Here is a 111,954-nt window from a genome sequence, read left to right on the forward strand (position 1 = left end):
TCCAGCATCCGGCGCACCTCGTCGGCGAGCGCCGCGAGCGTCTGGCGCCGTACCTCCTCGGTCGTCAGCACCGTGGTGCCGACCTCGAGGAGGGCCTCCACCTCGGGGTCGAGCGTCCGGCCGTCCGGGCCGTAGAAGGCGCCCTTCCCGGCCTCGACCACGCGCTTGAGGTTGTCCGAGACATAGAACCGCTCGGGGAACGCGCGGTGCAGGGTCTCGTTGTTGTGCAGCGCGATGGCCGGTCCGACGAGCGCGATCAGCGTGTACGGCGGCATCGGCGTCACGCCCGCGAACGCCGCGTCGACCACGGGCAGCGGTGTGCCCTCGTCGGCGATCCGGGCGACCTCGCCCATGAACCGCCCGAGGAGGCGGTTGACGAGGAAGGACGGGCTGTCCTTGACCAGGATGGTCGTCTTCTTCAGCGCCTTGCCCGTGGCGAAGGCGGTGGCCAGGGCGGCGTCCGAGGTCTGCCCGCCCTTGATGATCTCCAGCAGCGGCATGACCGCGACCGGGTTGAAGAAGTGGAAGCCCACGACCCGCTCCGGGTTCGCCAGTTCGGAGGCCATCTCGGTGATCGAGAGCGACGACGTGTTGGTCGCGAAGACCGCTGTCGCGGGGGCGACCTTCTCCGCATGGGCGAAGACGGTCTTCTTGACCCCCATCTCCTCGAAGACCGCCTCGATGATGAAGTCGGCGTCGGAGAAGGCGGCGGCGTAGTCGATCTCGGCCTTCACCAGCGCCTTGAGGCGGTTGGTGGCGTCCTGCGAGGCCTTGCCGGCGGCCAGGCGCTTGTCGAGCTCGGCGTGCACGTAGGCGACGCCCTTGTCGGCGCGTTCCTGGTCGAGGTCGACCATCACGACCGGCACCTTGAGCCGCTGCGCGAAGAGCAACGCGAGCTGCGAGGCCATCAGGCCGGCCCCGATGATGCCCACCTTCGTGACCGGCTGGGCCAGCGACTTGTCCGGCGCGCCCGCGGGCCGCTTCGCCCGCTTCTGCACCAGGTCGAAGGAGTAGAGCGAGGCGAGCAGCTCGGGGGTGCGGGCCATCGCCTCGAGGGCCTCGTCCTCGGCCGCGAAGCCCTCGTCGCGGGTGGCGGTCTTCGCCAGGGCGAGCAGCTCGACCGCCTTCCTCGCGGCGGGGGAGGCCCCACCGGTCTTGGCGGCCACGAACGCCTCGGCCTTCGCCACGGCGGCATCCCACGCCTCGCCGCGGTCGATCCCGGGGCGGTCGACCGTCACCTTGCCGGCCAGGACGTCAGCGGCCCACAGCAGCGACTGCTCGAGGTAGTCGGCACCGCTGAACACGGCGTCGGCCAGGCCCAGCTCGAAGGCGGCGGTGCCCCCGAGGACCTTGCCCTGGTTGAGCGGGTTCTCGATGAAGACCTTCGCGGCCTTCTCGGGCCCCACCAGGTTTGGCAGCAGGTAGCTGCCGCCCCAGCCGGGGATCAGGCCGAGCATCACCTCGGGCAGGCCCAGGGCCGGCGCGCTGTCCATCACGGTGCGGTAGGTGCAGTGCAGCGCGACCTCGAGGCCGCCGCCCAGGGCGAGGCCGTTGACGAAGCCGACCGACGGCTTGCCGCCGTCCTGCAGCTTGCGGAACACCGCGTGCCCGAGCTCGCCGATGACACGGACGCCGTCGGCACCGGCGGACTGGACGGAGCCGAGGTCGGCGCCGGCCGCGAGGATGAAGGGCTTGCCGGTGACGCCGAGCGCGACGACCTCGTCGTCGGCGAGTGCGGCGTCGATCGCCGTGTTCAGCGAGACCAGGCCGCGGAAGCCGAACGTGTTGGGCCGGGTGTGGTCCAGCCCGTTGTCGAGCGTGATGAGCCCGAGCACGGCGCCGCCCGGAAGGGTGACCTTGCGCAGCCGAGCCGTGGTGACGACCTCGTCGGCCGCGGCCAGCGCCTCGGCGCGCTCAACCAAGGTTGCGATGTCGGTCATGTCAGCTGGCCTTTCCGTCCGTGGTCGCGCGTGTCGTGGACCCGTTCCAGTGCGGGTTCTCCCAGATGACTGTGCCGCCCATGCCCAGGCCGATGCACATCGAGGTCAGGCCGTAGCGGATCGACGGGTCCTCCTCGAACTGGCGGGCCAGCTGGATCATCAGGCGCACGCCGGAGGACGCGAGCGGGTGCCCGAAGGCGATCGCGCCGCCGTACGGGTTGACCCGCGGATCCTCCTGGTCGATGCCGAAGTGGTCGAGGAACGCCAGCACCTGGATCGCGAACGCCTCGTTGAGCTCGAAGGCGTCGATGTCCTCGATCGTGAGGCCGGCCTTGGCGAGCGCCTTCTCGGTCGACGGGATCGGGCCGACGGCCATCACCTCGGGGGCCACGCCGGCGAAGGCGTAGGCCACCAGCCGCATCCGGACCGGCAGGCCGAGCTCCCGCGCGACCTCCTCGGAGGCGAGCAGGGAGGCGGTGGCGCCGTCGTTGATGCCCGCCGCGTTGCCCGCGGTCACGCGGCCGTGGGGGCGGAACGGCGTCTTGAGCGCGGCGAGGTCCTCGACGGTCGTGCCGGGGCGCATCGGCTCGTCGGTGGTGGCCAGGCCCCAGCCTGCCTCGGCGGAGCGGGTGGCGACGGGCACGAGGTCGGGCTGGATCTTGCCGTCGGCGTAGGCCTTGGCGGCCAGCTCCTGGGAGCGGACGGCGAACCGGTCGGCCCGCTCCTTGGTGATCGCGGGGTAGCGGTCGTGCACGTTCTCGGCCGTGTTGCCCATGACGAGCGCAGACGGGTCGACCAGGCGCTCGGAGACGATCCGCGGGTTGGGGTCGACTCCCTCGCCCATCGGGTGGCGGCCCATGTGCTCGACGCCGCCGGCGATGGCCACGTCGTAGGCGCCGAAGGCGATGCCACCGGCGGTGGCGGTCACGGCGGTCATGGCGCCGGCGCACATGCGGTCGATCGAGTAGCCCGGCACGCTCTGCGGCAGGCCGGCCAGGATGCCGGCGGTGCGGCCCAGGGTCAGGCCCTGGTCGCCGATCTGCGTGGTCGCGGCGATCGCGACCTCGTCGATGCGCTCCTGGGGGAGGCTCGGGTTGCGGCGGACGAGCTCACGGATGAGCTTCACGACGAGGTCGTCCGCGCGGGTCTCGGCGTATTGGCCCTTGGCCTTGCCGAACGGGGTGCGTACGCCGTCGACGAAGACGACCTCTCGCAGCTGACGGGGCACTGGCCCTCCTGGGTCGGTGTGGGGGATGACAGGAGCAGGTTACCTCTGAGTAACAATCAGCCGTCAGCAGGCGGAGGTGTGTGTCCGCTCACGGCGCCCCGCTCACTAGGCTGGCCCCATGGTCGAACCCCTCCGCCTCGTGCACATCGTCGACGACGCCGCGCCACTGGCCGAGGCCCACGACCTCACCCTGGTGGTCGTCCTCTCGGGCTTCCTCGACGCCGGCCGCGCGGCGGAGCTCGCGGCCCACCACCTCGAGTCGCTCTCCGACGGCCCCGTCGTCGCGACGTTCGACGTCGACGCCCTCCACGACTATCGCGCCCGGCGGCCACCGGTCTCCTTCGTGCGCGACCACTACGCCGACTACGAGGCGCCCCGGCTCGTGGTGCGCGCGCTCCGTGACACCGGCGGCACGCCCTACCTCCTGCTCCGCGGCCCCGAGCCCGACGTGCGCTGGGAGGGCTTCGCCCGAGCCGTGCGGGAGGTGGTGGAGCGCTTCGAGGTACGCCGCGTGGTCTCGCTCGGCGCGGTGCCGATGGCCGTGCCGCACACGAGGCCGATCGCGGTCACCCCGCACGCCAACCGTCCCGAGCTGGTGACCGGCCGGAGCCCGTGGCAAGGCGAGCTGCGCGTCCCCTCCAGCGCCCAGGCGCTGCTCGAGCTGCGGCTGGGGGAGTGGGGGCACGACGCGCTCGGCTTCGTCGCGCACATCCCCCACTACCTCGCGCAGCTCGACTATCCCCAGGCGGCGCTGGACCTGCTCGAGCATGTGGAGATCGGCGGCCACCTCACGTTCGACCTCACCCGCCTGCGCGACGCCGCCGCCAGCACCGCGGCCGAGGTGGAGCGCTACCTCGCCAGCAACGAGGAGGTCAGCGAGGTCGTCGCCGGGCTGGAGAGGCAGTACGACGCGTTCCGCGAGGCCGAGGAGTCGGGGGAGTCCCTGCTCGCGCGGGACCAGCCGATGCCCACCGGTGAGGAGATCGGCCGCCAGTTCGAGCAGTTCCTGGCCGGCCTCGACGACCGTGGGGACCGCGACGACCGCGACGGGCAGGGCCACTGACGTGCCGTCCTCCGCGAAGGAGCTCGTCGACCTGCTGGTCCTCGAGGACCTTGACGTCGACCTCTACCGGGGCCGCCAGCCACAGACGGAGCGGCAGCGGGTCTTCGGCGGCCAGGTCGCCGCGCAGGCCGTGATGGCGGCGGTGCGCAGCGTGGACGCCGAGCTGATGATGCACTCGCTGCACTCCTACTTCCTGCGCCCCGGCGACCACTCCGTCCCGATCATCTACGACGTCGAGCGCATCCGCGACGGGCGCTCGTTCTCGACCCGCCGGGTCGTCGCGCGCCAGCACGGCCGCCCGATCTACTTCCTCACGGCGAGCTTCCAGCGACCCGAGGACGGCTACGACCACGCCGACCGGATGCCCGAGGTGCGTCCGCCGGAGGAGTCGATGCGGATGCCCGACGTCGTCCGCAGGCTCGGCGGCGAGGCCGAGGCAGCCCGCTGGGACCGCGAGTGGAGCGCGCTGGACGCGCGCTACGTGGGCGTTTCTGGCAAGGGCATGCCGGAGGACCCAGACCATCCCGCGCAGGCGCAGCTGTGGATCCGCGTCGACGGACGGCTCGACGACGAGCCCCGCACCCACCTCGCCGCGTTCACGTTCGCCAGCGACCTGACGCTGCTCGGTGCGACCCTGGTGCCGCACGGCGTGTCGATCACCTCGCCGACGCTGATGCCCGCGTCGCTCGACCACTCCATCTGGTTCCACCGGCCGTTCCGTGCCGACGAGTGGTGGCTCTACGACCAGGTCTCGCCGACGGCCGTGGGCGGTCGGGGTCTCGCCACCGCACGCGTGTTCACCCAGGACGGGACCCTGGTGGCGACGGTGGCGCAGGAGGGCCTGATCAGGCGCCTCGACGGCCCGCGACGTGACCGCGTATAGCACTACACCGCTGTAATTCGGCGCATTTCGATGACAGACACGCCGGGGCGTGGTTACGGTTGAGCGCTTCTGTGGCACCTGTGACTGGTGAACGCCCCTGTGCCGAGGGGGACGCCGGCGCGGTGCTCTGACCCCCGACCGAGAGGGACGCCGCCGTGGGCCTCGTCTTCCGCTCCTGCCTGCCCTCCGCCGGCGCCGCGCTCGCCCTGGTCCTGGTGGGCACGTCCACGCCGGCCTGGGCAGCCGTGGCGACCCCCCACCAGATGCCGTTCCCTTGCGGGCAGACCTGGACGGGGTCGACGCGAAGCGGGCACAGCCCCAGCGTCCGCTCGATCGACTGGAACCGGGAGAACGACGCCGGAGCCTCCGTCGTGGCGAGCGCACCCGGCGTCGCTTCCCTGGTGCAGCCCCACGACAAGGGCGGCTACGGGCGCTACGTCGTCGTCGACCACCTCAACGGGGAGTCGTCGCTCTACGCCCACCTCGGGAAGGTGACGGTGGCCGCCGGCCAGCGCGTCGACCAGGGCGCGATGCTCGGCGCGGTCGGCGACTCGGGCAACGCGCGGGGCGCCCACCTGCACTTCGAGGAGCGGATCGGGAGGGAGGTCGTGCGCGCCTGGTTCGGGGGCGTGCCCTACTCCTATGGCGAGGCGACCAGTGCGAACTGCGTCGACGTGCCGGTGGCCGGCAACTTCTCGGGCGACGCGTTGGCCGAGGTGGCGGTCTTCCGTCGGGGGCGCAGGTCGCAATTCATCGTCAACGAGGCCGGCACCCCGCGCGTGGTGCCCTTCGGCAGGGCCACGGACGAGCCCGTCGTGGGCGACTGGGACGGGGACGGGACGGCGAACGTCGGCATCCGCACCCCGCGCGGCGCCAGGTTCAAGCTGCAGACGGCCGGCGGCGTCGTGAAGATCGTCTACGGCATCCCGTCGGACCGGCCGATCGCGGGGGACTGGAACGCGGACGGCATCACGGACCTCGGGGTACGGCGGCCGGAGACGGCCTCCTTCTACATCCGGATGCCCGACGGGTCGACCCAGTCGCTGGTGCTGGGGGACGCCGACGACCTGCCGGTCACCGGCGACTGGAACGGCGACCGGGTCACCGACCTGGGGGTCTACGACCAGGCCACCGCGACGTTCACCCTGCGGCAGGTCGACGCCAACGGCGTGGCCTGGACCGCGCAGGTGCCGTTCGGCGCCGTCGGCGACCTCCCCGTCACCGGGGACTGGGACGGAAACGGGGTCACCGACCTCGGGGTCTGGAACCCGGCCACCGCGACCTTCGCCCAGAGCCGCGCGGCGACGCCGACCTCGGCCCGCACCGGGGTGACCACGGTCCGGTTCGGCAACCCGCGCTGAGCCGTGCGGGTGTCAGAGCGCGGTGGTGCGACCCACCAGGTGGGGCGAGCCGTCCTTCGGGTTGGTCAGCGCGAAGGTGTGGTTCCTGCCCTCAGACGCCACGGCGAAGGCCACCGTGCCCGGCAGGAAGACCGGCTTCTTGAAGGCCACGTCGACGACGACCGAGTCGGGGAGGCGATTCTCGATGGCCGAGATGCAGCGCGCCTTGGTCCACATGCCGTGGGCGATGTGGCGCGGGAAGCCGAGCGCCCTGGCGGTGAGTGGGTAGAGGTGGATCGGGTTGTGGTCGCCCGACACGGCGGCGTACTTGCGGCCGAGGTCCTCCGGCAGCCGCCACTGGATCCCGCCGGTGGGGGTGCCCGGGATCGACAGGCCGCTCGTGGCCGACCCGTCGCCCCTGCCGCGGCGCAGGTAGGCCGACGTCGACTCCCAGACCAGCTCGTCGCCCGAGCGGACCTCGGTGACGAAGTCGAGCACCGTGCCCTTCGCGTGGGGACGGGCCGGGCCCACCGAGGTGACGATGTCCAGGGTCTCGCCGACCCCGATCGGCCGGTGGCTGGTGATCGAGTTCTCCAGGTGGACGCTGCCGATCGCAGGGAACGGGAACGCCGGGTCGCTCATGATCGCCATGTGCAGCGGGAAGGCCAGCATGTGCGGGTAGGGCAGCGGCACGGTGTCCTTGCGGGGGAACCCGCACACCCCGGCGTAGCGATCCACCTCGGACCGCTCCGCCACCGCGCCCTCACGGGCGTAGGAGAGCCCAGTGAACTGGTCGCGGGGCGCCTTCTTCACGCCGGGGAGCTGGTTGACGCCGGGAACGGCCGGCAGGGCCGCCTTGACCAGGGTCGACAGCACTCCGGGCTTGCCGCGGAGCAGCTTGGGGTCGGTCATCTCAGGCACCCAGCATCATCTGGCCGCAGACGCGGACGACATTGCCGTTGACCGCGGTGGAGCCGGGGGAGGCGTACCAGGCGATGGTCTCGGCGACGTCGACCGGCAGGCCGCCCTGGGACATCGCGTTGAGGCGTTGGCCGATCTCGCGGGTCGCGAACGGCACGGCGGCCGTCATCTGGGTGATGATGAAGCCCGGGGCCACCGCGTTGACGGTGATGCCGTCCTTCAGCTCGTCGGCGAGGCTGTCGACCAGGCCGATCACCCCGGCCTTGGAGGCGGCGTAGTTGGTCTGGCCCACGTTGCCCGCGATGCCGGCGATCGACGCGACGCCGATGATGCGGCCGTTGTCGTTGATGACCAACTGGTCGAGCAGCTCCCGGGTGATCCGCTCCGGTGCGGTCAGGTTGACCCCGATGACCGAGGCCCAGCGGTCCCCGGCCATGTTGGCGAGCTTCTTGTCGCGGGTGATGCCGGCGTTGTGCACCACGACGTCGACACCGCCGTGCTTCTCCTTCAGGGCGTGGGCGATGCGCTGGGGGGCGTCCTTCGCGGTGATGTCGAGCAGCAGCTGGTCGCCGTCGAGCTCGGTCATCAGGGCCTGCAGGTCGTTGGCGGCCTGCGGCACGTCGACACCGACGACCGTCGCCCCGTCACGGTGCAGGACCCGGGCGATGTGCTCGCCGATGCCGCGACTGGCGCCGGTGACGAGGGCGACCTTGCCGGCCAGCGGCTTCGACCAGTCGGCGGCGGACTCCGCGTGAGTGGAGCCGTGCGCGCCGATGCGGACGACCTGGCCCGAGACGTAGGCCGACTTGGGCGAGAGGAAGAAGGCCAGCGTGGACGCGATCGCGTCCTCGGCGCCTTGGGAGACGTAGACCAGCTGGACTGTGCCGCCCCTGCCGATCTCCTTGCCCAGGGAGCGGGTGAAGCCCTCGAGGGCGCGCTGCGCAACGCGGGCGCTGCCCTGGAGCGCCTCGGGGGTGGTGCCGAGCACCACGACGCGGGGACAGGTCTCGAGGCGGCGCAGGAGCGGGGTGAAGAACTCCTGGAGGGCGATCAGCGCACCGCTCTCGGTGAGGCCGGTGGCGTCGAACACGAGGCCCTTGAACTTCGCGTCGCCCGAGGAGTCCGTGGTGGACGCGATGCCGAGGCCGTCGAGGACGGTGGGCAGGGAGGCGGCGAGCCGGCCGGAGCCGCCGAGGGCGACCGTGCCGGAGACCAGCGGGGCACCCTCGGTGTAGCGCTCGAGCCTCGTCGGGCTGGGCAGGCCGAGGTTCTTGACGAGCAACTTGCCGATCGGCGTGGAGACGAAGCCCTGGTAGCGGTCGCTCATGGGTGGGAGGTCCTCCGGAGGTCGGGTGCATGTAGCGGAGCCGGGACGCTCCGACGACGTCATGTAACTAGACGTGTAACTAGGCGTCCACATTTCGTGACGTGGCACTCATTGCATTCCGCACGCGGGTGTCACGCAGCAGGATAGGAGGCGCCGCTGAGACCGTCAGCCGCCCATGTCTGAGAACCCACGCAGGAGTGCACATGCAGGCCCAGACCCGCCGCGTCGCCGTCCTCGGCGGCAACCGGATCCCCTTCGCCCGGTCCAACACCGCCTACGCCGGCGTGTCCAACCAGGAGATGCTGACCGCCGCGATCGACGGGCTCGTCGCCCGCTACGGCCTGGAAGGCGAGCGCCTCGGCGAGGTGGCGGCCGGCGCGGTGCTCAAGCACGCGCGCGACTTCAACCTCACCCGCGAGTCGGTCCTCGGCAGCAGGCTCTCGCCGGAGACCCCCGGCATCGACATGCAGCAGGCCTGCGGCACCGGCCTCCAGGCGATCAACTACATCGCCACCAAGATCGCGGTCGGCCAGCTGGAGTCCGGCATCGGCGGCGGCACCGACACCACGTCCGACGCCCCCATCGCCCTCAGCGACGGCCTGCGCAAGAAGCTGCTGCTCCTCAACAGCGCCAAGGACCTCAAGGCCCGCCTGGCCATCCTCGCCACCATCCGCCCCGGCGACATCGGCCTCGACGCGCCGTCCAACGGCGAGCCGCGGACCCGGCTCTCGATGGGCGAGCACCAGGCGCTGACCGCACTGGAGTGGCAGATCACCCGCGAGGCCCAGGACGAGCTGGCCGCGACGTCGCACCAGAACCTCGGCAGGGCCTACGACGAGGGCTGGCAGGACGACCTGGTCACCCCGTTCCGCGGCGTCGAGCGCGACAACAACCTGCGCCCCGACTCCTCGGTGGAGAAGCTCGCCAGGCTCAAGCCGGTCTTCGGCAAGGGCGTGGCCGCCACCATGACGGCCGGCAACTCCACCCCGCTGACCGACGGCGCCTCCGCGGTGCTGCTGGGCAGCGAGGAGTGGGCGGAGGCACACCGCCTCCAGCCGCTGGCCTGGTTCGTCGACTCCGAGCTCGCCGCGGTCGACTTCGTGAACGGTGGCGAGGGCCTGCTGATGGCACCTGCCTACGCCGTGCCGCGCCTGCTGGCCCGCAACGGCCTCACCCTGCAGGACTTCGACTACTACGAGATCCACGAGGCCTTCGCCTCGCAGGTGCTCTCCACGCTCAAGGCGTGGGAGGACCCGGTGTTCTGCAAGGAGCGCCTGGGCCTCGACGCGTCGCTGGGCTCGATCGACCGCGGCAAGCTCAACGTCAAGGGCTCGTCGCTGGCCGCGGGTCACCCGTTCGCCGCGACCGGTGGCCGCATCGTCGCCAACCTGGCCAAGCTGCTCGACCACAAGGGCTCGGGCCGTGGCCTGATCTCCGTCTGCGCCGCCGGCGGCATGGGCGTCGTCGCGATCCTGGAGAAGTGACGCCTGTTAGAGTCACGCCCGAAGACATCCTTTAACGAGCCGTCCCGTGAGGCGGAGAAGGAGGTCCGGAGCGGCCCATGCCCGAAGAGCCAGCCCGCACCGTCCCCGAGGCACGCACCGTCCTCGACGCCCGTGACATCTCCCGGGCGCTGGCCCGCATCTCCCACGAGATCCTCGAGCGCAACAAGGGCGCCACCGACCTCGTCCTGCTCGGCCTGCACACCCGGGGCGTGCCGCTGGCCCGACGCGTCGCCGACCGGATCGCCGCGGTCGAGGGCGCACCCGTGGCCGTCGGCGAGCTCGACGTGACCATGTACCGCGACGACCTGCGCAAGCAGCCCACCCGTCGCGCGCACAAGACCCAGCTGCCCGCCGGCGGCATCGACGACAAGGTCGTCGTCCTCGTCGACGACGTCCTCTTCTCCGGCCGCACCATCCGGGCCGCCCTCGACGCGCTGGCCGACCTGGGCCGGCCGGCAGCCGTGCGACTGGCGGTGCTGGTCGACCGCGGACACCGCGAGCTGCCGATCCGTGCGGACCACGTCGGCAAGAACCTCCCGAGCGCCCGCGCCGAGCGGGTCAGCGTGCGCGTGGAGGAGATCGACGGACTGGACGAGGTGACCCTCTCGTGAAGCACCTGCTCTCCATCGACGACCTCTCGGTCGACCTGGTCCAGGAGATCTTCGAGACCGCGGCCGACATGCACGACGTGCAGACGCGCGAGGTCAAGAAGCTGCCCGCGCTGCGCGGCCGCACGGTCGTGAACATGTTCTTCGAGGACTCCACGCGCACCCGCTCGAGCTTCGAGATCGCCGGCAAGTGGCTCTCCGCCGACGTCATCAACATCTCTGCCAAGGGGTCGAGCGCGTCGAAGGGCGAGAGCCTGCGCGACACGGTGCTCACCGTCTGCGCGATGGGCGTCGACGGGCTGGTGATCCGCCACCCCGCCAGCGGCGCCGCCCGCCAGGTCAGCGAGTGGGTCGACGCGTCGGTGGTCAACGCCGGCGACGGCATGCACGAGCACCCCACGCAGGCTCTGCTCGACGCCTACACGCTCCAGCGCCGGCTCGGCTCCCTCGAGGGCCGCCACGTCGCGATCATCGGCGACCTCACCCACAGCCGGGTGTTCCGCAGCAACGTCAAGCTGCTGACCAAGCTGGGTGCCCAGGTCACCGTCGTCGCGCCGCCGACCCTGATGCCGAGCGGCATCGAGCCGTGGTCCAAGGAGGCCGGCTTCGAGACGTCGTACGACGTGGACGCCGTCCTCCCGGACGCCGACGCCGTGATGATGCTGCGCGTCCAGCGCGAGCGCATGTCGGGCGGCTACTTCCCGAGCGCCCGTGAGTACACAGTCGGCTACGGCCTCACCAAGGACCGGCTGGCGCTGCTCAAGCCCGACGCCCCGATCTGCCACCCGGGCCCGATGAACCGCGGCCTGGAGATCGCCGCCGACGCCGCGGACGCGGCCCAGTCGGTGGTGCTCGAGCAGGTCTCCAGCGGCCTGGCAGTGCGCATGGCCGTGCTCTACCACCTGCTTGCGGGAGAGGAGGGCTCGGCATGAGCCTCGTGATCACCGGTGCGTCGCTGATGGGCGGCCCACGGAAGGACCTGTACGTCGACGACGCGGGGCGGCTGGTCGGCGAACTGCCCGCGGGCGCCGGCCGGTCGCGCGGGGTCGAGACCCTCGACGCGGACGGCCTGGTGGCGCTGCCCGGGCTGGTCGACCTGCACACCCACCTCCGCGAGCCCGGCCGGGAGGACGCCGAGACGGTGCTCACCGGGTCGCGGGCCGCGGCCGTCGGCGGCTACACCGCCGTGCTGGCGATGGCCAACACGACCCCCGTCACCGACACCGCCGAGGCGGCGATCCGGGTCTGGGAGCTGGGCCGCGAGGCCGGCCTGGTCGACGTCGTCCCGGTCGGTGCGGTGACCAAGGGCCTGGCCGGGGAGGAGCTCGCAGAGCTCGGGCTGATGGCCCGCTCGCGCGCCCGCGTCCGGGTCTTCTCCGACGACGGCAGGTGCGTCCACGACGCCCGCGTGATGCGCCGGGCGCTGGAGTACGTCAAGGCGTTCGGCGGCGTCGTCTCCCAGCACGCCCAGGAGCCGACGCTCGCCGGCCCGGCCGCCTGCTGCCACGAGGGCGAGGTCTCCGGCCGTCTCGGGCTGCCCGGGTGGCCCGGCATCGCCGAGGAGGTCATCGTCGCCCGCGACGTGATGCTCGCCCGCCACACCGGCTCGCGCGTGCACGTCGCGCACGTGTCGACGGCCGGCTCGGTCGAGGTGGTCCGCTGGGCGAAGGCGCAGGGCATCGACGTGACCGCCGAAGTCACGCCGCACCACCTCCTGCTCACCACCGACCTGCTCACCACCTTCGACCCGACCTACAAGGTCAACCCGCCGCTGCGGCCGGAGGAGGACGTGAAGGTCCTGCGGGAGGCCCTGGCCGACGGCACCATCGACGCCGTCGCCACCGACCACGCGCCGCACGCCCGCCACGACAAGGAGCACGCGTTCGTCGACGCGGCCTTCGGCATGCTCGGCCTGGAGACGGCCCTCTCGGTAGTCCGCACGGTGATGGACGAGACGTTCACGTGGGCCGACGTCGCGCGCGTGATGTCGCAGTCGCCGGCCCGCATCGCGCGCCTCGACGGGCACGGCGGCACACTCTCGCCAGGAGAGCCGGGCCACGTGACGCTGGTCGACCCGACGGCGTCGGTCACCGTCGACCGCGACGACTCGGTCTCGCTGTCGCGCAACAACCCGTGGCACGGGCGGTCGCTCACCTCGAAGGTCGTGCACACGGTGTACGGCGGGCGGGTCACCGTCCGCGACGGCGCGCTGGCCTGACTCAGGCCCCTGCGGGGCTGTGCGGCTCGACCTCCCGGAGGAAGCCGCGCGCCCCGAGGAAGTCGGAGAGCGACCCCTTGTGGGCGTCGCACGCCAGCCACGTCTTGCGGCGGTCGGGCGTGTGGATCTTCGGGTTGTTCCACAGCAGCCGCCACGCGGCCGGCGCGGTGCAGCCCTTGGCCGAGCAGGTGTCAGGACTCACGCGGACCTCGCGGCGTACGGGGCGGAAATGAGCCAGGTGCCGGACAACCACGGGGGAAGCCGTCCGGCACCTGATGAGACTCCGGACGGGGGATGCCGGAGCCGCACGTCGATTCTTGCATGACGGCGCGGTGATGCCAACAACGAGTCACGGGCGATTCTCGGGGCCCGGAAGCTCCTTGTCCTGGCGGCCGTCGAGCAGGGCGAACCCGTCCTCCTTGTGCGTCTCCGGGTTGGCCAGCACCACGGCGACGTAGGGGAGCAGCAGGGCCGCAGCCACCAGCACCCACCGCAGCCACCCCGGGCCGACGGCGACCGCGCCGATGAAGCAGGCGGTGCGGATCGCCATCGAGATGATGTAGCGCTTCTGCCGGGCTGCGATGTCGTCGGCCCGGCTCGTCCCCGCAGTGGTGATGCGGACGGCTTCGGACCGGGCCATGGCTCCACTCTACGTCGCTACGCTCAGGGGATCACGGCAGAATCCGACGTCACCAGGAGGCCCCATGTCCAACCGCACCTACCGCGTCACCGAGATCGTCGGGACCTCGCCCGACGGCATCGACCAGGCCATCCGCAACGGCATCTCACGGGCCGGCCAGACCCTGCGCCACATCGACTGGTTCGAGGTCACGCAGATCCGCGGCCAGGCCAAGGACGGTGAGGTCGAGCACTTCCAGGTCGGCATCAAGGTGGGCTTCCGGCTCGAAGACGAGTGAGCCCCGTCGCGTCGGCTCGGCGTACCCCGCGGTAATCACTAGCGTCGTACGACGTGAGCCAGACACCTCGTTCAGTCCTCGTCACCGGCGGCAACCGAGGCATCGGTCGCGCCATTGCCGAGGCCTTCCTCGCCCAGGGCGACAAGGTCGCCGTCACCACCCGCAACGGCGGAGCCCCCGAGGGCGCCCTCGACGTACGCTGCGACATCACCGACCCGGCGGCCGTCGACGCGGCGTTCGCCCAGGTCGAGGAGGCCCACGGCCCCGTGGAAGTCCTGGTGGCCAACGCCGGCATCACCCAGGACACCCTCGTGCTGCGGATGAGCGACGACGACTGGTCGCGCGTCATCGAGACCAACCTCACCGGGTCGTTCCGGGTCGTGAAGCGCGCGGCCAAGGGCATGCTCCGGCTGCGCCGCGGCCGGATCATCCTGATCTCGTCGGTGGTGGGCCTGCTGGGCTCCGCCGGCCAGGTCAACTACGCGGCCTCCAAGTCGGGCCTGGTCGGGATGGCCCGCTCGCTCGCGCGCGAGCTCGGCAGCCGCTCCATCACCACCAACGTGGTCGCCCCGGGCTTCGTCGAGACCGACATGACCGAGGTGCTGACCGACGACCAGAAGCAGACCATCAAGACCCAGGTGCCGCTCGGCCGCTACGCCACGCCCGTCGAGGTCGCCTCGGCCGTCACGTGGCTGGCTTCCGACGGCGCGGCCTATGTCACCGGGGCGGTCATCCCGGTCGACGGCGGCCTCGGCATGGGCCACTGAGAAGGAGAGAGACATGGGAATCCTCGAAGGCAAGCGCATCCTCGTCGCGGGCGTCACGATGGACAGCTCGATCGGGTTCGCCACCGCGCGCGTGGCCCAGGAGCAGGGCGCGACCGTGCTCATCTCCAACTTCGGACGGGCGCTGGGCATCACCCGCCGGATCGCCAAGCGGCTCCCGGTGGAGCCGCCCGTGCTCGAGCTGGACGTCACCGACGACGACCACCTCGCAGGGCTGGCCGACCAGGTGCGCGAGCACGTCGACGGGCTCGACGGCGTCGTGCACTCGATCGCCTACGGCAACCCCGAGACGCTGCTCGGCGGCAAGTTCCTGGACGGGCCCTGGCCCGACGTCGCCCAGGCCGTGCAGGTCTCGGCCTACTCCCTGAAGTCGCTCGCGGTGGCCTGCCGGCCGCTGATGCCGACCGGTGGCTCGATCGTCGGGCTCACGTTCGACGCCTCGATCGCCTGGCCGGCGTACGACTGGATGGGCGTGGCCAAGGCCGGGCTCGAGTCCACCTCCCGCTACCTGGCCCGGGACCTGGGCCCGCACGGCATCCGCTGCAACCTGGTGTCCGCCGGACCGCTCAAGACGCTGGCCGCGAAGGCCATCCCGGGCTTCGAGGCGCTGGAGACGTCCTGGAAGGACCGGGCTCCGCTCGGCTGGGACGAGGGCGACCACGAGCCCACCGCGAAGGCGGTCGTGGCCCTGCTCAGCGACTTCTTCCCGGCGACGACGGGGGAGATCGTCCACGTGGACGGCGGCTTCCACGCGATGGGCCTCTGAGAGCGGTTGGCGCCCGCCACTAGGTTGGCGGGCGTGAGCCGCCTCGACGACCTGGACGCACTCATCGGCCGGACCGCGCCGCACCACAGTGCGCTCGCCGTCGCCACGACCGGTCCGGGCGGCGGCGGCATCCACCGGGCCGGCCGGCACGAGGTGCCGCCCGGCGCGCTCTGGCAGATCGGGTCGGTCACCAAGGTCTTCACCGCCCTGGTGCTCGCGCGGGCGGTCGTCCGCGGCGACGTCACCCTCGAGACCCCGGTGGCCGCCCTGCTGCCCGGCCTCGAAGCCCGGGCGCCGATCACCCTGGGACAGCTCGCGACGCACACGGCCGGACTCCCGCGCGTGCCGGGATCGGTCTGGAGGCACGCGCTGACCCGTGACGCCGACCCCTATGCCGGGATCGACGCAGGGCGGCTGCGCGCTGCTGTCGGGTCCGCGCGGCTGCGCGGCGCGGGACGACCTCGCTACTCCAACCTCGGCTTCGGGCTGCTGGGTCACGCGCTCGCCGCCGCCGCGGGCACGGCGTACGGCGACCTCGTGCACGCCGAGGTCTGCGAGCCCCTCGGCCTCGCCGACACGACCACCACGCCTCCGGCGAGCCGCACGCTGACCGGACACACCCGCCGGGGCCGCGCACGGGCGCGTGCCTGGGGCTTCGACGCGATGGCCGGGTGCGGCGCGCTCTGGTCGAGCATCGAGGACATGCAGCGGTTCGCGGCCCACGTCGTCGACCCGCCGGAGGGCGAGCTGGGCGAGGCGATGCGCCTCGCGGCGACGCCGGTGGTGGAGACCGCCGGGGTGGGGCATGGCCTGGGCTGGCTGGTCCTGCGGCGCGGCCCGGCGGCCGGCTGCCTCTTCCACAACGGCGGCACCTACGGCTTCCGCTCGGCCCTGGTCGCCGACCCGGCCACCGGCCGCGCAGCCGTGGCGCTGGCCGCCACCGACCGCTCGGTCGACGGCCTCGCGTTCCGCGCGCTGAAGGCGGCCGCGGCATGACACGTCGGGTGGTGGCTGGGAGAGTGTGCGCATGACTCTGCGGACCCTGGTGGTGGTGCGGCACAGCAAGGCCGAGCAGTCGGGGACCCCCGACTTCGAGCGCCACCTGGCTGAGCGTGGCCACGGCGACGCGGCGGACGCGGGCCGGTGGCTCGCCACCCAGGGGATCGGCCCCGACGCCGCGCTCGTCTCCAGCTCAGTCCGCACGGTCGAGACCTGGACCGACATCGCCGAGGCGGCCGGCTGGGACCTGGAGGCCGACTTCGACCGCGGCCTCTACTCTGCCGGGCCCGAGACCGCCCTCGACCTGGTCCGGCTGACCCCGCCCGAGACGACGACGCTCGTGGTCGTCGGCCACAACCCCACGATGGCCTCTCTCGCCCAGATGCTCGACGATGGCGAGGGCGACCCGGAGGTGGCCGGCCGGATGAACGAGGACGGCTTCCCGACCTCGGCGGTCGCCGTGTTCGCCTTCGACGGTGAGTGGGCCGACCTCGACATGGGCACCGCGACCCTCGTCGCCTTCCACGTGGGGCGAGGTTGATCACCACGCCAGACCCGCTCGTGGCCCGGCTGCGAGCTGCGGGGTGCGTGTACGCCGAGGAGGAGGCCCGCCTGCTGCGCGCGACCGGTCACGAGGGAGTCGAGCTGGAGGCGCTGGTCGCCGCGCGCGTGGCCGGGTCGCCGCTGGAGCCGCTGCTCGGCTGGGTCGAGCTGTGCGGCCGGCGGCTCGTCGTGCAGCCGGGCGTCTTCGTGCCGAGGCAGCGGACGGCGCTGCTCGTGCGCGTGGCGGCCCAGCGGGTGCGGGCACGCTCGGTGCTGGTCGAGCTGTGCTGCGGGGCAGCACCGGTGGCCGCCCTGGTGCCGGCCGACGAGGTGCACGCCGCCGACCTGTGCGAGGTGGCAGCCGAGTGCGCGCGCCTGAACGTGCCGCACGGGCAGGTGCACGTGGGCGACCTCTACGACGCGTTGCCTCCCCGGCTCCGCGGACGCGTCGACGTCCTCGTCGCGAACGCGCCGTACGTGCCGACCGCGGAGATCGCCACCATGCCGCCGGAGGCCCGTGACCACGAGCCCGTGCGCGCACTCGACGGCGGGGCCGACGGCGTGGTCCTGCACCGACGCATCGCGGCGGGCGCGCCGGAGTGGCTGGCGCCAGGGGGAGCGCTGTTGATCGAGACGAGCGCCGGGCAGGCCGAGCTCACCACCGAGGCAATGGCGGCCGCCGGGCTCCGGACCAGCATGGTCGTGGACGACACGATCGGCAGCTGCGTCCTGGTCGGCGTGTGGCCCGGGGGGCCGGCGGGCTGAGCCTCAGACAGGCGGCGCGGGGGTGACGAAGCCGGCCTCCGCGTCCGCGGCCTCGATCTCCTCCCGGGAGATGCCGAGGAGGTAGAGGATCGAGTCGAGGTAGGGCACGTTGACGGCCGTGTCGGCGGCGTCGCGCACCATCGGCTTGGCGTTGTAGGCGATGCCGAGCCCGGCCGCGTTGAGCATGTCGAGGTCGTTGGCGCCGTCGCCGATGGCGATCACGGCCGCCTCCGGCACGCCGACCTGGGCGGCGAACTCACGCAGCGCCTCCGCCTTGCCGGCCCGGTCGACGACCTTGCCGAGGATGCGGCCGGTGAGCCTTCCGTCGACGATCTCCAGCTCATTGGCCCGCGCGTAGTGGATGCCGAGCTCCTCGGCCAGCCGGTCGGTGATCTGGGTGAAGCCGCCGGAGACGATCGCGAACCGGTAGCCCAGCCGCCTCAGTGTCCGGACGAGGGTGCGGGCGCCCGGCGCGAGCGCGATGGCGTCGTACACCTCCTCCAGCGCGCTGGCCGGCACGCCCTCCAGCAGCTTCACCCGCGAGCGCAAGGACTCCTCGAAGTCGAGCTCGCCGCGCATCGCGGCCTCGGTCACCTTCGCGACCTCGGCCTCGCAGCCGGCGTGGGCGGCGAGCATCTCGATGACCTCGCCCTGGATCAGCGTGGAGTCGACGTCCATCACGATCAGCCGCATCGATCGCCGCAGCAGGTTGGCCGGCTGGACGGCGATGTCGAGGCCCCGCTGGGCGGCCTCGGCGGACAGCAGCGGCCGCAGCACCTCGGGGTCGACGCCGGACACGTGCAGCTCGATCGCGGTGACCGGGTAGCGGGCCATCCGCTCGATGCGGTCGATGTTGGCGCCGCAGTCGGCGATCCGGCCCGCGATGGCCGCCATCGCAGACGCCTTCAGGGGGGCGCCGAGCACGGTCACGTGGGACCGGCCTTCGCGCCGGGCCCTGTTGTCGCCGACGCCACGCTCGACCTCGACGTTCATGTCGAGGTCCTGGGCGACCTTCTCGACGGCGGCGCGCAGCCGCTTCCAGTCGCGGGGCTCGGTCACGAGGACGCCGAGCACCAGGCGGCGCCGCAGCACGATCTGCTCGATGTCGAGCACCTCGACCCCGGCGGCCGCGAAGGCCTGGAAGACCGCGGAGGTGACACCGGGGCGGTCCTTGCCGGTGAGGGTGACGAGGAGGTTCTGGGGCGCGTCCATGGCGCCGTCGAGGCTATCGGTTCGACGGTGGGGTTGTGGGGTCGTCTCGTCCCGGGCCCGGCCAGGTTCGTGCAGCGTCAGTGCGGCCAGACCTCCGGCGAGCAGGCGGCGACCACCGCCCGGCGCGCGGCCCGCTCCAGTGGCTGCATGCTGTCGCGGCGGCGCCCGATCTCGTACGCCGACACGGCACCGCCGTCGTCCTCCAGCGCCAGGTCGACGATCGCCCAGGCCTGCAGGCCGCGGGCCGCGAGCTCGACGCAGCGTGGCGGGGTGCCCAGGGGCGCGTCCAGCGCGGGACGGTGGTGCAGGTCCATCAACGCGTCGGCGGCTTCGGGGCGCCAGCGGGCGACGTCGAGGGCGGCCAGCTCGTCGGCCGCCTCGACCAGCGCGGACCGCAGGCCGCGGTCGGCCTCTCCGACGTCGGCCAGCTGGCGACGGTCGGCGGGCAGCACGGTCCAGTGCACGACCTCCCCGACGAGCTCGGGGACCGCGCCCACGCCGGCCGCCACCACGCCCTCGCCGGCCTCGAGCGCCGCGTCGTTGAAGGCTCGCGGCCCCCCGAGCCCGACCGGGTCCCCCTCGACGGGCAGGGCCAGGCCGACGCCGGTGGCACCGGCGCGCCGCCAGGAGGCGAGCAGGTCGACCAGCCCGCCGCCGCCTTCGAGGCCGACCACGCTGTGCGCCTCCTCGAGCTCGGCCATCGCGTCGAGCACGTGGTCGGCGGGCTCGTGGCCACGCAACCAGGCGGTCGCCCACCAGGCGAGGCGGGCGGAGCGGGGGAGTTCGGGGTACACGGCCGCGAGGATACGTCCGGCCGCCCACTAGGGTGGCCCGCATGACCGCCGTGATCGAGCTCGCCGGCCTCACGGTGCGTCGGGGACAGGCCACCCTCCTCGACGGGATCGACTGGATCGTCGAGGAGGACGAGCGCTGGGTCGTCCTCGGGCCCAACGGTGCCGGCAAGACCACCCTGCTGCAGGTCGCCTCTGCCCAGATGCACCCGACGTCCGGTGTCGCGGGCATCCTCGGCGAGGTCCTCGGCACCACCGACGTCTTCGACCTGCGTCCCCGCATCGGCCTGACCAGCGCGGCGCTGGCCGACCGCATCCCGCGCGAGGAGCTCGTGCGCGACGTCGTCGTGTCCGCGTCGTACGGCGTGCTGGGCAGGTGGCGCGAGCACTATGACTCCCTCGACCACGACCGGGCGGCCGACTTGCTGGTCGAGGTCGGCGCGAGGCACCTGGCCGAGCGCACCTTCGGCACCCTCAGCGAGGGCGAGCGCAAGCGCGTGCAGATCGCGCGGGCGCTGATGACCGACCCGGAGATGCTGCTCCTCGACGAGCCGGCCGCCGGCCTGGACCTCGGCGGCCGCGAGGACCTCGTCTCCACGCTGTCGGTGCTCGCCACAGACCCCGACTCGCCGGCGACGGTCCTGGTCTCGCACCACGTCGAGGAGATCCCCCCCGGGTTCACCCACGCGCTGATGCTGCGCAACGGCAGGGTCGTGGCGTCGGGCCCGCTGGAGCGCGTCGTCACCGAGGAGGCGCTCTCGGAGACCTTCGGGATGCCCCTCGTGCTCACCGTCTCCCACGGCCGCTACGCGGCGCGTCGGCGAAACGGCCACAGGACGGTTTGAGGACTGGCACAGGAGGATAGGGTCTCGCCATGGACTGGATCCGCGACCACCTCTGGGAGACCTGGCTGGGCCTGGGCATCGTCCTGGGTGTCGCTGAGATGTTCAGTCTCGACCTGATCCTCGGGATGCTCGCCGTCGGTGCGCTCGTCGGGATGGTGGCGGCTGTCGCCGGGCTCGCGATCCCCCTCCAGATCCTCTGCGCGGCGGGCGCCTCGGTCGCGATGCTGGCGCTGGTCCGGCCGACCGTCGTCAAGCGGCTGCACAGTGGCCCCGAGCTCTCGCTCGGTCACGGCAAGCTCGTCGGCCGCACCGCGCTCGTGACCGCCGACATCACCGGCCTGTCCACCGGCCGCATCAAGGTCGCAGGCGAGGAGTGGAGCGCGCTGCCCTACGACGAGCACCTGAGCATCGCCGCCGGCGAGACGGTCGAGATCCTCCAGATCAAGGGCGCGACGGCCTACGTCCACCCGGTCGCACGCCTCGAGTCCTGATCCACCACCACACCCACGGGGAGCACCATGTCGACAGCCTTGTTGATCCTGTTCGTCCTACTCGTCCTGTTCGTCGTCGTGCTGATGGCGAAGACGGTGCGGATCGTGCCCCAGGCACGCGCCGGGATCGTCGAGCGCTTCGGCAAGTACAAGGGCACCCTGCCCGCCGGCCTCAACATCGTCGTGCCGTTCATCGACAAGGTGCGCTACCTCATCGACCTGCGTGAGCAGGTCGTGAGCTTCCCGCCGCAACCGGTGATCACCGAGGACAACCTCGTCGTCTCCATCGACACCGTCATCTACTTCCAGGTCACCGACCCGGTCGCCGCGACCTACGAGATCGCCAACTACATCCAGGCGGTCGAGCAGCTCACCATGACCACGCTGCGCAACATCGTCGGCGGCATGGACCTCGAGCAGACACTGACCAGCCGCGAGGAGATCAACAACGGCCTGCGTGGCGTCCTCGACGAGGCCACCGGCAAGTGGGGCATCCGGGTCAACCGCGTCGAGATCAAGGGCATCGACCCGCCGCCGTCGATCAAGGACGCGATGGAGAAGCAGATGCGCGCCGACCGTGACAAGAGGGCGCTCATCCTCTCCGCCGAGGGCCAGCGTCAGTCGGCCATCCTCACCGCCGAGGGCAACAAGCAGTCGGCGATCCTCAACGCCGAGGGTGAGCGCGAGTCGCAGATCCTGCGCGCACAGGCCGAGCGGGAGGCCGCGATCCTCCGGGCCCAGGGTGAGGGACAGGCCATCCAGACCGTCTTCCAGGCCATCCACGACGGTCAGCCCGACCAGGCGCTCCTGGCCTACCAGTACCTCCAGATGATGCCCAAGATCGCCGAGGGCGACGCCAACAAGGTTTGGGTCATCCCGAGCGAGATCACCAAGGCGCTGGAGGGGCTCGGCTCGTCGATGAACGAGCTCGCCGGCATCCCGCGCGACGCCACGCCGCGCACCCGCGTCGACATGGGCCCGAGCGAGCCGCAGATCCCCGAGTCATCCGCGGCACTCGGTCAGCGCGAGACCAGCGAGGCCGTCCAGGCGGCCATCGCCGAGGCCGAGAGCGCCGCGCAGACGCGTCCGGGCGCGAGCGCCGTACGAAATGCTGGGCCTGGCCCCTCCGTCGGTGAGGGTGGGAGCACGCCCACGCAGTGACGCCGCTCGAAGCCTCGCTGGTCGCGCTCGCAGGCGTCGCGGCCGGTGCCATCAACACCATCGTGGGGTCGGGAACGCTGATCACGTTCCCGACCCTGCTGGCGTTCGGCGTGCCACCCGTGACCGCCAACGTCTCCAACGCCATCGGGCTCGTGCCGGGCGGTGTCTCGGGAGCGATCGGCTATCGCCGGGAGCTGGCCGGTCAGCGCGGCCGCGTGCTCCGGCTCGCCTCAGGCACGTTCATCGGGGCCGTGCTGGGCGCCGTGCTGCTGCTCGTGCTGCCCCCGGGCGCCTTCGAGGCGATCGTGCCCGTGCTCATCCTGCTCGGGCTCGTGCTGGTCGTGCTGCAGCCGCGGATCTCGGCGTGGGTCGCCCGGAGGCACGAGCATCTCGGCGGCGTTCCCGAGCACGGCGCATGGTGGGTGTGGCCCGCGGTGCTGCTGGTAGGCGTCTACTGCGGCTACTTCGGTGCCGCCCAGGGAGTGCTGATGATGGCGGTGCTCGGCATCGGCGTCGACGACACTCTGCAGCGGCTCAACGGGGCCAAGAACATCCTGGGCACGCTCGGCAACGGCGTCGCCGGCATGGTCTTCGTGCTCCTCGCCTTCGACACCGTCGACTGGCGGGTGGCGCTGCTGATCGCCGTGGGCTCGATCATCGGCGGGCAGCTGGGTGCGACCTGGGGTCGCCGGCTGCCGGCGGCGGTGCTGCGAGTGCTGATCGTGGTGGTCGGCGTGACTGCGCTGGTGGTGTTCCTGGCGCGCTGACGGCACGGTCATGCGTGCCGGCTCGCAGGCTAGTGGTCCTTCCCGTCTTCGTCCGTTCGGCCGGCGTCGCGCTGGTCGGCCATGGACCTCAGGTCGCGCTGGATCTCCCTGGCTCGCTTCCGCTCGAACAGCAGGATCAGCACGGCGACACCGAGAAGTACGACGACGGTGAGCACCACACCGAACGCGTCCACAGGTCTCATCCCTCCCTTCGTACAACCGGTACCCGGTCCGCCGGCCGTTCGTCGAGCGCGGACTCGGCGAGCCGTTCCGGCTCAGGCGGGTGAGATGAGCGGGAAGGGCGAGCCGATCCCCCCACGACCAAGGGCGCACGCTGCCGTGTTCCCGCCTGGGTGCCTGGGGAGCGCCTTCGCCAGCGTCACGGCTGGACCGCCCGTTCCTCGCTGTCGTGGCCGGGGACGAGGTGGGCGGCACTCGAGACGCGCAGGGGCACGAAGCTCCCGCTGGTGTGGGCCGAGCGCACCCGTGTGGTGAGGCAGACATGGTCGCTGCCGTCGTCGAGCACCGCGATGCGCCCGAGTGACATCCGGTTCGGGCATGCCCCCAGCAGCGGGACGCCGAACTGGTCGAGATCGACGTCGAGGCCTGCGAACTTGTCGGTGTCCTCACCCGAGAGGGTGCCGAACCGCTCCGCAAGCGTGAAGTCCTCCGGCGTCAGGAAGTGGACCGCGAAGTGTGCGGTGCGCAGGCTCACGCGATAGGTGTGGTTGGCCTTCGACAACCACACGCAGTAGTGCTGGGGCGTGATGCTCGACTGCACATGGAATCCGACCAGGCACCCGGCCCGTTCGTTCTCCGCGGCCGTGGTGAGCACGATCAGCGGCGGGTCGGCCGAGGCCATCAAGGTGCCGAACGCGTCATCGCTCACGTCGGTCACCCTAGTCCGCCGATGACACGGGGTTGGCCCGCCACTCCTCCCGGAGGTCCGTGCACACATCGCGCAGCAGGTCGATCAGCTCGTCGACCAGGGGCGCCAGTCGGGTGTCTGTGGCGTGCACAGCCCAGAGTCGCCGGCTCAGGCGCGGACGTTCGAGCTCGCGGTGCACGGCTCCTGGGGTGCGCCGAACCGCCAGCCGCGACAGCACCGCGACCCCGAGACCGGTGCCGACCATCGCCTGGGCGACGTCGTAGGACTCGGTCTCGAACTGGACCCGGGGCCGCAGGTCGTGCTCACGCGCTATCCGGTCGAACTGCTCGCGCGCCGTCTCGCCCGAGAGGATCGCGACCCACGGCTCGTGCCGGAGCTGGGAGAACCGGACCCGCCTCTCGGGAGGGGTGAGGGCCAGTCGGTGCTCGGCCGGAAGGCATACGACCAGTGGGTCATCGAGCAGCGGCACCCCGGTCAGCCACGCGGCCAGGTCGGGCGCGTCGTCGTACGTGGCCACTATCGCCAGGTCGAGCTCCCCCCGCGTGACCCGGGAGCGAAGATCGGTGCTGGTGCCTTCCACGATCGACAGATCGCTGCCCGGCCGACGGTGCCGTAGCGCGGTCATCGCCTCGGGCAGGACTCGAAGAGCCACGGAGAGGAAGGCCCCGATGCGCAACCGGGCCACGGCTCGCCCCAGGAGGTCGTCGAGCTCGGCAGCGGCCGCGTCGCAGGCTTCGTCGATCACGAGTCCGTACTTCGCCAGGACCGAGCCGGCCTCGGTGAGTCGTGCGCCACGAGGTCCGCGATGGACGACCGGCACGCCCCAGTCGCGCTCGGCCTTGGTCACCTGGGCGGTCAAGGCCCCGGGGGTGAGTCGCAGCTCGGCTGCGGCGCGAGCCAGCGATCCGTGCTCGGCCACCAAGGCGAGCATGCGGAGCTGGGACGGATCAACAGCCATTCAAACATTCTAATGCTCCTGCATAGAGAAGTGATTTCTCTGAATGCTCAGAGTCGCGCAGGGTGGCGTGCGTGGTCAGCCAACTCGTCGCGTTCCTTCCCGTGGTGACTCTTCTGGTCCTGGTCCCTGGCGGGAACAACCTCCTCGTCCTCCGGACGGCCGTGGAGATCGGCACCGACGCCGCGCGAGCCGCGACCGCCGGCACGAGCGCAGGGATCGCCGCCTGGTCGGTGGCAGTCGCCCTCGGCGTCGGTGGGCTCGTCGCCGGCCTGCCGGGCGGGCTCGACACCCTGCGCATCCTGGGCTCGGTGGCCATGATCGCCATGGGGCTGTGGGCGATGCTGCCGAGACATTCGACGCCCGCCGAGGCGCCTCCGTCGTCCGGCTTCCTCACCGGACTGGCCGTGTGCGTGACCAACCCCCGCACCCCCCTGACCGCCGTCTCGTTGCTCCCGCAGTTCTCGCTCCCCGAGGCAGGCGTGCTGAGCACCCTCGCCCTCGGTGTGGAGTGGGCGGCGGTAGCCGGCGCCTGGAACCTCCTCTGCCTCAGCCTCGCCCGCGGGCGCCTCGACGGCGCACGCGGACGGACACTCGCCCGGATCGGCGGACTGATCGTGTGCGGCGTAGGAGTCCTGGGACTACTCGTCTGACGGGCGCGCTCAGCCGACCGCGTGCGACGGATCGGACTCCGGCTGCGCGGCCGCAAGCCGGGCGAGGACAGCCCGGATGAGAGCGACGGTGTCGGCCTCGTCATGTCCGAAGCTATGGAGATAGGCCGTCATCCCGTGGCGGGTGATCTCCAGCTCTTCGTCTGTGAGATGGATGGTGTTCATGCCTCCAGCGTAGGTCGATCGGGCATGCGGACACGGCAAAAAGCCATCGAAGTGACAGCGCCACAGCGGCGCAACCGCCGTCAGGCCACCTTCGCGGCGAGGCAGTATGTCCCCATGGGAGCGGTCTCCAACGGACGCGCCATCAGCGCCGCCCTCCGAGGAAGGACGCCCTCCAGGCCGCCTGAGCGATGACGACGAGCGCACCAGCGACGGCACGTGCGTCAGCGTCCCTCGACCCAGGCCCGCAGCCACGTGTCGAGCTCCCGGTAGACCACCTTCCGCACGTCGGGCAGCGAGAGCACGACGTCGTGCCGGGCCCCGTCGACCGCGATGCTGGTGACGTGGGTGCCGATGCTGGAGGCCCAGCGGCGGATCTGCCTGACGTCCAGCACGACGTCGCTGCGGTGCACGGGATCGCCCATCTGGGAGGGGAAGGCGGAGCGTCGCGACGAGAGCACCAGCGTGGGCGCGGCGATCTTGAGGCCGCGGTGCAGCTCGGCGTGTCCGCGCCGGATCGCGCGCAGCCAGCCGGCGTAGACCGGCCAGGACTGCTCGGGCTTCCAGGCGAGGTCGAAGGCCCACTCGCCCTCATGGTCGCGGTGCAGGGAGCGGGCGTAGAACCCGTTGACCTTGCGGGGGATGACCCGCCGGGGCTGACGCGCGCCGAGCTGGCTGACAGCCAGCTTGCCGGCGGGCGTGCGCAGCCAGGCGGAGCCGTGCATGTCGAGCCAGGGGGAGTTGAGCACGAGGCCCGTGAGCTCGGCCGGCTGCCGCTCGTTGAGCCACAGCGACATCGTCAGTCCGCCCGTGGAGTGCGCGCTGCCGATGATCTCGGTGTGCCCGTCGCGCTTCGTGGCGCGCTGCCACGCCTCGTCGAGCTCGGGGAAGTATTCGCGCAGGTCGGCGACGTAGTTGGGGGTCTGGTGCTCGCGGATGGACCGGCCGTACTTCCGGAGGTCGAGGGCGTAGAACGTGTATCCCCGCGACGCCCACCACTCGGCGTACTCCGTCTGGAAGAAGTAGTCGGCGAAGCCGTGGACGTGCAGCACCGCCCGCGTCGTCGGCTCGGCGTGGCCGAGGTCGGCGGGGGAGAGGCGCACGAGCGTCGCGACGACGGGTCCCTCGTCGTCATCAGGCAGCTCGATGGTCTCGACGGTGTACGGCGCTCCCAGGACGTCCTCGCTCGGCATGCCCCCAGCCTAGGGATGCCCGGTCATCCGCGGGCGTAGAGCTCGCGGATGACCTCCTCGATGTCCGGCTCCTGGATGGAGAGGTCGGCGACGTCGTACGACGCGGCGACCGCCGAGACGATCGGTGCCGCGCTGGCGTCGGCCGGGAAGGCCAGCCACTGCCGCGGACCCTCGACGCGGCGGACCTCCGCGCCCGGTACGGAGATCGGCTCGGCCTCGTCCACGAGGTCGACGACGAGCGTGCGCGTCGAGCCACCCTGGCGGTGCAGCTCGGCCAGCGGCCCGTCGAAGACGGTCGTGCCGTGGTCGATGACGATCACCCGGTCGCACAGCGCCTCGATGTCCTGGAGGTCGTGGGTGGTGAGCATCAGGGTCGTGCCGTTCTCGGCGTTGAGCGCGCGCAGGAACTCGCGCAGCCGGCCCTTGCTGATCACGTCGAGCCCGATGGTGGGCTCGTCGAGGTAGAGGATCTCGGGGTCGTGCAGGAGGGCGGCGGTGATGTCGCCGCGCATCCGCTGGCCGAGGCTGAGCTGGCGCACAGGCGTGTACAGCAGGTCGCCGAGGTCGAGCAGCTCGACGAACCGGTCGAGGTTGGCGCGGAAGGTGGGCTCGGGGATCCGGTAGATCTTGCGGAGCAGCTCGAAGGAGTCGCGGAGGGGGAGGTCCCACCACAGCGTGGTGCGCTGCCCGAAGACCACGCCGATGCGCCGAGCGAGCTCGGTGCGCTGGACCGCTGGCTCGAGGCCGCCGACACGCAGGTGACCTCCGGTCGGCACCAGGATGCCAGTGAGCATCTTGACCGTCGTCGACTTCCCGGCGCCGTTGGGCCCGATGTAGCCGACCATCTCGCCGGCGGGGACGTCGAAGCTCAGGTCGTGCACCGCGTGCACCGTCGTCGCCCGGCGCCGTAGCCCGCCGGTGCGCCTGCGGACGGTGAAGGTGCGCTCGAGGTCGCGCACCTCGATGAGGGAGTCGGCCATCAGGATCCTGTCGAGGTGTAGTGGCGTACGCCGGTGCGCCAGGCCAGCAGGGCGAGCGCCATCGAGACGACGGCGGCGACGGGGGAGCAGAACTGCAGCCAGGCCGGCATGCCGAACGGGTCGTCGCGCCCCAGCAGGTAGAGGCAGGGATACCAGTTCACGAAGGCGATCGGCAGCACGAAGGTCAGCGACACCAGGACCTCGCGCGGGAAGACCGTCAGGGGATACTGCGTGACCGTGTTGCCGCCGTAGGTGAAGCCGTTGGCGAACTCGCTCGCATCGGTGGTCCAGAACTGGATGCACGAGAAGCCGACGAAGAGCGCGAAGAAGATCACGGTCGCGCTGGCCATCATCACCACCGCCACGAGCACCCGCAGGAGCGTCCAGTCGACGACCGGGGCCGCCCACGCGAACACCACCGCCGCCTGGGTGATCCGGCCGAGCCGGCGGAGCGTGAACTGGTCGGCGCACACCTGCACCAGGAGCGGCACGGGCTTGGTGAGCATCTGGTCGAGCCGGCCGGTGCGGACGTAGGTGCCGATCCTCTCCACGCTCCCGATCAGGGTGTCGGCGATCCCGATGCCGATGCCGCTCGCACCGTAGAGCAGCGCGACTTCGCGGAGGCCGAAACCGCCGAGGTGGTCGATGTTGGCGAACATGATCCACAGGCCCACGAAGTCCAGCCCGTTGATGAGCATGCTGCCGACCACGAGCATGACGAATGAGCCGGGGTAGACCCAGGCCGCGCGCACCCACAGCCACGTGATGTCGCCGTACGCCGTCACGGCCGGTCGAGCGCCTCCGGCCGGTCGAGCGGAGTCGAGACCCCTAGCCACCCTGCACCACCACCTTGCGCGTCGCGGCGCGCATCACGAGCGAGCAGCAGCCGAGCAGGACGACGATCCACAGCAGCTGGAAGCCGAGCGCGGCGAGGGCGTCACGGCCCGTGTGCGTGCCCAGCCACAGGTCGTTGGGCACCTGGATGATGGCGGACCACGGCAGTGCGTTCGCCAGGGTGCCGAGGGAGCCGGGGAAGAGGACCAGGGGCAGCGTCGTCCCGCTGAAGAACATCGCGAGCGCGGCGCTGAGCACCCTGGGTCCGGTGGCGTCGAGGAGCCAGAAGGCTGTGCACGCCACCAGGAAGCGGATGGCGAAGCTCACCGTCACGGCGAGTGGCAGGCTCACCGCGAAGACGAGCGCGGCGACGGGGGAGTCGGGGAGCCGGAGGTCGAAGAGCAGCATCCCGACGAGCGTGGGGGCGAGGCCCCGCGTGAGCAGGTGGTACGCCGAGCGGCCGAGGTCGGCGGCGAGGTACCACCGGATCAGGCCGACCGGGCGGTAGAGGTCGATCGCCACGTCACCGCTGCGGATCCGCTCGGCCAGGTCGTCGGTGGTGCCGCCGCCCCAGATCGCCACGGTCATGAGCAGTCCCTGGGTGAGCCACACGAACGTGACGGCGTCGACCGCGTCGTAGCCACCGGCGTCGGGGTCCTGTGCCCAGAGCGCGAGGTAGGCGAAGGAGTAGATGACCCCGAAGACGGAGTTGGTGAAGATCCCGGCCAGCGTGGCCGACCGGTAGGTCGCGTATCGGCGGAACGCCCGCGTCGCGATCGCGGCGTAGAGCATTCCGGCCTCCCCCCTCGACTGGACCACCGGCAGACCGGCGAATCTACCCACTTTGGGGTACGCGGGGCATCACGACCGTCCGCGTCGTCCAAACGGGGCGATCGTGACAGGCAGGAGGGCCTTCCGCCGCGAACAAGGGGGTTACACCAGATGACGAAGAAGAAGCGCACATGGGGAGCTGTGGCCGGCACGATCGGCTTGATCGTCGCACCGGTCGGTGTAGTGCTCGCCGCACCAGGCCTGGCAGGAGCCGTGCAGGACTACGGCACCGTCCGCATCGCCGACCCCGACAACACCGGGGTCTGCCAGCCGCAGTCCGCCCACGTCCAGGTCACCGGCAACCAGACCTCGGTCGTCTACACCGCGCCCGCAGGGATGCTGGTCTCCAGCTATTGCGTGAAGGCAGGCTCGGACGAGCAGGGTGACGGACCGGTGTACGTGACGGTCTCACCTCCGGCCCGCACGGTGACCATCAAGCACCCGAGCGGCAAGGCCCTCAGCCACTACACGGTGACGCTGGTCCGGGGGCCGTCGACCACGACGTCGACGTCGAGCCCGACGACGACCACGTCGAGCCCGACGACGACCACGTCGAGCCCGACGACGACCACGTCGAGCCCGACGACGACCACGTCGAGCCCGACGACGACCACGTCGAGCCCGACGACGACCACGACCCCGACCACGACCACGACGTCGGCCCCGGCCACCACGGCCACCACGACCACGACGACCACGGCCACCACGACCACGACGATCACGCCGTCCGTGACGACGACCCACACCACCACGGTCTCGCCCGGTACGCAGACGCCCACCCCAGTCGCAGGGGAGCAGGAGGAAGCGGCCGAGGACGACGTCGAGGTCAAGGATGAGCAGCCCGTGAAGCAGCCGCAGGCTCAGGAGCAGGTCCAGGAGGCTCAGCCCGAGGTCGCCGGCACGCAGGCGGAGATCCCGACAGTCGTCAACGCCGGGCTGTCCGGGGACAGCCAGGCACCTGCCGAGGTGCCCTTGTGGGCCCTGGGTCTGGGTGCGGCCGGCTTGGCCTTCCTCGCGATCGCGCTCATCCTCTCCCGGGTGGTCCGGGCACGTCGAGGAGGTGCGCACGCTGCGCGGTGACACAGCGCTCTCCCGGCTCACGGCCGTCCTGGCCGTGGCCGGGGTGCTGCTGGTGGTGGTCGCCGCACTCCTGCTGAGCAGGGGTACGCCGGCCCGGGTCGAGGGGCCCACGCAGGCCCTCGACCCGGCCGGGTCGCCCACGGTCGCGGCGAGCCCGAGCTCCAGGTCCTTCGGGCCGCCGCTGGTCTCGAGCGGTCCGCGGCACCACCTCCCCGCGGGGCCGCCGCTGCACGTCGCGGTCCCGTCCCTGGGACTGGCGGCACACGTGGTGCCCGTGTCCGCCGACGGCAGGACGCTGAACCCTCCGGGCGACCCGGGTGTCCTCGGCTGGTGGGTGGGCGGAGCCTGGGCCGGTGCCGGACGAGGCAGTGCGCTCGTCACGGGTCACACGGTGCACGCCGGTGGCGGGGCGCTTGACGACCTGGAGCGGATAAGGCCAGGCGCTCAGGTCCAGGTCCGCACGACGCGAGGGCAGATCGACTACGTGGTGACCGACGTCGCGGTGCTGGGCAAGGAGGAGATCGCCCGGCGCGCGCCCGAGCTGTTCAGCCAGGAGGTGGCGGGGCGCCTGGTGCTGGTGACCTGCGAGGACTGGGACGGCGAGGGCTACCGCTCCAACGTCGTGGTGACGGCCCGGCCGCGGAGATGACTCAGCTGTCGCCGAGGTTGAGCACCCCGACGTAGCGCCCCCGGCCGTCGCGGCGGACGGCGATGCCGATCCGGCTGGCGCGGTGCTTCAGCAGCACCGCCTTGTGCGCCGGTGACGCCAGCCAGGCCTGGACGGCCTGGGCGGGGGTCAGGCGGGAGCCGCGGATGAGGTTCTCGCCCGCCCAGCTCTGGTGACAGCGCCTCAGCACCACCGACTGGTCCCGGTGCAGCAGGTCTCCGAGGTCCACGAGGTGCCGGGACCAGTCCTCGGCGATGCCGTCGAGGCAGGCGTCGGCGACCCGGATCACCGGCACGCGTGCCCGCTCGCGGGCCTTGTTGATCTCGACGATGAGCTGCTGCTCGAAGGTCTCCATCGCCGACGCGTAACGCGCCTTGCGCATGGGACGGTGGACCTCCGCGGTGCCGGCGTGCGCCGGCATCAGGGCGGCCGACACGGCGCTCAGCACGAGCACGGCCAGGGGGCGGGCGAAGCGGCCTCTTAGCACTGCTTTTCTCCATCAGGTGGTGAGTCTTGACGTCTGCTCGACGTGGACCCCCCCATCCCAGGACGCAGCCTAGAATAGAAATTGACGATTCCATGAGGAAATCGGCAAACCTGACTCAGGTTCGGCGTCTCGGCACGGCGACCGCCAGCTCCTCGGGCATCGGCTCGTAGTGCGCGAACGTGCGGGTGAACGTGCCGGCCCCGTGGGTGGCGGAGCGCAGGTCGACCGCGTAGCGGAGCAGCTCGCGCTGCGGCACGATGGCCCGGACCACGGTGCGGTCGTCGGCCTGCTCGGTGCCGAGCAGTCGCCCACGCCGGGCCGACAGGTCGCTCATCACGCTGCCCACATGGTCGTCGGAGACCAGCACCGATACCTCGTCGTACGGCTCGAGCATCGCGACGGTGGCGCCCTCGGCGGCGTCCTTGAGTGCGAGCGCGCCGGCGGTCTGGAAGGCCATGTCGGAGGAGTCGACGCTGTGCGCCTTGCCGTCGACCAGGACGACCCTCAGGTCGACGACGGGATAGCCGAGCCGGACGCCGCGGTCCATCTGCTGCCGCACGCCCTTCTCCACGCTGGGGATGAACTGGCGCGGCACGGACCCGCCGACGACCCGGCTCTCGAACGCGAACCCGCTGCCCTCGGGCAGGGGCTCGACCTCGATGTCGCACACGGCGTACTGCCCGTGGCCGCCGGACTGCTTCACGTGCCGGCCATGGCCCTTGGCCGGGCCGAGGAGGCACTCGCGCAGCGGGACGACCACGTCCACCTCCGTGACGGTCACCCCGTAGCGCTGACGGAGTCGCTCGAGGGCGACCTCCGCGTGCGCCTCGCCCATCACCCAGAGCAGCAGCTGGCCGGTCTCGGCGCTGTGCTCGACCCGGAGGCTGGGGTCCTCGGCAGCGAGGCGGGACAGTGCAGCGGACAGCTTGTCCTCGTCGGAGCGGCTCGCTGCCTCGATCGCCACGGGGAGGAGCGGGTCGGGCATCTCCCAGGGCCGCAGCACCCGCGGGTCGTCCGTGCTGGACAGCGTGTCCCCGGTCTCGGCCCGCGACAGCCGCGCGACCAGCCCGATGTCGCCGGCGACCACCTGGTCGGTGGGCACCTGGCGGGCCCCGAACGGATGGGCGAGGGCACCGACCCGTTCGTCCTCGTCGTGGTCCTCGTGGCCGGCGGTGCCGAAGCTGGCGAAGTGCCCGGAGACATGGACGGGGACGTCGGGGCGCAGGGCGCCGGAGAACACCCGCACCAGGCTGACACGACCGAGATAGTGGTCGCTGGAGGTCTTCACGACCTCGGCGACCAGCGGACCGGCCGGGTCGCAGGTGACGGGCTCCACCGCCACACCGGCGGGGGTGAAGAGGTCCGGAGGCGCATGCTCGGGCGGGGACGGGAAGGCGCGCACGCAGAGGTCGAGCAGCTCGCCCAGCCCCACGCCGGTGGTGGCGCACACCGGGACGACGGGGAAGAGCGTGGCGTGGGCGATCGCGGTCTCGAGGTCGTCCACCAGCACCTTCTCGTCGATCTGCTCGCCGCCCACGTAGCGGTCCATCAGGGTCTCGTCCTCGGACTCCTCGATCACCGCCTCGACGAGCTCCCCGCGACGCGGGTCGTCGGTCGCGCCGGAGAGCAGCCCGGTGAGCCTGTCGCCCTCGAGGACGTAGACCGGCAGCACCTTCTCGCCGAATGCGGATCGTGCCGCGGCCAGGGCGGTGTCGACGTCCGCGCGGGCGTGGTCGAGCTTGGTGAGGACCAGGGCGCGCGGCATGCCGACCTGGGCGCACTCGCGCCAGAGGTCGCGCGTGCTGTCGTCGACACCCTCGTGCGACGCGATGACGAAGAGCGCACAGTCGGCTGCACGGAGGCCTGCGCGCACCTCGCCCACGAAGTCGGCGAACCCCGGAGTGTCGACGAGGTTGACCTTGACCCCCTCATGCACCAGCGGGGCGACGCTGAGCGAGACGGAGCGTCCATGAGCCTGCTCGACGTCCTCGTGGTCGCTCACCGTGGTGCCGTCGGCGACCGTCCCGGGGCGGCTGATCGCGCCCGTGTGATGGAGGAGGGCCTCGACGAGCGAGGTCTTGCCTGACTGAGTCGGCCCGACCAGGACCACGTTGCGGATCCGGTCGGGCCGAAGCGCCGACAGGTCGTGGTCGGTCGCCCTTCTGCCGTTCTTGTCTCCCATACGGCCACGAAACTCCGCCTCCGCCGCGAGCACAAGAGGCAGGGCAGAAGAGGTCAGTGCTGGTAGGTCCCGTGGATGATCGCGCGGCCGAGAGTCTTGAAGGCCAGGTTGACGCTCATCACGGCGTTGGAGGCATCGGCGTCGATGCCCAGGCTGTCCTCGCCGACCGCGTGGACCACGAAGAAGTAGCGGTGCACGTGGTCGCCCTGCGGGGGAGCAGCACCCATGAAGCCGGCCTCGCCGCCGTCGTGGCGCAGGTGGAAGGCATTGCCGGGGAGCTCGCCGGCGGCCGCCCCAGTTTCGAGCGACGTCACGTCTGCCGGGATGTCGACGAGCGCCCAGTGCCACCAGCCGCACGGGGTGGGGGCGTCGGGGTCGAAGCAGGTGACGACGTAGGACCGGGTGCCCTCCGGGGCTCCCTCCCAGCTCAGCTGGGGCGAGGTGTTGCCCAGGGCGGCGACCTGGGCGTCCTTCAGCGGCTGCCCGTCGGTGACGTCCGTGCTCGTCACCGTGAAGGACTCCCTCGCGGGAAGGTAGTCGTAGGGATTCGGGGCGATCGGGCGTTCGATGCTCATGGGGTGAACCTAACGACCCGGGCGCCCACAGGTACAGGGAAGAATGCCCGGCATGAACGAGTTCCCGCCGTACCCCTCAGGCCTCCGGCTCGCCGGCCGCAAGGTCGTCGTCGTGGGGGGCGGACACGTCGCGCAGCGGCGGGTGCCGGCCCTGATCGCCGCCGGTGCCCGCGTCACCCTGGTCGCGCCGACAGTGACCCCGGCGCTGGAGGGAATGGGGGGCGAGATCGAGATCCTCGCCCGCCGCTTCGAGCCGGGCGACCTCGACGGCGCCTGGTACGTCATCGCGGCGACGAACGACCCCGTGGCCAACGAGCTCGTCACGCAGGCGGCCGAGGAGCGGCGGATCTTCTGCGTGCGCAGCGACGACGCGGCCGAGGCCACGGCCTGGACGCCGGCCACCGGCCGGCACGGCTCGGTCACCGTCGCCGTGCTGGGCAACCGGGAGCCCCAGCAGTCGGCGGCGCTCCGCGACGAGATCCTCACCGCGCTGCGCGACGGCCACCTCAACGCCTCGGGCGCCCTCGACCGCACCCCCGGAGTCGTGCTGGTGGGTGGCGGCCCCGGCGACCCCGAGCTGGTCACCGTCGCCGCCCGCCACGCCCTGGCCTCGGCCGACGTGGTCGTCGCCGACCGCCTCGCCCCACGCGAGCTGCTCGACGAGCTGGGTCCCGACGTGGAGCTCGTCGACGTGGCCAAGCTCCCGCGTGGCCGCAGCGCCCAGCAGGAGTTCATCAACCAGCTCATCGTCGACCGGGCCCGCGAGGGCAAGCGGGTCGTCCGGTTCAAGGGCGGCGACAACTTCGTCTTCGGTCGCGGCTTCGAGGAGATCGAGGCGTGCCGTGCCGCCGACGTCCCGGTCACCGTCATCCCCGGCCTCTCCTCGTCGATCTCGGTGCCGGCCGTCGCCCAGATCCCGGTGACCCACAGGGGAGTGGCACACGAGTTCACCGTGGTCTCGGGGCATATCCCGCCCGGCCACCCCGACTCGCTCGTCACCTGGGACGCCCTGGCCCGCCTCCAGGGCACGATCGTGGTCCTGATGGGCGTGGAGAACGCCGCGGCCATCGCCTCCGCCCTGGTCCAGGGCGGCCGTGACACCGAGACTCCGGTCGCCGTGGTCGTCGAGGGCACGATGCCCGAGGAGCGCACGGTGCTCAGCACGCTCGGCTCGCTGGCAGACGACCTCAAGGCCCAGGACGTGAAGCCCCCCGCCGTCATCGTGATCGGCGAGGTCGTCCGGGTCGCCCGGCCCGAGCACTACGGACACAGCGCGCCCAGTCGTGGCTGAGCTCGTCGCCATCGACGACCCCGCCGATCCGCGCCTGGCCGACTACCGCGACCTCCGCGACGTCGAGCTGCGCAAGCACCTCGAGGCCGAGCACGGCCTCTTCCTCGCCGAGGGCGAGAAGGTCGTACGCCGCGCCCTGGAGGCCGGCTACGCCCCGCGCTCCTTCCTGATGGCGCCCCGGTGGCTGGACGGCCTGGCCGATGTGCTCGACCCCACCGACGCGCCCTGCTACGTCGTGTCGGAGCAGCTGGCGGAGGAGGTCACCGGCTTCCACGTGCACCGCGGCGCGCTGGCCTCGCTGCACCGCCGCCCGCTGCCGACCGTGGACGAGGTGCTGACCGGCGCCCGCTCCGTCCTGGTGCTCGAGGACATCGTCGACCACACCAACGTGGGAGCGATCTTCCGCTGCGGCGCGGCGCTCGGGTTCGACGCCGTCCTGCTGGCCCCGCGCTGCGCGGACCCGCTCTACCGCCGCTCGGTCAAGGTCGGGATGGGCGCGGTCTTCTCGACCCCGTGGACCAGGCTCCCCGGCTGGGCCGATGCCCTCCCGTCCCTGTCGGAGCGCGGCTTCACGACCGTGGCGCTCACGCTCGCCCCGGATGCGGTGCCGATCGAGGAGGCCGTCGCCGGGATCGACCAGGTGGCCCTGGTCCTGGGCTCCGAGGGACACGGCCTGTCCCGCCGGTGGGAGGAGTCCGCCGACCGCCGCGCAGTCATCCCGATGGCCGCCGGCATCGACTCGCTCAACGTCGCGGCTGCCACCGCGGTCGCCTGCTACGTCGCCTCCAGGCGCTGACCGGCTCGCCCGTTCGGGGTGAATAGAGGGTGAACGGCTGACGTCCAGCAGATGGCATGACACCCTGCCGGGGTGCAGGGAGAGAAGCGCTCGTGGGGGCTGGTGGCCTGGCGGCTGGGGGTGGCCACGTCGGCCCTCACCGGGGTCTGGCTGGCGTCCCGGCAGTACGACGTGTGGTGGACGGCGCTGAGCCAGCTGGCCAGCCTCGGGGCAGGCGTGGGCTACCTCGTGCTCGCCGCCGGCGCGGCCAGCGGGCGCACCGGCCCCCGCCGCGCACTGGCCTCGGCGTGGTTCCGCGGCGCCACGGCCACGACCATGGTGCTGGTCGCCTCGGCCTTCCTCGCCATGCAGCACGGCAACCTGCTCGACCCCTACTCGATCTTCGAGCACATGCTCACCCCCGCGCTGGTGGTCACCGACCACCTCCTGGTCGGCGTGGACCGGGCCGGGGCGCGCCGCTGGCATCCCTGGTCCTGGCTGCTGCCGCCGGCCGCCTACCTCGCCTACTACGTCGTGGGCGACCTGCGCGTCTACATGGACCTCGACCCCTCGCGCCCGGCGGCCTTCACCGCCCACACCGCGGTGCTGCTCGGGGTCCTCCTGGTGAGCGCCTTCGCGCTCGCGCCTCAGCCCACGGAGGCGGGCCACTCGGGCGGGTAGTCCTCGGCCGCCTTCTCGTGCGCCTTGCGCAGCTTCTTCCGCGCCCGGTCGGAGAGGCGGTCTCCGAAGACGGTGCCGAGCGTGTGGTCGGTCTCGTGCTGCAGGCAGCGTGCCAGCAGCCCGTCCCCCTCGAAGGTGACCGGCTGGCCGTCGAGCCCGAAGCCGTCGACCCGCGCCCAGTCGGGCCGTGCGCACTCGATGAAGGCCCCGGGATAGGACAGGCAGCCCTCGTCGCCGTCGTCCAGCCGCCGCTCGCGCCCCTCGGGGAGCGTGAGCACCGGGTTGCAGACCACGCCGACGGTGCGCTTGCCACTGGCGTCGGGGCAGTCGAAGACGAACATCGCGACGTCCTCGCCGATCTGGCAGGCCGCGAGCCCGACCCCGTCCGCGGCATACATGGTGGCCACCATGTCGGCAGCGAGCTGCGTCAGCCCGTCGTCGTACTCCGTCACCTTGGCCTGCGGCCGGTGCATGACCGGGGTGCCCCAGCGGGTCATCGGGCGGACGGTGCCGCCCTCGGGAAGGGGTCCGTACGGCGCGTGGACGGCGTCGTCCGCGGGGTCATCGGGCATGCCGGTGATCCTAGTGAGGCGTCCCGGAGCGCCCGCGTGACCGGGGACACGCTCACCGGGCGTGCGAAGGTGTGGCGCCGTGTGTAACTCGGAGTTACATTGACGGCATGTCCCTCATCAACATCCTCAAGCCAGGGGGGAGGAACGGGCTCTCCTCGCGGGAGCGCCGTGACCCGATCGGCTTCACCGTGGCGGCGCTGAACAGGCTCGCCCAGAGCGACCTCATCGACAGGGTCGGCCTGCGCAAGCAGACCGAGCAGGCGGTCTTCACCGTCACCCGCAACGGCTTCAAGACCGCCACCGCGGCCGGCCGGCAGTTCAAGAAGGTGAGTGGCAACACCTTGGCCGGCACCCGTGCCCCGGCCGCGAAGGCCAGCGGCCTCTTCGACCTGACGCCCACTGACGACGAGCAGATGCTCGTCGACGTGGTGACCGAGTTCGCCACCGAGGTCGTGCGCCCGGCCGCCGCCGAGGCCAACGAGACCTGCGCGGCGCCCGAGGGGCTGTTGAAGGCCAGCCTGGAGATCGGGCTGCCGATCCTCGGCGTGCCGGAGTCGCTCGGCGGCATCTCCGAGGAGCGCTCGGCCACGGCCGGCGTGCTCGTCGCGGAGGCCCTGGCCAGGGGAGACATGGGACTCGCCGTCGCTGCCCTGGCTCCCGGCTCGGTCGCGACGGCGCTGGGCCTGTGGGGCACCGTGGCGCAGCAGCAGACCTACCTGCCGGCCTTCACCGGAGACGACGTGCCGGCCGCCGCGCTGGCGCTCACGGAGCCGTCGGTGCTCTTCGACGTCCTCGCACCGGCCACCACGGCCGAGCGCGCGGGCGACGGCTTCGTGCTCAACGGCGTGAAGTCCGCGGTCGTCCGCGGCGCCGAGGCCGAGCTGTTCGTCGTCGGTGCCTCCCTCGACGGCAAGCCCGCACTGTTCCTCGTGGAGTCCTCCACCGAGGGCCTCGAGGTCGAGGGCGACCCGTCGATGGGCGTCCGCGCCGCGTCGCTGACCCGACTCGAGCTCAACGACGTCAAGGTCGACGCCGACGCCCTGCTCGGTGACGCCGACGGCGAGGCCTACACCGAGTGCGTGCGCCTCGCCCGTCTGGCCTGGTGCGCCCTCGCAGTCGGCACCGGCCAGGCCGTTCTCGACTACGTCACGCCGTACGTCAACGAGCGCGAGGCCTTCGGGGAGCCCATCAGCCACCGCCAGGCCGTGGCGTTCATGGTCGCCGACATCGCGATCGAGCTGCAGTCGATGCGCCTCCTGACCTACAAGGCGGCCGCCCGCGCTGCCCAGGGCAAGGACTTCAGTCGCGAGGTCGCCCTCGCCCGCAAGCTGTGTGCCGACAAGGGCATGCGGATCGGCCTCGACGGCGTCCAGCTGCTCGGTGGCCACGGCTTCGTCAAGGAGCACCCGGTCGAGCGGTGGTACCGCGACCTGCGTGCGATCGGAATCATGGAAGGTGCGGTGCTCGTCTGATGCTCAACCTGGAGACCCCCAAGAAGCACCGGATGCTCATCGACCAGGCCCACCAGGTCGCGATGAACATGCTCCGGCCCATCTCCCGCAAGTACGACCTCGCCGAGCACGAGTACCCCAAGGAGCTCGACATGCTCGCCGCGATGATCGACGGCCTCGAGGAGTCGGGCGCGTCCGAGGGCGCCGGCGCGACCGGCGTACGTCGCGACGAGACCGCCGCCGAGACCGGCAACAAGAACGGCTCCAACCTCTCCTCGGTGCTCTCCGTCGCGGAGATGTGCTGGGGCGACGTCGGCCTGATGCTGACCTTCCCGCGCCAGGGACTCGGCAACTCCGCGATCGCCTCCGTGGCGACCGACGCGCAGCTCGAGCGTTTCAAGGGCACCTGGGCCTCGATGGCGATCACCGAGCCGGCCTTCGGGTCCGACTCGGCGCAGGTCTCGACCACCGCGGTGCTCGACGGCGACGACTACGTCATCAACGGCGAGAAGATCTTCGTCACCTCGGGGGAGCGCTCCGACTCGATCGTGGTCTGGGCCACGCTGGACAAGTCGCTCGGCCGGGCAGCCATCAAGTCGTTCGTCGTCACCAAGGACATGCCCGGGGTGAAGGTGGAGCGGTGCGAGCACAAGCTCGGCATCCGCGCCTCCGACACCGCGGTCATCACCTTCACCGACGTGCGCGTCCCGAAGGAGAACCTGCTCGGCTCGCCGGAGATCGACGTCAAGCAGGGCTTCGCCGGCGCCATGGCGACCTTCGACAACACGCGGCCGCTGGTGGCCGCGATGGCCGTCGGCTGCGCGCGTGCGTCGCTCGACCTCACCCGCGACCTGCTCGAGCAGGCCGGCGTGACGATCGACTACGACAGGCCCGCCCAGCTGCAGTCCGCCGCCGCCGCCAAGTTCCTCCAGCTCGAGGCCGACTGGGAGGCAGCCCAGCTGCTGACCATGCAGGCCGCGTGGATGGCCGACAACCGCAAGCCCAACTCGCTCGAGGCCTCGATGGCCAAGGCGAAGGCCGGCCGCGTGGCCTCGGACGTCACGCTGAGCTGTGTCGAGCTGGCCGGCTCCGTCGGCTACAGCGAGGCCGAGCTGCTCGAGAAGTGGGCGCGCGACTCCAAGATCCTCGACATCTTCGAGGGCACCCAGCAGATCCAACAGCTCATCGTGGCGCGGCGGATCCTGGGCCTGACGAGCGCCGAGCTCAAGTAGGTTTCGAGGCTCGCTTCGCTCGCACCTCAGCCACCGAACAGCACGAAGCCCCCTCCCGGATCACCGGGAGGGGGCTTCGTGCGTGGTGGTCAGGCGATGGACTTGAAGGGGTCGTGCTCGGCGAGCAGCTTGTCGACGCGGGCCTGGTCGAGGCGGGACATGACGGCCTGCGTCTCCTGGGCGTCCCGGACGCACTTGGCGAGCGTGAAGCTCGACGTCACGAGGAACATGGTGCCGAGGCCGAGGAAGGCGCGGATCCACGGGTCCACCGGGAGGTAGAAGACCGCGAAGATCATCGTGAGCAGGGCGACACCGAAGCTGATGCCGGCCTGGAGGTAGAAGGCGTTGGTGGTCTTGGGCTGGGTCGGAGTGCTCATGGCTGAAGCCTTCCCTGTGCCACGCGTTGCGGGATCCGGCTGCGCACCCCACCTCGGCTGAGTACGTGCGCCCAGCCGTGCCGAGTAGGTTCTCCGCCATGACGGGGCACATGACACCCGAGGAGTTCCGCCGGCAGGGCCACGCGGTCATCGACTGGATCGCCGACTACTGGGAGTCGCTCGACGAGCTGCCCGTCCTCTCCAGGGTCGCTCCAGGAGAGGTACGCCGTGCACTCCCCGCCGCTGCGCCCGAGCACCCGGAGCCGTTCGACTCGCTGCTCGCCGACGTCGACGCGATCGTCGTACCGGGGCTGACGCACTGGCAGCACCCGCGGTTCTTCGCCTACTTCCCGGCCAACTCGTCCCCGGCCGCCATCCTCGGCGACCTGCTCTCCAGCGGCATCGGCGCGCAGGGGATGATCTGGGCGACCGGCCCGGCCGTCACCGAGGTCGAGCAGGTGGTCGTCGACTGGCTCGCGCGGGCGATGGGGCTGCCCGAGCAGTTCCTGCACGCCGCGCCCGGCCGTGGCGGGGGAGTCATCCACGACACCGCGTCCACGGCCACCTTCACGGCGCTCGTGGCGGCGATCAGCGCGGCCACGGGAGGGCGCTCACCCGAGCAGGGACTCGGCAGCCACAGGTGGACCGTCTATGGCTCGACGCAGGCGCACTCGTCGCTGGTCAAGGCCGCGATGATGGCCGGCCTCGGCTCCGACTGCGTGCGCGGCATCCAGGTCGACCCCCGCACCCAGGCGATGGACGTGCGGGCGCTCGAGCGCCAGCTCGCCGACGACGTCGACGACGGCTTCCAGCCCCTGTTCGTGCAGGCCGCCGTCGGGACGACGTCCACCGGCGCCGTCGATGACGTGGAGGAGATCGCGATGGCGGTCGACGGGCTGGCCTGGCTGCACGTGGACGCGGCGTGGGCGGGCGTGGCGGCAGTGTGCCCCGAGCACCGCGACAGGCTCATGCGCGGCGTCCACCTCGCCAGGTCGTTCGTCACCAACCCGCACAAGTGGCTGCTCACCACCTTCGACTGCAGCGTGCTCTGGGTGCGGGACAGCGCACTGCTGACCGGTGCGCTGTCGATCACGCCGGAGTATCTCCGCAACGCCGCCACCGAGTCGGGCGAGGTCGTCGACTACCGCGACTGGCACCCGCAGCTCGGCCGCCGGTTCCGGGCGCTCAAGCTCTGGGCCGTGCTGCGGACGTACGGGCTCGAGGGGCTGCGGGCGCACATCCGCGACGGCGTCGCGCTCGCGGCGTACGTCGAGGAGCTGGTCGCCTCCGACGACCGCTTCGAGCTGGTCACGGACCGCTCGCTGAGCCTGGTGGTGTTCCGGCTGCGAGCGGGTGACGACGCGACGCTGGCCGCGATGGAGGCGCTCAATGCCTCGGGGGTCGCCTACCTCAGCCACACCCGGGTCGAGGGCCGGGCCGCGATGCGGCTGGCCGTCGGCAGCTGGCGCACGACGCGGGCCGACGTCGACCGCACCTGGGCGGCGCTGCAGGAGGCCGCGGAGGGCGTGCTCGGGGGATAGTCGGGGCATGACGCTCTATGCCCACAACCCCGGCCGCATGCTCCTCCAGCTCACCGCCGACGTGCTCTTCGTCTGCTGGGTCGTGCTGTGGGCCTGGATGGGCATGACGGTCCACGACGGCACCCTGGCGCTCGCCGCCCCCGGTCGGCTGACCGACCAGTCCGCCTCGGCGATGGCGGACCGGCTCCGCGACGCGGGCGGCCGGCTCGACGACGTGCCGGTCGTGGGCGACGAGGTGGCCATCCCCTTCGACGAGGCGGCGGAGGCCTCCGACGGGCTCGCGGCCGCGGGGCGGTCGTCGGTCGAGGCCGTCGAGGACCTGGCGCTGTGGCTGGGGCTGTCGATCGCGCTGATCCCGATCCTGGCCGTCGGGGCCGTGCACCTGCCCCTGCGATGGCGCTTCGTCCGCGAGGCGACCGCGGGCGCGCGGTTCGTCGACACCAGCGAGGACCTCGACCTCTTCGCGCTGCGGGCGCTCGCGCACCAGCCGATGCACGTGCTGGCCCGCATCAGCGACGACCCGTCGGGCGCGTGGCGCCGTCAGGACCCGGCCGTGGTGCGGCGGCTGGCCGAGCTCGAGCTCCGGGACGTCGGTCTCCGACCGCCACGTCGTACGGCATGAGGCCCGACCGCGTAGATTGGACCGACGTGCGCTTCCTCCACGACGCGGCCCCGCCGCACGACCTGACCTACGACGACGTCTTCATGGTCCCCCGCCACTCGGCCGTGGCGAGTCGTTACGACGTCGACCTCTCCACGGACGACGGGACGGGAGCGACGCTGCCGCTCGTCGTCGCCAACATGACGGCCATCGCGGGGAAGCGGATGGCCGAGACGGTCGCCCGGCGCGGAGCGATCACCGTCATCCCGCAGGACATCCCCATTCCCGTCGTCGCCGACGTCGTGAGCTGGGTCAAGGCCCGCCACCACGTCTTCGACACCCCGATCGAGCTGGTGCCCACCCAGACGGTCGCCGAGGCGCTCTCCCTGATCCCGAAGCGGACGCACCGCGCGGCGGTGGTGGTTGAGGACGGCCGGCCGGTGGGCGTGGTGTCGGAGACGGACTGTTTCGAGGTCGACCGCTTCGCCCAGGTCGGGCAGGTGATGCAGCGCGACATGGTGCTGGTCGAGGACTCGGCCGAGCCTCGCGAGGTCTTCGACCGCCTCGAGGAGGCGAAGGCGCCGCTGGCGGTCGCGGTCCGGGCCGACGGACGGCTGACCGGGGTGCTGACGCGGCTCGGCGCGCTGCGGGCGACGCTCTACACGCCCGCGGTGGACGCCGACGGTGGCCTGCGGATCGCCGCGGCGGTCGGCGTGAACGGTGACGTCGGCACCAAGGCCAAGGCCCTGCTCGAGGCCGGCGTGGACTGCCTCGTCGTCGACACGGCCCACGGTCACCAGGACCGGATGCTCGAGGCGCTGCGTGCGGTGCGCGCCCTCGCGCCGGACGTGCCGGTCGCCGCCGGCAACGTCGTGGACGCCGACGGCACCCGGGCGCTCATCGAGGCGGGCGCCGACATCATCAAGGTCGGCGTCGGGCCCGGCGCCATGTGCACCACGCGGATGATGACCGGCGTCGGCCGGCCGCAGTTCTCTGCCGTCCTGGAGTGCGCGGCGACCGCCCGCGAGCTGGGCAGGCACGTGTGGGCCGACGGCGGCGTGCGGCACCCGCGCGACGTCGCGCTCGCGCTGGCGGCCGGGGCGTCGTCGGTGATGATCGGCTCCTGGTTCGCCGGCACCCACGAGTCGCCGGGCGACCTCATGCACGACGCCGACGGGCGGGCGTTCAAGGTGTCCTTCGGGATGGCCTCGGCCCGAGCCGTCGCTAACCGCACCTCGTCGGAGTCGGCGTACGACCGGGCCCGCAAGGGCCTCTACGAGGAGGGCATCTCCTCCTCGCGGATGTACCTCGACCCTGCCCGGCCCGGTGTCGAGGACCTGATCGACCAGATCTGCTCCGGCGTCCGCTCAGCCTGCACCTATGCCGGCGCCGCGACGCTCGGCGAGCTCCACGAGCGGGCCGTGGTCGGCGTACAGTCCGCGGCCGGGTTCCACGAGGGCCGGCCGCTCTCCACCTCGTGGTGACGGGGCGTCGAGGAGCCGCGGTCAGCCGTAGTAGACCTTGGTCTCCTCGAACCTGAACCGCCAGGCCGACAGCACCGTGAACAGGACACCGAAGCCGAGCATCACCAGCGACGGCACCAGCACTGCGTCGAGGCCCCCGGACTCCAGGATCACCTTGCGAAAGCCCTCCATCGCCCAGTAGGTCGGCATTGCCGGCGCGATCGCCTGCGCCCAGCCTGGCATGGTCTCCACCGGCACCCAGGCGCCGCCGAGCAGGGCGAGGCCCATGCCACCGACACTGCCCACCGCGTTGAGCTGGTTCATGGTGCGCGCCACCGACGTGACCAGCATGCCGAAGGCGCTCAGCGACACCGCGAGCACCAGGATCAGCACGATCAGGGCCAGCCAGGACCCGGTGACCACCAAGCCGAAGAGCGGCCCCCCGAGGCCGAACAGCAGGAGCAGCTGGACGACGGTGATCATCACGTTCGGCACCACCTTGCCGACCATGATGTCCACCGAGCTCACCGGGGTCGCCCGGAGCCGGTCCCAGGTGCCCCAGCCGTGGTCGCGGAAGAACGTGAACCCGGCGTAGCCGACTCCGAAGGCTGCGAACGCAACGGCCATCGCGGGGATGCCGAACTCCGAGCCGTTGGCGGATTCGTAGCCCTGCGCCCGAAGCGCGGTCGCGAAGAGCTCCTTCATGATGGCGACCATCAGGAGAGGGATCAGCACCACGAAGATCACGGTCGACGGGTCGCTGAGCATCACCCGGAACTCGTGGCGCATGATGGCCCAGCTAGCTCGCGGAGACACCTGCCCCACCTCCCTCGTCTGCTGGCTCGCGTGCTCCGGCAGCGTCGGCCTCCTGGTAGCGGCGGCCGGTCAGCGCCAGGTAGACCGACTCCAGGTCCGGCCGCACGATCTCGACCCCCGCCAGGCTCCCGGGCGGCAGCGTGGGGAGTACGGCGACCAGCAGGGCCGCGGGGTCGGGGGCACGCACCCGCAGCCGGTCGCCGTCGACACGCTCGGCCGCCAGGTCCGCGAGGACCGGTGGATCGCCGTGGAAGGCCAGCTCGACCACGGGCTCCGCGTGCGCCGAGACGAGCTCCGCGACACCGCCCCGTGCGATGACCCGACCGCGATCCAGGATCGCCACCGTGGCCGGCAGGGAGGAAATCTCGGCCAGGTAGTGCGTGGAGTACAGCACCGCCGATCCCTGCTCGGCGAGGCGCTGCACGAGGTCGAGGATGTGTCCCCGGGTCTCCACGTCCGCCCCCGTGGTGGCCTCGTCGAGCATCAGGAGCCGAGGCCGGTGCATGAACGCGATCGCGGTGTGCACCCGGCGCTTCTGACCTCCGGAGAGCTTGCCGGCCTGACGGTCCAGCAGGTCGGTGATCGCGAGAGCCTGGGCTACTTCGTCGACGCGCTGGCGCAGGGCACTGCGACGCACCCCGGAGAGCTCGCCGAAGAGCCGGAGGTTCTGCCGCACCGAGACGACCGGATAGAGGCCCGTGTCCTGCGGGGCCAGGCCGAGCATGCGGCGTACCTCCCTGGACCGCGACAGCGCGTCGACACCACCCACCTCGACCACCCCGCCGTCGGCTTTGCGCAGGCCGGCGACGATCGACACCAGGGTGGTCTTGCCGGCGCCGTTGGGGCCGAGCAGCGCGACGATCTCGCCCTCGGACACGTCGAGGTCCACGCCGAGCAGGGCCTGCTGCTCCCCGTAGGACTTCCGCAGGCCCTCGATGTGCAGCATCCGACCAGCATGGACCCCGGAGGAGCGACCCTCAACCGTCAGCGTGAGGTGTTGGCCGTCCGCCCGCGGGTGATCCCGACGAACGCCTGGGTGTCGTCGTCGTCGCGGTCGATGCGCCAGACCAGGGCGACCGTGGTCGGGTCGAGGTCGGTGACGACGCGGTACGCCGTGTCCTTGCGGTGGTGCAGCCGGGCCACCGACATCGGCACGATCACGACGCCGGTGCCGGCCGCGACCGTCTCGATCGCGTCCTTCTCGTCCATCGGCGGCCAGTCGAGCTGGTCGGCGGTCGGGCGCCAGCCGCTGGGGTGTGGGCGCACGAGCTGCTCGTCGGCGAGGTCGGCCGTGGTCAGCTCGTCGGCCGCCGCGAGGTAGTGGTCCGCGGCGAAGACCGCGACCGGCAGCTCGTCGTACAGCCGGACGCGGTGGACGTCGTCGCGGTCGATGGGCAGCCGGACGATCACCATGTCGAGCTCGTTGAGCGCTCCAGCCTGCTCGTCCTCGGTGACCGGCACGAGGTCGAGCGGCGTGCGGGAGCGGTCGCGCCAGGCGCGCGCCCACTTGTCCGGCGTGGCGCCGGTGACGAATCCGACCCGGAACCTGCTCGCGTCGGTTGGGGTCACCCGAGCGACCTTAGTCGCCCAGGCCGGCAGGGGCGCCAACGTGGCTTCTCTCGTTGAGCGCGCAACCACTCCCAAGGCCCCCGTGGCCCTGGCGGGCTATGGCGGTTGGTCACGACGGCTCAGTGCGTTCGCAAGGTACGGCCTCATCGCGCGTGACCAGTGCGTCCCCATCAAGGAGCTTTACGTCGCCATCGCCAACGACAAGGGGCGGGTCTCCTTCGAGACACTGATGGCCATGAATGGCGTGCCGGGCTCGGTCAACCACGTGCCAGAAGTGACGGTGTCGCTCTCGGCGCACCCATGGAAGGAGACCTACTGATGTCGTCAACCTTCGTCGTCGCGACGGAACCCGGATGGAGATTCGACTCCGGCGACGTGCTTGGTGCGCTACGGCAGCGCTACGCCGCAAGACAATTTGTCCCGGATCGCGACCCAAGGAGGCTCATCGTCGAGGGGTTCCGGGACGGTTGGGAGGTGAGCGTCGACGACGAGTTGAACGGGTTGGTCATCGATGCGCCCGCAGCGCAGATGCTGGAACTGGTGGCATGGGTGCGTGCCTACGTCCCAGCCGGGGTTGATCTCGTCGTCTACGACAACGCCACCTTCGACGTGCGCCCGCTTCCCCCTGGCATCACCAGCAGCTTGGCGAAGACTTCTGGCCAGATGCGGCGCGTATGGAGGAACGCGCGCGTAAGGTGCCGCCGACGAATGAGGAGCGCATGCGGGCGACGAAGCCGCCTCACCTGCCTTAGCATCACGATCCCGCGGGGGCGCCCACTCGCCGGCGCACACGTGGTTGCGCTTGGATCTTTGGCCGTACGATCCCGAACATCGTGTCGGCTTTCTAAGCCGGCAGCCGAGGCTCTGCGGGGCCGACTCGTTCAGCATCGTGTGTTGAGGAGTGTGGCAATGGATGTTTTGCCGCAGGATCTGGTGCGGTTCGGGGACCGCTATGTCATGCCCGGCAACGTGCGATATCCAGAACACACTGTGACGCTGAGGCAACACCGGCTCCATTGCTCACGATGAAGTTCGGCGCCGTCGCCATCGCAGATCCCTGGTTCCCCGAGGTGGCGCCTGAGCAATCGCTGATCTTGCTGGGAGAAGGTGAGAAGCCGACAGTGTTGACGACCATCACCCGCACCCGAGCCGACAGCGGTCGGGTTGAGACCAAGGCCGTCGCCGCGTCCGTCGGAGATCTCGACGAGGTCATCACATGGCAACCGCTGGTCCAGAACGAACAGCACATGCGCCTCGACTCCGACTCCGCACTCGGTGCCTTCTACGAGATCTCCGACGGGGGATACTCCAGCCCCTCTTCGAGGATTCCCTGCACAGCCGACTGATCGCGGAGGGGTATGGGAAGGGCTGGGTGGTCAACCTCAGCGAGGATCTCACGACGCTCATCATCGAGGCCCCGCCGGCGCCGTTGATGGAGCTCGTTGCCTGGGTGCGCGGATTCGTTCCCGAGGAGGTGGCCCTGCAGATCTTCGACGACCAGTACGAGTTCGAGGTTGCCCCGCTTCGGCCCGGCATCACGCCCGGAGCAGGTCCGGGCGGAGTTCTTCCCCGACGCCTGGCGGGTCGAGCAGATGAGCGCGAAGGAACCTCCGGCGCTCGAGGAGCGGATGCGGGCCGACAAGCCGCCTCACATCCAGTGGTGACACGGGAGGCAACGGGGTTCGCCCCGAGAAGGAGCTGAGCGATGGGTGGAGCTACGTACGTCGTGGTCGCGGAGGATGCGGCATGGCGGTTCGATCCCGAGGAGGTGTTCGACGCGTTGCGCGCCGGCCATCCCGGGAGGTCCTTCTGGCAGGGCCGTGACCGCCGACAGCTGAGGGCGGAGGGGTACGAGAACGGCTGGGAGGTCGACCTCAACGAGGAGGGGACGGCGTTCGTCATCCAGGCCCCGCCGGCGCCGTCGATGGAGCTTGTTGCCTGGGTGCGCGGGTACGTCCCCGACGACGTGGCCCTGCAGGTCTTCGACGACCAGCTCACCTTCGAGGTGGTCCCGCTGCGACCCGGCATCACGCCTGAGCAGGTCCGGGCGGAGTTCTTCCCCGACGCCTGGCGGGTCGAGCAGATGAGCGCGAAGGAACCTCCGGCGCTCGAGGAGCGGATGCGGGCCGACAAGCCGCCTCACATCCAGTGGTGACACGGGGGAGACACGTGGGGTCCGCCCCGAGAAGGAGCTGAGCGATGGGTGCAACGATGTTCGTCAAAGTCGCAGATCCCGTATGGCGGTTCGACCCTGAAGAGGTGTTCGCAGCCTTGCGCAACGCCTACGCCGGACAATCCTTCTGGCAGGGAGACGACCGCCGCCAGTTGATGGCGGAGGGTTTCGCGGACGGCTGGGAGGTCAACCTCAACGAGGAGGGGACAGCCTTCGTCATCAAGGCGCCGCCGGCGCCGTTGATGGAGCTGGTTGTCTGGGTGCGCGGATACGTCCCGGACGAGGTGACCCTGCAGATCTTCGACGACCAGCTCACCTTCGACGTGGCCCCGCTGCGGCCCGGCATCACACCGGAGCAGGTGCGGGCGGAGTTCTACCCCGACGCCTGGCGGGTCGAGCAGATGAGCGCGAAGGAACCTCCGACGCTCGAGGAGCAGATGCGGGCCGACAAGCCGCCACACCTCCCGTGGTGACCCGAGGCCCTGTCACGTTTCGCCCCGAATGGAGCTCGGGAAGGGGTACCACGACGTTCGTCACCCGGTGGGCTGACCTCGGCAAGTCGGAGAAGGGCCCTAGGGAGCCCAGGACCCTTCCTTCCTTGGGCCGCCCGGTTCAGGCGACCTTCTTCTTCCACCGCCTCAGGACGTCGCCGAGGTGGTGGTGCCGGCTCTCCGAACCGGCGCCCAGCTCGCGCTCCTTGCCCTCGCTGATTGCGACCGAGACCTTGCGCGGCTTGGCACCCGCGGCCAGCGGCAGGGTCAGCGTCAGCACGCCGTCGGTGAGGTCCGCGGTGATCGCGTCCACGTCGACGGAGTCATCGAGCGCCAGGCGTCGTACGACCGCGTGGTGGCTGCGCTCGCGCACCACCCAGCCCTCGTCCTTGTCCTCGCGCTGCGACGAGCGCTCGGCGCGGACGGTCAGGTAGCCGTCCTCGACGGAGACGTCGACCGCGCCCGGGTCGACGCCCGGGACATCCATTTGGACGACGAAGCGCTCGTCCTCGCGCCGCACGTCCATCGGCCCGTCCCAGCCGGTCTCGCGCTCCATCGGGAAGAACGAGCCGAGACGATCGAGTGCGGTGTTCGTGTCCTGAACCATTCTTCACCTCCCGTCACGAGATGTGGATCCCTCTCCATCTGTGATGCCGGAGGCCGCCCGGATATTCCCGCCTGGGGCGGGGAAAATGAAGAAAAGGCCCTGTGGAGCCAGGGCCTTTCCAGTGTCCGAGGGGGGACTTGAACCCCCACGCCCTAATACGGGCACTAGCACCTCAAGCTAGCGCGTCTGCCAATTCCGCCACCCGGACGAGTGCTGGAGAACAGTAGCAAAGCAGGGGTCCAGTTCCGGAATCGGGGTGCCCACGACGTGGGGCAGGATGGCCCCATGGCCGAAGACACCCAGGACGCCCGCTACGACCCCGCGGCCGAGGTCGTGGAGCTGTGCAGCGAGCTGATCCGGATCGACACCACCAACTACGGCAACGGGGAGGCGACGGGGGAGCGGAAGGCGGCCGAACGCGTCGCGTCCCTGCTCGACGAGGTGGGCATCGAGGCCCGCATCATCGAGGGCGTCCCGGGCCGGGCCAACGTGGTCGCCCGGTGGGGAGGCGGGGCCTCGACGGGCTCGCCCACCGAGAGCAAGCCGCCGCTGCTGCTGCACGGCCACCTCGACGTCGTACCCGCCGCTGCCGAGGACTGGCAGGTCCACCCCTTCTCCGGCGAGGTGCAGGACGGCTACGTCTGGGGACGCGGCGCCGTCGACATGAAGGACTTCGACGCGATGCTGCTCAGCGTGGTCCGGGCGCGGGCCAGGGCGGGTGCGCTCCCCGACCGCGAGCTCGTGCTCTGCTTCACGGCGGACGAGGAGGCGGGCGGCCACGAGGGGGCGGAGGTCCTCGTGGAGCAGTACGCCGACGAGCTGGCCGACTGCTCGGAGGCGGTCGGCGAGGTCGGAGGCTTCACCACGACCGTCAAGGGACAGCGGGTCTACCTCATCGAGGCCGCCGAGAAGGGGATGGCCTGGATGCGGCTGCGGGCCCGGGGCACCGCCGGGCACGGCTCGATGGTGAACCGCGACAACGCGGTGACCAACCTCGCGGCCGCGGTGGCGCGCCTGGGCGCGCACGAGTGGCCGGTGCGGCTCACCCCCGCGATGGAGGTGCTCCTGGCGACGGTCGGCGAGATCGCCGGCGAGCCGGCGACGCCCGACAACGCAGAGGCGCTGGTGGGGGAGTTCGAGAGCTCCGCGCGGATGCTCGGGGCCGTCATCCGCAACACGCTCAACCCCACGATGCTGGACGCCGGCTACAAGGTGAACGTCATCCCGACCGAGGCGACCGCCCACGTCGACGGCCGCTTCCTGCCCGGCTTCGAGGACGAGTTCTTCGCGACCCTCGACAAGCTGCTGGGGCCGGACGTGGAGCGGGAGTTCCTCAGCCACCAGCAGCCCTGGGAGTCACCGACCGACGGCCACCTGATGTCCGCAATGACCCGGGCGATCCTCGCGGAGGACCCGGACGGCCTGGTCGCGCCGTACCTGATGAGCGGCGGCACCGATGCCAAGCACTTCCGCAAGCTGGGCATGCAGTCCTACGGCTTCGCACCGCTGCGGCTGCCGGCCGAGCTGGACTTCGGTGCCCTGTTCCACGGCGTCGACGAGCGCGTGCCGGTGGACGCCCTGGAGTTCGGCGCGCGGGTCTTCGACCGCTTCCTTGACGACGCGTAGGCCCCACCCGGGAGATTGTGCATCTGTTCACAAGCGTTAGTCTGAGGCCGTGAACAGCTCCCTGGAGATCCTCACGGCCCTGGCCGCAGACCCCGAGGGCCTGCTGCCGGCGCGGAACCAGATGGCGCTCTCGCTGGGCTGGCACATCATCCTGGCCTGCTTCGGCGTCGCCTTCCCGGCGATGATCTTCGTCGTCCACCGCCGCGGGGTGGTCAAGGGCGACGCGGACGCCCTGGAGCTGGCCCGTCGCTGGTCGAAGGTCTCGGCCGTCCTCTTCGCGATCGGCGCGGTCTCCGGCACCGTGCTCAGCTTCGAGATGGGGCTCCTCTGGCCGGGCCTGATGGGTCCGTTCGGCGATGTCCTCGGCCTGCCGTTCGCGTTCGAGGGGCTCGCCTTCTTCGTCGAGGCGATCTTCCTCGGCATCTACCTCTACGGCTGGGGCCGCCTGGCGCCGCGGGTGCACCTGCTGACCCTGCTGCCGATGATGGCCGCCGGCGTCGTCGGCTCCTTCTGCGTGCTCGCGGTCAACGCCTGGATGAACAACCCCACCGGCTTCCGCTACGTCGACGGCGAGGTCACCGACGTCGACCCGTGGGCCGCGATGTTCAACGACGGCGTGTGGCTGATGTTCGCCCACATGTGGGTGGGTGCCTTCGTCGTGGTCGGCTTCGCCGTCTCGGGCGTGTACGCCGCGGGCCTGCTGCGCGGGCGCCGCGACCGCCACCACCGGCTCGGCTTCATGGTGCCGTTCGTCTTCGCGACCGTCGCCGCCCTGGCCCAGCCCCTGGTGGGCCATGTGCTGGGCCTGCGGCTGGCCGAGACCCAGCCGGCGAAGCTGGCGGCCTTCGAGCTGGCCGAGACCACCGAGCAGCCGGCGCCGCTGCGCCTGGGCGGGGTGCTCATCGACGGCGAGTTCCGCTACGGCATCGAGATCCCGAAGGTGGGCTCGCTGATCGCACGCAACAGCCTCGGCAAGCCGGTGCCGGGCCTCGACACGGTGCCCGAGGACGAGCGCCCGCCGGTCAACCTGACCCACCTCGCCTTCCAGGCGATGGTCGGCCTCGGGACCCTGCTCGCCGCCCTGGGACTGCTTTTCTGGGCGGCACGCTGGCGCGGCATCGAGCTGCTGGAGCGGCGGTGGTACCTGCGCTGCGCCGTCGCCGCCGGACCCCTCGCCGCGATCGCCCTCGAGGCCGGCTGGATCGCCACCGAGGTCGGGAGGCAGCCGTGGGTGGTCTACGGCGTGCTCCGCACCACCGAGGCGGCCGGCGAGAGCCCGTGGATCTGGTGGAGCCTCACCGGCACGATCGTGGTCTACGCCGGCATGACGGTCGGTGCGATCGTCGTGCTGCGGTCGATGGCACGGCGCTGGCGGGCGGGCGAGCACGACCTGCCGAGCCCCTACGCGCCGGGCTCGCCCGAGCTGGAGGAGAGCAGCCGATGAGCATCGAGCTCGCCGTCGCGGCGGCGCTCTTCGCCGGCGTCGTCCTCTACGCCGTCTTCGGCGGGGCGGACTTCGGCTCCGGCTTCTTCGACGCCATCGCCGGTGGCAGCCGACGCGGCGCGGAGGTGCGCACGCTCATCGACCACAGCATCGGGCCGGTCTGGGAGGCCAACCACGTGTGGCTGATCTACGTGCTGGTGACCTGGTGGACCGCGTTCCCCGAGACGTTCGCCGCCGCGATGACCACGCTGGCAGTGCCGCTGATGCTGGCGCTGCTCGGCATCGTGCTGCGCGGCGCCAGCTTCGCGTTCCGCAAGTACGCCGCCACGCTGGCGCAGGCGCGCCTGTTCGGCGTGGTCTTCGCGGGGTCGTCGCTGATCACGCCGTTCTTCCTCGGTGCTGTGGCGGGGGCGATCGCCTCGGGCCGGGTGCCCGCGGAGGGTGGGGGAGACCTGTTCTCCTCGTGGCTGACCCCCACATCGCTGTTCGGCGGCCTCATCGCCGTGGGGACGTGCGCCTTCCTCGCCGGCACGTTCCTGGTCGCCGACGCCGGCCGCTCCGGCGATCCGGCCCTGGCCGACCAGCTGCGGCGCCGCACGCTCGGCGTGGGCGTGGTGACCGGAGCCGTGGTCTTCGCCGCCCTGCTGCCGCTGCGGGCGGACGCGCCCACCCTGTTCGAGGGTCTGACGGGCAGGGCGGTGCCGCTCATGGTGCTCTCCGCGGTCGCCGGCGCGGCCACCCTCGCCCTGCTGTGGCGCCGCCGGGACGGCCTGGCCCGGGTCACCGCCGTGACCGCGGTCGGCAGCGTGGTGCTGGGCTGGGGCGTCGGCCAGTACCCGTGGATCCTCGTCGACGAGGTGACCATCACCGAGGCGGCCGGCGCCACCGCGACCCTGCAGGGACTGCTGTTCGCCGTCGGCCTCGCCGCCGTGATCGTCGTACCCGCCCTGGCGCTGCTGTTCCGGATGACCCAGACCGACCCACGGCACTGATCCGGGTGCGAGGGCGCCCTAGACGAAGAGCGTCAGCCGCTGGCGGATGATCTTGCGGCGCAGCACCACGCGGCGTACGCCATCCTGGCCGATCCGCAGCCGGTCGAGCTCCCAGCCTCCGTGCTCGGCCCTCTCGACGAGCAGCTTCGTCACCACGGTGCGCGGGTAGTCACGCGGGAACGTCACCGTGTCGAACTCCCACTCCACTCCCGGACGCGGTGGGCGGCGGTGCGCGCGTGGCATGGCAATCAGTCTCCACTCACATCGTCGAGTGCCTCAACGATCTCGACGGGCAGGCTCAGCTCCTCCACACCCAGGGCGCCATGGAGCTGGACGGCGGTGCGGGCCCCCACGACGGGGGCGGTGACACCCGGCCGGTCGCGCACCCACACCAGGGCCACCTCGAGCGGCGTCCACCCCAGGCCCTCGGCCGCGCGGGCGACGCCCTCGACGATGGCGCGGCCGCGCTCGTCGAGGTAGGGCGTGACGAAGCCGGCGAAGTGCTGGGAGGCCGCACGCGAGTCGGACGGCGTGCCGCCGCGGTACTTGCCGGTCAGCACCCCGCGTCCCAGCGGCGACCACGGCAGTACGCCGAGGCCGAGCGCCTCCGCGGCAGGGAGCACCTCGTGCTCGACGTGGCGGTTGACCAGGCTGTACTCCACCTGCGTCGAGGCCAGCGTCGCGCGCCCGGGCACGGCACGCTGCCAGGTGGCCGCCTGGGCCGTCTGCCAGCCGGTGTAGTTGGAGATGCCGACGTAGGAGGCCCGCCCCGAGGAGACCGCGAAGTCGAGCGCGGTCAGCGTCTCCTCGACGGGCGTGTCGTCGGTCCACACGTGCACCTGCCACAGGTCGACGTGGTCGACCTTCAGCCGGCGCAGCGACGCGTCGAGGCTGGTGAGCAGGTGGCCGCGGGAGGTGTCGGTGACCCGCTCGCCCGTACGCCGCGAGATGCCGGCCTTGGTGGCCAGCACGACCTCGTCCCGGGAGACGACGTCCCCGAGGAGGGAGCCGATCAGCTGCTCGCTGGCGCCGTCGCCGTACCCCGCGGCCGTGTCGATGAGCGTGCCGCCCGCCTCGGCGAAGGCGATCAGCTGGTCGCGGGCCTCGTGCTCGTCGGTGTCACGGCCCCACGTCATGGTGCCCAGGCCGAGCCTGGACACCTTCAGCCCGGTCGAGCCGAGCGCGCGCCTCTGCATACGGGGCAGGGTAGCGACGGGCCCCACCACGCACCCCGTAGGCTCACCGCCCGTGTGGGATCTCGTGAAGGCCGTCATGCTCGGCACCATCCAGGGGCTCACGGAGTTCCTGCCGATCTCCAGCAGCGCCCATCTGCGGATCTTCCCCGAGCTCTTCGGCTGGGGCGACCCGGGCGCGGCGTTCACCGCGGTCATCCAGATCGGCACCGAGCTCGCGGTGCTCATCTACTTCCGCAAGGACATCTTCCGGATCGCGAGCGCCTGGCTGCGCTCGCTCGTGCAGCCGGAGTGGCGCGGCCACCTCGACGCCCGGATGGGCTGGTTCATCATCATCGGCTCGCTGCCGATCGTGGTGCTGGGCGTCCTGCTCAAGGACGTCATCGAACGGGACTTCCGCAACCTCTGGATCATCGGCACGACGCTGATCGTGCTGGGCGTGGTGCTGGGGATCGCCGACCGGGTGAGCAGCAGCACGAAGGTCATCCGCCAGATCACCCTCCGCGACGCGGTGCTGATGGGCGCGGCCCAGGCGTTGGCGCTGATCCCCGGCGTCTCCCGCTCGGGCGCGACGATCTCGATGGGGCGCTTCCTCGGCTACGAGCGCGAGGCCGCCACCCGCTACGCCTTCCTCCTGGCGATCCCCGCCGTCGTCGGCGCCGGCCTCTTCGAGCTCCAGGAGATCCCGCATGGCGAGAACGCCTACGGCTGGGGCCCCACCCTCGTGGCGACGGTGGTCTCCTTCCTGGTGGGGTACGCCGCGATCGCGTGGCTGCTGCGCTACGTCTCGACGAGGTCCTACACGCCGTTCGTGCTCTACCGCGTCGCCCTCGGCGGCGCCACCCTGGCGCTGCTCAGCGCGGGCGTGCTCACCGCCTGACCGGGTCCCGCTCGAGGGTCCGCAGCGTCGTCCAGAGCAGTACGAGGGCCGCGAGCTGGGTGACCGCGACCACCGCCACCAGCCAGGTGAGGGAGCGCTCGTAGAGCCAGCCTGCACCCGCGCCGCCGCCGATCGCCAGCGCGCCCTGGATGCCGGCGAAGACGCCGTAGGCGGTCGCCCGGCGGGACGCGGGCACGAGGTCGGCCACGACCGCCTTGATCGTGGAGTCCTGCACCCCCTGCGCGAAGCCCCACGCCACGACGCCGGCGAGCACCAGCGCCACGGTGCCCGCGAACGCCAGCGCGGGGACGACCGCCACCAGCACCGGCACGACCAGCAGGATGCGCGTGCCGGTGCGGTCGTAGGCCCAGCCGACGACCAGCGCGGCGACCGCCTCGACCGCCATCGCGCCGGCGTAGACCAGCGGGACCGAGGAGACCGGCACCAGGTCGTCGACGACCAGGTGGTAGCCGATGATGCCCCAGGTGACCAGCGCGCCCGTGGTGAGCGAGGCCGCGAGCGCGTAGCGGAAGAACGCCGCCGGGAGTCCCGCGCCCGCGGCCTCGGCGAGCCAGCCCCGGGTGGGCAGGGTGCCCGTCGCCACCGGGGCCGACGCCCCGTCGTACACGGACGGGTCGGGGACCCTGATCCGCAACACGACGAGCAGCACCATCGCCAGCGCCCCCGGGACGGCCAGCGCGGCCATGCCGGGCCAGATCACCCCGGCGGCCGCTGCGATGACCGCCGCGACCAGCAGCGGGCCGGCGAACGCGCCCACCTGGTCGAGCGCCTTGTGCACGCCGAAGCCGCGGCCGCGGCCGACCGCCCCGGCGACGTGCGCGAGGAGCGCGGACTTGGACGGGGACCGGACCGCCTTGCCGAGCCGCTCGAGCAGGATCAGCGTCACCGCGAGCGCGAGCCCCGCGGCACCGACCCGGGGCACGAACCAGAGCAGGGGCACGCACACCACGGTCAGCCCGTAACCGGCCAGCGTGAGCGTCCAGTAGCGCCCCGTGCGGTCCGCGACCGGGCCGAAGACGAGCCGCATGACGAGCGCCACCGCCTCGCCCGCCCCGGTGACAAGGCCGACGACCACGGCGGACGCGCCCGCGGCCGCCAGGACGGGTCCGTACATCGAGCGCGCGCCCTCGTAGACCATGTCGGCGAAGAGGCTGACGAAGCCGAACCACCACACCACCCGCCAGGCACCCATCCGTGCGCCCGGAGCGGACGACGCGGCAGCGCTCACAGCCAGCCGGACTTCTTGAAGAACCAGAACAGCACGCCCGAGACGCCGAACATCAGGAACAGGGCCCAGGCGTAGCCGAAGGTCCAGTGCAGCTCGGGCATGAAGTCGAAGTTCATGCCGTAGATCCCGGCGATCAGCGTGGGCACCACGATCAGGGCCGCGCCCGCCGAGATCTTGCGCATGTCCTCGTTCTGCTGCACCGAGATCTGCGCGATGTGCGCGTCGAAGGCCGTCGTCAGCAGGTTGTCGAGGTTGTCGATCACCTCGGAGACCCGATTGAGGTGGTCGGAGACGTCTCGGAAGTAGGTGGCCGTCTCGGCGTCGATCCCGGACACCTGGCCATGGGCGAACCGCCTGACCGGCTCCCGCAGCGGCAGCACCGCGCGGCGTACCTCGGCGATCTCCCGCTTGAGGGTGTAGATGCGCTGGGAGTCGCGGGTGCGCTGCGCCGAGAAGACCGACTCCTCGACCTCGTCGACGTCCGCCTCGAGGGCGGCGGCGACCTTCTCGTACTCGTCGACGACCCGGTCGCACACGGCGTACATCACCGCCGCCGGGCCGTGCTCGAGCACCTGTGCCCGCTGCTCGAGGTCACGGCGGGAGGTCGCGAGGTTGACCCCCTCGCCGTGGCGAACGGTGATCACGAAGTCGGCGCCGACGAACATGCCGATCTCGCCGGTCTCCACCGCGTCCTCGCTGTCGACGTACCAGAGCGTCTTGAGGACCAGGAAGAGCACGTCGCCGTAGCGCTCCACCTTGGGCCGCTGGTGCCGGTCGCCCACGTCCTCGACGGCGAGCGGGTGCAGCTCGAAGGCCTCCGCGATCGAGCGCAGCTCATCGGGCGCGGGGTCGTGGATGCCGATCCACTGGAAGTCGCTGCCGGTGCAGCGCATGCGGGCGTGGGCGATCGACCGGGCGTCGGTCTCCAGCGGCACGCGGACGCCGCCGCGGTAGAGCGCGTTGTCGACGATCACAGGCGCAGGCTAGTCCCACTAGGGTCGCTGCATGGCAACCGTGATCCTGGTGCGGCACGGCCGCACCACGGCGAACGCCACCGGCATGCTGGCGGGCCGGCTCCCGGGCGTGCGTCTGGACGAGACCGGCACCGCACAGGCCGACCGGACCGGCGAGCGGCTGGCCGCCGTCCGCCTCGCCAGGATCGTCACCAGCCCGCTGGATCGGTGCCGGCAGACGGCCCGGGCGATCACGCAGCGCCAGGCCGACGGGGTGCGTGCCACCACCGACCGGCACCTCACCGAGTGCGACTACGGCGACTGGCAGGGCCGGCCGCTCAAGGACCTCGCCCGCGACAAGCTGTGGCGCACCGTCCAGGCGCAGCCGTCGGCGGTCACCTTCCCGGGAGGCGAGTCGATGCGGGCGATGCAGGACCGTGCGGTCGCAGCCGTACGCCGCCACGACAGCGCCGTCGAGGCCGAGCACGGCCCCGGCGCGGTCTGGGTCGCCGTGTCGCACGGCGACGTGATCAAGGCGGTGCTGGCCGACGCCCTCGGCACCCACCTCGACCTCTTCCAGCGGATCCAGGTGGACCCGGGGTCGGTGTCGATCGTCCGGTTCACCGAGACGCGGCCCTATGTGCTGTGCACCAACACGCACGCCGGCGACCTGGCCTGGCTCAACGCCCCGGCCCGCCGCCGGCACAGCCGGCGCTCGGCGGACGCTCCCGTCGGGGGCGGCGCTGGAGCCGGGTCCTAGGGTGACCGGTATGCCCCTCGTGCACGCCTTCGACCCGCCCGAGCGATTCGTGGTGGGCACCGTCGGGATGCCCGGCCAGCGCACCTTCTTCCTCCAGGCGCGCGACGGCAGCCGGATCACGACCGTGGCCCTGGAGAAGCAGCAGGTGATGGCGCTCGCCGACCGCATCGACGAGCTGCTGGACGAGCTCATGACGTCCCAGGGCGGCAGCACCGTCATCCCTGCCGTCGCGCCGTTCGACCTGACGGACAACGACCCGCTGGAGCAGCCGCTCGAGGAGGAGTTCCGCGCGGGCACCATGACCCTGTCGTGGGACCCCACCGACGAGCGCATCGTGATCGAGGTCTTCCCGTTCACCGAGGCGGCCGTCGTCACCCCCGACCAGGTCGACGAGGACTTCGAGGAGCCCGAGCCCGAGGAGCTGCTCCTGGTGCGCCTCCGTCCCGGCGCGGCCCGCGCCTTCGTCGAGCGCTCGCGCTCGGTGGTGGGCGCAGGTCGGCCCGACTGCCCGTTCTGCGGCGGCCCGATCGACCCAGACGGGCACCTCTGCGTGCGGGCCAACGGCTTCAAGCGCCGTGACCCCCAGTGAGACCGGGCTGAGCGGGATGGAGCGCAGTGAGCTGCTGACCGGTGAGCTCACCCTCCACGGGCGGGTGATGCCGGCCTCCAACGCCACCTTCGTCGGCGAGGTCGCGGGCACCCGGGTCGTCTACAAGCCGGTGGCGGGGGAGCGGCCGCTGTGGGACTTCCCCGACGGCACGCTCGCCGCGCGCGAGGTCGCGGCGTACGCCGTCTCGGAGGCCTTCGCCTGGGACGTCGTGCCGCGCACCTTCATCCGCGACGGCCCGCACGGGCCTGGCATGGTGCAGGTCTGGTGCGAGCCCGACCCCGCGCAGGTGCCGGTGGACATCGTCGCCGCCGGGGCCGTCCCGGCGGGCTACCTCCACGTCTTCGACGGGGTCGACGGCCAGGACCGGCCGGTCTCGCTCGTGCACGAGGACTCTCCTGCGCTGCGGCGGATGGCCGTCTTCGACATCGTGGTCAACAACGCCGACCGCAAGGGCGGTCACGTGCTCGCGATGGTTGACGGCCACCGGCACGGCGTCGACCACGGCCTGACCTTCCACGTGGAGCACAAGCTGCGCACGGTGCTGTGGGGCTGGCTCGGCGACCTGCTGACCGACGCCGAGCGGGCCGGGGTCGAGCGGGTCCTGGCGGCGCTCGACGGCGACCTCGGCCAGCGGCTCGGCGGGCTGCTGACGCCTCGCGAGGTCGAGGCGACCCGGGCCCGCGCGCGGGCCCTGCTCGCCGCAGGGGAGATGCCGGCGCCGCGTGACGAGTGGCCGGTCATCCCCTGGCCGCCCTTCTAGGCGCGGCCGGTCGAGCGGATGCGAGATCGCCGGATAGGCTGCGCGTCATGCGTGCCTGGTCTGCCCCCGAGGTCCCGAGCCTCAGCGTCCGTGGCCCCCGGGTCCGGGTGCACGACACCGCCACGGGCGGCCTCGTCGAGACGACACCCGAGGGCCCCGCGCGGCTCTACGTCTGCGGCATCACGCCCTACGACGCCACCCACCTGGGGCACGCCGCCACCTACGTCGCCTTCGACCTGCTCAACCGCGCCTGGCGCTCCGCCGGGCACGACGTCAGCTACGTCCAGAACGTCACCGACGTCGACGACCCGCTGCTCGAGCGCGCCGCGAAGGTCCACGTCGACTGGGTCGAGCTGGCCGAGCGCGAGACCGAGCTGTTCCGTGAGGACATGCATGCCCTGCGCGTCCTGCCGCCCGACCACTACGTCGGTGCCGTGGAGTCGATCCCGCTCGTGGTCGCGCTGATCCAGGAGCTGCAGCGCCTGGGCGTGGTCTACCAGGTCGAGGACGACCTCTACTTCTCCGTCACCGCCGACCCCGCCTTCGGCCAGGTCTCCGGCTTCGACCGCGAGACCATGCTGCGGATCTACCCCGAGCGCGGAGGCGACCCGGAGCGCCCGGGCAAGAAGGACCCCCTCGACTGCGTGCTGTGGCGTGGCGAGCGGCCCGGCGAGCCGTCCTGGGACAGCCCGTTCGGCAAGGGCCGCCCCGGCTGGCACATCGAGTGCACCGCGATCGCGCGTGAGCACCTCGGCTCCGCCTTCGACGTGCAGGGCGGCGGCAGCGACCTCGTCTTCCCCCACCACGAGATGTGCGCCGGCGAGGCGCAGGTCGCCTCCCCGGGGGAGCGCTTCGCTCGTGCCTACGTGCACGCCGGGATGGTCGGCTACGACGGCGAGAAGATGTCGAAGTCGAAGGGCAACCTTGTCTTCGTCTCGGCCCTGCGCCGCAGCGAGGTCGACCCGATGGCGATCCGCCTGGTGCTGCTGCGCCACCACTACCGCAGCGACTGGGAGTGGACCGACGACCAGCTGTGGGATGCCGTCGACACGCTGGCCACCTGGCGGCGTGCCTTCACGCTCGGCGCCGGTGCGCCCGCGGCACCCGTGGTCGAGCAGGTGCTTGCCGCCCTGGCGGACGACCTCGACGCGCCGCGGGCCGTGGCCGCCGTCCAGCAGTGGGTCGACGAGACCCTCGGCCACGACGAGCACCTGGCCGACAACAGCGACCGCGAGGCCGCGGCCACGCTGCTGCCTGTGCTCGATGCGGCGCTCGGCCTCAGTCTCTGATCAGGCCTCGTCGTCGCCGCGGGTGCGCTTGAGGAAGCGCTCGAACTCGCGGGCGATCGCCTCGCCGCTCGCCTCCGGCAGCTCGGTGGTGTCGCGGGTCTCCTCCAGCGACCTGACGTACGCCGCGATGTCCTCGTCGTCCTCGGCCAGCTCGTCGACCCCGCGCTCCCACGCACGGGAGTCCTCGGGGAGCTCGCCGAGGGGGATGCTGCACTCGAGCAGGTCCTCGAGCTGACCGAGCAGGGCGAGCGTCGCCTTCGGGCAGGGCGGCTGGGCAACGTAGTGCGGCACGGCGGCCCAGTAGGACACCGACGGGATGTCGAGCTGAAGGCACGCGTCGTGGAAGACGCCGACGATGCCGGTGGGACCCTCGTAGGTCGACTGCTCCAGCTTGAGGCGGTCCACCAGGTCGGGCTCCGAGGCCGTGCCCGTGACGGGGATGGGGCGGGTGTGCGGCGTGTCGGCGAGCAGGGCGCCCAGGGTGACGACCAGCTCGGCGCCGAGGTCGTCGCAGGCGGCCAGCAGCTCGGCGCAGAACTGCCGCCAGCGCATGTTGGGCTCGATGCCGCGGATCAGGATGACGTCGCGATCCAGCTCGGGCGGCGAGGCGATGGCGAGCCGGCTGGTGGGCCAGGTGATCCGGCGGTGGCCATGGGCGTCCGAGCCCACCACGGGGCGGTTGACCTGGAAGTCGTAGAACTCCTCCGGGTCGATGGCGCCGATGACCCGCGCGTCCCACACGTCCATGAGGTGGTCGATGACACCGGAGGCCGCATCGGCGGCGTCGTTCCAGCCTTCGAAGGCGGCGATGACCACCGGGGACACGAGGTCCTGCACGTCGTCGAACTCGATCACCAGACCAGCCTAGGACCATGGCCCAGCCGGCGATTTCCTCCCGGGGTCCTGGCGGTGTCACGATCTGGGAACTCTGTCCATGGTGTGGACACCGTCCCTAGGCTGGTTGCCTGCCGAGAGGAGCCGAGAGGCCTGTGACTTCCGTGCCCGAGACGACGTTCGACGCGCACCACCGTCCCGACGCCACCGCCGCCCTGACGGCGATGCTCCGGGAGCGGATCCTGGTGGTCGACGGCGCGATGGGCACGGCGATCCAGCGGGACCGGCCGGACGAGGCGGGCTACCGCGGAGAGCGGTTCGCCGACTGGGAGTCGGACCTCATCGGCAACAACGACCTGCTCACGCTGACGCAGCCGCACATCATCGCCGAGATCCACCGCGAATACCTCGAGGCCGGCGCGGACCTGATCGAGACCAACACGTTCAACGCCAACGCGGTCTCCCTGTCCGACTACGGCATGGCAGAGCTGGCCTACGAGCTGAACTACGAGGCGGCACGCCTCGCGCGCCGTGAGTGCGACGCGATGACCGAGCGCACGCCCGACCGGCCACGCTACGTCGCGGGTGCCCTGGGGCCGACGACGCGCACGGCCTCGATCTCGCCGGACGTCAACGACCCGAGCGCGCGCAACGTGACCTACGACGAGCTCGTCGCGGCGTACACGACTGCCACCCACGGCCTGCTCGACGGCGGCGCGGACGTGATCTTCATCGAGACGATCTTCGACACCCTCAACGCCAAGGCGGCGATCTTCGCGGTCGAGGGCGTCTTCGAGGAGCTCGGCCGCCGGTGGCCCGTCGTGGTCTCCGGCACCATCACCGACGCGTCCGGCAGGACGCTCTCGGGCCAGACCACCGAGGCGTTCTGGAACTCCGTGCGCCACGCGAAGCCGCTGCTCGTCGGCCTCAACTGCGCGCTGGGCGCCAAGGAGATGCGCCCCTACATCGCCGAGCTGAGCCGGGTCGCCGACACCTTCGTGTCGTGCTACCCGAACGCCGGGCTGCCCAACGCCTTCGGTGAGTACGACGAGGCCGCGGCCGAGACGGCGGCGGTCGTGGGCGAGTTCGCGGCCAGCGGGCTGGTCAACCTCGTCGGCGGCTGCTGCGGCACCACGCCCGACCACATCGCCGCCATCGCCGAGGCCGTCGAGGGCGTCGCCCCGCGCGAGGTGCCGTCGGTCGAGCCGGCGCTGCGCCTCTCCGGCCTGGAGCCGCTCAACGTCACCGAGGACAGCCTGTTCCTCAACGTGGGCGAGCGCACCAACATCACCGGGTCGGCCCGCTTCCGCAACCTGATCAAGGACGGCGACTACGACGCCGCCCTGGCCGTCGCTGCGCAGCAGGTCGAGAGCGGCGCGCAGGTCATCGACGTCAACATGGACGAAGGCATGATCGACGGGGTCGCGGCGATGGACCGTTTCCTCAAGCTGGTCGCCTCCGAGCCCGACATCAGCCGCGTCCCCGTGATGGTCGACTCCTCCAAGTGGGAGGTCATCGAGGCCGGGCTCAAGTGCGTGCAGGGCAAGGCGATCGTCAACTCGATCTCCATGAAGGAGGGCGAGGACGCCTTCCGCGAGCACGCCCGCCTGTGCCGCCGCCACGGTGCCGCCGTGGTCGTGATGGCCTTCGACGAGGACGGCCAGGCCGACAACCTCGAGCGCCGCAAGGCGATCTGCGACCGGGCCTACCGGATCCTCGTGGACGAGGTCGGCTTCCCGGCCGAGGACATCATCTTCGACCCCAACGTGTTCGCGGTCGCGACGGGCATCGAGGAGCACGCGTCCTACGGCCTGGACTTCATCGAGGCCACCCGCTGGATCAAGGACAACCTGCCCCACGCCCGGGTCAGCGGCGGGATCTCGAACGTGTCGTTCTCCTTCCGCGGCAACAACCCCGTCCGCGAGGCGATCCACGCCGTCTTCCTCTACCACGCGATCCGCGCCGGCCTCGACATGGGCATCGTCAACGCGGGTGCGCTCGCGGTGTACGACGACGTCGACGCCGAGCTGCGCGACCGCATCGAGGACGTCGTGCTCAACCGGCGCCCCGACGCGGCCGAGCGCCTCCTCGAGATCGCCGAGACCCACAACCGGGCCGCCGCCGACGTCGAGGCGACGGAGGAGGAGTGGCGCGCGCTGCCGATCGGCGAGCGGATCACCCACGCGCTGGTGAAGGGCATCGACGCCCACGTCGAGGCCGACACCGAGGAGCTCCGCCAGGCGATCGCGGCCCGCGGTGGCCGCCCGATCGAGGTGATCGAGGGCCCGCTGATGGACGGCATGAACGTCGTCGGCGACCTCTTCGGCGCGGGCAAGATGTTCCTGCCCCAGGTGGTCAAGAGCGCCCGCGTGATGAAGAAGGCCGTCGCCTACCTCATCCCGTTCATCGAGCAGGAGAAGCTCGACAACCCGGAGTACGCCACCGCCAAGGACACCAACGGCACCATCGTGATGGCGACCGTGAAGGGCGACGTCCACGACATCGGCAAGAACATCGTCGGCGTCGTGCTGCAGTGCAACAACTACGAGGTCATCGACCTCGGCGTGATGGTGCCTGCCCAGAAGATCCTCGACACGGCCGCCGAGGTCGGGGCCGACATCATCGGCCTCTCCGGCCTGATCACGCCGTCCCTCGACGAGATGGTCAACTTCGCCGCCGAGATGCAGCGCCAGGGCCTCACCATCCCGCTGCTGGTCGGCGGTGCCACCACGTCGCGGGCCCATACCGCGGTCAAGATCGACCAGAAGTACGACGGCCCCGTGGTCTGGGTCAAGGACGCGTCCCGGTCGGTGCCGACCGCGGCGGCGCTGCTGCACGAGACCCAGCGCGAGACGCTGCTGGCGGCAGTCAAGGAGGACTACGACGCGCTGCGGGCCCGGCACGCCACCAAGCACGACCGGCCGATGGTGCCGCTGGAGAAGGCGCGCGCCAACCGGACACCGATCGACTGGTCGTCGTACACCCCGCCCGCTCCGCGGCAGCAGGGCGTGCACGTGCTCGACGGCTACGACCTCGGCGAGCTGCGTGACTACATCGACTGGCAGCCGTTCTTCAACGCCTGGGAGATGAAGGGCAAGTTCCCCGACATCCTCAACAACCCGGCGTCCGGCGACGCCGCCCGCAAGCTCTACGACGACGCGCAGGCGATGCTGGACCGGATCGTCGAGGAGAAGTGGCTCACCGCCCGCGCCGTCTACGGCTTCTTCCCGGCCAACGCGGTCGGTGACGACGTCGAGGTGTACGCCGACGACTCGCGGTCACAGGTCCTGGAGACACTCCACCACCTGCGCCAGCAGGGCGAGCACCGCGCGGGCGTGCCCAACCGGGCGCTGTCCGACTTCGTGGCCCCTCGCGAGACCGGGCTGCCCGACCACGTCGGCGGCTTCGCGGTCACGGCCGGTCACGGGGTGAAGGAGCGGATCGAGAGGTTCCGCGCCGAGCTCGATGACTACTCCGCGATCCTGCTGGAGTCGCTGGCCGACCGGCTCGCGGAGGCCTTCGCAGAGCGGCTGCACGAGCGGGTCCGCAAGGAGTTCTGGGGCCACGCCCCGGAGGAGGAGCTCGACAACGAGGCGCTGATCGCCGAGCGCTACACCGGCATCCGCCCCGCACCCGGCTACCCCGCGTGCCCCGACCACACCGAGAAGGCGACGCTCTGGCGGCTGCTCGACGCTGAGGCGGCCACCGGCATCGAGCTGACCGAGTCGATGGCGATGTGGCCCGGCGCGGCCGTCTCGGGCTGGTACTTCTCCCACCCCCAGTCGCAGTACTTCGTCGTGGGCCGCCTCGGCCGTGACCAGGTCGCGGAGTATGCCGAGCGCAAGGGCTGGACGCTCGCGGAAACCGAGCGGTGGCTCTCGCCCAACCTCGGGTACGAGCCGGAGGACTGACAGTGACTGTGAGCCAACCGGGCGGTGGTGACGGAGGTTTCGCATCACACGGCGGCGGGGGCGGCGAGCTCGCTGGCGCTCGCACGCCTTTCCCCGCCGCCGTGCTCTGGGACATGGACGGCACCCTCGTCGACACGGAGCCGTACTGGATCGAGACCGAGTTCGCGATGGCCGAGAAGCACGGCGGCACGTGGAGCCAGGAGCACGCGCTCAACCTGGTCGGCAACGACCTGCTCGTCTCGGGCGCCTACATCCGCGAGCACATGGGCATTGACCGGACCCCCGCGCAGATCGTCGACGAGCTGCTCGACGGTGTCGTGGAGCGGGTCCGCCGGTCGGTGCCCTGGCGACCGGGGGCGCGTGAGCTGCTGGAGCACCTGACCGCGGACGGCGTGCCGTGCGCGCTGGTGACGATGTCGTGGCAGCGCTTCGTGGAGCCGATCCTCGACCGCCTGCCCGACGGCACGTTCGCCGCGGTGGTGACAGGGGACATGGTCGAGTTCGGGAAGCCGCACCCGGAGCCCTACCTCGTCGCCGCCCAGCGCCTCGGCGTACTCCCGGGCGACTGCCTCGCCATCGAGGACTCCAACACCGGCGCCAAGTCGGCCGAGGCCGCCGGCTGCCTGGTGCTGTGCGTGCCCAACCACGTGCCGATCCTCGACGGCGAGCGGCGGGTCTTCGTGGACACCCTCGAGGGGATGAAGACCGGGGACCTGGCGGCGCTCAGCGCGCCGTGATGCCCTCGTCGGTGTCGAGGTCGCCGGACGGGTCGGGCACCGGCACCCTCTCCGGCAGCGGCGGGGGTGTGCCACCGAACTCCGGGCACAGCGACTGGAACGAGCACCATGCGCAGAGCTGGCTGGGGCTGGCACGCCAGTCACCCGACTCCTCGGCGGTGCGGATGGCCCGCCAGATCGCCTCGACCTTGCGCTCGGTGGCGAGGAGGTCGGCCTCGTCGGGCTGGTAGCGCAGGATCTCGCCGCTGCCGAGGTAGACCAGCTGGAGCATCGCCGGCAACACGCCCCGGGTGCGCCAGAGGACGAGGGCGTAGAACTTCATCTGGAAGAGCGCCTTGGCCTCGAAGCCGAGTCCAGGTGCCCGGCCGGACTTATAGTCAACGATCCTGAGCGCCCCACTCGGCGAAACGTCGAGCCGGTCCACGAACCCCCGCAGCAGGAGCCTGGAGTCGAGCAGCGCCTCGACGTAGAGCTCCCGCTCGGCGGGCTCGAGCCGGCGCGGGTCCTCGAGGGTGAAGTAGCGCTCGATCACGTCGCGGCAGCTGGCCAGCCAGGAGACGACGTCGGGCCCCTCGCCGCCGAACATCTCGGCGACCTCCGGGGCGGCCGCGAGGAGGGCCTCCCAGGAGGGCACCAGCAGGTCTGCGGCGCGCTCGGGGGTGCGCTCGTGGGCGGGGAGGTCGAAGAGGTCCTCGAGGACCTTGTGCACGACCGTGCCGCGGACGGCGTCGACCGAGGGCGCCTCGGGCAGCTTGTCGATCGAGCGGAACCGGTAGAGCAACGGGCAGGTGAGGAAGTCGCCGGCCCGGCTCGGCGAGAGCGCGCCCAGGACCTCGACGCCGTCGACGGGCGTCGAGACGACGTCGGCCGGGGAACCTGTCTCGGGTCGCATGCAGCGCACCCTAGGCGAGCCCACCGACACCGGTCTCCGTGTCCACGCCGGGGCGGCTAGGCTCGGATGGTGCCAGCAACCCCGGCCGACAAGTCCGAACCCCCCGCCCATCCCTCGCGACCGCCGGGGACCTTCCGCGTGGGCTCGATCGCCGGCAGTGACGTGCTCGTCACGTCCTCGTGGTTCCTCGTCGCCGCGCTGATCGCCTTCACCGTCGCACCGCGGATCGAGCAGGTCCAGCCCGGTCTCGGGTTCTGGAAGTACGTCGCGGGCTTCGTCTTCGCCGTCGTCCTCTACCTCTCGGTGCTGCTCCACGAGGCGTCGCACGCCCTGATGGCCAAGCGCTACGGCTTCGCCGTCAGCTCGATCACGCTGCACTTCCTCGGTGGCATGACCGAGATCGACGGCGCGGCACGCCGGCCGCGCCAGGAGTTCATGATCGCCGTCGTCGGGCCGCTCACCTCGCTTGCCGTCGGCCTCGCCGCCGTCGGCCTCTGGTTCATCACCCCGGACGGGCTCGTCCAGGTCGCGGTCGAGGCGCTCGCGGGCGCCAACCTGCTCATCGGCATCCTCAACCTGGTGCCCGGCCTGCCGCTCGACGGCGGGCGCGTCCTCAAGGCCGCGGTGTGGGGTGCCTCCGGCAACGAGCACCGGGCCACGATCGTCGCAGGCTGGGGCGGGCGGATCGCTGCCCTCCTCCTGCTCCTGTGGCCCTGGGTGCAGTACGAGGTCTTCGACGTCCCACCCACGCTCTTCGACTACCTGCTCGTGCTGGTGCTCGGCGCCTTCCTCTGGACGGGCGCGACCGCCGCGATGACCCATGCCCGGCTGCGCCGGCGCCTCCCGCACCTGATCGCCCGCCCGCTGGCGCGGCGTACCCTCACCGTCCCCGAGGACCTGCCCCTCGCCGAGGCGATCCGCCGGGCCCGGGACCAGGACGCCGGCAGCATCGTCACCGTGACCGGCTCCGGCCGGGTCACCGGCATCGTCAACGAGGCGGCCGTGCAGGCCACCCCGGACGAGCGCCGGCCCTGGATCGCCGTCTCCGCGGTCGCGAGGTCGCTGGAGGACGAGCTCACCCTCCCCGCAGACATCGCGGGCGAGGACCTGATCGTCGCGCTCAGCCGCCGCCCGTCGGAGGAATACCTCCTGGTGGAGGACTCGGGGGAGATCTTCGGGGTGCTGGCGACATCCGACGTCGATCGCGCGTTCCGGGAGTCCCGGCACTAGCCTCACCATCCATGTCCGACCAGCAGACGCCCACGAACGAGCTCGCCGACGTCGCCCCCGAGGCATGGTCCGGTGTCCACCGCGGACCGCTGCGCGCGGGCGAGTGGGTGCGGCTGACCGACTCCAAGGGCCGTCGGCACAACTTCGAGCTGGTGCCGGGCAAGCGCTTCTTCTCCAACCGCGGCCACCTCGAGCACGACGACCTGATCGGCCGGGAGGAGGGCTTCACGATCGCCTCCTCCGCGGGGGGTGAGTACCTCGTCTTCCGGCCGCTCCTCTCGGAGTTCGTGGTGTCGATGCCGCGCGGCGCCGCGGTGATCTACCCCAAGGACGCCGCCCAGATCGTCGCCCTGGCCGACGTCTTCCCCGGAGCGACCGTCGTCGAAGCAGGCGTCGGCTCGGGCGCCCTGACCTGCTCGCTGCTGCGCGCGGTCGGCCCCTTCGGGAAGGTGGTCTCCTGGGAGCGCCGCGAGGAGTTCGCCGAGGTCGCCCGGCGCAACGTCGACCAGTTCTTCTCCGCCCCGGACGGCCGGACGCACCCGGCGTGGGACCTGCGGCTCGGCGACCTCACCGAGGAGCTGCCGAGGTCCGGCCAGCGTGCCGACCGCATCGTCCTCGACATGCTCGCGCCCTGGGAGTGCATCGACGCGGTGGCCGACGCGCTGGTCCCCGGCGGCATCGTCTGTGCGTACGTCGCGACGACGACGCAGCTGAGCCGCATCGTCGAGACCCTGCGGGCCCACGGCGGGTTCACCGAGCCGCAGGCGTGGGAGTCGCTGGTCCGCGACTGGCATGTCGAGGGCCTCGCGGTGCGACCCGGCCACAAGATGATCGGCCACACCGCGTTCCTCGTGACTGCGCGCCGGATGGCGCCGGGGGAGCAGGCCCCCCGCAAGAAGCGCCGCCCCGCCCCGGGTGCCTACGGCGTCGACTACACGGGGCCCCGCCCCGCCGACCTGCCGCCCGAGGTCGTCGAGGAGCGCTTCGACGCCTGACACCGCCGCGACGCCAATTCGTGACCAACACGAGCGGTTATCCACTTCCCTTCACCCCCACCTTGGGTAATGTCCCAAGAAGAGGAGGTGACGCACATGTCCGAGTCGACACGTGGCGCCGACGGGTCCGGAAGCCAGCACAACCCCGAGGAGATGGCCGCCCAGGTGCGGTTCCTGGAGGCCGAGGTCATCGACCTGCGCCGCCGCCTCAGCGAGTCACCGGGGGCGTCCCGGGGCCTGGAGCTGCGCCTCGCCGACACCCAGCGCTCCCTTGCAGCCGTCACCAGCCAGAACGAGCGCCTGGCCCAGACCCTCCGCGAGGCCCGCGACCAGATCATGAAGCTCAAGGAGGAGGTCGACCGGCTGGCGCAGCCGCCGGCGGGCTTCGGCACCTTCCTGGCCCGCAACGAGGACGACTCGGTCGACGTCTTCACCGGCGGCCGCAAGCTGCGCGTCAACGTCAGCCCCAACGTCGACCTCGACGAGCTGGTCAAGGGCCAGGAGGTCATGCTCAACGAGGCCCTCAACGTCGTCGCGGCGCTCGAGTTCGAGCGTGTCGGCGAGGTGGTCATGCTCAAGGAGCTCCTCGCCGACGGTGATCGTGCCCTGGTGATCGCCAACGCCGACGAGGAGCGCGTCGTGCGCCTCGCCGAGCCGCTGATGACCGAGCACCTCCGGGCCGGCGACTCCCTGCTGCTCGACACCCGGGCCGCCTACGCCTACGAGAAGGTGCCGAAGTCGGAGGTCGAGGAGCTGGTCCTCGAGGAGGTCCCCGACATCGACTACAGCCAGATCGGCGGCCTGATCAGCCAGATCGACGCCATCCGCGACGCCGTCGAGCTGCCCTACCTCCACCCCGACCTCTTCAAGGAGCACAAGCTCAAGCCGCCGAAGGGCGTGCTGCTCTACGGCCCGCCCGGCTGTGGCAAGACGCTGATCGCGAAGGCGGTCGCCAACTCGCTGGCCAAGAAGGTCGCGGCCAAGACGGGCCAGGAGGGGAAGTCCTACTTCCTCAACATCAAGGGCCCCGAGCTGCTCAACAAGTACGTCGGCGAGACCGAGCGGCACATCCGCCTGGTCTTCCAGCGGGCGCGCGAGAAGGCGTCCATGGGCACGCCGGTGATCGTCTTCTTCGACGAGATGGACTCCCTGTTCCGCACCCGCGGCTCGGGCGTCTCCTCCGACGTCGAGAACACGATCGTGCCCCAGCTGCTGAGCGAGATCGACGGCGTCGAGCTGCTGGAGAACGTGCTCGTCATCGGCGCCTCCAACCGCGAGGACATGATCGACCCCGCGATCCTGCGGCCGGGCCGGCTCGACGTGAAGATCAAGATCGAGCGTCCCGACGCCGAGTCGGCGCGCGACATCTTCTCGAAGTACCTCACGGCCGACCTGCCGCTGCACGGCGACGACCTCGCCGAGTTCGGCGGCGACCCGCAGGCGTGCGTCGAGGGCATGATCCGGGCCGCGGTCGAGCGGATGTACACCGAGTCCGAGGAGAACCGCTTCCTCGAGGTCACCTACGCCAACGGCGACAAGGAAGTCCTCTACTTCAAGGACTTCAACTCCGGCGCGATGATCCAGAACATCGTCGACCGCGCCAAGAAGATGGCGATCAAGGACTTCCTGGACCACGACCAGCGTGGTCTCCGCGTCCAGCACCTGCTGCAGGCCTGCGTGGACGAGTTCAAGGAGAACGAGGACCTGCCCAACACGACCAACCCCGACGACTGGGCGCGGATCTCCGGCAAGAAGGGCGAGCGCATCGTCTTCATCCGCACGCTCATCACCGGCAAGCAGGGCACCGAACCGGGCCGATCGATCGACACGGTTGCCAACACGGGCCAGTACCTCTGACCCCCACCCCCCAGGAGAATCCCGTGAGAACCATCATCATCCTCATCGTCGTCATCCTCATCGTGCTGGCCGTCCTGGGCTTCCTGCGCCGCCGCTGACGCCTCCAGAGCCCTTCAGCCAGGCACCCCGGCCCCGCCCGTCGAGCCGTAGGTCCACGGGTGGGGCAGGACGTGCTCGGTCCACACCCGTAGGCTCAGGTGCATGAGCGTACGTCGGGTCATGGGGACCGAGGTGGAGTACGGCATCTCGGTGCAGGGCATGCCCGCGGCCAACCCGATGGTGGCCTCGTCCCAGGTGGTCAACGCCTACGCCTCGTCGACGGTCAAGGCACGCCGGGCTCGGTGGGACTTCGAGGAGGAGTCGCCACTGCGGGACGCCCGTGGCTTCGACATGTCGCGCCAGGTCGCCGACCCGAGCCAGCTGACCGACGAGGACATGGGGCTCGCCAACGTCATCCTCACCAACGGTGCACGGCTCTACGTCGACCACGCCCACCCCGAATACTCCACCCCCGAGGTCACCAACCCACTCGACGTGGTGCGCTGGGACAAGGCGGGGGAGCAGGTGATGCTCGACGCCTCGAAGGCGGCAGCACGCATCCCGGGCGCCTCGCCGATCCTGCTCTACAAGAACAACACCGACAACAAGGGCGCCTCCTACGGTGCGCACGAGAACTACCTGATGCGGCGCTCGACGCCGTTCGCCGAGATCGTGCGCCACCTGATCCCGTTCTTCGTCAGCCGCCAGGTGGTCTGCGGCGCCGGCCGCGTCGGGATCGGCCAGGACGGCCGCGAGCACGGCTTCCAGCTCAGCCAGCGCGCCGACTACTTCGAGGTCGAGGTCGGGCTCGAGACGACCCTCAAGCGGCCCATCATCAACACCCGCGACGAGCCGCACGCCGACCCCGAGAAGTACCGCCGGCTCCACGTGATCATCGGCGACGCCAACCTCGCCGAGGTCTCGACGTACCTCAAGGTCGGGATGACCGCGCTCGTCCTCGCGATGATCGAGGACCGCTTCATCACCCGCGACCTCAGCGTGGAGTCCTCGGTGGCCTCATTGCGGGCGGTGTCGCACGACCCGGGGCTGACCCACCTGTTGCGCCTCCACGACGGCCGCACGCTCACGGCGGTGCAGCTGCAGATGGAATACCTCGAGCTCGCCCGCAAGCACGTCGAGGACCGGCTGGGTGCCGACGCCGACCCCCAGACGCTCGACGTGCTCGACCGGTGGGAGTCGGTGCTGACCCGGCTCGAGGACGACCCGATGCAGCTGGCCGGCGAGCTCGACTGGGTGGCCAAGCTCAAGCTGCTCCAGCAGTACCGCGACCGCGACGGGCTCGAGTGGGACGACGCCAAGTTGCACCTGATCGACCTGCAGTACGCCGACATCCGTCCGGAGAAGGGCCTCTACCACCGGCTCGTCGCCGGAGGCCGCATCCAGCGCCTGCTCGACGACGCGTCGGTCGAGAGGGCCATGCACGACCCGCCGGAGGACACCCGCGCCTACTTCCGGGGCCGCTGCCTGGAGAAGTACGCCGACTCCGTCGCCGCCGCGTCCTGGGACTCCGTGATCTTCGACCTGCCCGGCCGCGAGTCGCTGCAGCGCGTGCCCACCCTCGACCCGCTCCGCGGCAGCCGTGCCCACGTCGGCGAGCTGCTCGACCGCTGCGACACCGCCGAAGAGCTCTTCCGCGCCCTCACCCACTGAGACGCGGGCCGCGACAGGTGACCAATCCGCTTGTGGGGTCGGTGGGAGTGGATAGGGTCGGAGGCATGGCCCAGGAGCAGAAGCAGCCGCGCAAGAGCTCGGAGAACGACGAGGTCGTCGAGGAGGTCGTCGAGACCGACGTCGCCGAGCGCAAGGAGGTCATCGACGACGACGTCGACGCCATCCTCGACGAGATCGACGACGTGCTCGAGACCAACGCGGAGGACTTCGTGAAGTCCTTCATCCAGAAGGGCGGGGAGTGAGGCCTTGAGCGACTCGCGCCTGCCCGCGTCGTTCATGGCGCCCGGCACGTCCAGCTTCGCCGACTTCCTGGGGGACCACCAGCCCGACCTGCTGCCCTCGCGCCGCGCCGTACCCACCGGGAACGCCGGAGACCTGGCGCCGCACGGCACGACGATCGTGGCGGCGACGTTCCCCGGCGGCGTCGTGATGGCGGGTGACCGCCGGGCGACGATGGGCAACGTCATCGCCCAGCGGGACATCGAGAAGGTCTTCCCGGCCGACGAGTTCTCCGTCGTCGCCATCGCCGGCACCGCGGGCCTCGCGGTGGAGATGGTGCGCCTCTTCCAGACCGAGCTGGAGCACTACGAGAAGATCGAGGGCACGACGCTGTCGATGGACGGCAAGTCCAACCGGCTCGCCGCGCTGATCCGGGCCAACCTGGGGCTCGCGATGCAGGGCCTGGCCGTCGTGCCGCTCTTCGCCGGCTTCGACCTGGAGACCGAGAAGGGCCGGATCTTCAGCTACGACGTGACCGGTGGCCGCTACGAGGAGACCGCCTTCCACTCGGTCGGCTCGGGATCGCTGTTCGCCCGCGGCTCGCTGAAGAAGCTCTACCGCGACGACCTGACGGCCGAGGAGTCCGTGATGGCCGTCGTGCAGGCGCTCTACGACGCCGCCGACGACGACTCCGCGACGGGCGGCCCCGACCTCACCCGCCGGATCTTCCCCGTCGTGCACGTGATCACCGCCGACGGAGGCCGCCGCGTGCCCGACGCCGACGTGGCCGAGATCGCCGACCGCGTCATCACCGGCCGCATGCAGCGCCCCGACGGCCCCGCCGCCGAGCTGGTCTGACTCACGACAGGCTCGACCACCGAAATGAGTAGCCGATGAGCATGCCCTTCTACGTCTCCCCTGAGCAGCTGATGAAGGACCGCGCCGACTTCGCCCGCAAGGGCATCGCGCGCGGCCGGTCGGTGGTGGCGGTGCAGTACGCAGACGGCATCCTGTTCGCGTCCGAGAACCCGTCCCAGGCGCTGCACAAGGTCAGCGAGATCTACGACCGCATCGCCTTCGCCGCGGTCGGGCGCTACAACGAGTTCGAGAACCTGCGGATCGCGGGCGTCCGGCTCGCCGACATGCGCGGCTACGCCTACGACCGCCGCGACGTCACCGGCCGCGGCCTGGCCAACGCCTACGCCCAGACGCTCGGCACGATCTTCTCCTCGGGCGGCGAGAAGCCCTACGAGGTGGAGATCTTCGTCGCCGAGGTCGGGGACGCACCCTCGGAGGACCAGATCTACCGGCTCACCTACGACGGCCAGGTGGCCGACGAGCACGGCTTCGCCGTGATGGGTGGCGCAACCGAGACCGTCGCCTCCTACCTGCGCGAGCGGTACGCCGAGGGAGCCGACCTGCAGTCGGCGCTGCGCCTGGCCGTCGAGGCGCTCGGCCACACCGACGCGGGTGACCGCGTGATCCCCGCGGGTGACCTCGAGGTCGCGGTGCTCGACCGCACCCGCAGCCAGCCCCGCAAGTTCGTGCGGCTGCGCGCGACCCGCCTGGTCGAGCTCCTCGGCGAGCGCGGGCCGGAGGTGGAGGCCCCCAGCAGCCCCGAGGACCGGCAGCCCGGCTCGTCCCCGGCGGGCTCAGCCACCGACGACCCTCGCGACCCGACCGACCAGGTGAGCGGCTCGGTGCCGCCGCTGGAGCACCCGACGACGGGGGAGCCGCCGGTCGCGCCGCCCGTGGCCCCGCCGACCGCGCCGCCACCCGCCCGGCAGCCGCCGCCCCAGCCCATCGACCCTGCGCAGCCGGGCGAGCCCACGCCGCCCGCCCCGCAGCCGCCGCCGCCCCAGCCCACCGACCCGGCACAGCCGGGCGAGCCGACGCCGCCCGGGCCGCCGCCGCCGCTCCCCGACCCGTCGGAGCCGCCCGCCCCGGGCACCCCGCCGACCGACTCCGGGGATCCGCTGCCCTAGTGCTTGACCGGCGCGCGACAGCCTGACACCGGCCTCGTGGCCGGGCCCTCGAGCACCGCGCCGTCGGGTGAGAACCGCGACCCGTGCAGCGGGCAGTCCCACGACTCCTCGGCGTCGTTCCAGCGCAGCACGCCGCCCAGGTGGGTGCAGACGGGGCCCCGCTCGTCGTCCGACGTGAGCGTGCGGGCTGCCCAGCCGCGCGCCAGGTGCACCCCGACGGTGCCGTTCAGCACCAGCGCGTGTGGCAGGGCGGTGAGCTCCCGGGGGGTCCAGCTGCTCAGCGCCGGCCCCCAGGGCGGGCGACTCTCGCCGAGCACGGTCTTGCTGAGCAGGAGCGCGGAGGCGGCCGCGTTGGCGAAGCCCCACTTGTCGTAGCCGGTCGCGACCAGCAGCCGCTCGTCACGGGGGAACAGGGGACCGGCGTAGGGCAGCGCGGTGACGGGCGTCTGGTCCTGCGCGGACCAGGTGTGGGTGAGGTCGTCGACGGAGAGCTCGCTCCGGGCCCACGCGACCAGGTCCTCGACCTGGGTGCTCTCGTGGGGGCCGCGGCCGGTCGTGTGCCCGTTGCCGCCCACCAGCACCAGCTCCTGGTCGCCCTCGGGGACGGAGCGGATCGAGCGGGTCGTCGCGTCGCAGGAGAGGTACATGCCGGGCGGGCTCCACGACGACCTGAAGGTCGCGGCGTACGAGCGGCTCGGCTTGAGGCGGGCGAAGAACCCGGCGCGGTCGAGGATCGGCATGCTGGTGGCGATCACGACGTGCCCGGCGCGCACGGTCGCCCGGGCGGAGCGCACGACGAGCTCGTCCCCGCGCTCCACGTCCTGGACGCGGGTGCCCTCGTAGATGGCGCCTCCCTCGGCGATCACCTCCGAGGTCAGCTCCTCGAGCAGCTCCATCGGGTGCAGCTGGACCTGGCCGTCGAGCCGGATCGCCCCCTGGGTCGCGAAGGGGAGGCCGGTCTGGTCGGTCCACTCGACGGGCAGTCCCGCCCGCCGGCTCGCCAGCAGCTCTGCGCGGGCCCGGGCCACGCCGAGCCGGGTGGTGGCGTAGGTGTAGGCCGGCTTCACCTGGTGCCGCACGCCGTGGTCCTCGCAGAACCGCCTGAGCCAGGCCTGCCCCTCGAGGTTGGCATCGACGTACTGCCTCAGCGTGTGGGGTGGGTTGCGGGTCGCGATGCGGGAGAGCCGGGTGCCCTGCAGCACGCAGACCTTGGCGGTGGTGTGTCCGGTGGTGCCGGCCCCGATGCGGCGCGCCTCGAGCAGGATGACGGACTTGCCGGCACGCGCGAAGAGCAGCGCGGTGAGGAGTCCGGTGATCCCGCCCCCGACCACGCACACGTCACATCGGGCCTCACCTGCGAGCGGTGGGTACGTCGTCCGCGGACGATCCAGCCAGAGAGGTGTCAGCATTACGCAGCGGTACCCGCCCCGCGGTAGGTCTATCGGTCTAGTGTGACTGGCATGGACCGCCGCATCTTCGGGATCGAGAACGAGTACGGCGTCACGTGCACGTTCCGGGGCCAGCGGCGCCTGAGCCCCGACGAGGTCGCCCGCTACCTCTTCCGCAAGGTGGTGAGCTGGGGCCGGTCGAGCAACGTGTTCCTCCGCAACGGCGCCCGGCTCTACCTCGACGTCGGCAGCCACCCGGAGTACGCCACGCCCGAGTGCGACGACGTGATCGAGCTGGTGACCCACGACAAGGCGGGCGAGCGCGTGCTCGAGGGCCTCCTGCTGGACGCCGAGCAGCGGCTCCACGACGAGGGCATCGCCGGCGACATCTACCTGTTCAAGAACAACACCGACTCCGCCGGCAACTCCTACGGCTGCCACGAGAACTACCTCGTCGGACGTGCCGGGGAGTTCACCCGGCTCGCCGACATCCTGATCCCGTTCCTGGTGACCCGGCAGGTCGTCGTGGGCGCGGGCAAGGTGACCCAGACCCCCCGAGGCGCGTCGTACGCCGTCTCCCAGCGTGCCGAGCACATCTGGGAGGGCGTCTCCAGCGCCACGACGCGGAGCCGGCCGATCATCAACACCCGCGACGAGCCGCACGCCGACGCCGAGCGCTACCGCCGGCTGCACGTGATCGTCGGCGACTCCAACATGAGCGAGACCACCACCATGCTCAAGGTGGCGTCCTGCGACCTGGTGCTGCGGATGATCGAGGAGGGCGTGGTGATGCGCGACCTCACGATGGAGAACCCCATCCGCGCGATCCGCGAGATCTCCCACGACGTGACCGGCCGCCGCAAGGTGCGCCTCGCCAATGGGCGCGAGGCCAGCGCGCTCGACATCCAGGGGGAGTACCTGTCCAAGGCGCGCGACTTCGTCGACCGCCGCCAGATCTCCACGCCGGTCATCGAGATGGCGCTCGACCTCTGGGAGCGCGGCCTCAAGGCCATCGAGAGCGACGACCTCGGCCTGGTCGACCGCGAGATCGACTGGGTCATCAAGTGGAAGCTCATCGAGCGCTACCGGGCCAAGCACGGGCTGCCCCTCGGCCATCCGCGGATCGCCCAGCTGGACCTGGCCTACCACGACATCCACCGCGGCCGCGGGCTCTACTACCTGCTCGAGAAGCGCGGAGCGGTGGCGCGGGTGACGACCGACCTCAAGATCTTCGAGGCCAAGAGCGTGCCGCCGCAGAACACCCGCGCGCGGCTGCGCGGCGAGTTCATCCGCAAGGCCCAGGAGCGCCGGCGCGACTTCACGGTCGACTGGGTGCACCTCAAGCTCAACGACCAGGCGCAGCGCACGGTGCTCTGCAAGGACCCCTTCAAGGCGTACGACGAGCGGGTGCAGCGGCTGATCGACGGGATGTGACCCGGGCCGGCTCTCGGGTGCTCAGCCTGCCCTCAGGGCCTGCGGATAGGGTGTGCGCGCCCGTGCAGACCGCGTCTTCCTGAGGTGAATCCCGTGCTCCGTCGCACCCGCTCCCGCGCCACCGCCGTGACCGGCGTTCTCCTGCTCGCCCTGGGCGGTCTGGCCGCCTGCGGTGACGACGAAGGAGCCGGCGCCTCGGGAGCAGGCCTCGACTCGGTGACCATCGAGGGCGAGGCCGGCAAGGAGCCCAAGGTCAGCTTCGACGGCAAGGTCGCGGTCGACGAGACCGAGGAGAAGGTCGTCAGCGAGGGTGACGGCGAGGAGGTCGCCGACGGCGACAGCGTGCTGGCCCACCTCTGGATCGGCAACGGCTTCACCGAGGAGCAGGCCTTCACGACGTGGGACTCCGGGAAGCCCGAGCTGCTCACGGTCGACGACCAGCTCAGCGGCGCGATCAGGGCCGGCCTGGCCGACCACACGGTCGGGTCGCGGGTCGCCGTCGCCGCCACCGCGGAGGACGCCTTCGGCGAGGCGGGCAACCCCCAGCTGGGCATCGGCAACAAGGACTCCGTCATCTTCGTGATCGACCTGGTGGGCAAGATCAGCACCGAGCCGAGCGGCGAGGAGAAGACGCCAGCGAAGTGGGCGCCCACGCTGGTCGAGCAGGACGGCACGATCACCGGCTTCGACTTCTCCGGGGCGCACAAGCCGGGTGGCAAGCTGCTCGAGACGACCCTGGTCAAGGGCGACGGCCCGGTCGTGAAGAAGGGCCAGACCATCTACGTCAACTACCTCGGCCAGGTCTACAAGGCCGACAAGCCCTTCGACGACTCCTACAGCAAGGGCACGCCCGCGTCGTTCCCGATCGGCGTCGGCGGCGTCGTCGAGGGCTGGGACCGGACGCTGGTCGGCAAGACCGTCGGCTCGCGCGTGATCCTGGAGATCCCGCCCGCCATGGGCTACGGCGAGGCCGGCAACAAGGGCGCGGGGATCAAGGGCACGGACACCTTGTTCTTCGTGGTAGACATCCTCGGGGCGGCCTGATCCGGGTCCCGCCCACGAGCGGGAGGAGCACCGGGGTGGAGAAGTCGGAGCGACTGCTCAACCTGCACATCATGCTGCTCGCGCAGCGCCGGTTCGTGTCGAAGGGCGACATCCGGCGGATGCTCTACGCCGACTATCCCGACACGCCCGCCGGTGACGAGGCGTTCGAGAAGACCTTCGAGCGCGACAAGGACGACCTCCGGGAGCTCGGCGTCGTGATCGAGGTCGGCACGATGGACAAGTTCTTCGAGGACGAGGTGGGCTACCGCATCCCGCCCGACGAGTCGGCGCTCCCGGAGATCCGGTTCGAGGCCGACGAGGCCGCGGTGCTGGGGGTGGCCGCGCGCGCGTGGGAGCAGGCGGCGTTCGCCAAGGCCACCACCGAGGCGCTGCGCAAGCTGGCCGCCTCGGGCGTGGAGGTCGACCGCAGCCGCCTCGACGTGGTCGCCCCGCGGCTGCGCGCCGAGGAGCCGTCGTTCGACGTCTTCTGGGACGCCACCCGCAAGCGCCGGCTGGTCACCTTCGACTACCGGAGGCCGGGCGAGCCCCAGCCGACTCGTCGCCGCCTGCACCCCTACGGCGTGGTCCGCTCGTCGGGCCGGTGGTACGTCGTCGGGCACGACCTCGACCGCGGCGAGGAGCGGGTCTTCCGGCTCAGCCGGGTCGTGGGCGACGCCCGCGCCTCGGGCCGGGCCGGCGCGTTCGAGGTGCCCGCCGGCACCGACGTACGCCGCATCGCCGACACCCTCGCGCCCACTGCTCCCGACGTGGAGGCGGTCCTGCTCGTCCGCCAGCACGCCGGCGTCGGCCTCCGGCGCCGGGCCACCCTGGTCGAGGACGACGTCCCCGGTCCCGACGACCGCACCAGGTGGGACCGGGTCACCCTGACCGCCCCCGAGTCGTCGCTCGCCGACGAGGTGCTCACCTACGGCGCGAGCGTCATGGTCGAGGCGCCGGAGTCGCTGCGCGACGAGGTCGTCGACAGGCTCCGCCGGGTGGTGTCCCGATGAGCGCCGCCAGGACACCCGCGACGACGGCCCGCGACCAGGTCGCCCGGCTGCTCGCGCTGGTGCCCTATCTCCACAGCCGCGGCGAGGTCAGCGTCACCGAGGCAGCCGCGGCGCTCGACGTGGACCCCGACCAGCTCGTCAAGGACCTGCGCGTCCTCTTCCTGTGCGGCCTCCCGGGCGGCTATCCCGACGACCTCATCGACGTCGACCTCGACGCCCTGGAGGGCGAGGGCATCATCCGGGTCAGCAACGCCGACTACCTCGCCCACCCGGTCCGGTTCGCGCCCTCGGAGGCGGCCGCCCTGGTGGTGGCGCTGCGCGCGATCGGGGAGCGTACGCCGTCGGCCCGCGACGTCGTCGAGCGCACCCTGGCCAAGTTCGAGGCGGCCGGGGCCGGGTCGGCGGAGATGCACGTGACCTCCGAGCCACAGACCGCGCCGGGAGACCTCCTCGCCCTGCTCCAGGGAGCGATCGACCGCGGCCACCAGGTGGAGCTGACCTACCACGTGCCGACGCGCGACGAGCAGGCCGCGCGCACGGTCGACCCGCGCGCCGTGACCCACGTCGGCGAGGTCGCCTACCTCGACGCCTGGTGCCACACCGCCCAGGGTGACCGGGCCTTCCGGCTCGACCGCATCGTGGAGGCGCGCGAGCTCGAGACGCCGGTCGCCTCGCCGGGCTCGGGCCCGCGCGACCTGACCGGCGAGTGGTTCAGCGGCGCGGAGACGACCCGGGTCACCCTGGCGCTGGAGCCCCCGGCCCACTGGGTGCCCGAGTACTACACCGTCGTCGCCCAGCGCCCCGGGCCCGACGGCATCCTCGAGGTCGACCTCGACGTCGCGGGGGAGCCGTGGCTGCGCCAGCTGCTGCTCCGACTGGCGCCGCACGCACGCGTCGTACGCCCCCGAGAGTTCAACGAATCGTTCACAGCCGGTGCACGGGAGGCGCTCAGCCTCTACGGGGACACCGGCGTACGATGAGAGACGAACCATCCGTCCACACCTTGGAGTGACCCCCATGCTCATCCCCCTCATCGGCATGCCGCAGGGCGCCGAGTGGCTGGTCATCCTGGCCATCGTCATCCTGGTCTTCGGCGCCGCCAAGCTGCCGGAGCTGGCGCGGGGCACGGGGCAGGCGCTGCGGATCTTCAAGACGGAGACCAAGGGCCTCCGCGACGACGACGACAAGGCGGAGACCAAGGCTCCCGAGCAGCTCGACGCGCCACGCGCGACCGAGTCGGAGCAGGCCGTCCCCGAACGGCGCGACGACACCACCGCCTGACCCGGGTGAGGATCCGCGGTCTCGTCGACCTGCTGACGGGCCGTCCGAAGCACCCGGTGGGTGCGGACGGACGGATGGCGCTGTCCGACCACTTCCGGGAGCTGCGCGCGCGCCTGATCAAGGCCGTGCTCGTCCTGGCCGTCGGGATCGCGGTCGCGCTCTTCTTCTTCGACCAGCTCTTCGACCTCGTGCTGGGCCCCTACAACCAGGCGCTGGAAGCGCTGCCGGAGGGCACCAGCTTCCCCACCACCCGGGGGGCGGCGGGCGGGCTGATGCTCTACCTCAAGCTCTGCGGCTTCGCCTCTCTGGTGTGCACCAGCCCCTACTGGCTCTACCAGATCTGGGGGTTCATCCTCCCGGGGCTGCACCCGCACGAGCGCAAGTGGTCGCGGATCTTCGCCGCGATCGCCGGGCCGCTGTTCCTCTGCGGCGTGCTGCTCGGCTACTTCACGCTCCCCAAGGGCCTGGAGCTCCTGATCGGGCTGAACCCCGAGGGCGTGACCAACCTGGTCGACTTCAACGAATACCTCCAGTTCTTCACCCGCACGCTGCTCGTCTTCGGCATCAGCTTCGAGATCCCGGTCTTCGTGGTGATGCTCAACCTCGCGGGCATCGTCTCGGGCAGGGCGCTGGGGGCGCACCGCCCGTGGATCATCGTCGGCACGTTCATCTTCGCCGCGATCGCCACCCCGTCGGCCGACCCCTTCACGATGACGCTGATGGCGGTCCCGATGGTGGTGCTGTTCCTCCTCTCCGAGGTGATCGCGAGGTTCAACGACCGTCGCCGCCGGGCGCGCAGGCCGTACGCCGGCCTGTCGCCCGACGAGCTGTCGCCGCTCTGAGCTTTCGGGGCTCCGTCACCACGTCTGACAGGGTTGGGCCGTGGACATCCCGACCCTGACCGACGTCGACCCGTTCGACCTCCCCGACTGGCTCGGCACCGCCGACGTGGTCTGGGAGTCGGCGGCAGGGCTGCGCACCGGCCACCATGTGCAGGGCACCCTGGTCGCCGCCGGCGAGCAGCCGCTCCCGTGCGACCTGCTCGCCGTGGACGAGGCCTACCCCGCGCCGGTCACCGACGACGACTCCCGCGCCCGTGCCCACCAGGCGTGGCGGCACGGCCAGGTGCTGCTCGGCCACCTCGCCTGTGAGGAGTACGCCGAGCGGCTGACGCTGGCAGTGCCGGGCACCCGCTTCGACGCCGACCGGGTGATCGACGCGCTGAGCCGGCTGGCCAAGGCCGTCGGGGCGTCGCCGGACCGCTACGCCGCACTCCTGCGGATCGGTCGGGAGCTGCCCCGCAAGCCGCGCTAGTCCCTCGCCACCTGCCGCACCACCCAGGTCAAGGCGCTGGTGTAGGCGTCGAGGCGGTTGGGCCGGCGGGCCAGGCCGTGGCCCTCGTCGCCGTAGACCTTGAGCACGCACTCGATCCCCTTGACGTCCAGGGCGGCCTTGATCTGCTCGGCCTCGGAGAGCGGCACCCGGGGGTCGTTGGCGCCGTGGATGACGAACAGCGGCGCCCGCATGGCGTCGAGGTGGGTGATCGGGGAGGCGGCGACCAGGAAGTCGCGGTGGTCCGCGAGGGTGCCGTACTCCCGCTCCCGCACCGCGCGCCGGTAGTCGGACGTGTTCTCCAGGAACGTCACCAGCGACGAGATGCCGACGACGTCGACGCCGGCTGCCCAGAGGCCGGGCTGCATCGTGAGGCCGGCCAGCACCATGTAGCCACCGTAGGAGCCGCCCCAGAGCACGGAGCGCTCCTGGTCCAGGCCCAGCGTCGGCAGCCACGCGTGCAGCGCGGCGAGGTCGGCGACCGAGTCCAGGCGCAGCTCGACGTCGTCGAGGGAGTACCACCGCTTGCCGAAGCCGGTCGACCCGCGGACGTTGGGGACGAGGACGGTGAGGCCGGCCGCGCACATCGCCTGGGTCATCGGTCCGAAGCTGCGCGGGGCGGTGGACTCCGGTCCGCCGTGCACGACGACGACGCTGGCCCCCGCGAGGGCCGGGTCGGCGTCGGGGTGGGGTGGGTAGACGAAGCAGGGGACCTGCTCGCCGTCCGGCGTCGGGCAGCGCAGCACCCGTGGGCTCGACAGAACGTCGCGCAGGTCGGCGGGGAGCGCCTCGCGAGCGTCGACGAGGAGCATGGCCTCCCCGGTGGCCGCGTCGACGCAGTGGAGCGAGCCCGGGTCGGTGGGCCGGGAGGTGACGACCACCAGCCGGCCGCCGTCGGCCGCCCACACGACACCGACCACTCCGTCCTCAGGCACGTCGACGCGGCACCGCAGCCGGCCGTCGGCCTCGTGGATGCCGAGCTTGTCCACGCCGTCGACGCGGGTCGCCGCCGCGATCGACCGGCCGTCCGGCGAGAGCCAGCCGGCCACATCGTGGTCCCCGTCCTCCACGAGCGTCGTCCACGCGCCGTCGGTCACCTGGACGAGGGCGCAGTGGTCGCGGTCGTGGTTGCTGGCGAGCACCACGCCGGTGTCGTCGTCGGTGAAGCCCAGGCTCTCGTGCCACGCGTGCTCGCCTACGTCGGTGACGTCCCGCGTGCCGTCGGGTCCCGACACGCTCACGGCGGTGGAGTTGGGCAGCAGTGTCAGCCGCGTCGTCGCGACCCGGGTCAGGTCGTGCGAGACGTGGGACCCCACGACGTAGCCGCCCTCGTCGTACACGACGGACTCGTCACCGGTGGCGAGGTCGCGGACGACGACGTCCATGTCGACCTCGTTGCGGCGGTTGGTGGAGTAGACGACCGCCGTGGCGGTGACGTCGAGAAGCGGATTCATGTGCGCCGGGTCCGCGACGAGGGGCGTGAGGTCGTCCGGGGTGGCCGGCCGTCCGAGCGGCTCGCCGAGGTCGAGCAGCGAGAGCTGGTGCTTCTCGTCGCCGCCCTGGTCGTGCTGCACGACGACGAGCCGGCGGCCCGGGACGTAGCGGCCCGAGCAGGGGGAGGGCAGATCGGTGAGCTGGGTGCGCGAGCCGTCGGGGGCCAGCTCGACGAGCTGCATGCTGCCGGGCTCGTCCGAGCCGGCGAGCACCCTGCCCTCGCCGTCGATGTCGAAGGCGGTCCAGAGCGGGAGCTGCAGCAGCTGGCGGACGGCGCGTTGCGGGTCGGGCGGCATGCGTCGAACCTATCCGGCGCTAGGGTCGGCGCATGGGCCGGGAGATCGCGCTGCTGACCAACCCGACCTCGGGCAAGGGCAGGGGAGCCCGGCACCGGGACCTGGCGGTGGGTCGGCTCCGCGACGCCGGCTTCACGGTCCGCAACCTGGAGGGCCGGGACGCCGACGAGGCGCTCGACCTCGCCCACGCGTGCGTGGCCGACGGTGTGGACGCGCTCGTCGTCTGCGGTGGTGACGGGCTGGTGCACCTGGCCGTGCAGGCCGTGGCGACGACCGGCATCCCCCTCGGGATCATCCCCTCGGGCACCGGCAACGACGTGGCGCGCAACCTCGGCCTCCCGCGCAAGGACGCGGTCGCCGCCGCCGACCGCGTGATCGCCTCCCGCACCCGCACCATCGACCTCGCCCGCAGCGGGTCGAAGTGGTTCGTGACCGTGCTGGCAGCCGGCTTCGACGCGCTCGTCAACGAGCGCGCCAACTCGATGACCTGGCCCCGGGGCCAGATGCGCTACAACCTGGCCACGGCCGCCGAGCTGCGCACGTTCCGCCCGCTGCCCTACACCCTCGACCTCGACGGCGCCTCGCGGCGCGTGCAGGCCATGCTCGTCGCAGTCGGCAACGGCCCGTCCTTCGGCGGGGGGCTGCGGATCACCGAGGGCGCACTGCTGGACGACGGCTACCTCGACGTGGTCATCATCAAGGAGATGAGCAAGACGAAGCTGCTGCGCACCTACCCGAAGCTGTTCTCCGGCACCCACACGAGTGAGCCCGAGTACGAGCACCACCGCGTCCGACGCGTCACCGTGGCAGCGCCAGGGGTCGTGTCGTACGCCGATGGCGAGAGGTTCGCGGAGCTGCCGGTCACGGTCGAGTGCGTTCCCGGCGCCCTGGAGGTGCTGGCGTGACCGAGGACCTCAGCCCGGCGCAGAAGTACGCGGCGTACTCCCGCGACCGCAAGCACCCCGTCTTCAAGGAGTTCGAGGGCCTCTACGACTTCCCGCTCGACGACTTCCAGGTGCGTGCCTGCAAGGAGATCGAGGACGGCCGCGGCGTGCTGGTGGCCGCGCCCACCGGATCGGGCAAGACGATCGTGGGCGAGTTCGCGATCCACCTCGCCCTCGCGACCGGGCGCAAGTGCTTCTACACCACGCCGATCAAGGCGCTCTCGAACCAGAAGTTCAACGACCTCGTCGCCCGCTACGGACCCGAGAAGGTCGGCCTCCTGACCGGCGACAACGTCGTCAACGGCGACGCGCCGATCGTGGTGATGACGACCGAGGTGCTCCGCAACATGCTCTACGCCGGGTCGCGCACCCTGCTGGGCCTCGGCTTCGTGGTGATGGACGAGGTGCACTACCTCGCCGACCGGATGCGCGGCGCGGTCTGGGAGGAGGTGATCATCCACCTGCCGGAGTCGGTGACCCTGGTCTCGCTGTCCGCGACCGTCTCCAATGCCGAGGAGTTCGGCGAGTGGCTGGCCACCGTGCGCGGGGAGACGACCACCATCGTCGAGGAGCGCCGGCCGGTGCCGCTCTTCCAGCACGTGATGGTCGGCAGGCGCCTCTACGACCTGTTCGCCTCGTCCGACGTCGACGCCAGTGCCGGCTTCGTCAAGGAGGGTGCGCCGGTCAACGGTGAGCTGCTGCGGGTCGCGCGCGACGACTTCGCGAGCGCCCGGCTGATGCGCGACCGCCGCTCGCCCCGCAAGGGCAAGCCAGGCTCCTCGAAGAACCCGCGCTCGGTCGGCAACGGCCGCCGGGTCTGGATCCCCAGCCGGGTCGAGGTGATCGACCGGCTCGAGCGCGAGCAGCTGCTGCCGGCCATCGTCTTCATCTTCAGCCGGGTGGGCTGCGACGCCGCCGTGACCCAGTGCCTGTCGGCCAACGTGCGGCTCACCCGCCCCGAGGAGCGCGACACGATCTACCAGTATGTCGAGGAGCGATGCCGGCACCTGCCGGACGACGACCTGCACGTGCTGGGCTACCACGAGTTCCTCGACGGGCTGACGCGCGGCGTCGCCTCGCACCACGCCGGCATGCTGCCGACCTTCAAGCAGGTCGTGGAGGAGCTGTTCGTGCGCGGCCTGGTCAAGGTGGTCTTCGCCACGGAGACGCTGGCCCTCGGCATCAACATGCCGGCCCGCACGGTGGTCATCGAGAAGCTCTCGAAGTGGAACGGCGAGTCCCACGCCAACCTGACGCCGGGGGAGTACACCCAGCTGACCGGTCGCGCCGGCCGTCGCGGGCTCGACGTCGAGGGCCATGGAGTGGTGCTCTGGCAGCCCGGCATGGACCCCCGCGAGGTCGCCGGACTGGCCTCCACCCGCACCTATCCGCTCCGCTCGTCCTTCCGGCCGTCCTACAACATGGCGGTCAACCTCGTGGAGCAGTTCGGCCGCGAGCGCTCCCGCGAGCTGCTGGAGCAGTCGTTCGCCCAGTTCCAGGCCGACAAGGCCGTGGTCGGGCTCGCCCGCCAGCTGCACAAGGCGGAGAGCGCGCTGGAGGGCTACGCCCAGGCGGCCCAGTGCCACCTCGGCGACTTCATGGACTATGCCGATCTCCGGCGCCGCATCTCCGACGCCGAGAAGGCCGCGTCCCGCAGCCGCCGGGCAGACCGCCGCGAGGCGGCGATGGAGTCGCTGGACCGCCTCAGGATCGGCGACGTGATCCTCGTCCCGACCGGCAAGTTCGCCGGCTTCGCCGTGGTCGTCGACCCCGGCAACACCGGCCACGAGCCGAGGCCCTACGTCGTGACGGCGGACCGCCAGGCGCGCCGGCTGGCGCCGATGGACTTCCCGGTGCCGGTCGAGTCGCTGGCCCGGATCCGCATCCCGAAGAACTTCAACGGGCGCAACCCGCAGATGCGCCGCGACCTCGCCCAGGCACTCGTCGCGAAGACCCACGGGATGTCGGCGCACGCGCCGCGGCGTACGTCGGACGACCCCACCGACTCCGCCACCGAGCGCCAGATCGCCGCGCTGCGCCGCGAGCTCAAGGCTCATCCCTGCCACGCCTGCCCCGAGCGCGAGGACCACGCCCGCTGGGCGGAGCGCTGGCACAAGCTGCACCGAGACTCCGAGACGCTGAAGCGCCGGGTGGAGTCCCGCACCAACACCGTCGCCCGCACCTTCGACCGCGTGTGCGACGTGCTGACGGCGCTGGGCTACCTCGACGGGGACAAGGTCACGGAGCGGGGCCGGCACCTCAAGCGGATCTACTCCGAGCTCGACCTGGTCGCCGCCGAGTCGATGCGCGAGGGGCTGTGGGACGACCTGACGGCCGCGGAGCTCGCCGCGGTGCTCTCCGCGCTCGCCTTCGAGGCCCGGCGCGCCGACGACGCCTCCCCGCCGAAGGTGCCGGGCGGGCGCGTGCAGGCCGTGCTCGGCGACATGGTGCGGCTGTGGGGACAGCTCGACGCGCTCGAGAAGGACCACAGGCTCGACTTCCTGCGCGAGCCGGACCTGGGCTTCACCTGGGCGGCGTGGCGCTGGGCCGAGGGCGACGAGCTCGACACGGTGCTCGGGGCGACCGACCTGGCCGCCGGCGACTTCGTGCGCTGGGTCAAGCAGCTGCTCGACCTGGCCGGCCAGGTGGCCGACGCCGCCGGCGACTCGCCGCTGCGCGCGACCGCCCGCGAGTGCGTCAGGCTGCTCAAGCGCGGCGTGGTGGCCTACTCCGGCCTCACCGACTGAGCAGCACGACCTTGCCGAGCGTGCGGCGCTCCTCGAGGTCGCGATGGGCTCGGGCCGCCTCGGCGAGCGGGTACGCCGTGACCAGCGGCGCCCAGTCGCCCGCGACCGCGTGCTCGACGGCCCGTCGGGCGAGCGCCTTGGGCCCGCCCGGCCGCTGCATGATCCGCGGGCCGAGGGTCCACGAGACGCTGAGGCTGCGCGAGACGACGTCGTCGGTCGTGAAGGCGGTCGGCGTGCCGGAGGAGTAGCCGAACATCACCATCCGGCCCCCGGGCTGGAGCAGCTCCAGCGACTGACGCCCGATCCCGCCGCCGACACCGTCGAGCACGACCGACGGCCGCTGGTCGACGAGCTCGGCCCAGCCTGGGTCGGCGTAGTCGAGGACCTGGTCGGGCTCCAGCTCCTTGAGCCGCGCGGTCTTCTCGGCTCCCCGGGCGGCGGCGATGACCCGGGCGCCGTGGGACCTCGCCGCCTGCACCGCCAGCCAGCCGATGCCGCCGGCCGCAGCCGGCACGAGGACGGTGTCGTCCGCCGTGATGGCCGCGGCCTCGAGCACGGCGACGGCCGTGCGACCGGTGCCGACCAGCGCGACCGCCGCGGCGGCGTCGAGGCCGTCCCGGGGGATCAGGTTGTCGACCGACGTGACCGCCTGCTCGGCGTACCCACCCGGCACCATGCCGAGATGGGCGACGACCGGCCGCCCGAGCCACGCAGGGTCGACGCCCTCGCCGACCAGGTCGACCGTCCCGGCCACCTCCCGGCCCGGCACGGTCGGCAGCTCGGGTGGCGGCATCGGTCCCGGAAGCCCCTGCCGCAGGGTGGTGTCGAGGAGGTGGACGCCGCTCGCCTCGACGGCGATGCGCACCTGGCCGGTGGCCGGTGCCAGGTCGGGGAGCTCCTCGATGCGGAGGTGCTCCGGTGGGCCGAACTCGTGAAGTCTGATCGCGTGCATGGCCACACCGTGCCGGTTGAAGTCCACTTGAGGTCAAGCGATGTGGAACCCTGCTGCCATGACCGACCAGCGGCTGCTCCTCCTCGACACGGCCTCGCTCTACTTCCGTGCCTACTTCGGGGTCCCCGACTCCATGCGCGCCCCCGACGGCACCCCGGTCAACGCCGTGCGCGGGCTGATGGACTTCATCAGCCGGCTGGTCGGGGAGTACGACCCGAGCCACCTCGCCTGCTGCTGGGACGACGACTGGCGGCCGCAGTGGCGCGTCGACCTGATCCCGTCCTACAAGGCGCACCGCGTCGAGCAAGTCGTGCCCGGGCCGGCGCCGGACGTCGAGGAGGTGCCCGACCCGCTCGAGGCCCAGATCCCCATCATCGTGGCCGTGCTGGAGGCCTTCGGCATCCCGATCGTCGGCCACGACCAGATGGAGGCGGACGACGTCATCGGGTCGCTGGCCACCGACGCCGGCATGCCCGTCGACATCGTCACCGGCGACCGGGACCTGTTCCAGCTGGTCGACGACGAGGCGCAGGTGCGGGTGCTGTACACCGCCCGCGGCGTCGGCCGCCACGAGCGCGTCGACAACGCATGGGTGCGCGCGAAGTACGGCATCGACGCCCGGCAGTACGCCGACTTCGCGACCCTGCGCGGCGACAACTCCGACGGCCTGCCCGGCGTCGCCGGGATCGGCGAGAAGACGGCCGCCACCCTGCTCGCCCGCTTCGGCGACGTCGACGGCATCGTGGCGGCTGCCCAGGACCCGGGGTCGGACATGGGCCCCGGCCCCCGCGGCAAGATCAAGGCCGCGCTCGACTACCTCGCCGTCGCGCCTCGCGTGGTCGCCGTACGCCGCGATCTCGACCTCGGGTCTCCCGACCTGACCCGCCCGCTCACCCCAGCCGACCCCGGCGCGGTGGTGGCCCTCGACGAGAAGTGGGACCTCGGCTCGTCGGCCGTGCGTCTCGTGGAGTCGCTGTCACGGACCGGCGGTGCGTAGGGCGACGAACCAACGGCCCGGCTCAGGCCTCCCTGACGAGCCCCTCCCGATCCCACCGGGGAGTGGGTCCCGGGTCGCCGAGGTCCGTGCCGGACGGCTGCTGGGACACCTGCTGGGCGATCCGGGTGCCCCAGTCGAAGTAGGCCATCAGCACCCTGTGCAGCGCCGGCCGCCCGGGCAGGATCTCATCGATGGCCCTGGACATGAGCGCGAGCCAGCGGATCCTCTGCTCGTCGCGGATGTGGAGCCCGAGATGGCTGGCGAGCAGTGCCTGGTGGCCGCCGTAGTGTTCGGTGAACCCTGGAGGCCCTCCGAAGACCTCCCCGAGCCAGACGGCCACGTGCTCGACGTGATCGGGGGGAAAGGTGGCGAAGACGGATGCCAGCACCTCGTCCGACTGCACCAGCTCATAGAAGCGCTGGCTCAGTCGGCGTAGCCCCTCGAGGCCTCCCACCGACGCGTAGAGCGACGCCTCCTTCTCCACGACCACAATGTGTCACGTGGCCTCGCACACGTCGAGCCTCGGCCGCCCGTCTCGTGGAGTCGGCGCCCCCGTCCGGAGCCCGTCCAGCCGACTAGTCTTCCGCCATGACGAAGCCTGACGTGGAGGACCTCGACCGGCACATCCTGTCGCTGCTCGCCTCGGACGGGCGGATGTCCTACACCGACCTCGGCAAGGCGACGGGCCTCTCGACCTCTGCGGTGCACCAGAGAGTCAAGCGGCTCGAGCAGCGCGGCCTGATCCAGGGCTACGGCGCGACGATCGATCACGAGCAGGTGGGTCTGCCGCTGACGGCGTTCATCTCGATCACGCCGATCGACCCCGCCGCGCCCGACGACTACCCGGAGAAGGTCAAGGACATCCCGGAGATCGAGTCGTGCTGGTCGGTCGCGGGGGAGGAGTCCTACATCCTCAAGATCCGGGTCCCGACGCCCCGCGACCTCGAGGACCTGCTGGCCCGGATCCGGATGGCGGCGAACGTGTCGACGCGCACCACGATCGTGCTCTCCACGCCGTTCGAGAACCGCCCCGTCACCGGCTGACGCAGGCAGCACTACAGGCGTAGTGTTCTTGGGGTGACGGACCGCCGCACCCTTCTGCTCGACAGGGCCCTCGACCTCGTCGGCACGGACGGGATGCGCGGGCTCACCCATCGGGCGGTGGACGCCGCGGCCGGGGTCCCGCCCGGGTCCACGTCCAACCACTTCCGCACACGCGAGGCCCTCCTCGCCGGTCTGGTGGGGCGCTTCGTCGAGCGCGAGCGGGCGAGCGCCGAAGCCGCCCTGGAGGCGCCGGTGCGCGACCGGCGCGACCTGGTCGCGATGTTCGCGTCCTTTGCGCGCGCGGCGACGGGGGAGGAGCGGGCCGCCACCCTCGCCCGCTACGCGCTCCTCGTCGAGACGGCCCAGCGGCCCGAGCTCCGCGACACGCTCCTCGGGGCAGGCGCACAGGTCAACGCCTGGGCAGCCGACCTCCTCCGCGCAGCCGGATCCCGTCACCCCGAGCGAGACACCGACATCGTCGCCAACTTCGTCACCGGGCTGGTGCTCCACGAGCTTGCCATGCCCGACCCCGGCTTCGACCCGGCCGCACGCCTGGCCGCCTTGCTCGACACCTTCGAATGGATCCCTCAGGAGGACCGATGACCCCCGCCGTCGCCGACCTGGTCCGCGCCGAACGCCTCGCGTTCATCGACACGCTCGAGTCGCTCTCGGCCGAGCAGTGGCTTGCCCCCTCCCTGTGCGACGCGTGGCGGGTGCTCGACGTCGCCGCGCACGTCGCCTGGGCCCCTGTCCTGCGTCCCCTGCCTGCGACGGGGCGACTCGTCCGCAACGGCTTCTCGATGAACCGGATGATCGCCAGCTCCGCCGTCGAGTGGTCGAGGCGCGGCCGGAGGGCGATCCTCGAGCAGTTGCGGGACAACGCCGAGTCCGGCGCCAGGCCCGTGGGCATGCCGGTGGTCGCGGCGCTCGCCGACGCGGTCGTCCACGGCCTCGACGTACGCCGCCCGCTCGGGATCGCCCACGACCCACCGGAGGGCGCCCTCGAGCCGTTGGCCAGGTCCGCCCTCGCCATCCCCTGGCCGATGAACACCGTGATCGGCGGCAGCGCCCGCAAGCGGGTCGCCGGCATCACGCTGGTCGCCACGGACGCCGAATGGCGGCACGGGACCGGGCCCGAGGTGCGCGCGTCGACGGAGGCGATCCTGTTGCTGCTCCACGGCAGGGGCCGAGCTCTGACGCCGGCTGAGCTGACCGGGGAGGGCGCTGAGCGCCTACATGCCGCCGACGGGAGCGGCTCGGCGGTCGAGTAGCCGCCGACGGGAACGGCTCGGCGGTCGAGTAGCCGCCGAGGGACGAGGGTGCCCACGGGCCACCGCTACCGCACCCGACCACCCGCGGTCGCGACCATCCACCGAAGACCCGCCCTCACCATCGACTACATCCTCGTCAGCTGAGGCACTCCGTAGGTGTTGCTCGCTCATGCCGAGGACCTGGTCCGGGGGAGTACGGTGCCCCGGACAGAAACAGCACAGGGGGAGCAGCCATGTCCGAGGACAGCGTCACCGATCACGCGCAGCAAGAGGCGAACGGGGGAAGGGAGTCGGGCTTCTTCACGCCCGCCGTCTGTGCATGCGGCGTTCACCCTTGCGATCGCGGCCCTAGTGGGGGACAGCCCGCTCACGGTTGGTTTGATCGCCCTGCTCGGATCGGCGCTCGGGTCCAGCTGGACGACCTTCCACGGAGGCTGGGGCGCGGCGACCGCGCTGGAGGCCCTCCTGGCACTGCTGCTGGCCTGGCGAGGCCTGGCTGGATCGGGCGGTTGGGAGTCCGTCCTCGCACGGGCGGCCATCCTGATCTGTGTCGTCGCGCTCGTGGGTGCATTGCTCACTGTCATGGCGGCTCAGGTCGACCAGCCGGGCGACGGGTTCTGATCGCCTGGCCACGCCAGACGGCCGCTCCGCTCAGCCGCAGGTGTCCCGGGAGTCGCTCGGCGACGTCTGGCTGAGATGCCGTGCGGTGTTGACCAGCCCGACCAGGCTGAACGCCTGCGGCGTGTTGCCCAGCTGATGGCCTGTTCGCGCGTCGTACTCCTCGGACAGCATCCCGACGTCGTTGCGCAAGGCAAGCAGCCGCTCGAAGAGCTCCTCGGCCCGATCGCGCTCCCCGATGCCGTGCAGCGCATCGACGAGCCAGAAGCTACAGGCGAGGAAGGCCGCCTCGTCGCCGGGCAGGCCGTCCGGGCCCCCGTCGGCCTGGGTGTCGTAGCGGCGCACGAGGCCGTCGTGGTCGAGCTCGCGGGCGACGGCCTCGACCGTCCCGACGACGCGGGGGTCGTCCCACGGGAGGAAGCCGACGCGCGGAATCAGCAGCAGCGCAGCGTCGAGGCCTTGGGAGCCGTAGAACTGGGTGAAGGTGTTGCGTCGCGGGTCGTAGCCCTTCTCGCAGACGTCGGCGTGGATGCGGTCGGCGAGCTCACGCCAGGCAGCGGCGTCGCCGGTCAGCCCGTGCTTCTCGACCGTGCGGACGGCTCGGTCGAGACCGGCCCACGCCATCACCTTCGAGTGCACGAACTGCCGCCGCGGTCCCCGCATCTCCCAGAGCCCGTTGTCGGGCTCGTGCCAGTGGTCGGTGAGCCAGTCGATGAGTGCGCGCTGCAGGTCCCAGGCCGGCTCGAGGGTCTGGAGCCCTGCCTCGCGGCCGAGGTGGAGGCCGTCGAGCGCCTCGCCCCAGACGTCGAGCTGGTGCTGGTCGGCAGCTGCGTTGCCGATGCGCACCGGCCTCGAGCCGGCGTAGCCGTCGAGCCAGTCCAGGGTCATCTCGGGCAGCCGCTGGGTGCCGTCGAGGCCATACATGATCTGGAGCTTCGCCGGGTCGCCGGCGACCGCGCGCACCAGCCACTCCCGCCAGGCCTGTGCCTCCCCGGTGAAACCGGTGCCGATCAGGGCCTGCAGCGTGAAGGTCGCGTCCCGCACCCAGCAGTAGCGGTAGTCCCAGTTGCGGACCCCGCCGACCTCCTCGGGCAGCGAGGTGGTCGCAGCCGCCACGATCCCTCCCGTCGGCGCGAAGGTCAGGGCCTTGAGCAACAACAGCGACCGGCGCACCTCGGCCTGCCAGCGGCCGACGTAGGTGCAGCCCGCCATCCACTCCTGCCAGAACTCCCGTGTCTCCTTGAGCGCCTGCACCGGCTGCACCGCGTCGGGCCTGGACAGGTGCGAGAGCCGGTGGGTGAGCACGAAGGCGACCCGTTCGCCTGCGGCGACGGCGAACGACGACAACAGGGCGCCGTCCTCGTGACGCATCGGCACGTCGGCGCGGATCCACGCCGCGTCCGGTCCCGCGATCGCCGAGACCTGATGGCCGAGGTCGTCGTCGGTGCGCAGCCAGGGGCGCACCCGGCCGTAGTCGAACCGCAGCCGCAGCGTGCTCTCCATCCGGACTCGCCCGGTGATGCCTTCGACCACCCGCACGACGTCCGCCGCATCGCCCCGGGGCGGCATGAAGTCGACCACCTCGACGACGCCGCCGTCGGTCTCCCAGCGGGTGCGCAGCACCAGCGTGTCGTCCTCGTAGCGACGCGACGACGCCCTGCTGGCCCCGGCGGGCGCCACCGTCCAGCGGCCCGCCGACTCGTCGTGCAGCAGCGCGGCGAAGCAGGCCGGGTCGTCGAAGTGCGGCAGGCACAGCCAGTCGATCGAGCCGTCCAGGCCGATCAGCGCGCCGGTGTGGAGGTCGCCGATGAGCGCGTAGTCCTGGATCGGCGTGACCTGGCCGGGATCAGTGAGGGCGCGCACGACACCCTTGGTACCACGCACCCCGGCGCCGCCGTGCGGCTGAGGCCGAGGGAGGCGGCTCCACGGGCCGGCTCATCGCGACGCCGACTCCCAGACGAACCCGTCGGGGTCGGTGAGGTCCCCGGCCTCGCTCGCGAGGACGAGGCGGTGCGAGCCCGTGCCGTCTGCGGACACGCCGGCGTCCTTGGCGAGGGCTCGGTGGCCGTAGAGTGCGAGCTTGACTGCGCTCGACGCGGACTCGAACTCGACGTACTTGCGGCCGAAGCTCTTCGCCACCACGAAGCCGTGGCCGACGTAGAACCGCTTGGACTCGGCCACGTCCGCGGCGCCCAGCAGCAGCGCGATCTCGTCGATCTTCCGACTAGCCGGGCTGGTGTCCTTCTTCGCCGAGCTCGCCACCTTCCAGATCGTGCCGTCCGGGGCCTGCACGGTGCCGCCACATCCCCAGAAGGACTTGGCGACGGGCTTGATCGGCGTGGCGCCGGCATCGAGCGCCGCGTCGACGAGCGCGCGGACGTTGGCGGGCTGGGCCACGACGAGCGACAGCGTGAAGCCGCGGAACCCGGCCGTCGGCGCGTCTGAGGCGCGGAGGCTCAGCTGCTCGTCGAGGCCGAAGGCGTCGGCGTAGAAGCGGCGGGCAGTGGTGGGTTCGTCCACCTCGAGGGTGACGGATGCGAGAGAGGTCATCTCGAGGAAGCTAGGCGCGGTGGGTCGTTTGGTGCTTCTCGATTCCTGACCGTTCGACCGCCAGGGCGCGATTGTGGGTCGTCGGGAATCAATCCGGGCTGCCTCTCGTTGTACGAGGCGGTCACAGTTTTGAGTGTTCGTGTCTTGCACGCTCGCAACGAACGTTTGCGGGCGCAATTGTCCTTCAGGGTCCCTGGAGCCAGTCGCGTCATCGCTGGCCCGGGTCTGCACGGTGTGGACCCGCACCTGCCCTGTAAGGAGCAACCAAATGGCACAGGGAACCGTCAAGTGGTTCAACGCGGAGAAGGGCTTCGGCTTCATCTCCCCCGCGGAGGGCCCCGACCTCTTCGTCCACTTCTCCGAGATCGAGAGCTCGGGCTTCCGTAGCCTCGAGGAGAACCAGAAGGTCGAGTTCGAGGCAGCTCAGGGCCCCAAGGGCCCGCAGGCGACGCGCGTGCGCGTCATCTGAGCCACAGCACACTGAGAGAGGGTCGGCGCCTGGCGCCGGCCCTTTCTGCATGTGGCGGCACGTCAGGTGCCCGGTCACGACGCCGCTATTTTGTCCGCGTGAACCCGGCGAGCATCGAGACCCGGAGTCGGAGCGCGCGTCTGGGGCTGCTGCAGGTCTGCGCTGCCGGGGTGCTGTGGGGCACCGGCGGCCTCGTGGTCACCACGCTCCACGAGCGCGACGGCCTCGGTGCGATGACCGTCAGCGCGTGGCGGATGGCCCTCGCGGCACTGGCCCTGGTCGCGTTCGCCGTCGTGACCCGGCGCTCAGGCGTCGTACGGGAGACGATGCGCGCCCACCCCGTCCTGGCCGTCCTCGTGGGCTGCGGCACCGCCCTCTACCAGGGCCTCTACTTCGTGTCGGTGCTGCTCGTCGGCGTCAGTATCGCCACGGTGGTCGCCCTCGGGCTCGCACCCATCCTCGCCTCGGTCTGGGAGCACGCCCTCGCGCGCAGCCTGCCGTCGGCGCGCGAGGCCGTCGTGCTGGCTGCGGCCCTCGCCGGACTGGTGCTGATCACCGCAACCGCAGGACACGGGTCTGCCCCGCCGGGCGGCGACCCCCGGCTGGGGACACTCCTCGCCATCGGCTCGGGCGCCACCTACGCGGCGACGACGGTGCTCGGCCATACCCTCGCGCAGCGCGTCGACCCAGTGGCCCTGACCACCTGCGCGACCGCGGCAGGCGCCGTGGCCCTGCTGCCCTTCCTCGGTCTCGCGGCGGCAATGGAGGAGCCGGTCATGAGCTCTGACCCGGTCTCGCTCGCCCTGCTGCTCTACCTCGGAGTGGCCACGATGGCGCTGGCCTACGGGCTCCTGTACGCCGGGCTTCGCACGACGTCCGGCTCGGCGGCGACCGTGGCCACCCTCGTGGAACCCGTCTCGGCAGCCCTGCTCGCGGCCCTGCTCCTCGGCGAACGGCTCGCCTGGCCCGCGCTCGTGGGTGGCGGCCTGATCCTGGCGGCTGTGGTCGCCCTGCACCCCACGGACGAGCGCCCGGCACCCGCCTGAGCCGCCCCACCGGGACCCACCTCGCAGGCCACCCTTCCGGGTGGTCCTGGATGGCTCGAACTGAGTAGTCTGCACGCAATGGAGCGCGAGCACAGCAAGCGCCTGGCGGTTCGTCTGGCGGCGGACCCCGCGGGCGTGCCCGCAGCGCGACGCTTCGTCGTCGACGGCCTGGCGGCCGGCACCCACGAGGCGCTGGCGGATGCCGCCGAGCTCGTGATCAGCGAGCTGGCCGGCAACGCCGCGCTGCACGGGGGAGCCCGGTTCATGTACGTCGCCATGGAGCATCGCGTGCGCGGCGTGCGGGTCTCCGTCGAGGACGACGGCCCGGTGGGTGCCGAGGCGGTCAGGCCCCCGCTCCTGGTCACCGGCGAGCCGGAAGACCCAGAGGACGTGGACGATCTGCAGGGCTGGGCCGCGCAGGCCACGACCGGTCGCGGGCTCGCCCTGGTCTCCATGGTGTCGGGAGACTGGGGAGTCGCGGCGACACCGCGCGGCAAGCTCGTCTGGGCCGACGTGGTCGAGCCGGCCGCCGAGAACGACGTGCGACCGCCTTCCCGGCAGGACGCAGAGGACTCGGTCGCACCGCCCGCCGAGCTGCCCCCGGGCTGGGCCCTCGTGCGCCTCGCGCGATGCCCGGTGCGCCTGAGCCTGAGACAGGACAACCACCTCGATGAACTGGTCCGGGAGCTGCAGCTGATCGGCGCGGGCAGCAACGAGAGTGCCCGAGCTGTCGCGGCGGAGATCAGCGAGCTGCTCATGTCACCGGCGCACGCACGGCTCACCGGACGGCGCGCGGCGGAGCAGGCCCTCCTCGACGGGCTCGAGCACGTGGACATCGACATGGCGATGCCCCGCGAGTTCAGCGTCCTGATCCGACGGCTGCACGCCGCGGTGGCGCGAGCCGATGTCCTGTGCGAGCGGGACGAGCTCCTGTCACTGGCCTCCGACTCCGAGCTCCGCGCGCTTCGGGAGTGGATGACCCAGGAGGTCGTCGCCCAGGTCGAGCAGGGTGCCCCTCCGGTCCCGTGGCCGGATTGGGTTGCTAGCCGTGCAGGCACGTGTTGACCTGCCGCGTCCAGCGGGACGACCATGAGCCGTGGTCGAGGTGGTGGAAGCCGACTACCTGGTGGTCGGCGCGGGCGCGGCGGGCATGGCGTTCACCGACGCGCTCATCGATCACGCTGACGTCACCGTGGCGTTGGTCGATCGCCGTCACGGCGCAGGCGGGCACTGGCTCGATGCCTATCCGTTCGTCCGCCTGCACCAGGCGTCTGCCTTCTACGGTGTCGCGTCGACGTTGCTCGGCGGCGGGCAGGTGCAGCAGGTGGGCCCGGAGGCCGGCCTGCACGAGAGGGCCACGGCGCCCGAGATCTGTGCCTACTACGCGCGCGTCCTGAGCGAGCGCCTGCTGGCCTCCGGCCGCGTGGCCTTCCACCCCGGCTGCAGCTATCTCGGTGCGGGCCTGTTCGTCTCGAGGATCTCCGGCCGGCGCTACGAGGTCAGCGACCGGACCCGCATCGTCGATGCGCGTTACCTCTCGCCCCAGATTCCCTCGGGGACGCCGGCCCCGTTCGGCGTCGTGGACGGCGTCGACGTCATCCCGGTCAACGACCTGGTCCGGCTCGAGGCCTCGCCGTCGCAGTACGTGGTCATCGGAGCCGGGAAGACCGCCACGGACGCGTGCATCTGGCTGCTGGGCAACGGGGTGGATCCGGACGCGATCCGCTGGGTGCGGCCCCGCGAGCCCTGGATGCTCAACCGCGCCGTGGTCCAGCCCGATCCGGCCGTCTTCATCGGCATGGCCGCGGACACCCTGGGGGCCGCCACCAGGTCGGTGTCGGCGGACGACCTGTTCCTCCGCCTGGAGGAGGCCGGCATCATGCTCCGCATCGACCGGTCCGTGACTCCGGCGATGGCGAAGGCGCCGACGCTCGCGGAGTGGGAGCTCGACCGGCTGCGCACCCTGGAGAACGTCGTCCGGCTCGGCCACATCCGGCACGTCGAGCCGACGCGGCTGGTGCTCGACGAGGGCGACGCGCCGATCGCCCGGGACGCCGTGCTCGTGCACTGCGCGGCACCCGGCCTGCGGTACCGCCCCCTGGTGCCGATCTGGGCGAGCGAGGCGATCACGCTCCAGCCGATCCGCTCCGGCTTCCCCTGCTTCGGCGCCGCGCTGGCCGGCTTCGTCGAGGCCACCTTCGACGAGGACGAGGAGAAGAACCGGCTGTGCCCGCCCTCGCCCTACTCGAACACGCCCCCCGGCTGGGCGCGGATGCAGGTGCTGGGTGCGCGATCCGCGATGTCGTTCGGTTCGAACGCCGACATCAAGGCGTGGGCCAACGGGGTGGCCCTGAATCCGGCGCGGATCCCGCCGCAGCTGGCCGGCTCCCCTCAGCTGACCGCAGCGATGGAGCGTTTCCGCGGCAACCTCGACAGGGGACTGGCCCGGATGGCCGAGCTGGCCGGAATGTCCTGACGAGCGGGACCCCGTCTCAACGTGTCGGAGCGACCGCGGCGAAGCGGGCATTCACGGCGTCCACCGAGAAGCGGTCGTCCACGACCAGCCGGGCCAGGCCCACGATCGCCGCCTCGCTGCCCAGGGACCCGAGCTGCAGCGTGAGATGCCGCGTGGCTCGGGGGAGCGTCAGGCGGTAGAGCGACTCGCGAATGCCGGCCAGCAGCGGGGCCGACGCCAACGCGCCCCCGACGACGACGACCTCGGGGTTGAGCACGCACACCACCGTGGCCATCACCTCCCCGATGAGCCGGCCCGCCTCCTGGGTCAGGCGTGCGGCGGTGGGGTCGCCGTGCGCCAGGAGCTCACCGACATCGTGACCCGACCGGGCCGGGATCCCGAGCTCGGTGAGCTTCCGGGCCACGGCGCGGCCGCCGGCGAGCGCCGCCAGGCAGTCCATCGCGCCGCACTGGCACACCTCACCGGGCTGCTCGCGCAGCCTGGCGTGGCCGATGTCCCCCGAGCCGCCGTCCGCCCCGCGGTAGACCCGGCCGTCGATCACGATGCCCGTGCCGATGCCCGTGTCCACCTTGACCAGGCACAGCGCGCGGGCAGTGGGGAAGTCCGCGGCATGCTCGCCGACCGCGGCTGCGTCGGCGTCGTTCGACGTGAGCACGGGTACGCCGGGGAGCGAGCCCTGCAGGTGCTCGGCGATGGGGTAGCCGTCCCACCCGGGCATCATCGGCGGCTGGCTCGGCCTGCCCGTCGCCGGGTCGACGGGACACGGGAGGCTCATGCCCAGCCCGCAGACCGATGAGGGGTCGGTGTCGGTCTCCTTGAGCAGGCGCTCGGCGGCCTCCGCTGTCGCAGCCAGGGTCGTCGAGGGACCGCTCGCCACGGCGACCTGGACCTCGTCCTCGGCCAGGATGTGCCCGCCGAGATCGGTGAGGGCGATGCGGCTGTGCTGGGTGTCCACGGTCACCGTCAGCACGCGGGAGTGCTCGACGTTGAACTCGAGCCGGCGCGGCCGCCGCCCCCCGGTGGCCGCGGCCGTGGGCCCCTCGACGATGAGTCCCTCGCCGAGCAGGGCGTCCACCCGCTGCGCCACGGTCATCCGGGACAGCCCGGTGGCGTCGAGGATCTCGCCGCGAGTGGTGGCGCGGCCGCTTCGAACCAGGTCGAAGACGTCCCCAGGACCGGTGGGCATCGACCCTCCTTTCGGCTCTGGGTGGGCGGAGCAGCCTAGCCGCGAACCGCCCCGGCTTGACCCCCAATGCTTGACCGATCTCCATCTTATGCCTAGCGTCTTTGCATATGGCGAACGTCACATTCGCGGAGGCGCACATGACCAGGGAACACCAGTCCATCAGGGCCAGCGGAACGACAGGGAGCCCGCGGTGATGCGCCGCGGCCGTCGGGGGCCGGCCGCCAGGACGCTGGCGACAGGAGTGGTGCTCGCCCTCGCCGGAGCCCTTGCCGCATGTGGGGGTGGCGAGGACGACGGCGAAGGAGGCGAGGGGGGCGGTGCCGAGAGCATCACCGTCTGGATCCAGGAGGACCTGCCGGACCGGGTGGCCGCCACGCAGGAGATCATCGACCAATTCAGCTCAGAGAGCGGGGTCGAGGTCGAGCTGGTCTCCGTCGGCGAGGACCAGTTCAACCAGCTGATCACCTCGGCTGCCGCCGCGGGCGACCTGCCTGATGTCATCGGTGGCATCTCGTTGCCACAGGTCCGCACCCTGTCGGCGAACGAGCTGCTCGACACCGAGTCGGTCGGTGAGGTGATGGAGTCCCTGGACCCGTCGACCTTCTCCGAGCGAGCGATCGAGCTCACCGCAGACGGCGACACCCAGCTGGCGGTCCCGAGCGAGTCCTGGCTCCAGCTCCTCTTCTACCGCAAGGACCTCTTCGAGGAGGCGGGGCTGGAGGCGCCCACGACGTACGAGTCGATCCTCGCCGCCGCGGAGGCGCTGCACAAGGAAGGCATGGCGGGCTTCGTCGGTGCCAACGCCCCGGGTGATGCCTTCACGGAGCAGACCTTCGAGCACGTGGCGCTGGGCAACGGGTGCGAGCTGGTGGACGAGGAGGGCGAGGTGCTCCTCGACAGCCCGGAGTGCGTCGAGGCGTTCGAGTTCTACGGCACGCTCGTCGAGGACTACTCCGTCCCGGGTGCCCAGGACGTCGACACGACCCGGGCGTCGTACTTCGCCGGCCAGGCCGCGATGCTCATCTGGTCGACGTTCGTGCTCGACGAGATGGCCGGGCTGCGCAACGACGCCAAGCCCAACTGCCCGGAATGCAAGGACGACCCGGCGTTCCTGGCCAAGAACACCGGTGTGACCACGACGATCCAGGGTCCGAGCAGCGAGGAGCCCGCGATCTTCGGCGAGGTCACGTCGTGGACGATCATGACGGATGCATCCGCCGACTCCAGCAAGCAGGTCGTCGAGTACATGTTGAACGACGGCTACGTGGACTGGATCGCGATCGCGCCGGAGGGCAAGGTGCCCGTACGGACCGGCACGCCGGACAACCCCACGGAGTTCTCCGACGAGTGGGGAACGCTGCCCGCCGGCGTGGACACCAAGGCGCCGCTCAGCGACTTCTACCCGGCTGACATCCTCGAGATCCTCGCGCAGGGGCCGACCGACGTCTCGCGGTGGGCCATCCCGCAGGGCCAGGGGGACCTCCTCGGCGCCACGCAGGGTGAGCACCCGGTCGCGACCGCGGTCAACGAGGTGACGACCGGTACGCCGGCCGAAGAGGCCGCGGGCAAGGCGGCCGAGGCAGTGCGGTCCATCGCCGACACGATGCCGTGACACCAAGGGATGCCGGAGCGACGACCGCCGACCGGGTGACGGGCCGGCGGCGTCGCTCCGCGTCCAGCCGCGTCCGCCAGGACGCCCGCACCGGCCTGGCGCTGATCTCGCCGACGTTCCTGATCGTCCTCGTCATGGTGGTGCTGCCGATCCTCTGGACGGTGTCGCTCGCGTTCCAGAGCGTCCGTCTCCTCAACATCCGGCAGACCAGCCTCATCGGGGACTACAGCGTCGACAACTTCGTCAACGTCGTGACCTCCGACGGCTTCGTCGAGGCTCTCTTGATCACGCTGGTCTACTCCGTCGGCGGCACCGCACTCGCGATCGCCGTCGGCCTGGCGGCAGCCCTCGCCCTGCGGCGGCCGTTCCGGGGTCGGGGTGTCGTCCGGGCCGTGCTGCTGCTTCCGTACGTCGCACCCGTCGTCGCCTGCGCGTTCGTCTGGACGACGCTGCTCAATCCCCAGTACGGCCTGGTCAACGACTGGGGCGCCGGGCTGCTCGGCTGGGACGAGCCCATCGCCTTCCTGAGCTCGCGCAGCAACGACCTGTCCCTCCTCGGCCTGACGGTCCCGGTGCCGACCGCGCTCTTGACCGTGATCGCGTTCGAGGCCTGGCGGTCCTTCCCGTTCGCGTTCCTCTTCCTCACCGCGCGGATGGAGGCGATCCCCGACACGCTCGAGGAGGCGGCGATGCTGGACGGCGCCGGTGCGGTCCAGCGGTTCCGCAACATCGTGCTGCCGCAGCTCGCACCGACGATCGCGGTGCTCACCGTGCTCCGCTTCATCTGGACGTTCAACAACTTCGACGACATCTGGCTGCTCACCGGCGGCGGCGCGGGCACCCAGGTCGTGAGCGTCAGGGTGTTCAGCTATCTGACCGCGCGCGGCGACATCGGCGCGGCCGCGGCGCAGGCGCTCGTGCTCGCGCTGATCCTGGCGGTCCTCGTCGTCGGCTACCTCAAGCTCTTCGGGCGGACCGAGGAGCAGACATGACGGCCACGAGGGCTCAGGGGCTTATACGGACCACCGTCGAGGACCAGGTGTTGCGGGTGCTGCGGTGGATCGTCATCGCCACGCTCGTGGCGGCCGCAGTGTTCCCGTTCTACTACATGGTGCTGCTGTCCTTCCGCCCGCTGGAGTCCGTCCTGCAGGACCCCGGCTCGCTGTGGGTCACGCCCGACGAGTTCACGCCCTCGACCTACTCCGACGTGCTCAAGTCCCAGGACGACGGCGGGCAGGGGTTCCTCAACTTCATCAGGAACAGCCTGCTCGTCGCCCTCGGCACGGTCGTGGTGGCGCTGCTCGTGTCCATTCCCGGCGCCTATGCCGTGAGCCGGCTGGAGTTCTTCGGCCGGCGCCAGGTGTCCGCGCTGTTCCTCGCGGTCTACTTCTTCCCCAGCATCCTGCTGGCCGTGCCGCTGTTCGTCTTCTACACGCGGATCGGCCTGCGCGGCTCGCTCATCGGCCTGCTCCTCGTGTACGTCGCGCAGGTCGCCGCCGTGTCGATCTACATGCTGCGCAACTACTTCGCCACCATCCCGGTCAGCATCGAGGACGCCGCTGCCATCGACGGCTGCTCCCGGCTGCAGGCGCTGCGGCACGTGAGCCTGCCGCTGGCCCTCCCGGCGGTGGTGTCCAACGCACTCTTCGTCTTCATGATCGCGTGGAACGAGTTCCTCTTCGCCCTGCTCTTCCTGGTGGAGCGCCGCGACAACTGGACCGTCTCGCTCGGGCTCTCGCAGCTGGCCGGCAGCATCGAGATCCCGACGACCGTGCTCATGGCCGGCTCGGTCATCCTCACGGTCCCGGTCATCGTCCTCTTCTTCATCGGTGAGCGCTGGCTCACCGGCGGTCTCACCGCCGGGGCGGAGAAGGGGTGACCATCGGTCCCGCAGCGAAGGAAGGCCCACCCATGCCGCAGGTCGTCCAGTTCAACGCTCCGCACGACGTGTCGCTCGTCGAGGTCCCTGAGCAGCCGCTCACGCCAGCCGGGGTGCGGGTGCACACCTGGTACTCCGGCATCTCCGCCGGAACGGAGCTGACGGCGTACCGCGGCACGAACCCGTACCTGACGCACACCTGGAACCCCGACCTGCGCCTGTTCGCGCAGGGAGCGCCCACCTTCGCCTACCCGGTGGCCGGGTGGGGCTACTCGGAGGTGGGAGAGGTCGTCGAGGTGGGCGCGGATGTCGAGGGCGTCACGCAGGGACAGCTGGTCTACGGCATCTGGGGACACCGCAGCGACGCCGTCGTTCCGGCGACGATGGTGCGGGGACGCACCCTCGAGCGGCCCGAGGACGCCGTGCAGGGCACGTTCGCGCGTGTGGGCGCCATCGCGCTCAACGCCGTGATGGCCGCCGACACGCGGCTGGGCGACACCGTCGCCGTGTTCGGCCAGGGCGTCATCGGGCTGCTCGCCACGCGCCTGGCCCGCCTGAGCGGGGCGAGGGTGATCGCCGTCGACGCGTTCGGGTCCCGGCTCAAGGCAGCGCTGGAGATGGGCGCCTCGGACGTCGTGCCGGCCGGCACCGCCGGTGGCGCCGGCGCCGTGGTGCGGGCGCTCACCGGCGGCCGCGGCGCCGACGCCGCCATCGACCTCAGCGGCAGCGACCGCGCGCTGCACGAGGGGATCCGCAGCGTCGTGGTCGACGGGACGGTCGTCGCGTCGGGCTTCTACCAGGGCGGTGCCGTGAACCTCCGGCTCGGCGAGGAGTTCCACCACAACCGCATTCGGATCGTGGCCAGCCAGATCGGCGCCCCGCCGCCCGGGCTCCAGCACCGCTGGGACCAGGCCCGTCTCGTGTCGGTGTTCATGGAGCAGGTCCGCTCAGGGCAGGTCGACACCGCCCGGCTGGTCACCGACGTGGTCGAGGCGGCGGACGTCGCCTCGGCGTTCGAGCGGCTCGACCGAGGCGACCCGGACGTGCTCCAGGTGGTCCTCCGCTTCGACGCCGCACCTCGGTGACCGCCGTGACCACGACCCCCACCGCGCCGCACGGCGACCTCGACCCCCGGCCGAGGTTCCCGGACGAGCGCGGCGGCGTGGCCATCCTGGGCTGTGGCTCGATCGCGCAGTCTGCGCACCTGCCGGCCTACGAGCAGTACGGCGTAGGCGTGGTCGGCGTCTGGGCCCGGTCACCGGCCACGGTGGCGCGCCTGCCGTCGCGCTTCCCGGGCATCGGTCGGGTCTATCGCTCTCCTGAGGAGCTGCTCGCAGATCCCCAGGTGCGGATCGTCGACATCGCCACGCCGACCCGGGGACGACTCGCGTGGATCGAGGCTGCCGTCGACGCCGGCAAGCACGTGCTGGCCCAGAAGCCGCTGACCGACGACCCCGCCGAGGTCGAGGCCCTGGTGCGCCTGGGCGAGCGCGCCGAGGCGGCGGGAGTCCGGGTCGCGGTGAACCAGAACGGCCGGTGGGCGCCACCGTGGCGGCTGACCACCCAGCTGCTGCGGGCCGGCGCGGTCGGGGAGGTCGTGGGTGTCACGCACCTGCACGACAAGCCACTGCCGCCGCTTGCCGGGACGTCGTTCGACGACCTCGGCCACATGCTCGTCACCGACTACCTCAACCACTGGATCGACGTCACGCGTGGCTGGCTCACCCCCGCGAGGGTGCACACCGTGCAGGCCGTCGACACCCGCGTTCCCGGCCAGCCTGCCAGCGCCCGCAACCCGTGGTCGGCCACGGTGACGCTGATCGCTGACAGCGGCGCGACCGCGGTGCTGCGGATCACCGGAGACGTCGTGACGGCACGACCGTCCTGCCCGTTCTGGGTGCACGGGACGCGCGGCACGGTGCGCGGGAGCGTGCTGCTCGGCTCCGACCGGCTCAGCCTCGACGACGGCTCCGGCACGGAGGAGTTCGCCCTGCCCGGGCAGTGGTTCGTGGACGGCTTCGCCGGCGCGATGGCCGAGCTGATGACCGCGCTCGACGAGGACCGGGAGCCGGAGCACGCGGTCTCGGACGTGCTGGGGACGGTGCGGGTCATGCTCGCCGCCCGGGACTCGGCCGAGCGCGGCGGCGCCCCCGTCGACGTCGAGGACCCACCGGCACGCAGGGCCGGCGCGCCGTGACCCGCCAGGTCGTCGACGCGGTGGCGGTCGATCGAGTGGCGGTCCGGGTCTACGGCGAAGGCTGGCAGAGCTGGACCCCGACCTACTGGACGGCCCCGGGCGGCCAGCCGCGGCCCGCCACCGAGGAGCAGCGGACCATGCGGTTCCGGGCGTCGATGCCGCCGCCCGACGACGGCTGGCAGGGCGAGGGACTGCTCGTCGTGGACCCGGGCACTGGTGACCCCTGCCGCCTCTACGCAGACTCCGACGCGGAGGAGGCCGTGACGTCGATCCGGGCCCGGCTGCGCGGCGACCGCCTCGAGGTGGAGGCCGATGCCGACCTCGCCCCCGTGCTCGCCCACGACCCGGTCGGCGCACTGGCGGGCTTCGGGGAAGCGTTCGCCAGGTCCGCCGGAGTGGCCTCGGTGCGGGAGCCACCGCGGGTCTGGTGCTCCTGGTACCACTACTTCGAGCAGGTGACCGCCGAGGACATCCGCGAGAACGCCGCAGCGATCGAGCGGCACGCCCTGCCCGTGGACGTCGTGCAGCTGGACGACGGCTGGAGCCACGGACTGGGGGAGTGGCTGCGGCCGACCGACGGGTTCCCCTCGCTGGCCCGGCTCGTCGAGGAGATCCGGGCCGGCGGCCTGCGGGCAGGCATCTGGCTCGCACCCTTCATGGTCGGCGTGGACAGCTCCGTGGCCCGGGAGCACCCGGACTGGCTGCTCGGCGGCACCGGCTTCAACTGGGGCCAGGAGCAGCGCGGCCTCGACGTCACGCACCCGGCAGTGCGCGAATACCTCCACACCTCGGTCCGGCAGCTGCGTGACCTGGGCGTGGACTACTTCAAGCTGGACTTCCTCTACGCCGGAGCGACGCCCGGGCACCGGCACGAGGACGTGTCCGACGTCGCGGCGTACCGCTCGGGGCTGCGCCTGCTGCGCGACGCCGCCGGCGAGGACGCCTTCCTGCTCGGGTGCGGGGCACCGGTCCTGCCGAGCGTGGGGATCGTGGACGCGATGCGGGTGGCCTCCGACACCTTCCACGAGGGCGGCGAGGACGGCGCCGGGGGCCCCACCGGGCGGCCGTCCGTGGTGGGCCGGGCCTGGCAGCAGGGCCGCCTCTGGATCACCGACCCCGACTGCCTGGTGGTGCGGCCGTCGTACCCGCATCGGGGGGCATGGGCCGAGACGGTCGCCCGCTTCGGTGGATCGCGGTCCTTCTCCGACCGCATCGACGAGGTCGACGACTGGGGCCTGGCCACCCTGCGCGAGGTCCTCCCCGGTGCCACGGCGGAGCCGTTCGCGGCCGACGTCCTGCGGGCCTCGCTGGAGGAGTCGCGATGAACCGGGACGCCCTCGCCACGGCCGTCCTGCCGCACCTGCGGCTCCTGTACGGCGAGCGCGCCGGGGAGGTCACGGCCCGGCTCGTCGACCTCGCCGAGGCGCACGCCGGCCGGATCCGCGGGGAGCGGCACCCGCCCAACCACGCCACGGCGTACCTGATCACCTACGGCGACGCCATCCGCAGGCCGGGGGAGACGCCCCTGCACACGCTCGCGCAGGTCCTGCGCGACCGTGTCGCCGACGTCGTCACCGACGTGCACCTGCTCCCGATGTTCCCGTGGACGAGCGACGACGGCTTCGCGGTCGTCGACCACCGCCAGGTCAACCCCGAGCTCGGCACGTGGACGGACGTCGCCGAGCTGGCGACCGACCACGGCCTGCTCTTCGACTTCGTCGCCAACCACGTCTCAGCGAGCAGCGACTGGTTCCGGCGGTGGCTGGCCGGTGATCCGGCCTACCAGGGCTTCTTCGTCGAGCGAGACCCGAAGTTCGACACCAGCAGGGTGGTGCGGCCTCGGGTGCTGCCCTTGTTCCACGACTACCAGCGCCCGGACGGGAGCACGGCGACCGTGTGGACCACGTTCGGCCCTGACCAGGTCGACGTCAACCTGGCCGAGCCGCAGGTGCTGCTCGAGCTCACCGACGTGCTGCTCGGCTACCTCGGGCGCGGCGCGTCCGGTGTGCGCCTCGACGCGATCGGGTTCCTGTGGAAGGAGTCCGGCACGACCTGCATCCACCTGCCGCAGGCCCACGCGGTGGTGAAGGTGTGGCGAGCCGTGGTCGACCAGGTCGCGCCGGGGACCGCCCTGCTGACCGAGACCAACGTGCCGCACGCCGAGAACGTCTCCTACTTCGGCGACGGCTCCGACGAGGCGCATCTGGTCTACCAGTTCGCGCTGCCGCCGCTGGTGCTGCACTCCTTCGTCGCGGGCAGCACGGCGAAGCTCACCCGGTGGGCCCAGGGAATCGGGCCGGTGAGTGGCACCGCGACCTGGTTCAACTTCCTCGCCAGCCACGACGGCATCGGCCTGCGGGCGACGGAGGGGATCCTCGAGGACGCCGAGCGGCAGGCGCTCGTCGACCGGACGCTGGCGCACGGCGGCCGGGTGTCCATGGCGGCCGCGGCACCCGGACAGGAGAGCGTCTACGAGCTCAACATCGGCTACATCGACGCGCTCGCCACACCCGACGAGGAGCGCTACGACGAGGTGGTGGTCGCCAAGGCGCTCGCCGCGCACAGCATCCTGCTCTCCGTGGTCGGCGTCCCCGCCCTCTACTACCACTCCCTGTTCGGGTCGCGCCCCGACCACGAGGGCATGCACCTGACCGGCATCAGCCGCCGGATCAACCGGGAGGTGCTCGACGCGGACGTCCTGCAGGAGGAGCTCAGCACGGACCCGCGCCGGCGGGGCATCTTCGAGGGGCTGGCCACGATGCTGGGCGCCCGACGACGGCTGCCGGCCCTCTCGCCGTACGTCGACCAGGACGTCGAGGCCCTGGACGAGCGCGTCTTCGCCGTACGCCGCGCCGCCGGCACGCCTGAGGAGGTGCTCAGCGTCACCAACGTCACCGGCGAGCCAGTCGTGCTGGAGGCCCTGTCCGGCCGGGACCAGGTCACGGGCGAGGAGCGCCGCCCGCTGCGGCTCGGCCCCTGGGGCTACGCCTGGCTCACCCCGTCCTGAGCCGGAGCGCTCACCAGGCCTGGAGTGCCGCCGTACGACGTGACGCCTCGGCGGCCTCGGCGGCCCTGAGCGCGGACTCGTCGAGCCGTCCGTGCTGCTCCCACCACTGCCGGCCGGCCTCGGGGAGCGTGTGGATCGGGTCGTAGTACTCGTAGGTGCGGCTCAGCGCCTCCGGGTCGGCGGCCTCGATCGAGGTGCGGTAGTTCTTCGTCCAGTAGGAGATGCCGCGCTCGCGGTCGTAGGACTCCAGCTGGTGCACCCAGCGCTTGCCGACGAACGGCACATCGCAGACGATGCGCGGGGTCGCGAAGCCCGGCAGGTAGCCCATGATGTGGTGCTGCAGCCGCTGAGCGTCGGCGACCGAGACCCGCCAGTGCTCCGAGAACGGGATCATGTCGCACATGTAGAAGTAGTAGGGCATGACCTGCGCGCCGTCGAGGAGACGGAAGCACAGGTCGAGCAGGGCGTGCGGGTCGGCGTTGACGCCGTTGAGGAGCACGCCCTGGTTGCGTACGTCGCGCACGCCGGCGTCCAGCATCGCGCGGCTCGCGCGGGCGACGACCGGGGTGATCGAGTTGGCGTGGTTGGCGTGCGTGTGGATCGCCAGCGAGACACCACGCGAGCGGGCCAGGCCGGCGACCCGGCCGACGCCCTCGACGACGTCGGGCTGCAGCCAGTGCTGGGGCAGGCCGATCAGGGCCTTGGTGGCGAGGCGGATGTCGCGGATGTTCTCGATCTCGAGCAGCTCGGTGAGGAACGCCTCGAGCCGCGGCCAGGGCATGTTCGCCACGTCGCCGCCGGACACCACGACGTCGCGCACCTCGGGGGTGCGGCGGAGGTAGTCCATCATGTCGCGGAGCCGGTCGGCCGGCTTGCCGGCGAACTTGAGCTTGTCGATGACGGCGGTCGAGTTGCCGACCAGGTCCATCCGGGTGCAGTGGCCGCAGTACTGCGGGCAGGTCGGCAGCAGCTCGGCGAGGACCTTGGTGGGGTAGCGGTGGGTGAGCCCCTCGGCGACCCACATGTCGTGCTCGTGCAGCGAGTCGCGGGTGGCGTGCGGGTGGGAGGGCCAGTCGGTGCGGCGGTCGCTGAAGACCGGGAGCATGTAGTGGCGCACCGGGTCGGCGTAGAACGCCTCGGTGAAGGAGCCCGGCCCGGAGGGCAGCTCGTGGGGCACCATCGTGTTCATCATCTGCGGCGGGACGAGCATCGACATGGTCGCGCGCTCGGCCTGGTCCCGTTCCAGGTCGGCGTAGAACCGCTCGTCGAGCAGGTCGCCCATCAGCTCGCGCAGCTGCCTGACGTTCTTCAC

115 protein-coding genes and 1 tRNA gene (2 of these 116 cut by a window edge) are annotated in these 111,954 nt (G+C 71.6%); 75 read left to right on the plus strand and 41 right to left on the minus strand.

All coding sequences use genetic code 11. The features are described from left to right. Positions 1-1,940, minus strand: partial view of a 3-hydroxyacyl-CoA dehydrogenase NAD-binding domain-containing protein gene (locus DDE18_RS05870; RefSeq protein ID WP_116571304.1) — the 5' portion only. The gene continues 142 nt to the left of window position 1, outside the view; only the first 1,940 of its 2,082 coding nucleotides appear in the window; its start codon is at positions 1,938-1,940; the stop codon falls past the left edge of the window. Between the two features lies 1 nt (position 1,941). Next, positions 1,942-3,168 carry a thiolase family protein gene (locus DDE18_RS05875; RefSeq protein WP_116571305.1) on the minus strand — a complete coding sequence of 409 codons (1,227 nt, stop codon included), beginning with the start codon at positions 3,166-3,168 and terminating at the stop codon, positions 1,942-1,944. A 118-nt stretch (positions 3,169-3,286) separates the two neighbouring features. Between DDE18_RS05875 and DDE18_RS05880 the strand changes: the two genes are divergently transcribed. The 3 genes from DDE18_RS05880 to DDE18_RS05890 all read left to right on the plus strand — a co-directional run bounded on the left by DDE18_RS05880 (position 3,287) and on the right by DDE18_RS05890 (position 6,475). Next, entirely contained in the window at positions 3,287-4,231 is a 945-nt protein-coding gene (locus DDE18_RS05880) for a proteasome assembly chaperone family protein (protein ID WP_116571306.1), read from the plus strand. A 1-nt stretch (position 4,232) separates the two neighbouring features. Continuing rightward, a complete protein-coding gene (locus DDE18_RS05885) occupies positions 4,233-5,114 on the plus strand; it encodes an acyl-CoA thioesterase (RefSeq protein ID WP_116571516.1) in 882 nt (293 codons plus the stop codon). 155 nt (positions 5,115-5,269) lie between these two features. Continuing rightward, a complete protein-coding gene (locus DDE18_RS05890; RefSeq protein ID WP_116571307.1) occupies positions 5,270-6,475 on the plus strand; it encodes a M23 family metallopeptidase in 1,206 nt (401 codons plus the stop codon). Between the two features lie 12 nt (positions 6,476-6,487). On the opposite strand, the gene DDE18_RS05895 is transcribed toward DDE18_RS05890, so the two are convergent. Together DDE18_RS05895 and DDE18_RS05900 are read right to left on the minus strand one after the other, a co-directional pair. Next, positions 6,488-7,366 carry a MaoC/PaaZ C-terminal domain-containing protein gene (locus tag DDE18_RS05895; RefSeq protein WP_116571308.1) on the minus strand — a complete coding sequence of 293 codons (879 nt, stop codon included), beginning with the start codon at positions 7,364-7,366 and terminating at the stop codon, positions 6,488-6,490. 1 nt (position 7,367) lies between these two features. Beyond that, complete coding sequence (locus DDE18_RS05900) at positions 7,368-8,702, minus strand: 3-oxoacyl-ACP reductase (protein WP_116571309.1); 1,335 nt, start codon at positions 8,700-8,702, stop codon at positions 7,368-7,370. Positions 8,703-8,905: 203 nt separating this feature from the next. Between DDE18_RS05900 and DDE18_RS05905 the strand changes: the two genes are divergently transcribed. From DDE18_RS05905 to DDE18_RS05920, 4 genes are all read left to right on the plus strand, one after another. Beyond that, a complete protein-coding gene (locus DDE18_RS05905) occupies positions 8,906-10,186 on the plus strand; it encodes an acetyl-CoA C-acetyltransferase (protein ID WP_116571310.1) in 1,281 nt (426 codons plus the stop codon). Positions 10,187-10,263: 77 nt separating this feature from the next. Then, positions 10,264-10,818 carry a bifunctional pyr operon transcriptional regulator/uracil phosphoribosyltransferase PyrR gene (gene pyrR / locus DDE18_RS05910; protein ID WP_116571311.1) on the plus strand — a complete coding sequence of 185 codons (555 nt, stop codon included), beginning with the start codon at positions 10,264-10,266 and terminating at the stop codon, positions 10,816-10,818. Further along, a complete protein-coding gene (locus tag DDE18_RS05915; protein ID WP_116571312.1) occupies positions 10,815-11,747 on the plus strand; it encodes an aspartate carbamoyltransferase catalytic subunit in 933 nt (310 codons plus the stop codon). Before pyrR ends, DDE18_RS05915 begins: the two co-directional genes overlap by 4 nt. Then, a complete protein-coding gene (locus DDE18_RS05920; RefSeq protein WP_116571313.1) occupies positions 11,744-13,033 on the plus strand; it encodes a dihydroorotase in 1,290 nt (429 codons plus the stop codon). The genes DDE18_RS05915 and DDE18_RS05920 overlap by 4 nt, the downstream gene beginning before the upstream one ends. Before the next feature lies 1 nt (position 13,034). Here the strand turns inward: DDE18_RS05920 and DDE18_RS05925 are convergent, their stop codons facing one another. Together DDE18_RS05925 and DDE18_RS05930 are read right to left on the minus strand one after the other, a co-directional pair. Then, positions 13,035-13,235 carry an acetone carboxylase gene (locus DDE18_RS05925; protein ID WP_116571314.1) on the minus strand — a complete coding sequence of 67 codons (201 nt, stop codon included), beginning with the start codon at positions 13,233-13,235 and terminating at the stop codon, positions 13,035-13,037. 147 nt (positions 13,236-13,382) lie between these two features. Continuing rightward, positions 13,383-13,673 carry a DUF3099 domain-containing protein gene (locus DDE18_RS05930; protein ID WP_116571315.1) on the minus strand — a complete coding sequence of 97 codons (291 nt, stop codon included), beginning with the start codon at positions 13,671-13,673 and terminating at the stop codon, positions 13,383-13,385. A 64-nt stretch (positions 13,674-13,737) separates the two neighbouring features. Between DDE18_RS05930 and DDE18_RS05935 the strand changes: the two genes are divergently transcribed. The 6 genes from DDE18_RS05935 to DDE18_RS05960 are packed head-to-tail and all read left to right on the plus strand — an operon-like array spanning position 13,738 to position 17,808. Next, positions 13,738-13,950, plus strand: a complete 213-nt coding sequence (locus tag DDE18_RS05935) for a dodecin (protein WP_116571316.1) — start codon at positions 13,738-13,740, stop codon at positions 13,948-13,950. A 53-nt stretch (positions 13,951-14,003) separates the two neighbouring features. Then, on the plus strand, positions 14,004-14,717 hold the full coding sequence (gene fabG / locus DDE18_RS05940; protein ID WP_116571317.1) for a beta-ketoacyl-ACP reductase: 714 nt from the start codon (positions 14,004-14,006) through the stop codon (positions 14,715-14,717). A gap of 13 nt (positions 14,718-14,730) precedes the next feature. Further along, a complete protein-coding gene (gene fabI / locus DDE18_RS05945) occupies positions 14,731-15,501 on the plus strand; it encodes an enoyl-ACP reductase FabI (protein WP_116571318.1) in 771 nt (256 codons plus the stop codon). Positions 15,502-15,534: 33 nt separating this feature from the next. Beyond that, positions 15,535-16,497: a serine hydrolase domain-containing protein gene (locus tag DDE18_RS05950; RefSeq protein WP_165821054.1), complete on the plus strand. Its 963-nt coding sequence runs from the start codon at positions 15,535-15,537 to the stop codon at positions 16,495-16,497. A gap of 31 nt (positions 16,498-16,528) precedes the next feature. Next, positions 16,529-17,041 (plus strand): SixA phosphatase family protein, encoded by a 513-nt coding sequence (locus tag DDE18_RS05955; RefSeq protein WP_245916466.1) that lies wholly within the window; start codon positions 16,529-16,531, stop codon positions 17,039-17,041. Then, positions 17,038-17,808 carry a putative protein N(5)-glutamine methyltransferase gene (locus DDE18_RS05960; RefSeq protein ID WP_211754424.1) on the plus strand — a complete coding sequence of 257 codons (771 nt, stop codon included), beginning with the start codon at positions 17,038-17,040 and terminating at the stop codon, positions 17,806-17,808. Before DDE18_RS05955 ends, DDE18_RS05960 begins: the two co-directional genes overlap by 4 nt. A 3-nt stretch (positions 17,809-17,811) precedes the next feature. On the opposite strand, the gene serB is transcribed toward DDE18_RS05960, so the two are convergent. Beyond that, positions 17,812-19,020 (minus strand): phosphoserine phosphatase SerB, encoded by a 1,209-nt coding sequence (serB, locus tag DDE18_RS05965; RefSeq protein ID WP_116571320.1) that lies wholly within the window; start codon positions 19,018-19,020, stop codon positions 17,812-17,814. Positions 19,021-19,097: 77 nt separating this feature from the next. Then, positions 19,098-19,814, minus strand: coding sequence for a hypothetical protein (locus DDE18_RS05970; protein ID WP_116571321.1), 717 nt, complete (start codon positions 19,812-19,814; stop codon positions 19,098-19,100). A gap of 41 nt (positions 19,815-19,855) precedes the next feature. On the opposite strand from DDE18_RS05970, the gene DDE18_RS05975 reads away from it, so the two are divergent. Genes DDE18_RS05975 through DDE18_RS05990 form a run of 4 tightly spaced genes read left to right on the plus strand, consistent with a single transcriptional unit; the run spans position 19,856 to position 23,075 of the window. Continuing rightward, positions 19,856-20,656, plus strand: a complete 801-nt coding sequence (locus DDE18_RS05975) for an ABC transporter ATP-binding protein (protein WP_116571322.1) — start codon at positions 19,856-19,858, stop codon at positions 20,654-20,656. Positions 20,657-20,685: 29 nt separating this feature from the next. Next, positions 20,686-21,147 carry an NfeD family protein gene (locus tag DDE18_RS05980; protein WP_116571323.1) on the plus strand — a complete coding sequence of 154 codons (462 nt, stop codon included), beginning with the start codon at positions 20,686-20,688 and terminating at the stop codon, positions 21,145-21,147. A gap of 27 nt (positions 21,148-21,174) precedes the next feature. Next, positions 21,175-22,308: an SPFH domain-containing protein gene (locus tag DDE18_RS05985; RefSeq protein WP_116571324.1), complete on the plus strand. Its 1,134-nt coding sequence runs from the start codon at positions 21,175-21,177 to the stop codon at positions 22,306-22,308. Continuing rightward, positions 22,305-23,075, plus strand: coding sequence for a sulfite exporter TauE/SafE family protein (locus DDE18_RS05990; RefSeq protein WP_116571325.1), 771 nt, complete (start codon positions 22,305-22,307; stop codon positions 23,073-23,075). Before DDE18_RS05985 ends, DDE18_RS05990 begins: the two co-directional genes overlap by 4 nt. A gap of 29 nt (positions 23,076-23,104) precedes the next feature. On the opposite strand, the gene DDE18_RS22840 is transcribed toward DDE18_RS05990, so the two are convergent. From DDE18_RS22840 to DDE18_RS06000, 3 genes are all read right to left on the minus strand, one after another. Beyond that, positions 23,105-23,278 carry a hypothetical protein gene (locus DDE18_RS22840; RefSeq protein ID WP_165821055.1) on the minus strand — a complete coding sequence of 58 codons (174 nt, stop codon included), beginning with the start codon at positions 23,276-23,278 and terminating at the stop codon, positions 23,105-23,107. Positions 23,279-23,454: 176 nt separating this feature from the next. After that, positions 23,455-23,964: a flavin reductase family protein gene (locus DDE18_RS05995; protein ID WP_116571519.1), complete on the minus strand. Its 510-nt coding sequence runs from the start codon at positions 23,962-23,964 to the stop codon at positions 23,455-23,457. Between the two features lie 10 nt (positions 23,965-23,974). Further along, positions 23,975-24,922 (minus strand): LysR family transcriptional regulator, encoded by a 948-nt coding sequence (locus DDE18_RS06000; RefSeq protein WP_116571326.1) that lies wholly within the window; start codon positions 24,920-24,922, stop codon positions 23,975-23,977. A 71-nt stretch (positions 24,923-24,993) separates the two neighbouring features. On the opposite strand from DDE18_RS06000, the gene DDE18_RS06005 reads away from it, so the two are divergent. Beyond that, positions 24,994-25,572: a LysE family translocator gene (locus tag DDE18_RS06005; protein ID WP_165821056.1), complete on the plus strand. Its 579-nt coding sequence runs from the start codon at positions 24,994-24,996 to the stop codon at positions 25,570-25,572. 9 nt (positions 25,573-25,581) lie between these two features. On the opposite strand, the gene DDE18_RS22845 is transcribed toward DDE18_RS06005, so the two are convergent. From DDE18_RS22845 to DDE18_RS22850, 6 genes are all read right to left on the minus strand, one after another. Then, positions 25,582-25,755 (minus strand): hypothetical protein, encoded by a 174-nt coding sequence (locus DDE18_RS22845; RefSeq protein WP_165821057.1) that lies wholly within the window; start codon positions 25,753-25,755, stop codon positions 25,582-25,584. Positions 25,756-25,976: 221 nt separating this feature from the next. Next, on the minus strand, positions 25,977-26,945 hold the full coding sequence (locus DDE18_RS06010; protein WP_116571328.1) for an alpha/beta hydrolase: 969 nt from the start codon (positions 26,943-26,945) through the stop codon (positions 25,977-25,979). Positions 26,946-26,968: 23 nt separating this feature from the next. Next, a complete protein-coding gene (locus DDE18_RS06015; RefSeq protein WP_116571329.1) occupies positions 26,969-27,925 on the minus strand; it encodes an ABC transporter ATP-binding protein in 957 nt (318 codons plus the stop codon). Further along, positions 27,925-28,710, minus strand: a complete 786-nt coding sequence (locus tag DDE18_RS06020; RefSeq protein ID WP_245916467.1) for an ABC transporter permease — start codon at positions 28,708-28,710, stop codon at positions 27,925-27,927. Before DDE18_RS06020 ends, DDE18_RS06015 begins: the two co-directional genes overlap by 1 nt. A gap of 43 nt (positions 28,711-28,753) precedes the next feature. After that, on the minus strand, positions 28,754-29,578 hold the full coding sequence (locus tag DDE18_RS06025) for an ABC transporter permease (RefSeq protein ID WP_245916468.1): 825 nt from the start codon (positions 29,576-29,578) through the stop codon (positions 28,754-28,756). 476 nt (positions 29,579-30,054) lie between these two features. After that, positions 30,055-30,336 carry a hypothetical protein gene (locus DDE18_RS22850; protein ID WP_165821022.1) on the minus strand — a complete coding sequence of 94 codons (282 nt, stop codon included), beginning with the start codon at positions 30,334-30,336 and terminating at the stop codon, positions 30,055-30,057. Here DDE18_RS22850 and DDE18_RS22855 point away from each other — a divergent pair. Both DDE18_RS22855 and DDE18_RS06035 read left to right on the plus strand, forming a co-directional pair. After that, positions 30,320-30,670, plus strand: coding sequence for a hypothetical protein (locus tag DDE18_RS22855; protein ID WP_165821023.1), 351 nt, complete (start codon positions 30,320-30,322; stop codon positions 30,668-30,670). The two genes, DDE18_RS22850 and DDE18_RS22855, sit on opposite strands and share 17 nt — an antisense overlap. Then, positions 30,651-31,319 carry a class F sortase gene (locus tag DDE18_RS06035; protein WP_245916469.1) on the plus strand — a complete coding sequence of 223 codons (669 nt, stop codon included), beginning with the start codon at positions 30,651-30,653 and terminating at the stop codon, positions 31,317-31,319. The genes DDE18_RS22855 and DDE18_RS06035 overlap by 20 nt, the downstream gene beginning before the upstream one ends. Position 31,320: 1 nt before the next feature. On the opposite strand, the gene DDE18_RS06040 is transcribed toward DDE18_RS06035, so the two are convergent. From DDE18_RS06040 to DDE18_RS06050, 3 genes are all read right to left on the minus strand, one after another. After that, the gene (locus DDE18_RS06040; protein ID WP_116571331.1) at positions 31,321-31,824 is read right to left on the minus strand and encodes a CAP domain-containing protein; all 504 of its coding nucleotides are present in this window, start codon (positions 31,822-31,824) and stop codon (positions 31,321-31,323) included. A gap of 115 nt (positions 31,825-31,939) precedes the next feature. Continuing rightward, entirely contained in the window at positions 31,940-34,006 is a 2,067-nt protein-coding gene (locus tag DDE18_RS06045) for an elongation factor G-like protein EF-G2 (RefSeq protein ID WP_116571332.1), read from the minus strand. A gap of 53 nt (positions 34,007-34,059) precedes the next feature. Next, positions 34,060-34,581, minus strand: coding sequence for a YbhB/YbcL family Raf kinase inhibitor-like protein (locus tag DDE18_RS06050; RefSeq protein WP_116571333.1), 522 nt, complete (start codon positions 34,579-34,581; stop codon positions 34,060-34,062). A 52-nt stretch (positions 34,582-34,633) separates the two neighbouring features. Here DDE18_RS06050 and cobA point away from each other — a divergent pair, with 52 nt between their 5' ends. The 3 genes from cobA to DDE18_RS06065 all read left to right on the plus strand — a co-directional run bounded on the left by cobA (position 34,634) and on the right by DDE18_RS06065 (position 37,328). Next, a complete protein-coding gene (gene cobA / locus DDE18_RS06055) occupies positions 34,634-35,872 on the plus strand; it encodes a uroporphyrinogen-III C-methyltransferase (RefSeq protein WP_116571522.1) in 1,239 nt (412 codons plus the stop codon). After that, positions 35,865-36,668, plus strand: coding sequence for a TrmH family RNA methyltransferase (locus tag DDE18_RS06060; protein ID WP_116571334.1), 804 nt, complete (start codon positions 35,865-35,867; stop codon positions 36,666-36,668). The genes cobA and DDE18_RS06060 overlap by 8 nt, the downstream gene beginning before the upstream one ends. Positions 36,669-36,740: 72 nt before the next feature. Beyond that, on the plus strand, positions 36,741-37,328 hold the full coding sequence (locus tag DDE18_RS06065; RefSeq protein WP_116571335.1) for a hypothetical protein: 588 nt from the start codon (positions 36,741-36,743) through the stop codon (positions 37,326-37,328). Here DDE18_RS06065 and def read toward each other — a convergent pair. Further along, positions 37,295-37,900, minus strand: coding sequence for a peptide deformylase (def, locus tag DDE18_RS06070; RefSeq protein WP_116571336.1), 606 nt, complete (start codon positions 37,898-37,900; stop codon positions 37,295-37,297). The genes DDE18_RS06065 and def overlap by 34 nt on opposite strands. Positions 37,901-38,007: 107 nt before the next feature. Here def and DDE18_RS06075 point away from each other — a divergent pair, with 107 nt between their 5' ends. Together DDE18_RS06075 and DDE18_RS06080 are read left to right on the plus strand one after the other, a co-directional pair. Further along, positions 38,008-39,372 (plus strand): acyl-CoA dehydrogenase family protein, encoded by a 1,365-nt coding sequence (locus DDE18_RS06075; RefSeq protein ID WP_116571337.1) that lies wholly within the window; start codon positions 38,008-38,010, stop codon positions 39,370-39,372. Beyond that, positions 39,372-40,583, plus strand: a complete 1,212-nt coding sequence (locus DDE18_RS06080) for an acyl-CoA dehydrogenase family protein (RefSeq protein ID WP_116571338.1) — start codon at positions 39,372-39,374, stop codon at positions 40,581-40,583. The genes DDE18_RS06075 and DDE18_RS06080 overlap by 1 nt, the downstream gene beginning before the upstream one ends. 89 nt (positions 40,584-40,672) lie before the next feature. Here the strand turns inward: DDE18_RS06080 and DDE18_RS06085 are convergent, their stop codons facing one another. Beyond that, complete coding sequence (locus DDE18_RS06085; RefSeq protein WP_116571339.1) at positions 40,673-40,960, minus strand: YiaA/YiaB family inner membrane protein; 288 nt, start codon at positions 40,958-40,960, stop codon at positions 40,673-40,675. Positions 40,961-41,058: 98 nt separating this feature from the next. Between DDE18_RS06085 and DDE18_RS06090 the strand changes: the two genes are divergently transcribed. The 3 genes from DDE18_RS06090 to DDE18_RS06100 are packed head-to-tail and all read left to right on the plus strand — an operon-like array spanning position 41,059 to position 44,586. Further along, a complete protein-coding gene (locus DDE18_RS06090; protein WP_211754425.1) occupies positions 41,059-42,501 on the plus strand; it encodes a pyridoxal phosphate-dependent decarboxylase family protein in 1,443 nt (480 codons plus the stop codon). Between the two features lie 7 nt (positions 42,502-42,508). After that, on the plus strand, positions 42,509-43,123 hold the full coding sequence (locus tag DDE18_RS06095) for a hypothetical protein (RefSeq protein WP_116571341.1): 615 nt from the start codon (positions 42,509-42,511) through the stop codon (positions 43,121-43,123). Positions 43,124-43,149: 26 nt separating this feature from the next. After that, positions 43,150-44,586: a GuaB1 family IMP dehydrogenase-related protein gene (locus DDE18_RS06100; RefSeq protein WP_116571342.1), complete on the plus strand. Its 1,437-nt coding sequence runs from the start codon at positions 43,150-43,152 to the stop codon at positions 44,584-44,586. Positions 44,587-44,607: 21 nt separating this feature from the next. Here DDE18_RS06100 and DDE18_RS06105 read toward each other — a convergent pair whose 3' ends face one another. From DDE18_RS06105 to DDE18_RS06115, 3 genes are read right to left on the minus strand one after another with little or no spacing between them, the layout of a single operon-like run. Then, positions 44,608-45,354: an ABC transporter permease gene (locus tag DDE18_RS06105; RefSeq protein ID WP_116571343.1), complete on the minus strand. Its 747-nt coding sequence runs from the start codon at positions 45,352-45,354 to the stop codon at positions 44,608-44,610. A gap of 10 nt (positions 45,355-45,364) precedes the next feature. Further along, the gene (locus DDE18_RS06110) at positions 45,365-46,327 is read right to left on the minus strand and encodes an ABC transporter ATP-binding protein (protein ID WP_116571344.1); all 963 of its coding nucleotides are present in this window, start codon (positions 46,325-46,327) and stop codon (positions 45,365-45,367) included. Positions 46,328-46,365: 38 nt separating this feature from the next. Beyond that, positions 46,366-46,950, minus strand: a complete 585-nt coding sequence (locus DDE18_RS06115) for a LysR substrate-binding domain-containing protein (protein ID WP_116571345.1) — start codon at positions 46,948-46,950, stop codon at positions 46,366-46,368. Between the two features lie 40 nt (positions 46,951-46,990). On the opposite strand from DDE18_RS06115, the gene DDE18_RS06120 reads away from it, so the two are divergent. The 5 genes from DDE18_RS06120 (at position 46,991) to DDE18_RS06135 (ending at position 49,596) form a co-directional block, all read left to right on the plus strand. Then, positions 46,991-47,269 (plus strand): hypothetical protein, encoded by a 279-nt coding sequence (locus DDE18_RS06120; RefSeq protein WP_133241173.1) that lies wholly within the window; start codon positions 46,991-46,993, stop codon positions 47,267-47,269. Positions 47,270-47,975: 706 nt separating this feature from the next. Continuing rightward, the gene (locus tag DDE18_RS06125) at positions 47,976-48,296 is read left to right on the plus strand and encodes a hypothetical protein (RefSeq protein ID WP_116571347.1); all 321 of its coding nucleotides are present in this window, start codon (positions 47,976-47,978) and stop codon (positions 48,294-48,296) included. A gap of 168 nt (positions 48,297-48,464) precedes the next feature. After that, positions 48,465-48,614, plus strand: a complete 150-nt coding sequence (locus DDE18_RS22860; protein WP_165821058.1) for a hypothetical protein — start codon at positions 48,465-48,467, stop codon at positions 48,612-48,614. Positions 48,615-48,655: 41 nt separating this feature from the next. Next, positions 48,656-49,105 carry a hypothetical protein gene (locus DDE18_RS06130; RefSeq protein ID WP_116571348.1) on the plus strand — a complete coding sequence of 150 codons (450 nt, stop codon included), beginning with the start codon at positions 48,656-48,658 and terminating at the stop codon, positions 49,103-49,105. A 104-nt stretch (positions 49,106-49,209) separates the two neighbouring features. Next, the gene (locus tag DDE18_RS06135; RefSeq protein WP_133241174.1) at positions 49,210-49,596 is read left to right on the plus strand and encodes a hypothetical protein; all 387 of its coding nucleotides are present in this window, start codon (positions 49,210-49,212) and stop codon (positions 49,594-49,596) included. Positions 49,597-49,735: 139 nt separating this feature from the next. Here the strand turns inward: DDE18_RS06135 and DDE18_RS06140 are convergent, their stop codons facing one another. Further along, the gene (locus DDE18_RS06140) at positions 49,736-50,221 is read right to left on the minus strand and encodes an Hsp20/alpha crystallin family protein (RefSeq protein WP_116571350.1); all 486 of its coding nucleotides are present in this window, start codon (positions 50,219-50,221) and stop codon (positions 49,736-49,738) included. Positions 50,222-50,343: 122 nt separating this feature from the next. After that, positions 50,344-50,429: transfer RNA gene (locus tag DDE18_RS06145), tRNA-Leu, on the minus strand. A gap of 77 nt (positions 50,430-50,506) precedes the next feature. On the opposite strand from DDE18_RS06145, the gene DDE18_RS06150 reads away from it, so the two are divergent. From DDE18_RS06150 to DDE18_RS06160, 3 genes are read left to right on the plus strand one after another with little or no spacing between them, the layout of a single operon-like run. After that, on the plus strand, positions 50,507-51,847 hold the full coding sequence (locus tag DDE18_RS06150; RefSeq protein ID WP_116571351.1) for a M20/M25/M40 family metallo-hydrolase: 1,341 nt from the start codon (positions 50,507-50,509) through the stop codon (positions 51,845-51,847). Positions 51,848-51,896: 49 nt separating this feature from the next. Further along, on the plus strand, positions 51,897-53,291 hold the full coding sequence (locus DDE18_RS06155; protein ID WP_245916470.1) for a cytochrome ubiquinol oxidase subunit I: 1,395 nt from the start codon (positions 51,897-51,899) through the stop codon (positions 53,289-53,291). Further along, complete coding sequence (locus DDE18_RS06160; RefSeq protein ID WP_116571352.1) at positions 53,288-54,283, plus strand: cytochrome d ubiquinol oxidase subunit II; 996 nt, start codon at positions 53,288-53,290, stop codon at positions 54,281-54,283. Before DDE18_RS06155 ends, DDE18_RS06160 begins: the two co-directional genes overlap by 4 nt. Positions 54,284-54,301: 18 nt before the next feature. On the opposite strand, the gene DDE18_RS06165 is transcribed toward DDE18_RS06160, so the two are convergent. Further along, positions 54,302-54,526, minus strand: a complete 225-nt coding sequence (locus DDE18_RS06165) for a DUF5703 family protein (RefSeq protein ID WP_245916471.1) — start codon at positions 54,524-54,526, stop codon at positions 54,302-54,304. A 5-nt stretch (positions 54,527-54,531) separates the two neighbouring features. Continuing rightward, positions 54,532-55,479: an aldo/keto reductase gene (locus tag DDE18_RS06170; protein WP_116571354.1), complete on the minus strand. Its 948-nt coding sequence runs from the start codon at positions 55,477-55,479 to the stop codon at positions 54,532-54,534. 76 nt (positions 55,480-55,555) lie between these two features. On the opposite strand from DDE18_RS06170, the gene DDE18_RS06175 reads away from it, so the two are divergent. Next, a complete protein-coding gene (locus tag DDE18_RS06175) occupies positions 55,556-56,356 on the plus strand; it encodes an undecaprenyl-diphosphate phosphatase (protein ID WP_116571524.1) in 801 nt (266 codons plus the stop codon). Here DDE18_RS06175 and DDE18_RS06180 read toward each other — a convergent pair. Continuing rightward, positions 56,346-57,605, minus strand: a complete 1,260-nt coding sequence (locus DDE18_RS06180; RefSeq protein ID WP_245916472.1) for an MFS transporter — start codon at positions 57,603-57,605, stop codon at positions 56,346-56,348. The two genes, DDE18_RS06175 and DDE18_RS06180, sit on opposite strands and share 11 nt — an antisense overlap. Then, positions 57,602-58,579, minus strand: a complete 978-nt coding sequence (gene corA, locus DDE18_RS06185; protein WP_116571356.1) for a magnesium/cobalt transporter CorA — start codon at positions 58,577-58,579, stop codon at positions 57,602-57,604. Before corA ends, DDE18_RS06180 begins: the two co-directional genes overlap by 4 nt. 31 nt (positions 58,580-58,610) lie before the next feature. On the opposite strand from corA, the gene DDE18_RS06190 reads away from it, so the two are divergent. Genes DDE18_RS06190 through mshC form a run of 4 tightly spaced genes read left to right on the plus strand, consistent with a single transcriptional unit; the run spans position 58,611 to position 61,977 of the window. Then, positions 58,611-59,318 carry a histidine phosphatase family protein gene (locus DDE18_RS06190; protein WP_170313268.1) on the plus strand — a complete coding sequence of 236 codons (708 nt, stop codon included), beginning with the start codon at positions 58,611-58,613 and terminating at the stop codon, positions 59,316-59,318. Positions 59,319-59,328: 10 nt separating this feature from the next. After that, positions 59,329-59,907, plus strand: a complete 579-nt coding sequence (locus DDE18_RS06195; protein ID WP_116571357.1) for a DUF3090 domain-containing protein — start codon at positions 59,329-59,331, stop codon at positions 59,905-59,907. Then, positions 59,894-60,688: an SCO1664 family protein gene (locus DDE18_RS06200; RefSeq protein ID WP_342748906.1), complete on the plus strand. Its 795-nt coding sequence runs from the start codon at positions 59,894-59,896 to the stop codon at positions 60,686-60,688. The genes DDE18_RS06195 and DDE18_RS06200 overlap by 14 nt, the downstream gene beginning before the upstream one ends. 47 nt (positions 60,689-60,735) lie before the next feature. Further along, positions 60,736-61,977, plus strand: a complete 1,242-nt coding sequence (gene mshC, locus DDE18_RS06205) for a cysteine--1-D-myo-inosityl 2-amino-2-deoxy-alpha-D-glucopyranoside ligase (protein ID WP_116571359.1) — start codon at positions 60,736-60,738, stop codon at positions 61,975-61,977. Here mshC and DDE18_RS06210 read toward each other — a convergent pair whose 3' ends face one another. Further along, entirely contained in the window at positions 61,978-62,832 is an 855-nt protein-coding gene (locus DDE18_RS06210) for a PAC2 family protein (RefSeq protein ID WP_116571360.1), read from the minus strand. A gap of 203 nt (positions 62,833-63,035) precedes the next feature. On the opposite strand from DDE18_RS06210, the gene metH reads away from it, so the two are divergent. Beyond that, the gene (metH, locus tag DDE18_RS06215) at positions 63,036-66,722 is read left to right on the plus strand and encodes a methionine synthase (protein ID WP_211754448.1); all 3,687 of its coding nucleotides are present in this window, start codon (positions 63,036-63,038) and stop codon (positions 66,720-66,722) included. Positions 66,723-66,823: 101 nt separating this feature from the next. Next, complete coding sequence (locus DDE18_RS06220) at positions 66,824-67,459, plus strand: HAD family hydrolase (RefSeq protein WP_281258349.1); 636 nt, start codon at positions 66,824-66,826, stop codon at positions 67,457-67,459. On the opposite strand, the gene DDE18_RS06225 is transcribed toward DDE18_RS06220, so the two are convergent. Beyond that, positions 67,446-68,351 (minus strand): RecB family exonuclease, encoded by a 906-nt coding sequence (locus DDE18_RS06225; RefSeq protein WP_116571362.1) that lies wholly within the window; start codon positions 68,349-68,351, stop codon positions 67,446-67,448. The two genes, DDE18_RS06220 and DDE18_RS06225, sit on opposite strands and share 14 nt — an antisense overlap. A 69-nt stretch (positions 68,352-68,420) precedes the next feature. Here DDE18_RS06225 and DDE18_RS06230 point away from each other — a divergent pair, with 69 nt between their 5' ends. The 7 genes from DDE18_RS06230 to prcA all read left to right on the plus strand — a co-directional run bounded on the left by DDE18_RS06230 (position 68,421) and on the right by prcA (position 76,368). Beyond that, entirely contained in the window at positions 68,421-69,581 is a 1,161-nt protein-coding gene (locus tag DDE18_RS06230; RefSeq protein WP_245916473.1) for a site-2 protease family protein, read from the plus strand. Positions 69,582-69,592: 11 nt separating this feature from the next. Next, positions 69,593-70,576, plus strand: a complete 984-nt coding sequence (locus DDE18_RS06235) for a tRNA (adenine-N1)-methyltransferase (protein WP_116571364.1) — start codon at positions 69,593-69,595, stop codon at positions 70,574-70,576. A 96-nt stretch (positions 70,577-70,672) separates the two neighbouring features. Then, positions 70,673-72,433 (plus strand): proteasome ATPase, encoded by a 1,761-nt coding sequence (gene arc / locus DDE18_RS06240; protein WP_116571365.1) that lies wholly within the window; start codon positions 70,673-70,675, stop codon positions 72,431-72,433. A gap of 201 nt (positions 72,434-72,634) precedes the next feature. Next, a complete protein-coding gene (gene dop, locus DDE18_RS06245; protein ID WP_116571366.1) occupies positions 72,635-74,143 on the plus strand; it encodes a depupylase/deamidase Dop in 1,509 nt (502 codons plus the stop codon). Between the two features lie 65 nt (positions 74,144-74,208). Continuing rightward, positions 74,209-74,406 carry a ubiquitin-like protein Pup gene (locus DDE18_RS06250; protein WP_116571367.1) on the plus strand — a complete coding sequence of 66 codons (198 nt, stop codon included), beginning with the start codon at positions 74,209-74,211 and terminating at the stop codon, positions 74,404-74,406. 4 nt (positions 74,407-74,410) lie between these two features. Continuing rightward, entirely contained in the window at positions 74,411-75,241 is an 831-nt protein-coding gene (gene prcB, locus DDE18_RS06255) for a proteasome subunit beta (RefSeq protein ID WP_245916474.1), read from the plus strand. A gap of 35 nt (positions 75,242-75,276) precedes the next feature. After that, positions 75,277-76,368, plus strand: coding sequence for a proteasome subunit alpha (gene prcA / locus DDE18_RS24225; protein WP_425437541.1), 1,092 nt, complete (start codon positions 75,277-75,279; stop codon positions 76,366-76,368). Here the strand turns inward: prcA and DDE18_RS06270 are convergent. Then, entirely contained in the window at positions 76,365-77,777 is a 1,413-nt protein-coding gene (locus tag DDE18_RS06270) for an FAD-dependent oxidoreductase (protein ID WP_116571368.1), read from the minus strand. The two genes, prcA and DDE18_RS06270, sit on opposite strands and share 4 nt — an antisense overlap. 51 nt (positions 77,778-77,828) lie before the next feature. Here DDE18_RS06270 and pafA point away from each other — a divergent pair, with 51 nt between their 5' ends. From pafA to DDE18_RS06305, 7 genes are all read left to right on the plus strand, one after another. Continuing rightward, positions 77,829-79,190: a Pup--protein ligase gene (gene pafA, locus DDE18_RS06275; RefSeq protein WP_116571369.1), complete on the plus strand. Its 1,362-nt coding sequence runs from the start codon at positions 77,829-77,831 to the stop codon at positions 79,188-79,190. A 93-nt stretch (positions 79,191-79,283) separates the two neighbouring features. Beyond that, on the plus strand, positions 79,284-80,234 hold the full coding sequence (locus tag DDE18_RS06280) for an FKBP-type peptidyl-prolyl cis-trans isomerase (protein WP_165821059.1): 951 nt from the start codon (positions 79,284-79,286) through the stop codon (positions 80,232-80,234). 35 nt (positions 80,235-80,269) lie between these two features. Further along, complete coding sequence (locus tag DDE18_RS06285; protein WP_245916475.1) at positions 80,270-81,244, plus strand: helix-turn-helix transcriptional regulator; 975 nt, start codon at positions 80,270-80,272, stop codon at positions 81,242-81,244. Then, positions 81,241-82,224, plus strand: coding sequence for a helix-turn-helix transcriptional regulator (locus tag DDE18_RS06290; protein WP_116571371.1), 984 nt, complete (start codon positions 81,241-81,243; stop codon positions 82,222-82,224). Before DDE18_RS06285 ends, DDE18_RS06290 begins: the two co-directional genes overlap by 4 nt. Positions 82,225-82,261: 37 nt before the next feature. Continuing rightward, positions 82,262-82,525, plus strand: coding sequence for a twin-arginine translocase TatA/TatE family subunit (gene tatA, locus DDE18_RS06295; RefSeq protein WP_116571372.1), 264 nt, complete (start codon positions 82,262-82,264; stop codon positions 82,523-82,525). Positions 82,526-82,530: 5 nt separating this feature from the next. Then, entirely contained in the window at positions 82,531-83,367 is an 837-nt protein-coding gene (tatC, locus tag DDE18_RS06300) for a twin-arginine translocase subunit TatC (protein ID WP_116571373.1), read from the plus strand. A 40-nt stretch (positions 83,368-83,407) separates the two neighbouring features. After that, the gene (locus tag DDE18_RS06305) at positions 83,408-83,839 is read left to right on the plus strand and encodes a hypothetical protein (RefSeq protein ID WP_116571374.1); all 432 of its coding nucleotides are present in this window, start codon (positions 83,408-83,410) and stop codon (positions 83,837-83,839) included. Here DDE18_RS06305 and DDE18_RS06310 read toward each other — a convergent pair. Continuing rightward, entirely contained in the window at positions 83,836-85,647 is a 1,812-nt protein-coding gene (locus DDE18_RS06310) for a S9 family peptidase (protein ID WP_116571375.1), read from the minus strand. The two genes, DDE18_RS06305 and DDE18_RS06310, sit on opposite strands and share 4 nt — an antisense overlap. Before the next feature lie 32 nt (positions 85,648-85,679). Here DDE18_RS06310 and DDE18_RS06315 point away from each other — a divergent pair, with 32 nt between their 5' ends. Both DDE18_RS06315 and DDE18_RS06320 read left to right on the plus strand, forming a co-directional pair. After that, positions 85,680-86,552: a diacylglycerol kinase gene (locus DDE18_RS06315; protein ID WP_116571376.1), complete on the plus strand. Its 873-nt coding sequence runs from the start codon at positions 85,680-85,682 to the stop codon at positions 86,550-86,552. Beyond that, positions 86,549-89,338, plus strand: a complete 2,790-nt coding sequence (locus DDE18_RS06320; RefSeq protein ID WP_116571377.1) for a DEAD/DEAH box helicase — start codon at positions 86,549-86,551, stop codon at positions 89,336-89,338. The genes DDE18_RS06315 and DDE18_RS06320 overlap by 4 nt, the downstream gene beginning before the upstream one ends. Here DDE18_RS06320 and DDE18_RS06325 read toward each other — a convergent pair. After that, positions 89,328-90,290: a zinc-binding dehydrogenase gene (locus DDE18_RS06325; RefSeq protein ID WP_116571529.1), complete on the minus strand. Its 963-nt coding sequence runs from the start codon at positions 90,288-90,290 to the stop codon at positions 89,328-89,330. The genes DDE18_RS06320 and DDE18_RS06325 overlap by 11 nt on opposite strands. 58 nt (positions 90,291-90,348) lie before the next feature. Between DDE18_RS06325 and DDE18_RS06330 the strand changes: the two genes are divergently transcribed. Next, the gene (locus tag DDE18_RS06330) at positions 90,349-91,287 is read left to right on the plus strand and encodes a 5'-3' exonuclease (protein ID WP_116571378.1); all 939 of its coding nucleotides are present in this window, start codon (positions 90,349-90,351) and stop codon (positions 91,285-91,287) included. 22 nt (positions 91,288-91,309) lie between these two features. On the opposite strand, the gene DDE18_RS06335 is transcribed toward DDE18_RS06330, so the two are convergent. Next, the gene (locus DDE18_RS06335) at positions 91,310-91,771 is read right to left on the minus strand and encodes a group II truncated hemoglobin (protein WP_116571530.1); all 462 of its coding nucleotides are present in this window, start codon (positions 91,769-91,771) and stop codon (positions 91,310-91,312) included. A gap of 104 nt (positions 91,772-91,875) precedes the next feature. On the opposite strand from DDE18_RS06335, the gene DDE18_RS06340 reads away from it, so the two are divergent. The 4 genes from DDE18_RS06340 to DDE18_RS06355 all read left to right on the plus strand — a co-directional run bounded on the left by DDE18_RS06340 (position 91,876) and on the right by DDE18_RS06355 (position 94,223). Further along, positions 91,876-92,331: an Lrp/AsnC family transcriptional regulator gene (locus tag DDE18_RS06340; protein WP_116571379.1), complete on the plus strand. Its 456-nt coding sequence runs from the start codon at positions 91,876-91,878 to the stop codon at positions 92,329-92,331. Between the two features lie 33 nt (positions 92,332-92,364). After that, positions 92,365-92,934, plus strand: coding sequence for a TetR/AcrR family transcriptional regulator (locus tag DDE18_RS06345; protein ID WP_116571380.1), 570 nt, complete (start codon positions 92,365-92,367; stop codon positions 92,932-92,934). Then, positions 92,931-93,602: a maleylpyruvate isomerase family mycothiol-dependent enzyme gene (locus DDE18_RS06350; protein ID WP_165821060.1), complete on the plus strand. Its 672-nt coding sequence runs from the start codon at positions 92,931-92,933 to the stop codon at positions 93,600-93,602. Before DDE18_RS06345 ends, DDE18_RS06350 begins: the two co-directional genes overlap by 4 nt. 378 nt (positions 93,603-93,980) lie before the next feature. After that, positions 93,981-94,223, plus strand: coding sequence for a hypothetical protein (locus DDE18_RS06355; protein WP_133241175.1), 243 nt, complete (start codon positions 93,981-93,983; stop codon positions 94,221-94,223). 30 nt (positions 94,224-94,253) lie between these two features. Here DDE18_RS06355 and DDE18_RS06360 read toward each other — a convergent pair whose 3' ends face one another. Both DDE18_RS06360 and DDE18_RS06365 read right to left on the minus strand, forming a co-directional pair. Then, positions 94,254-96,083, minus strand: a complete 1,830-nt coding sequence (locus DDE18_RS06360) for a glycoside hydrolase family 15 protein (protein ID WP_116571383.1) — start codon at positions 96,081-96,083, stop codon at positions 94,254-94,256. Between the two features lie 72 nt (positions 96,084-96,155). Beyond that, positions 96,156-96,770: a VOC family protein gene (locus DDE18_RS06365; protein WP_116571384.1), complete on the minus strand. Its 615-nt coding sequence runs from the start codon at positions 96,768-96,770 to the stop codon at positions 96,156-96,158. 268 nt (positions 96,771-97,038) lie between these two features. On the opposite strand from DDE18_RS06365, the gene DDE18_RS06370 reads away from it, so the two are divergent. The 4 genes from DDE18_RS06370 to DDE18_RS06385 all read left to right on the plus strand — a co-directional run bounded on the left by DDE18_RS06370 (position 97,039) and on the right by DDE18_RS06385 (position 100,761). After that, on the plus strand, positions 97,039-97,239 hold the full coding sequence (locus tag DDE18_RS06370; RefSeq protein ID WP_116571385.1) for a cold-shock protein: 201 nt from the start codon (positions 97,039-97,041) through the stop codon (positions 97,237-97,239). A gap of 98 nt (positions 97,240-97,337) precedes the next feature. Continuing rightward, entirely contained in the window at positions 97,338-98,285 is a 948-nt protein-coding gene (locus DDE18_RS06375) for a DMT family transporter (protein WP_245916476.1), read from the plus strand. 78 nt (positions 98,286-98,363) lie between these two features. Next, complete coding sequence (locus DDE18_RS06380) at positions 98,364-99,350, plus strand: ATP-binding protein (RefSeq protein ID WP_116571386.1); 987 nt, start codon at positions 98,364-98,366, stop codon at positions 99,348-99,350. Positions 99,351-99,381: 31 nt separating this feature from the next. Next, a complete protein-coding gene (locus DDE18_RS06385) occupies positions 99,382-100,761 on the plus strand; it encodes an NAD(P)-binding protein (RefSeq protein WP_116571387.1) in 1,380 nt (459 codons plus the stop codon). Positions 100,762-100,777: 16 nt separating this feature from the next. On the opposite strand, the gene DDE18_RS06390 is transcribed toward DDE18_RS06385, so the two are convergent. After that, positions 100,778-101,947 carry an ROK family transcriptional regulator gene (locus tag DDE18_RS06390; protein ID WP_116571388.1) on the minus strand — a complete coding sequence of 390 codons (1,170 nt, stop codon included), beginning with the start codon at positions 101,945-101,947 and terminating at the stop codon, positions 100,778-100,780. Positions 101,948-102,140: 193 nt separating this feature from the next. Here DDE18_RS06390 and DDE18_RS06395 point away from each other — a divergent pair, with 193 nt between their 5' ends. Genes DDE18_RS06395 through DDE18_RS06425 form a run of 7 tightly spaced genes read left to right on the plus strand, consistent with a single transcriptional unit; the run spans position 102,141 to position 110,642 of the window. Further along, positions 102,141-103,559: an ABC transporter substrate-binding protein gene (locus DDE18_RS06395; RefSeq protein WP_116571532.1), complete on the plus strand. Its 1,419-nt coding sequence runs from the start codon at positions 102,141-102,143 to the stop codon at positions 103,557-103,559. Further along, positions 103,556-104,551 carry a carbohydrate ABC transporter permease gene (locus DDE18_RS06400; protein ID WP_245916477.1) on the plus strand — a complete coding sequence of 332 codons (996 nt, stop codon included), beginning with the start codon at positions 103,556-103,558 and terminating at the stop codon, positions 104,549-104,551. The genes DDE18_RS06395 and DDE18_RS06400 overlap by 4 nt, the downstream gene beginning before the upstream one ends. Further along, positions 104,548-105,438, plus strand: coding sequence for a carbohydrate ABC transporter permease (locus DDE18_RS06405; RefSeq protein ID WP_116571389.1), 891 nt, complete (start codon positions 104,548-104,550; stop codon positions 105,436-105,438). Before DDE18_RS06400 ends, DDE18_RS06405 begins: the two co-directional genes overlap by 4 nt. Positions 105,439-105,470: 32 nt before the next feature. Then, a complete protein-coding gene (locus tag DDE18_RS06410) occupies positions 105,471-106,523 on the plus strand; it encodes a zinc-dependent alcohol dehydrogenase (RefSeq protein ID WP_116571390.1) in 1,053 nt (350 codons plus the stop codon). 5 nt (positions 106,524-106,528) lie between these two features. Further along, positions 106,529-107,635: a Gfo/Idh/MocA family protein gene (locus tag DDE18_RS06415; protein ID WP_165821061.1), complete on the plus strand. Its 1,107-nt coding sequence runs from the start codon at positions 106,529-106,531 to the stop codon at positions 107,633-107,635. Beyond that, positions 107,632-108,960, plus strand: a complete 1,329-nt coding sequence (locus DDE18_RS06420) for a glycoside hydrolase family 36 protein (RefSeq protein WP_116571392.1) — start codon at positions 107,632-107,634, stop codon at positions 108,958-108,960. The genes DDE18_RS06415 and DDE18_RS06420 overlap by 4 nt, the downstream gene beginning before the upstream one ends. After that, a complete protein-coding gene (locus DDE18_RS06425) occupies positions 108,957-110,642 on the plus strand; it encodes a sugar phosphorylase (protein ID WP_116571393.1) in 1,686 nt (561 codons plus the stop codon). Before DDE18_RS06420 ends, DDE18_RS06425 begins: the two co-directional genes overlap by 4 nt. A gap of 10 nt (positions 110,643-110,652) precedes the next feature. On the opposite strand, the gene DDE18_RS06430 is transcribed toward DDE18_RS06425, so the two are convergent. Beyond that, on the minus strand, positions 110,653-111,954 hold the 3' portion of the coding sequence (locus DDE18_RS06430; RefSeq protein WP_116571534.1) for a KamA family radical SAM protein. The gene runs 141 nt beyond the window's last position; the window shows 1,302 of its 1,443 coding nt (coding positions 142-1,443); its start codon lies beyond the right edge, outside the window; it ends in the stop codon at positions 110,653-110,655.

Source organism: Nocardioides gansuensis, assembly GCF_003076135.1.
Taxonomy (GTDB): Bacteria; Actinomycetota; Actinomycetes; order Propionibacteriales; family Nocardioidaceae; genus Nocardioides; species Nocardioides gansuensis.

Excerpts from the sequence above, each read along its gene's own strand:
- DDE18_RS06330 (WP_116571378.1), top strand. The coding sequence starts at position 90,349 with ATGACCGACCAGCGGCTGCTCCTCCTCGACACGGCCTCGCTCTACTTC.
- DDE18_RS06080 (WP_116571338.1), top strand. The coding sequence starts at position 39,372 with ATGCTCAACCTGGAGACCCCCAAGAAGCACCGGATGCTCATCGACCAG.
- DDE18_RS06395 (WP_116571532.1), top strand. The coding sequence starts at position 102,141 with ATGCGCCGCGGCCGTCGGGGGCCGGCCGCCAGGACGCTGGCGACAGGA.
- arc (WP_116571365.1), top strand. The coding sequence starts at position 70,673 with ATGTCCGAGTCGACACGTGGCGCCGACGGGTCCGGAAGCCAGCACAAC.
- DDE18_RS06105 (WP_116571343.1), bottom strand. The coding sequence starts at position 45,354 with ATGCGCCACGAGTTCCGGGTGATGCTCAGCGACCCGTCGACCGTGATC.
- DDE18_RS06270 (WP_116571368.1), bottom strand. The coding sequence starts at position 77,777 with ATGCTGACACCTCTCTGGCTGGATCGTCCGCGGACGACGTACCCACCG.
- def (WP_116571336.1), bottom strand. The coding sequence starts at position 37,900 with ATGCCCGATGACCCCGCGGACGACGCCGTCCACGCGCCGTACGGACCC.
- DDE18_RS06110 (WP_116571344.1), bottom strand. The coding sequence starts at position 46,327 with ATGCTGCACATCGAGGGCCTGCGGAAGTCCTACGGGGAGCAGCAGGCC.
- DDE18_RS06175 (WP_116571524.1), top strand. The coding sequence starts at position 55,556 with ATGCTCGGCACCATCCAGGGGCTCACGGAGTTCCTGCCGATCTCCAGC.
- DDE18_RS06160 (WP_116571352.1), top strand. The coding sequence starts at position 53,288 with ATGAGCATCGAGCTCGCCGTCGCGGCGGCGCTCTTCGCCGGCGTCGTC.
- DDE18_RS06000 (WP_116571326.1), bottom strand. The coding sequence starts at position 24,922 with ATGGCTGTTGATCCGTCCCAGCTCCGCATGCTCGCCTTGGTGGCCGAG.
- DDE18_RS06075 (WP_116571337.1), top strand. The coding sequence starts at position 38,008 with ATGTCCCTCATCAACATCCTCAAGCCAGGGGGGAGGAACGGGCTCTCC.
- DDE18_RS22840 (WP_165821055.1), bottom strand. The coding sequence starts at position 23,278 with ATGAGACCTGTGGACGCGTTCGGTGTGGTGCTCACCGTCGTCGTACTT.
- fabI (WP_116571318.1), top strand. The coding sequence starts at position 14,731 with ATGGGAATCCTCGAAGGCAAGCGCATCCTCGTCGCGGGCGTCACGATG.
- DDE18_RS06350 (WP_165821060.1), top strand. The coding sequence starts at position 92,931 with ATGACCCCCGCCGTCGCCGACCTGGTCCGCGCCGAACGCCTCGCGTTC.
- DDE18_RS06315 (WP_116571376.1), top strand. The coding sequence starts at position 85,680 with ATGGGCCGGGAGATCGCGCTGCTGACCAACCCGACCTCGGGCAAGGGC.
- DDE18_RS06150 (WP_116571351.1), top strand. The coding sequence starts at position 50,507 with ATGGCCGAAGACACCCAGGACGCCCGCTACGACCCCGCGGCCGAGGTC.
- DDE18_RS06425 (WP_116571393.1), top strand. The coding sequence starts at position 108,957 with ATGAACCGGGACGCCCTCGCCACGGCCGTCCTGCCGCACCTGCGGCTC.
- DDE18_RS06380 (WP_116571386.1), top strand. The coding sequence starts at position 98,364 with ATGGAGCGCGAGCACAGCAAGCGCCTGGCGGTTCGTCTGGCGGCGGAC.
- DDE18_RS06140 (WP_116571350.1), bottom strand. The coding sequence starts at position 50,221 with ATGGTTCAGGACACGAACACCGCACTCGATCGTCTCGGCTCGTTCTTC.
- DDE18_RS05895 (WP_116571308.1), bottom strand. The coding sequence starts at position 7,366 with ATGACCGACCCCAAGCTGCTCCGCGGCAAGCCCGGAGTGCTGTCGACC.
- DDE18_RS06225 (WP_116571362.1), bottom strand. The coding sequence starts at position 68,351 with ATGCGACCCGAGACAGGTTCCCCGGCCGACGTCGTCTCGACGCCCGTC.
- DDE18_RS06045 (WP_116571332.1), bottom strand. The coding sequence starts at position 34,006 with ATGGGAGACAAGAACGGCAGAAGGGCGACCGACCACGACCTGTCGGCG.
- DDE18_RS06015 (WP_116571329.1), bottom strand. The coding sequence starts at position 27,925 with ATGGCCGACTCCCTCATCGAGGTGCGCGACCTCGAGCGCACCTTCACC.
- DDE18_RS06365 (WP_116571384.1), bottom strand. The coding sequence starts at position 96,770 with ATGACCTCTCTCGCATCCGTCACCCTCGAGGTGGACGAACCCACCACT.
- DDE18_RS06390 (WP_116571388.1), bottom strand. The coding sequence starts at position 101,947 with ATGCCCACCGGTCCTGGGGACGTCTTCGACCTGGTTCGAAGCGGCCGC.
- DDE18_RS06125 (WP_116571347.1), top strand. The coding sequence starts at position 47,976 with ATGAAGTTCGGCGCCGTCGCCATCGCAGATCCCTGGTTCCCCGAGGTG.
- DDE18_RS05900 (WP_116571309.1), bottom strand. The coding sequence starts at position 8,702 with ATGAGCGACCGCTACCAGGGCTTCGTCTCCACGCCGATCGGCAAGTTG.
- DDE18_RS05985 (WP_116571324.1), top strand. The coding sequence starts at position 21,175 with ATGTCGACAGCCTTGTTGATCCTGTTCGTCCTACTCGTCCTGTTCGTC.
- DDE18_RS05955 (WP_245916466.1), top strand. The coding sequence starts at position 16,529 with ATGACTCTGCGGACCCTGGTGGTGGTGCGGCACAGCAAGGCCGAGCAG.
- DDE18_RS06010 (WP_116571328.1), bottom strand. The coding sequence starts at position 26,945 with ATGCCGAGCGAGGACGTCCTGGGAGCGCCGTACACCGTCGAGACCATC.
- pyrR (WP_116571311.1), top strand. The coding sequence starts at position 10,264 with ATGCCCGAAGAGCCAGCCCGCACCGTCCCCGAGGCACGCACCGTCCTC.
- DDE18_RS06410 (WP_116571390.1), top strand. The coding sequence starts at position 105,471 with ATGCCGCAGGTCGTCCAGTTCAACGCTCCGCACGACGTGTCGCTCGTC.
- DDE18_RS06405 (WP_116571389.1), top strand. The coding sequence starts at position 104,548 with ATGACGGCCACGAGGGCTCAGGGGCTTATACGGACCACCGTCGAGGAC.
- DDE18_RS06170 (WP_116571354.1), bottom strand. The coding sequence starts at position 55,479 with ATGCAGAGGCGCGCGCTCGGCTCGACCGGGCTGAAGGTGTCCAGGCTC.
- DDE18_RS05905 (WP_116571310.1), top strand. The coding sequence starts at position 8,906 with ATGCAGGCCCAGACCCGCCGCGTCGCCGTCCTCGGCGGCAACCGGATC.
- DDE18_RS06290 (WP_116571371.1), top strand. The coding sequence starts at position 81,241 with ATGAGCGCCGCCAGGACACCCGCGACGACGGCCCGCGACCAGGTCGCC.
- DDE18_RS06235 (WP_116571364.1), top strand. The coding sequence starts at position 69,593 with ATGTCCGACCAGCAGACGCCCACGAACGAGCTCGCCGACGTCGCCCCC.
- DDE18_RS06095 (WP_116571341.1), top strand. The coding sequence starts at position 42,509 with ATGACGCTCTATGCCCACAACCCCGGCCGCATGCTCCTCCAGCTCACC.
- DDE18_RS06310 (WP_116571375.1), bottom strand. The coding sequence starts at position 85,647 with ATGCCGCCCGACCCGCAACGCGCCGTCCGCCAGCTGCTGCAGCTCCCG.
- DDE18_RS06370 (WP_116571385.1), top strand. The coding sequence starts at position 97,039 with ATGGCACAGGGAACCGTCAAGTGGTTCAACGCGGAGAAGGGCTTCGGC.
- prcA (WP_425437541.1), top strand. The coding sequence starts at position 75,277 with ATGAGCATGCCCTTCTACGTCTCCCCTGAGCAGCTGATGAAGGACCGC.
- cobA (WP_116571522.1), top strand. The coding sequence starts at position 34,634 with ATGAACGAGTTCCCGCCGTACCCCTCAGGCCTCCGGCTCGCCGGCCGC.
- DDE18_RS06050 (WP_116571333.1), bottom strand. The coding sequence starts at position 34,581 with ATGAGCATCGAACGCCCGATCGCCCCGAATCCCTACGACTACCTTCCC.
- serB (WP_116571320.1), bottom strand. The coding sequence starts at position 19,020 with ATGGACGCGCCCCAGAACCTCCTCGTCACCCTCACCGGCAAGGACCGC.
- DDE18_RS06250 (WP_116571367.1), top strand. The coding sequence starts at position 74,209 with ATGGCCCAGGAGCAGAAGCAGCCGCGCAAGAGCTCGGAGAACGACGAG.
- dop (WP_116571366.1), top strand. The coding sequence starts at position 72,635 with ATGAGCGTACGTCGGGTCATGGGGACCGAGGTGGAGTACGGCATCTCG.
- DDE18_RS06325 (WP_116571529.1), bottom strand. The coding sequence starts at position 90,290 with ATGCACGCGATCAGACTTCACGAGTTCGGCCCACCGGAGCACCTCCGC.
- DDE18_RS06190 (WP_170313268.1), top strand. The coding sequence starts at position 58,611 with ATGGCAACCGTGATCCTGGTGCGGCACGGCCGCACCACGGCGAACGCC.
- DDE18_RS22845 (WP_165821057.1), bottom strand. The coding sequence starts at position 25,755 with ATGAACACCATCCATCTCACAGACGAAGAGCTGGAGATCACCCGCCAC.
- DDE18_RS05920 (WP_116571313.1), top strand. The coding sequence starts at position 11,744 with ATGAGCCTCGTGATCACCGGTGCGTCGCTGATGGGCGGCCCACGGAAG.
- DDE18_RS05880 (WP_116571306.1), top strand. The coding sequence starts at position 3,287 with ATGGTCGAACCCCTCCGCCTCGTGCACATCGTCGACGACGCCGCGCCA.
- pafA (WP_116571369.1), top strand. The coding sequence starts at position 77,829 with ATGGACCGCCGCATCTTCGGGATCGAGAACGAGTACGGCGTCACGTGC.
- DDE18_RS05935 (WP_116571316.1), top strand. The coding sequence starts at position 13,738 with ATGTCCAACCGCACCTACCGCGTCACCGAGATCGTCGGGACCTCGCCC.
- DDE18_RS05975 (WP_116571322.1), top strand. The coding sequence starts at position 19,856 with ATGACCGCCGTGATCGAGCTCGCCGGCCTCACGGTGCGTCGGGGACAG.
- DDE18_RS06340 (WP_116571379.1), top strand. The coding sequence starts at position 91,876 with ATGACGAAGCCTGACGTGGAGGACCTCGACCGGCACATCCTGTCGCTG.
- metH (WP_211754448.1), top strand. The coding sequence starts at position 63,036 with ATGCTCCGGGAGCGGATCCTGGTGGTCGACGGCGCGATGGGCACGGCG.
- mshC (WP_116571359.1), top strand. The coding sequence starts at position 60,736 with ATGCGTGCCTGGTCTGCCCCCGAGGTCCCGAGCCTCAGCGTCCGTGGC.
- tatA (WP_116571372.1), top strand. The coding sequence starts at position 82,262 with ATGCTCATCCCCCTCATCGGCATGCCGCAGGGCGCCGAGTGGCTGGTC.
- DDE18_RS06130 (WP_116571348.1), top strand. The coding sequence starts at position 48,656 with ATGGGTGGAGCTACGTACGTCGTGGTCGCGGAGGATGCGGCATGGCGG.
- DDE18_RS05930 (WP_116571315.1), bottom strand. The coding sequence starts at position 13,673 with ATGGCCCGGTCCGAAGCCGTCCGCATCACCACTGCGGGGACGAGCCGG.
- DDE18_RS05980 (WP_116571323.1), top strand. The coding sequence starts at position 20,686 with ATGGACTGGATCCGCGACCACCTCTGGGAGACCTGGCTGGGCCTGGGC.
- DDE18_RS06195 (WP_116571357.1), top strand. The coding sequence starts at position 59,329 with ATGCCCCTCGTGCACGCCTTCGACCCGCCCGAGCGATTCGTGGTGGGC.
- DDE18_RS06085 (WP_116571339.1), bottom strand. The coding sequence starts at position 40,960 with ATGAGCACTCCGACCCAGCCCAAGACCACCAACGCCTTCTACCTCCAG.
- DDE18_RS06165 (WP_245916471.1), bottom strand. The coding sequence starts at position 54,526 with ATGCCACGCGCGCACCGCCGCCCACCGCGTCCGGGAGTGGAGTGGGAG.
- DDE18_RS06090 (WP_211754425.1), top strand. The coding sequence starts at position 41,059 with ATGACGGGGCACATGACACCCGAGGAGTTCCGCCGGCAGGGCCACGCG.